Source organism: Fodinibius sediminis, from assembly GCF_900182555.1.
GTDB lineage: Bacteria > Bacteroidota > Rhodothermia > Balneolales > Balneolaceae > Fodinibius > Fodinibius sediminis.
This window is the reverse complement of the sequence record NZ_FXTH01000004.1, coordinates 230,685-316,571: the sequence shown is the minus strand read 5'-3', so window position 1 is coordinate 316,571 and position 85,887 is coordinate 230,685. Positions and strand designations below refer to the sequence as shown.

The window sequence follows — 85,887 nt, the reverse complement described above, 5'->3', positions numbered from 1 at the left end:
GCAGCTAGCCATTCGATTTGGAGATCGGCTGCCACTGGACTTAACCCGTAACCCTGAAAAATAAACAAACCGGACAGAGTTTAGTTTACACACCCGACTACTTCACTTCAATTTATTCCACACTCTCTTCCACAATCGCGATCTCTTCCACACTTAACTCATAGAGCTCATAAACAAGCTGATCTATCTCCTCCTCCAGTTTACTGGTATCAGCTTGGGGATCGTTTTCCTTAGCAGTGAGAATTTGATCGACGAGTGATTCGACTTTTTCTTTTGTTTCACTCTCTGGTTTTACAATCGGAATTTGCTCTAAATACTGATAAATGAATCTGAGATAATTCCCGCGATACTTTGAACAGATATTGCGATAAAAGAAGTCTATTAAATTAGATGCTAATACACCTAATAAATACTTTTCGCTGTTACATATCATATAGGCAGTGTTTACCATATAATATTCACCAGTATTATCAAGGGTAAAATTCCCGCGGTCTGCAATGTCAGGGAGTATTATTTTTGGTTGTTCAAATTCGTCATAATAAGAACAAGCCCGTAATTCCCACCAATATTCCCCTTGGTCATATCTCTTTTTAGCCTTCTCTTCGTATTGTGACAGATGTTTTGCTATGGCCGGATATTCAGACCTAAACCAATCCCATTTATTCTCATCATTTGTTTGGTCATTAGTCCACCCATTTGGTATAAGAATTAAATATTGTTTAGTCTTAGGGGTTTCATACCTATTGATATCCCTTCCCTTCAAAAAAGGTTTTATCAAATCATCACTCCGTTGGTCTTGGGAAATGAGGTTTTCCCTTTGCTCTTGATCAATAATAAAGGCCTTATTAAGACCTGTTAGAATTCCCCTATATATTTTGCCATTAACATATTTTTCTAACGAATTACCTTGCTTCCTTAATTTTTGAATTAGCTCTTGCCCATCTTGACTAATTAAGGTCCATCCTTCGTCCAATAGTTTAGTTTGATCAACCTTCATTTCTAAATGATCAACTCTCTTGTCTAAACTTTCAAAATTTAAATCTTCTATTGTTGCTGCTTGAAAAACATTGTTTACATCTGTGTTATGTAAACCTAGTAAACATGGATACGTTGTTGCTTCCTCAAAAACAGGAAGATCACCAAAATCTACTATTGACTTAATCTGATGGTTTCGCAACCATTTTCGAAGCGATTTCCCATAATTAGCCCTCATCCATTTATTTGAAACGATGTATTGAAAATGCCCTTTCTCTTTAAGTATTTGCATTCCTTTCTGAATAAAATACTGGTACAAATCAGCCGTACCATGGTATACCTCATAACTTTCTTTTAAATATGGTTTAATCTCTTTAAGTAATTCCTGCCTCACATACGGCGGATTCCCAATCACCACATCAAATCCGGTATAGTTTCCGTCCTCATCCAACACTTCAGGGAACTCAAACCGCCATTCAAAGGCCTGATCATAAAAGCTGGCGTTTTCGAGTTCAACCAGCTCCTCTTCCAGTTTTGCTATTTTCTTTTCAGCCCTTTTAATTTTTTTCTGCTCTTTCTTGCTTTTCTTCTCTCCCTCAAACAGATCCAGTTTGGTTTCTTCACGAATCAGGATCTCTTTCTGCTTTTTGAGGTCCTGCCGCACCGGGTGCAGCTCTTTAAGTCCCACTGAAAAGCTCTCTTTAATAGAGCTGATCTGCTCCTTTAGCGCCCGTTTATCCACTCGCTCACCAGTTTCCTTATAACTTCTGACAGCCCGTTTGTACTCTTCAATGATCAGGTCTTCGTTATTTGACAAAATGTGGGAAAGGTCAGCATTAAGATCGAATCGGCTGACCAGAGAGTTTCCCTGCTTGATGTTAATATCAATGTTGGGCAGTACCTCAAGCTGTTGGAAGCCCGTACTTTCCTTGTAATAGGCATGTTTGAGCAGCTCAATCCAGAGGCGCAGACGGCAAATATTCACCGAATTGGGATTGATATCCACTCCAAACATACAGTTTTCAATGAGGATATTCTTCTCCCTAAATATCGCTTTCTGCAGTCGCTGGGTATCAGGTCCAACTGTTCGTTCAATACTGTTATCGTCTTTCCAGCTGTGATGCACGCGGTACTCAAAGAAGGGATCTTGACCCACCGAAATGCTGAGCTCATCATTATCTACGCTTATCTCCACATCACGAATCCGCTGGTTATGATCATCCACAAAGATCCGGAGATCGCTTTTAATGGCTATCAGTTCGTTTAAGGCCGAAACCAGGAAGTGCCCGGACCCGACGGCCGGATCACAAATAGTAGTGCTGTTTACAATCTCATTGGCCTCCTTATAAGGCACTTCATGGCGTGAAATTTTACCGGCCACCCCTTCAATATCTTCACAATCCCAATCCTCGAACGTATCATTAAACTTTTGCACAACCGCCCGACGAATGGTTTCCCGACACATATATTCGGTGATGTAACCGGGGGTGAAGAACGAGCCGTCCTTATAGCCGTTGATCTTTTCAAAGATGCGTCCAAGTACGGAAGCATTAATCAAAGTTTTGGCTTCCTCTTGGACTTCGGCCGTGCCTTCCGTGTTAAAGTTATAGGCGTCCAAAAAGCGGAGCAGGTATTCCAGGGCCGATATCTTTTCTCCTTTCAGGCGCTCCCCGTCACGATTGCGTATTTTACTTCGGGGATGGACCGGCATCTGAAGCCCATCTTCCAACTCGGAAATGCGAATGGTTTGCCGTTCAATCTCGGCAACATCAAATAGTGAGCTATTTAAATAGGGGATATGCCCAAAGTGAGTGTTGATCCGGTCGGATCGCTCCTCCCCAGGGACCGCTAATACCTGGAAGAACAACTTATTAAGTCCATCGTACTCTTTAATATCCCGATGATTCAAAAACCGAAACCGCCCGTCTTCCTGGTGATATTTGTAGAGTTGAGCTTCCAGCAGTTTCAAAAACAGGATACGATTAATCCATGTGATCAGCAGCTGAATAGCTACATTGAAAAGCTGTTCGTCCTCATTCTGGCCATATTCTTTTCGGTTGGGAAGTTGGGACAGTACATTTAAGCTTTTGAGCTGAATAACCGTATTTTCAATCAGAGAAGCATGCTGCCGGTTCTCCTTATCGAGCCGGGTAATATAATGGGTGCCTTTCTCTTTATACTCTTTGAGCCCCATGATATACAGCAGCTCCCGGTAAAAGGCCTTATTGAGCTCATTACTATCGCTGGCAAAGGGGAGTTTAAGCAGATGCGTAGGGGTGAAGAACTTAAAGACCGGTACCAGCTTTTTCTGTTCGTCCCGGCTCAGGTCCTCCTTTTCAAGGAGCTTTCGATACTTCTTAACATTCAGTTTGGTCGCTTTAATTGTGATATCCAATTCATCTATAAATTCTGATAGATGATCGTAGACAAACTGGGTACTTGAACTTACTTTTTGTCCCTTTTTCCACTGCTGGTACCAACCCCTCAGCTTCTTGGATTCATAGAAATGCCGCTCAAAATCCTGCCCGTCAAAGATAAACCAGTTATAGATATCGGTAACAATGACATACTTAATATCTTCATTGCCGTTATCGATGCGTTCCCGCAGGTAATAAAAAATGGACTGCTGAAATCCTTTTTTATTAACGTCCTCTTTGGTGATCATTTGAGAACGATTAGAAGGCTTTTTCGCCTCAATAATAACACCGACATACGACTTCTTGGATTTTCCATTATAGATAGCCAGGTCCTGGTCCTTCTTGGTGTTGATATAATACTTTTCCTCAAAGTTCGTATAGTTAAGGAACGGCCGGATCAACCCCTTGAGATGTTCTTCGGATTCTCCATCCTGGACCGCCTCATCTGCCTGATGTAATAGTTTTAACAGGCGCTGCCGGAAAGTTTCAAACTCTGTTTTGGAAATGGACTCTTGAAGGAACGCATTATCAACCGCTCTTCGTGCAGATATTGTCTCTATGTGCATCAGTAAATAATTAAAAAACCAACAGTGTTATTTTGGCCTTATTCTAAGTACTGTAAAGGGAACAAGCAAAAAATGGCCAAGTTTAGCGAGAAGAAAAAATATGTCGTGCAAATTTGGCTTCTAAGCGGCGATCGCAGCTTGTTATACAGGATATCATGAGCTAAATAGGCAATAAAAACCAGTTACTGCAGATCAATAAATAAAGTGAGTAAAACAAAATCTGATAGAAAAGTGGATGGCCATAACCGTGGCCCATATAAAGAACATTGGTGAGACCGTCATCGCTTGGGCAGATCCGATAAGGATACCCGCTGGTACGCCCCGCTTTTACTGTCCTCCGGATGCGGCTCGAGTCCAATAATGGTGATCTGTTTCCGGCCCGGCCCGTACACCCAATACATCCGCCAGGCATGTTTGCCCTGGCCCACATACGACTGAAATACTTTCTGGCCGTATCGCCGGGTTAAATCATCAATTTCATGGGTTTGCAGTCCCCGGTGCCGGGGATCCGCTGACAGGAACCGGATAGATTTTCCCAATTTTTTAAATAATTCCTGCTCGTCCCCGCTTAATGATCCTTCCTTTTTGCGCCTGGTCAAATCATCCCATAGCGCTTTCATTTCCGGAATCCCCATGAGTATATCAAACATAGATAGGTCGTTACTCCTCGAGCAGTTCTTCCAGCTCTTCCATATCTACCGGCTTAGAAACCTGTCCCTTTTTCAGATTTTTCATTGCTTTATCCATCATTTTCAATGTCCGTCTGGAAATTTCATCGGGATGAATTAACTCCCGGGGACTCAGCTCGACGGTTCCATCTTCGTATTCGGTCACATGGTAGTGCCGGGTCCGGGCGCCCCGGATGGTTAGTCGCTTCTTGGAGTCGATTTTGGCGTCGTACTCCCTTTTTTTGGTTGCAGGTGTCATAATGGTCTGTGTTTGTCTTAGGGTACAAATCCTTGTGGGATTTCCCACAATATAGCTATTATAACGATCAGTACCCAAAAAATGTTCCCCTCTGGCTGTTGACGCTCTCTTCCTCTACAGCGTTGGCTTTGCGGGGTATAAATCAATGGGTTCCTATTTAAGTAACCAGAGATGATACTTCCGGGCTTGTTTGCTAATTCCTTACTTTTTTACGTTAGCCGGAGCTAAAAATTTTAAGCAGAAGCACCCAAAGGGGCATTTTTCAAAAGTTATCCACGCAGAAACGGTTGCAAACTCAACGAATATTAATGTCACCTTATACATTTTTTTTCATATAAACCACGCAGTAACGGTCAAATAGAACAATAGATTTTTCATATATTCTCATTATGAGAGGGTAGTCAGGAATCTATTTTAGTAACTCACGAGATATAATTATTGTACATTGTTTATGGCACTTTCAGATAAACATCAGGACCAGATAGGCTTATTTGTTAACCGAGGGTATGTAGCCGTAGTTTTGACCTTCTAGGGCAAGTTAATCGAGAGGGTAAATCTGATTTATATTCCTTGAAAATGGCAATAGAAGGGCGTGGATACTAAGTTTTTTAATTACTGCTTGTTTGCTTTCTGAATGGATGCTTCGAGGTCGTCCAGCTCTATAGGTTTTACCAGGAAATCGGTATAGCCCGTTTCCTGGGCTCTTTCTTTGTACGATGGGCAGGAGTTGCCCGTAATGTAGATCACCGGGACTTCTGATGACTTACGTATTTGCTGCATGGCGGCAATTCCGTCAATATTATCTTTGAGCTGGATGTCCATCAAAATGATATCCGGTTCATGTTTTTGCGCCAGGCTTATAGCCTTTTGGCCGGTGGTTGCTTTTTCAACAACTTCATAGCCCATTTTGCTAATCATACGTTCTAAAAGCATAGAGATGATCATATCATCTTCTACGATAAGTACTTTTAGGGATTCATCTGGTTGCATCGTTCTTTTGTACCCTTCAATGACCTTAATAGAAAATTTTAGATAGCTAATAAAAAGAATATTTCTGATTTAACCTAAAAGCATTTCCCATGCTGCACCAGAGTCACCTAGATTTACTGGTCAATAGACTGGCCATGGAAAAACGCCTATAGGTTGATGGTGAAACGCCCTGGCACAGCAATAATTCCCAACGGTTTCAAACACAGAATACTTATTTCGTAATAAAAATTAAGCTCTTAGAATCGAAGTTCGAGATTGGAGCACTTGAACCTATTTTGAGGCTGTTGTTTCTATGTAGGATATCGGTGGTTTGTACCTTTCTTGCGTGAAATAGTTAGCCTTGTGGGGTATGCAATGCCATTAGGTTGCGTAGTCTTTAATCAATCAATACCTTTTGTTGGGTACAAATCAATAATAAAAGGACACCATTCAGTCTTGAGAAAACTATTCTTACCAGTTGTAACTTTAGTAAGCCTATTAATTATATCATGCAGTGAAAGTGGTACTGGCCCCAATAATGAGGAACCTACTACTTATTTGGTAAATGTAGATGTAACTCCTTCTGAAGCTGGAACTACTTCCCATTCTTGGGGCACCTATGATGAAGGCGAAGAAATTGAGCTAAAAGCCAACCCTAACGATGGTTATATCTTTAAAGGATGGACTGGAGACATCGAAATTTCAGAGAATCCCTATTTATTAACTGTCGATCAAGATTATGAGATCACAGCAAAGTTTGCTATCAAATCATACGAGCTAACAATTAATGAAGAAGGGAAGGGTACAGTTTGGGAAGAAGTAATTGAGCAAAAATCTAAAAGATATGATCATGGAGCGGTTGTAGAGCTCACAGCTCAAGCCGGTGACGGGTATAGATTTGCAGAATGGCAGGGTGACATTACAAGTTCTGAGAATCCTGTTAAAATTACGATCGATACTCCCAAAGAGGTAACCGTTATTTTTGAAAAAATATTTTACCTTGCAGAGAATGGTGTAACTGTAAAATGTCCTGAAGCTGAAATGGGAGACACAGGGACTGTTAATGGGCTAACCTATACTAAGCGAAAAGCAGAACAGATCACTACCTCAAACGCCTCTTCTACGTGTACAAGCGGAATAACCTGGATGCCTCAATTGTTTAAGGGTGAAGAAAATTTCAATGGAGATATCAGTTCTTGGGATGTCAGTAACGTAATTGATATGGCTTATATGTTTTATGGTGCCTCTAACTTTAACCAAGACATTAGTCACTGGGATGTGAGTAGTGTAACTCGAATGAGTAACATGTTCTACAGTGCCTTTGACTTCAATCAAGATATCGGATCATGGGATGTTAGTAGTGTGACAAGTATGGCTTGGATGTTTGCTGGTGCAAATGTTTTCAATCAGGATATCAGTAGCTGGGATGTTAGCAGCGTAACAAATATGACCCATATGTTTTACAGTGCCTTAGAATTTAATCAAGATATTGGTAATTGGGACGTCAGCAGCGTAACGGATATGAGTAAAATGTTTCTATACGCCGAGAATTTTAATGGAGATATTAGCAACTGGGATGTTGGCAGTGTAACAGATATGAAGGAGATGTTTTATATTGCTTTTGCCTTTAACCAAGACATCGGTGACTGGGACGTTAGCAACGTTACAAATATGAAAGAAATGTTTTTTGCTGCTAAGGCTTTCAATCAGGACATTGGTAGCTGGAATGTTAGTAGTGTTACTACTATGGAAGGGTTGTTTAATGGCGCTGATTCTTTCAATCGAGACATCAGTAGCTGGGATGTTAGTAACGTAACAAACATGGAAGAAATGTTTAATGATGCTAACAGTTTTAATCAGAATCTTAATAAATGGGATGTCAGTAATGTAACAACGATGGAAAGCATGTTTTTTCACGCTCACTCCTTTAATGGAGATATTGGCAATTGGGACGTGAGTAATGTAAAGAATATGTCTTCGATGCTAAGAACAACTGATGCTTTTAATCAAGATATTAGCCACTGGGATGTTAGTAATGTAACTAATATGGATTACATGTTTAAAGAAGCAGCCTCCTTCAATCAAGATATTAGCGGCTGGTGTGTATCAAATATCACTTCGGAACCATTACGTTTTGCATTAAGTAGTCCATTGCAAGATAGCTATAAACCTGTTTGGGGGACTTGCCCTGAATAAATAAATCTGCAACCTGTTCCCTTTGAGTAGAAGGTCAGGGAGTGTAAACATAACCCCTTTGAAGTGATAAAAATTGATTTAATTACTTATTGAGTACTATCTAAGCCTTTTTGATAACCGATAATACTTCGAAAACCTACCGTTATAACTTAAAAAAGTAAGGAATTGGGACACCCCATTCTATGTGCTGTAATGGGATATTTTAAAAGTGAAGAAAATTAACTAGGAAAGCCTGTTATGATTTAAAATGGGAAAGATCCCTGTTAATTGGCCTTATAAAGGCTAAAATAAAGGTCCAAAAACGATGACTTTACATATTGGTCAATTATAGGACGAAGCTGAATAATAATACTATATTGGGGAGAATGAAGGGAGATTATGACAAACTGTTATAGGGATAAAAAGAATCTTCGTTGTTTTGGAAGAACCCCATACTGTTATACCAGAATGCTCCAATTTATAGGGAGGAAGCCAAGCCAGAAGGAGAAAAATAGGCACTTTGTTTAACCAATGTTAAACCAAAAAACCCTAAGTTATTTAAAAACAATAACTTAGGGTTTTAATAAGTACCCGAGGCCGGACTCGAACCGGCACTGGTATTTAGATACCAATCGGATTTTAAGTCCGACGCGTCTACCAATTCCGCCACTCGGGCAGTGGAATAATATAATGGAATCTCATGAGAAGGAGAACTGCTCGGTTCTGACCATCCCGAAATGAGACGCTCAATATAATAGTTTCCGGTCGACAACTACAACATTCTTTTGGTAAAAGCTGCCCCCGTTTGTGAGCATGATATCCGACCCGGCACAGCGAATTGTACTAAAATATTCTGCGAAACTTTCGTTATTTTGAAATCATCATCACGGCGGGCGCAACAGTCATCATTTCCGGTATCCTGGTGGTGTGATAAAGAAAACTGATGAACGTTAACAAGGAAAAAGGTAATGTACACAAACTTGAAGCAGCGGTTGCAGAACGAATTGGATGAACTCAAAGAAGAAGGACTCTACAAGGAGGAACGCATCATAACGACGCCGCAGGGAGCGGTCATTAACACGGAAGGTGGAGAGGAGGTGATCAACTTCTGCTCGAATAACTACCTGGGGCTTTCCTCGCATCCACGTGTGCTCAAAGCGGCCAAGAAAACGATCGATGAATATGGATACGGGATGTCTTCTGTTCGCTTTATCTGTGGTACACAGACCATTCACAAGAAACTGGAAACCAAACTGGCCGATTTCCTGGGTACGGATGATGCGATCCTCTATGCAGCTGCTTTCGATGCCAACGGCGGTATTTTCGAGCCCCTGCTGGGACCGGAGGATGCGATTATTTCTGACCGCCTCAACCATGCCTCCATCATTGACGGCGTCCGACTTTGCAAGGCACAGCGTTATGTTTACGCTCACAACGATATGGCAGCTCTCGAGGGGAAGCTTCAGGAGGCCTCGGACGCGGAAGTGAAAATTATTGCTACTGACGGCGTTTTTTCGATGGATGGCACTATTGCCCAGCTTGACAAAATTTGTGATTTGGCCGAGCAGTATGATGCCCTGGTCATGTCGGATGAGTGCCATGCTACCGGTTTTGTCGGGGAAACCGGGCGGGGCGTGCATGAGTTTCGCGATGTAATGGGACGAATAGATATCATCACAGGTACTCTGGGCAAGGCGCTGGGAGGCGCCTCCGGCGGCTTTACGGCTGCCCGGCAGGAAATTGTGGATATGCTGCGGCAGAAATCGCGGCCATACCTTTTTTCCAACACGCTGGCTCCGGCCATTACCGGCGCGTCCATCGAGGTACTGAACCTGCTGAGCGAAACAACCGAGCTGCGTGACAAGCTGGCGGAAAATACCGCCTATTTCAGGAAGGGGATGGCCGAGGCCGGATTTGATATTAAAGAGGGTACACATCCCATTGTCCCCATTATGCTTTATGATGCCCCAAAGGCCCAGCAGTTTGCCGAGCAGCTCCTTGACAAGGGCATTTACGTGATCGGCTTTTATTATCCGGTGGTCCCCAAAGGAGAGGCCCGCATCAGGGTACAGCTGTCGGCAGGTCATGAAAAAGAGCACCTTGACCAGGCCATAGCAGCATTTAAGGAAGTGAAAGAAGAACTTTCGTAACAGTATATTATGACCAAGATCTTATTAACCGGGGCATGTGGACAGTTAGGCAGTGAATTGACGCTCAGGCTGCGGTCATTACTGGATAATGAAAAAGTCATAGCCTCTGATATCCGCGAGCCGCAGGGGGCCCTGGCGGATGGTCCTTTTGAGTACTTGGATGTGCTCAATAAGAAGGATATTGCCGGCGTCATCAAAAAACACAATATCGAGCAGGTCTACCATCTTGCTGCAGTATTGTCTGCCAAAGCTGAGCAGAATATTGAGCTGGGATGGAAACTCAACATGGAGGGGCTGCTCAATGTGCTGGGCCTGGCAAAAGAAAACTCCCTTGATCGCCTCTTCTGGCCCAGTTCTATCGCTGTCTTCGGCCCTGATGCACCTAAACAGGAAACCCCTCAGAATACGGCCCTCAATCCGACTACAGTATATGGTATCAGCAAGGTGGCCGGTGAGCATTGGTGCTCCTATTATCATCGGCGCTTTGGTGTAGATGTCCGCAGCCTGCGTTACCCGGGATTGGTGGGATACCGGGCAATGCCTGGGGGAGGCACAACCGATTATGCCGTGGAAATCCATCACAAGGCGATCAGCGGCGAACCGTTTTACTGTTTCCTGGATGAGGACGCTATGCTGCCCATGATGTATATGGATGATGCGGTGGAGGCCACCATCCGCCTCATGCAGGCTCCTGAAGAAGAGGTTGCCGTCCGGACCAGCTATAATGTAGCGGCGATGAGTTTCTCTCCATCCGAGATTGCAGCGGTAGTCAAAAAGCGGGTACCCGCTTTTGAGATCATATACAGGCCGGATTATCGACAGGCTATTGCCGATTCCTGGCCCGATTCTATTGACGATAGCCCGGCGCGTGAGCAGTGGGGCTGGAAGCACGCTTACACGCTCGAAAAAATGGTCGACGACATGCTACAGCACCTGCCGGAAAAGGCGGGCATGGATACCTTGGAGCGCCAATAGGGAGCGCCATTTTTGGTTTTAACCTGTTTTTAGTATGATAGAGCTTGCAAACGGGATCACGATAAGGGATTGGATTATGTCCGTGGGTGTTTTTTAATGGCCAAAACATATGACCCGCCTGAATGCTTTTAGGTCTGCTCATCAGAGTACCCTCATTAGTACGTTATTTTTAATTTAAACTACGCTTATGGATCGCAAAGAAAGTATTAAGACACTGCTGCTGGGATCAGCATCCCTTCCTTTTATAAGCCGGTTTTCCCCGGGAAACGAGTCTGCTGCTCGCAAGGGGTCGGCTGTTTCAGTGAAAAGCCAGTGGAGCCGTATGCCGGAGATGAACTGGGCGGGACCTTCTTTTTGGGGTAACCGATTGCAAGACTGGGAAGTTACCGGAGGACGGCTTATGTGCAATGTCAGCGGACCCAACCGGACGCTCCATTTCTTGACGCACCAGCTGGGAGAAAATGGATTTTTCAGTACACAGGTGGAGGCGGATCTGCAGCGTCAGACGGGGGAAGACCGTGATTATATAGGCTTTCGCCTGGGCGCCCGTGGCCGATTTGAGGACTATCGGTCAGCCGCGGTGTTTGGGGAAGGGTTGGATGCCGGTGTGACAGCCACCGGAGCACTTTTTATCGGGAAGGATGACTTGTCGGATGAAACTGTTGAAGTGGACCAGCCGTTACGCCTGCTGGTGAATTACCAGGAGGGGACCCTTACGTTAACTGTTTTTAACCGGGAGTCGGATCAGCAGCTTTCTTCGGTGTCTTCATCGGTTGATGCTTCCGACCTGTCTGGAAATATTGCTTTGGTTTCACACTTCCCGTCGGTCAAGGAAGGGAAGCAGCCATCGGTTCGCTTTTCTGACTGGCAGCTTGCCGGCGAAGGTGTTGACAGCCATCCCGACCAGGGGTATGGCCCGATCTGCTTTGCCCAGTATACCCTGCACGACCATTGTGTTAAACTTACGGCCCAGCTGGCCCCTGTAGAGAGAGTAGAGGGGCACCAGGTGGAATTGCAGGTTGACGAGGGACAAGGCTGGAAAACGAGGCAGACAGCAACGGTTGATCCTCTTTCCCGGACGGTACATTTCCGACTGGAAGATTGGACGTCTGAGGAATCAGTTCCCTACCGGATTCTGCTGCGTTTGCCACTGAAGGACGGGGAGGAGACCTTCCACTACGAGGGGACCATCGCCCGGAACCCTGTGGATGATCCGAAGGTCAAGACGGCCGTATTCAGCTGTAATGCAGATCATGGCTTTCCGAATAACGAAATTGTAGAGCATGTCCCTAAGCATGAACCGGACATGGCGGTGTTTCTGGGCGACCAATTTTACGAAAGCCACGGTGGATTTGGGATACAGACGGATCCGCTGGAGAAGTCTTCACTTGATTTCCTGCGCAAATGGTACATGTTCGGCTGGTCGTATCGAGATATTTTCAGGCATATTCCATGTGCCATCATCCCCGACGACCATGATGTTTATCACGGCAATGTCTGGGGGGCGGGAGGTAAGGATGCTCCCACAGATAAGGGCTGGGGCTATGTGGCCCAGGATCAGGGGGGGTATAAGATGCCACCCGAATGGGTAAACATGGTACAGCGGGCCCAGACCAGTCATCTCCCGGATGCCTATGATCCAACGCCTGTCAAGCAGGGCATCGGTGTCTATTATACGGACTGGAATTACGGGGGAATCAGTTTTGCCATTATTGAGGATCGCAAGTTTAAATCGGCTCCCCAGAATGTCTTGCCCCGCGAGGCCAAGGTCACAAATGGCTTTATCCAGAACCGGGATTTTAATATACGGGAGTATTATGATGTGGATGCGGAGCTGCTGGGAGAACGACAGCTCTCTTTTCTCGAGCACTGGTCGGCCGACTGGAGTAATGGTGTCAATATGAAAGCGGTTCTCTCACAAACGAATTTCTGTACGGTGGCCACGCTTCCGGAAGGCTCCATTATTGACCAGATTGTTCCCCGCCTGGAGATCCCTGAACGGGGTACCTATGTGGAGGGGGATGCTCCAACAACAGATATGGACTCCAATGGCTGGCCGCAGAAGGGAAGAGACAAAGCGCTTCAACTCATCAGGAAAAGTTTTGCCTTTCATATTGCCGGTGATCAGCACCTGGCGAGTGTGGTACAGTACGGGGTGGATGAGCACCGTGATGCCGGCTTTGCCTTTGCCGGTCCGGCTCTGAACAATGTCTGGCCGCGCCGCTGGTGGCCCCAGGTGGACAAGGATCACCGGTCATTACTGGGTCGTCCCAAAAATACCGGTGATTTTGAAGATGGTTTTGGAAATAAAATGACCGTACTGGCGGTGGCCAATCCCGTTCAGACCAACCGTGAACCGGAAATTATTTATGATCGCTCCACCGGCTACGGCATTGTGACCTTTGACAAAAAAGAACGGACCATCCAGATCGAATGCTGGCCGCGCTATGTAGATCCGGAATCCAATCCCGGCGGGCAGTATGACGGCTGGCCACTGGTGGTTCACCAGGAAGACAATTACGGCCGGCGGGCCGCTGCCTGGCTGCCGGAAGTTCGGGTGGAGGGTATGGAAAATCCGGTTGTTGAAGTTCACAATGAAGAGTCGGGGGAACTAGAATATGCACTTCGTATAGCCGGGAGCCTTTTCAAACCCAAAGTTTTTTCCGCTGATGGGCGGTATAGCCTACGCGTGGGAGATCCGGACCGGGATGAGTGGCAGACGGTTGAAAACATTCGTCCGGGTGAAAACCAGGACCAGATTGTGTGTGCCTTCACCGGTAGTGCCTAGGTTCTCCAGACCTCCTACTGGAGCAATTGATGAGCATTGGTTGCACACAGAAAGAGAATTTTATTGCGTTTTGTTATCTTTTCGCATATATAAGTTTTCCGTAGGAAAATCAGTACGAAAAATTTTCAATAGATACTTGTTATAGATGAAGTCAACAGTTGATAGAAGGGATAAAATTATCCACAAGATTCAGAGTGAAGGATCGGTCCGCGTAGATGAGCTGAGTGAAGAGTTTGATGTATCGACGGTAACGATCCGCAATGATCTGGATTTTTTTGAAGAAAAAGGCCTTATCCATCGAACCTATGGCGGGGCACTGCTTCGCAATAATGTGTATAACGATCCTTCGCTGGAGGAGAAGCAGAAGATCAATATGGAAGAGAAGGGGCGCATTGGGGAATATGCGGCCGGGCTGGTGCAGAACGGGGAATCGATCATCCTTGATTCCGGGACCACGACCCGGGAGATTGCCCTGCGGCTGAAGGAGAAGAAAAACCTCACCCTCATGACCAATGCGATCAATATCGCCGTGGAGCTGGCGGGGGTCTCGAACCTCAACCTGATGCTGACCGGCGGCGTACTGCGCGACAAGTCCTATTCGCTTGTTGGGCCTGAAGCCGAGCGTACCATGCAGAACTACTATTTTGACAAACTTTTCCTGGGGGTTGACGGGATGGATTTTGAGCATGGACTTACGACCTCAAACCCCCAGGAAGCCCAGCTGAACCGCCTGATGGTGCAGCGATCCAACAAGGTGATTGCGGTCACGGATTCGTCAAAATTCGGACGTCACAGCTTTTCATATATCTGCGATTTGAACCCTATTGGCATGGTTATCACGGACGACAGGATTTCGGATGAATACGAACAGGGCCTGAAAAAGCGGGATATTGCTGTTGTCAAGGTATAGGTTCGGCCAGCTGACCGACCAATGACCTGGCTGGAGTTTATTGCTGATTGTTAATCAAGGTGGTACCAGTCCTGGGCGTTGGTGCGGTAGATCTTCTCAAGAATGGTTCGCGGCAGATCCAGCCCGCGGAATGATGGTTCGACCTGAGGAGACTCCAGTTCCCGGTCGGATGCAAAGAAATCCCAGTGGGTAGTCCAGCGTTTTTCAAGATCCCTGTTGATAGCCTCGGGAGAAGCAGAGGGATCGTTAATGATATCCGTTCCATAGATAATGCGGTCCTGAAAGGTGTCGAAGAAGTCGATAACCTTTTGTCGGTTTTCTGCGGTATGATAATAGAGGTGTGAAATTCGCTCAGCCAGGTCTACCGGCAGGTTGGGATAGGTTTCGAGCCGCTCGGTCACTTCATCGAGGTTCCATTCCAGGCTTGCAAGATGCAAGCCGATGAATCGAAGGCCCGGGTGACGGGATAAAACCTTGTCACGCGATTCAATATGGTCCCAGTAATCCGGATATTCATCATGTTTGTACATATGGTATTCCGGGTGGCCCGAGAAATAATCCCGGTCGCTTTTCACGGTCATCTCTTCAACCGGGAGCCAGCAGTTGCGGGGTTCCCCCTGATGTCCGAGCACCGGAATCTGCTGCTCTTCCAGATAGGCAAAAACGGGCTCCAGTTCCGGGTTGTCGAGCATCAGGAAAGAGCCGTCCGGGCGCTGAATGGACATCCCGATATTCTTCCAGAACTTGACGCCCCTGGCCCCCTCAGACAGCTTATGTTTAATCTTTTGGATGGCCCTTTCGGCCCATCCTTTTTCGAAGATGCCCTCGGTGGATACCGTGCAAACATAAAATAGATCGACGCCGGCATGTCCCTGGTGCTTTTGAGCAAGCTCCATTTGCTCGTCAACAGACGGAAACTCCGGGACCTCCGTATTGATTGTCAGCATAGAGAAGTTAAATTTCGAGGCCATCTCCAACAGGTTGGTGCGATCGGCGTTAAAGTGAACATGAGCATCTATTTTTGGAAAAGCGTCGATAGGCAGCATTTATTTTCAGGCTTGGTTTATCATTGCAATTTTTTCTTCGAGCAGCTGCTGTACATGGCTGATCGCTGTGGGAAAAACTTTTCTAAGATCAATTTCATCCGATTTGGGAAGTTCGTCACGAAGTGTATTCATAAAGCCATTTTTGACTTCTGTTGCCAGGTTTATCTTCCGTATGCCGTTATGAATGGCCGATTGTATCTGGGCATCCGGGATGCCTGACCCGCCGTGGAGCACCAGCGCTGCCGGGGTGGCCTTGTGGATATCGGCGAGCAGTTCAATATCGAGTTCCGGTTCACGGTCATAGAAGCCGTGGGCCGAGCCAATGGCGACGGCCAGGGCGTTGACGCCGGTATCTTTTACGAAAGTCCGTGCTTCATCCGGCTGGGTAAAAGCGACTTCTTCTTTTGACTGCCCCAGCTTGGCGATGTAGCCGAGTTCCGCTTCTACGTTGGCTCCGTAGGGCTCGGCCATCTCAACGACCTTCCGGCTCTTCTCTTTATTAATCTCCATGGGTTCTTCGCTGGCATCTATCATTACAGAGTCGTAACCGGCATCCAGTGCCCGCTGAATAAGGTCGATATCAGTGGCATGGTCCAGGTGCAGCCAGGCTTCCACGCCGTACTGGTGAATGGCGGCCCTGGCCAGCTTGGAGGTGACCTCCAGCCCCAGGTAGTCGATGGTACTTTTGGTTGATTGCAGAATAATAGCCGTATCTTGGGCAGCAGCTGCTTTCAGCACGGCCGAGAGGGTTTCAAAATTATAAAAATTGACGGCAAGCAGTGCCTTGTCGTCGTTATCCAGTTCAGCGAACTTAGCTTGTAAAGTCATCAGAATCGGTTATTGAAAGTTTATTTTTAGCGGTATGAAGTATATCGTTGAGGCTCGTAAGGGCCTGGGTGCCCCCCGGGGCTGTCGTTGAGACCGCACCGGTTATATTGCCAAATTTGATACAGCGTTCCAGGGGATCGCCCTGAAGGAATCGATAGATAACCCCGGCGTTGAAGCTGTCACCCGCCCCGACGGTATCAACGGGGTCCGGGTTGGTGTAGCCCGGGATGGATTTTATGGTATCTGAAGTAAAATAGGTGGCCCCCCGGGTCCCCTGCTTGATAATGACGGTTCCGTCGGTAAGATATGGCTGAAACCGGTCAATAGCCTCTTCCACCGATGAAGACCCGGTCATATTCAGGAATTCATCCTCGTTGGGAAGAAAGAAATCAATTCGGGAAAGCAGGTGCTCAAAATCTAGATCCCAGTGCTCTTCCGGGTCCCATTGAGTATCGATAGAGATTGTCATGCCGGCTGAACTGGCCCGGTCAATGATTGCCGGCAGATCCTCTTTTATGCCGGGTTGTAGAAAGATAGAGGAAATATGCATGTGGCGGGCCTGCCCGAAGGCCTCCTCCGGAATGTCAGCAAGGGCAAAATGTTCCATCGCCCCCGGATAGGTGACCATGGCCCGGTCATCAGCATACCGGATGATGGCTGTCAGGCCGGTTTTGTATTTATTGGTCACCGTGATCAGCGAGGTATCAACGCCATATTCCTGCAGCTGGGGGATGATGGTTTTACCAAAATCGTCATCACCAATCATGCCGCAGAATGCAACGGCAAGGCCCAGCCGAGAGCTGTTGCCGGCAAAAATGGCTGATGAACTGCCAAGGGTTAGGTTGAGATCGCCCGCTATCTTTTCTTTCCCCAGTTCGGGAAATGATTGTACATCATCGAGGATGAGATCCATATTCAACTCGCCAATAACTAAAAGATCTTTTTGGGGAGGGGTACTGGTAGACATCGATTTTGAAATTTGTGGTTAAAAATACGTTTGCTGAAGGCCTTAAACCCGGAAGAATTGCAGGGAATGTCGTTTCTGCAATGTCAGGATTCGGGCGGGGATACGGAGGTAACAGTTACATGTTCAAAGATTTTATGTACATCTGCTGCGGCCAGCATCCCCAGCTGGGGGGAGATACAGTTTGCACTCCCACAGGCTGTTGCAAATTTAGCCCATTGTTCTGGGAAATCGTAATTGAAAGTAGCCAGGCAGAGACCTGCAAGCAGACAATCGCCTGAACCGATCGTACTGTGAATTTCAGAAGGGGCAAGGTAATGAGAGGAGTGCCAAAGCTGTCCGTCGTGTAGCAGGTACAGTCCGTCGGCCCCATTCGTAACGGCTGCGAGCGTACAGTGTGCACTGAGCCACCGGGCGATGGCTGCTGGATCCTCTTTGCCACACAGCTGCTTGCCCTCATCACGGTTGATATGAATTGCGTAGGGCTGGGCTGCGAGTGCATTCTTCAGGAGGAGGCCGGAGGCATCCAAAAAAACAGGTCGGCCTGCTTCTTGTGCGAGTTCTATCATCTCAGCGTACAGCTTATCCCCAAATCCGCGGGCGGCGGATCCTCCGATGGTAACCGCTTTGATATTTTCATCAGCGAGGCACTGTTGGTAAGTGGTCTTGAACTTGCGCACCTGGTGTGCTGCTATTGAAGGTCCGCCGCCCAGTATCTCTGTTTCATTCCATTCCGTCGCACTTTGATTGGTGATGCAGATACGGGTCCATGCTTCTACATGCGGCCCAACCGGCTCAATATCCCGTTCAAGGCACTGCTCCTTGAGCCATTGCCCCGTTTGTCCGCCCCAGACACCCAGAACCATGACTTGCTGACCTAGTTCCCGGAGGGCAAAGGCGGTATGTATTCCCTTGCCGCCGGGATAAAACGATTCGGCCGCCGATCGATTGGTTGTTCCCCGCTGTATCTGGTCAATAGCCCAGAAAGAGTCGACCGATGGATTCGCACAAACCGTTAGAATCATAGCTGCTGTTGTCTATTGACAGACTTGGGAGTGTCGTTATAAATAGTAACGCCTTCCACAACCCGGGAAATCGTACCATCAGGAGAGGGATTGTCGGGATTGTAGCCCAGCATGAGGGACTTGAAGAAACCGATAATCTGTGCCGGCAGGGTGCAGAGGATGGCCCAGAACTCTTCCCGCAGTTTATGATTCTCACCCATCTGTATGGAAAAATCAACATTCGATGTAATATCACTGGTTTCGGCAACGGCGACGGTGGTCAGATCGATGTCATGCCGGGCAACCTGATCAATCAGATCTCGCTCATAGCGATTCGTTCGCTTATCATTGGATAATAGATAGACGATAAGCGTTTCATCATTGATAATAGCTTTGGGGCCATGGCGGAAGCCCAGAAAGGAATCGAATTTGCCGACGACCTGTCCATTGGTGAGTTCCTGTACCTTCAGATGCGATTCCTTGGCCACCCCCCAGTTACTCCCGCTGCCGAGGAAGACAATACGGCTGAATGCTTTCTGAGCAATGGTATGCAACATCGGGACATACTGCCCGAGCAGGTGTTCTGCGTAGGAGGAAAGCGTTTCTACCTGGCCCTGGAGCTTATCGGTTGGCACTGCTGAAAGAGCCGGAATCAGTGTGGCTGCCAAAGCCATGCTGGTGAAGCTGTTGGTCATGGCCAGGCTCTGATCCTCGGCTTCCGGGGGCAGTAGAAAAACACAGGTGTTGGGCTGCCCTTTCATCTGGGCCAGTTTGCCTTCCGCATTGCAGGTGATAATGAGATGATGCACCTCTTCACAGAGCTCATTGGCACGCTGAATGGCCGCTGTGCTTTCCGGGCTGTTGCCTGAACGGGCAAATGAAATCAAAAGCAGGGGCTTGGTCGTGGCAACGCGTTCCCTGAAATGAGTCACCAGGTCGGTGGTGGGAATGACTTGGGTGGGGCAGGATGTATGCGTAAGCCATGAAGAGGCAACCGTATCACCTACAAAGGCCGAGGAGCCGGCTCCTGTGAGTACGATATTTAATCCGCGTTTGGTTTGAAGATTATTGACAAAGGAAGTGAGCCGTTCTGACTCTTGCATTATTTTTTTCCAAAGCTTTTTCCATGTGAGGGGCTGCCGCTCTATCTCTTCGGCGGTAAAGGTGCCTCGATCACTTGGGGTTTCATTTGCAAGATAGTCAGGATGTAATAGTAAGCTCATGAAAAATACGGTTTAATAATTCTAATCGGTCTTTTCGGCACAACTTTTTTAAAGCCCAAAGCTAAAAAAAGATAGTATAACTTCTATAAAATAATAAAACGAAAGATTAAATGTATATAAGAAAGAGAAAGAAAAAATAAAACTTGCATTTAATTTATCTTTTGTTAAGTTGAAAATAAGGGAAAATAAAATTGACTTTATCCATTCTGTATAGGGTGGATAAGTCGTGGTGAATGAAATAAAGATAAGGGTGAAAATATGAAAGGTATCAGGATACTAACGTTCATTTCGTTGATGTTTTTTCTTGCCACCGCAGTCGTACAGGCTCAGGACATTACAGTTACCGGTCAGGTGACGGATGCTACCAGCGGCCAGTCGCTTCCGGGGGTGAATATTACGGTTCAGGGCACTACCCAGGGAACCTCTACCAACGCCGACGGACGGTATGAGATAACGGTCGCCTCGGATGCAACGCTGGTTTTCTCATTTGTAGGATTTCAGAGGGTGGAAGTTCCTGTAGAAGGACAAACTTCTATTGATGTTGTGCTCCAGGAATCGACGGCCGCGCTGGATGAGGTGGTGGTTGTCGGATTCGGAACCCAGCGCAGAGCTGATGTAACGGGCGCTGTCAGTTCGGTATCGGCCGATGAGCTGGAAGAGCAGCCCCTGACCAACACCGAGCTTGGTCTGCAGGGGGTCTCACCGGGATTGACTGTTCAGTACCAGGGGGGACAGCCGGGCGAGGAGAATACGGTAACCCGTATTCGGGGCACCGGTACATTAAACAATGCCAACCCGCTGATTCTCGTGGATGGGGTCGAGCAGTCGCTCAGCACGCTTGAGCCCTCGGCCATCGAGTCGATCACCGTATTGAAAGATGCGGCTTCGGCGGCGATCTACGGGTCGCGGGCTGCCAACGGGGTTATCCTTGTAACCACGAAGCGGGGATCCCGTACAGGCATGACCATTAAGTACAATTCCCATGTGGGCTGGCAGAACATGCTTGGCTTTCCGGAGCCTGCCGGCAAAGAAGAATGGATGAGACTTGAAAATGAAGCACAAGTCAATGCCGGGGGGTCGCCGACCTATTCCGAGGAATATATTCAGAATGTTGTGGCCGGGACCAACCCCCTGCAGTATCCATTTGCTGAATGGGAGGAGGGATCTTTTAAGGATAATGCCCTCGAGCAGAATCATTCGTTATCCGTTTCAACCGGAAGTGATGTGGGGCGTATCTATGCAAATGTCAACTACACCAACGCGGACGGCGTCGTACAGAATTTTAATAACCAGCGGGCCAGCATCCGTATCAACAGTGATTTGTTTATTACGGATGAGCTGACTGCGAAGGCCAACCTGCTGTACAGGAACCGGGATGTAACGGGGCCGGGCTTCACGCCTGCACGAATTGTCCAGGGCATCCTGCATATGAACAGGAATGCCGTGATGAGCTATCCCGACGGACAGGAAGCAACCGGTGATCTCCTGTTTGGGCAGTGGAATCCCTTTATTATGGCCAATTCGGGAGAAACCACCCGGCTCAGCAATGATATCGTAGGTACGGTGGGACTGGATTACCAGATTACGGAATCTATTTCCATCGAGGGTGATTTTACCGCCAACATCACCGGCACCAATGAGACCATTTTCCGGGAGTCCCGAAATGGCATGATCAATTATGTGACGGGAGAACCTGTTGCAGCGAGCGGTTGGTTTGGCACCAATACCCTGCAGGAGGGACGCTATTCGGAGCGTGAGCTCAGCCAGCGGCTCTTTTTGAACTATGATGAGGATCTTGGATCGCATTCCATTAGCGGGGTTGTCGGTTATGAAGAGATTTTTAACAGCACCGAACAGGTTTCAGCGGCCCGGGCCAACTTTTTCAACAACAAGCTGCGCTCCCTGAGTGCCGGGGATGCAGGGAACCAGCGTACGTGTCAATCCTATAACGATGCGGGCAGTTACACGGGCAGTTGTTATAATTTTGAATGGCGGCTTCGGTCGTTTTTTGGAAGAGCGAACTACTCCTACGACGACCGCTATTCGCTGCAGGCTAACCTGCGGTACGACGGCTCGTCGCGCTTTGGCGACGGCAACCGGTGGGGTCTGTATCCTTCGTTCTCGGCCGGCTGGAGAATATCCAGCGAGAGTTTCATGGAAGACGTTGATGCCATCAGCAACCTCCGGTTGAGAGGCTCCTGGGGGCAGCTTGGAAATGAACGCATCGGACTGTTCCAGTTTATGAATACCTATAATCTGAACCAGCCTTACCAGTTCAATGATAATGTGGTGCCAGGCGCTGCCGTTACTGACGCAGGGAACCCAAGCATCACCTGGGAAACAACCACAATGACAAATGTTGGGCTGGATCTTGGATTCATGGATGACCGGATTGAGGTCATCGCCGAGTATTTCTGGAATTACACCGATGATATCCTGCTGGATTTGCCTATTCCGGCTACCATCGGTGTTAACCCACCGACCCAGAACGCGGCGGAAGTATCCAATATCGGCTGGGAGTTCCAGGTGAACTATCACAGTGTGTCCAGGGATGATGACAGCTTCCAGTACACGGTGGGGGTTAATATGTCGGATGTTGTCAATAAGATTGAAAGCCTGAGCGGCGAAGGTCCCTTCTACCCTGATAAATTTACGGTCTGGGCCGAAGGCCATTCCATCAACTCGCTGCGGGGCTTTACTTCTCCGGGATTGTATAGAACACAAGAAGACCTTGAGCAGTACCCGGCAAGGATCAATCCCAATGCCGGCATCGGGGATATTATCTACAAAGATCTGAACGGCGATGGCAACCTTTCGCAATCACTGGCCAGCGATGGAGGCGACCAGATTATTATGGGCAATGAAGATCCGCGTTATGAATTCGGGATTAACTTCAATGCCACCTACAAGGGGTTCGATTTCGGGATGTTCTGGCAGGGCGTGCTTGAGCAGTACCACACCCTTGACGGTGCCCTGATGGAGGGGCCGAACTGGCAGAACTTTATCCCCAATGTCATGGCAGAAGAAACCTTCCATCCCGAACGAAATCCAGATGGAACATGGCCCAAGGTTACGGCCGGAAACACCTGGAACCTGCAGGAGTCGGATTTCTGGATCCAGGATACCAAGTATATCAGGCTGAAAAATATTCAGCTTGGGTATAAAATTCCTCAACCGGTGGTTAACAGCCTTCGAGTCTATGTTTCAGGTACGAACATGCTGACGTTTACACCTACCGAACTGTTCGATCCTGAAATACCGAGAGGAAGGAGTCAATTCTTTCCACATACCAAACAACTCACCGTAGGCCTGAATGTTACGTTTTAAACACTTATTAAATGAGGATTTTGTTATGAAGAAGAGTAAAATTATAAGTCTGTTTTTAGGAGTCGTCTTTATTCTCGGATGCGACAGTGGATTGGATATTCTGCCCACGGGTACGGTCGCAGAAGAAGTTTACTGGGAACGGGAAAAAGATGCGGTTACCGCTGTCAATGCCGTGTATCGCGAACTTGATGACGGAACCATGATCAAGCAGCTCGATGGAGTGACGGATATCGGCTACCGGGCGCCTTCAGGACCGGGAACCCTGCATGATGTGGGGGCCGGAAATATCGTGCCTTCCAATGATGCCATTACAGCCATCTGGAACCGCTATTACCAGGGCGTCCGTAAAGCCAATGATGTGATTGCCAATGTCGGGAAGGTGGAAACGGGCGATCCCGAAGTGCTCTCGCGGGTGGAAGCGGAGGCACGGTTCCTCCGGGCGTACTTTTACACGCAGCTGAGCAGTCTCTGGGGGGCAGTACCGCTTATCGAAGAACCCATTGATATCAATGAGCATGTGGGACGTACGCCCAAAGACCAGGTTGTGGAGTTCGTTATCTCAGAACTGGATAATATCATCAACAACAACCTGTTGCCCCTCAGCTACGAGGGAGAAAATATCGGCCGTGCCACCCATGGTGCCGCACTTGCCCTGAAGGCACGGATTGCATTGCGCAACAGCCGGTGGGCAATGGCCCGTGATGCGTCCAAAGCCGTGATGGACCTGGGTATTTATGAGCTCTATCCTGATTACCAGGGACTTTTCCAGTACGAAGGACAGAATTCAGCGGAGATTATTTTTGACCGCCAGTACGCTCCCGACGGACAAACCTATGGAGCTTTCAGCTATTCGGCTTCTTCTATCGGGGGTAACTCAGTAGTGGAACCGCTGCACGGACTGTATGAGCTGATGGAGTTCAAGGGGCCCAGGAACCCGGATGATCCCTATGAGAATATTGATCCCCGCTGGAATTACACGGTCTATTATACGGGACAGCCTATTGGCAATTCGACCTATAATTCCCGACCAGACAGCCCGACGCCCGACCGGGTTCAGGTTAGTGAGGCGGCCACCCAGCATGGTTATAATCTGAAAAAATGGGTAGACTGGGAAAATGACCGGGATAACCCATCCAACGGATCAATTAATCTGATTCATATCCGCTATGCCGATGTCTTGCTGATGTATGCCGAGGCAAAAATCGAACTGAATGAAATTGATCAGTCGGTCTACGATGCCATTAATGAGGTACGCCAGCGGCCATCGGTTGAGATGCCTCCCATTACCGGGGGCAAAAGCCAGGATGAACTGAGACAGATCCTGCGAAGAGAACGGGGTGTTGAATTAGCCTTCGAGGGGCTTCGACTGTTCGACATGAACCGCTGGGGCATTGGCGAGCGTAAAGAAGGCGTGGCTCAGGGAACGTATTTCTTTGATGAACAGGCCGGAGAGTGGTATCTCTATGATATCGGCTTTGATCGGTCCTTTAACCCGGAAAGAGATGTGCTCTGGCCTATACCTCAAAGTGAGATGAATAGTAACTCGGCCATAACAGAAAACAACCCGGGATACTAGGAAAGAAGAAACGAATTTAGTTTTGGATTTATCTCCCCGCAGACCGTCTTTTTACGGTTGTTCGCGGGGAGACAATATTACATAATAAAATCAAATAGGGTATTATGAGTAAAGGAGAACAAAGTCGCAGGGATTTTTTATCTACGGTTGCACTGGGCACGATAGGGGCTGTGGGAAGTGCCGGGGTGCTGGCAAGCTGCTCGAGTGCTGATACGGTTAGAATTCAGAATGAGCCGATGACATCGTTGCGGGAGCAGGCCCCCGACGGTGAGGTATTGAAAGCGGGTCTGGTGGGGTGTGGTGGCCGGGGAACCGGTGCTGCAGCAAATTTTTTAGACGCCGGTCCCAACCTGGAGATTGTTGCCCTGGGAGATACTTTCCAGGATCAGCTGGACAAATGCCGGTCGAGCCTGCAGGCGGCAAAGGGGATTGAGATTGCAGATGAGAACTGTTTTGTAGGGTTTGACAGCTATGAAAAAGTGATCAACTCGGATGTGGATGTTGTTCTTTTTGCCACTCCTCCTCATTTCCGGCCGATGCATGTCAAGGCCGCTATTGAGGCTGGAAAGCATGTTTTCCAGGAAAAGCCCGTGGCGGTAGATCCAGTCGGTGCGCGCATGATGATGGAAACAACCGAGAAGGCCAAGGAAAAGAACCTGTGCATGGTCAGCGGCACGGTTCGCCGGTATCAGAAGGATTATATGGAAACCCAGCGTCGCGTTAAGAACGGGGCCATTGGCGAAGTCGTGGGCGCCAACATCATCCGCAACGGCGGGGCCCTTTGGTGGGTAGAGCGCAAGCCGGAATGGTCGGATATGGAATACATGCTGCGCAACTGGGGAAATTTCAGCTGGCTGTCGGGCGATCACATTGTGGAAATGTTTATTCACGAACTTGATGTAATGAGCTGGTACGTGGGCGATCATCCCGATAAGGCGATTGGCTATGGTGGGCGTCAGCAAAGAATATCAGGCGACCAGTTCGACCAGTTCAGTATTGTCTATGAATATCCGAACGGGAAAAAAGTGCACTGCGCTACCCGTCAGATCAATGGCTGTGATAACGGGCGCAAACAGATCATCACCGGCACCAAGGGATATGCGGATGCGAGCGGATCACTGTATAACCATGACGGGGAGCTCATATGGGAATATCCTCATCCGGATGACAACGATCCTGATCCTACTTGGAAAGTACATCCACCCTACGTACAGGAGCATGTGGAGCTGGTTACAGCCATACGCTCTGGAAACTATATCAACGATTCGGAAGAGCAGATAAAGTCAACACGAATTGCGATGATGGGACGTATGGCAGCGTATACCGGGCAGGAGATCAGCTGGGAGGAGGTGCTGAATTCGGACGTGCGGCTGGGCCCTGAAACCTATGAATTCGGTCCGGTTGACGGCATTGCCGAGAAACCGCCGGTGGTTGGAACGGCCCCGGCTCCGACGGAAAGGTACGCTTAGTAGCAGAGTTGTAGAACCATGGGGATGCTACAGCTGAGAACGGCTGAGTATAGATAAAAGAAAAAGGGATGACAGCAGCGTCTGCCGGCCGGGTGCAGTTCCCGGGGTAACCCCGGGGAGCAGGATTGGTTTTGAGCTGCGAAGTGATACACATAGATAAGAAGGAGCAATATGGACAGGAGAACATTTGCCAGGCAAATGATGATGGGAACGGCCATGGTTGCGGCTCCCTCCGGGATGAAGCGGCTGGATTCCGCTTCCCCGGAGAGTGTGCCCCCCTCATTTACGCCACTGTTTAACGGTCGAAACCTGGATGGGTTTGTGGATATGAATACCTCGGAAGATACCTGGTGGGTAGAAAACGGGATCCTCAAATGTACGGGTCAGCCCATCGGCGTGATGCGCACGGAAAAACAATACGAAAATTTTATTCTGGATATCGAGTGGCGGCATATGGAGCCCGGAGGAAATTCGGGGGTTTTTGTCTGGGCCAACGGGACGCCCTATGAGGATGAACCGTTTCCCACGGGCATCGAAGTACAGATGCTGGATCCCCGCTGGGCAGACATTAATGACGGAGCTGAGGAGTATGCGCATGGACACCTGTTTCCGGTCATGGGGCTGGAGGGGACGACTCCCGACAATCCCTCAAAGATAGCCAGAGGCAGGAGCTATGCCCTGGAGAACCGGGTAAAGGATACGGAAAAATGGAACAGGTACCTGATCGTTTGCATCGATGGCACGCTGAAGCTGGCGGTGAATGGAAAGTTCGTGAATGGAATCCGTTCCGAAAGGCGCAAGCGGGGATATATATGTCCAGAGTCCGAGGGAACGGAAATTCATTTCCGCAGGATGGATATCATGGAACTGCCCGGCGGCATCCTCGACCCGGCTGAGAGTGCCCCACCGGTTGACTGATTGATGTATGCAGAAGAGCCCGGGGCTGGATATGCACCTGGAAACCGCTGGGGCAGCTTCAGGACATGAAATAATCTTAACTACATATAGTGATGGAACCTATGAGATACCCGTACTTGATTTTACTTCTGGTCCTTATTGCAAGCTGTGGTCAAACCGAAGTTCCCGGTGATGAAGAAACCGAGACCGATTACCAGGAGGAAGGCTATACAGCTCTCTATAGCGGAAACCTCTCACAGTGGAAGGGACAGATTTCCGAGGATCCGCGAAAGATCCAGGAACAGATTGACGGGCTTTCGGAAGAAGAGCAGCAGCAGCTTCAGGCCAAAGTTGACAGTACTACTTTTGAACACTGGTACATCCAGGATGGGATGATTCTCTATGACGGTACAGAAGGGGTAGGGAATATTGAAACTCGCAGGGAATACGGTGACTTTGCATTGGCCCTGGAATGGAAAATTGGTCCCAAGGGGGACAGCGGAATCTATTTGAGAAATATGCCGCAGGTGCAGATTTGGGACCCCCACCATCAGGGAGTGGGCTCCGGCGGCCTGTATAACAACGATCCGCGCCTTGCCCCTTTGACTACAGCCGACAAGCCGGTCGGGGAATGGAACGCCATGCACATGCGGATGATAGGGGATTCGGTGTGGGTGACGCTCAATGACCAGGTCGTGGTTGACGGTGAGATTATGGATAATTTATGGGCGGATTACAAGCAGCCCGCTCCCGGCAGGGGACCCATCGTATTGCAAAGTCATGGCACGCCACTCTGGTTTCGAAATGTGTATATAAAAGAACTGGATGAATCCCGGTAGTGGAGGATATAAAAGAAACGCTGTTAATCTTAATGCTAACCTTGGTACAATGAAAAAAATTAATTCACTGTTGCTATTTGTATTCGGTATCCTTTGTGGTTTGACGGTGCAGCCAGCACTGGGACAAGTTGCGGAAGATGACAACCAGAAATTACGGATTATTGCCTTTGGCGCGCATCCCGATGATTGTGAACTGAGTGCCGGAGGGGTCGGCGCTTTATGGGCGGAAGGAGGACACGCCTTTAAATGCGTGTCCATGACCAATGGTGATATTGGGCATTTCGGAATGTCGGGCGGGGAATTGGCCCACAGGCGAATGGAGGAGGTACAGAATGCCGCCGATGTGCTGGGAATAACCACGGAAGTGATGGATATTCATGACGGGGAACTGATGCCTTCCCTGGAGAACAGGAAAAAAGTGGCCCGCCTCATACGCGAATGGCAGGCCGACGTGGTGATGGTCCACCGCCGGTATGATTATCACCCGGATCATCGCTACAGCGGTGAACTCGTTGATGATGCTACGATCCTGGTACAGGCCAAATACTTTACGCCTGATACCGAACCTCTTCCGCGCAATCCCGTCATCCTTTATTATCATGACCGGTTCAAAAAACCATATCCTTTCCAACCCGATTTAGTGGTGGGCATTGATCAGGCGGCAGAAAAAAAATGGCAGGCGGTTGAACAGATGCCCTCCCAGTTTTCTGACAAACAATCCTGGACATGGGGTACGCGGGATGAAGTACCCGAGGATGAGGAAAAACGCATGAGAATGCGCATTGACGAGTTCAAGGGGCAGGTTGAAAACCAGGCAGATATGTACCGTGAGCGGCTCATTGAATTATATGGCGAAGAGCAGGGAAAGGATATTCAGTATGCTGAATCCTTTGAACTCTCACAATACGGGCGACAGGTATCAACCGAGGAGCTTAAAGAAATATTTCCGACCTTCAACTGATTAGTATTGGCTGATTCCATCCTTGGTAAGAGGACGAAGTAGTCTATGGAGCATGAAAATATACCAGGCAAAGTCTGATTGTTAACCCGGAAGCTCAACGATGAATAGATCAAGGTTATGAAAACGAACAGGCGAGATTTTTTGAAAAAAGCGGGGCTGGCAGGCATCACCCTGACCGGAAGCGGCATCCTGGGGTGTAAACCGCAGACGGGAGACAGCAACGGCAGTGCGGCCGCGCAAGCCAATGGAAAGGACTGGCGGAAGGATCCCCGGTGGCGTCAAGTTAAATACGGCGACTGGAGCGGGCCGGGCGTTCCTTCCGGCCCGGGCCCCATGGATCACGTCCTCCTGAAGGACTATGCCCCCCGCTCATCCGTTGTAGCGGAAAAGACTACGATTTCGAAGGCCCGTTATCCGGTTATTGATGCCCATATCCATCACTATCCGGGGCAGGGCGGGCATGACGATCCGGAACAGGCGCTGGCGGACTGGGTAACGACAATGGATGAGGTAGGCATAGAGCAGTCGGTTGTGCTAACGGGGGCTACCGGAGATGAATTTGACGATCTGGTGCAGATGTACCTGGAACTATACCCGGACCGTTTTCAGCTGTACTGCGGGGTGGAGAGCAGCGGCATCGAGCAGTCGGACTACCCCGACCGGGCGGTTGTAGAGCTGGAACGGTGTTACAAGCAGGGAGCCCGCGGAATTGGAGAGGTTACCGACAAGGGATTTGGCATCACGAGGGATCGGAACCTGTCCCCCGAAAATCGGCTTCATCCCGATGATGACCGGTTGGACGCATTCTGGAAACGGGCCGGTGAGCTGAACTTGCCGGTTAATATCCATATCGCCGATCATCCTTCGGCATGGGAGGCCCCGGATGTGTTCCAGGAGCGGACTCCTATTTTTCAGCAGTTCAACCAGCACGGGGGAGAGGGGTTGTCGTACGAGGAGCTGCTGCCCCTGCTGCCCAGTACCCTCAGGAAACACCCCAATACCACCTTCATTGCCTGCCACCTGGCCAATCTGGGCAATGACCTGGGCCGCCTGGCCGGGATGCTGGATGAGCATGACAACCTTTATGTGGACATCTCGGCGCGCGACTACGAGGTGGGTCGGCAGCCGCGGGGCGCGGCGAAATTTATGAGCGACTACCAGGACCGGGTACTATTTGGCACTGATATGGGAATGGACCAGGGGATGTATCAGGCGTGGTGGCGCCTGCTGGAAAGTGACGATGAGCATATGACGGGCCGGGTCTGGTGGCGTTATTACGGGCTTGACTTGCCTGATTCCGTCCTGGAGGCGCTGTACCGCGGAAACGCGCAGCGCATTATGAACTGGGAAACCATATAGGGCACTGCAAATCGTGACAGCTGGGTATTTCAGAATATCGGACAGAAAAAAACAACAAGACCATGGGATCAAATCGCAGGGATTTTCTTAAAAAAGCGGGATTGGCTGGGGCTGGAATCATGGCAGGGGCTCCAGGAAAGTCCGGGGGCGCTCCTTTTCAGCAGGCGCATACGCAAGAGTTTAATATGCATGGCTATGCGGCCCCAAGATTGGAGACGGTCCGCGTCGGGTTTATCGGTATCGGAAGCCGGGGATCGGGGACGGTGGAGCGGTTTGCCCGCATTGAAGGTGTGTCGGTCATTGCGTTGTGTGACCTCTACGAGGATCGGGCACGGGCGGCCAGGAAGGCTATCCGGGAATTTTCCGATCATGACCCGGAGCTGTACCACGGCAGCGAGGACGCCTGGAAGAAGCTCTGCGATCGTGATGATATCGACCTGGTGATTATTTCCACGCCCTGGAAATGGCATGCTCCCCAGGCCATCTATGCCATGGAGCAGGGCAAACATGCCGGGGTGGAGGTACCGGCCGCCAAGACCATCGAGGAATGCTGGGAGCTGGTAAAAACATCCGAGCAGACCCGGAAGCACTGCATGATGCTGGCCAACTCAGCGTACGGGGATTTTAATATTCTTACCATAAACATGGCCCGCCGTGGTTTCTTCGGTGAGCTCGTTCACGGGGAAGGCGCATATATCCACGACCGGGTATCGAATACCGAATCCCGGTGGGTCAGGAATCCGGACAATCACAACTGGTTTGGCTATCGCCCGTGGCGGCTGAAAGAAAATATCAATCGCAACGGCAACCTCTATCCTACACACGGGCTGGGCACCATCTGCCAGGTAATGGACCTGAACTATGGTGACCAGATGGACTACATGGTTTCGGTATCCAGCAATGATTTTACCATGGCCGACAAGATGGAGGAGCTGGCAGCCCGCGACGACTATTACCAGTCTTTTGTTGGCCTGCAGTTCCGCGGCAATATGAATACCAGCATCATCCGTACCCACAAGGGGCGTACCATTATGCTTCAACACGATATAAGCTCACCGCGGCCAAACGTACGTTACAACCTGATTAGCGGTACAAGAGCCATCGCCCGCCACTATCCGCTGCCGGCGCGCATTGCCACGGGGCATGAGGGTTGGCTGCCACAGGAGGAATACGACGCGCTTGAAGAGCAATACAGACCTGAAATCAGTAGGAAGATGGGAGCCATAACAAAAGAAATCGGGGGACACGGCGGGGTGGATATGATGATGTCCTGGCGATTGATCGACTGCCTGCGCAGTGGCATCCCTCTGGATATGGACGTCTACGATGCGGCACTATGGAGCTGTATTGCCCCCCTGAGTGAGTGGTCGGTTGCCCATGAAGGCAACTCAGTGAAGGTCCCGGATTTCACCTCGGGGGCCTGGAAGAACAATGAAAAGGGCATGGATATCGAACTCAAGCGCGGGGGAACAACTCGTTTGGCAGAAGCCTAGGCCGTTCAGTGGATCAGATCTTTTGGTAATACAGGTACCAGCATTGTAAAAAAGTCATTCAGGCAATATGCTTCGTTCTTCAGCAGTAAGAGCAATAATTTGTCATGCAAACCAGCAATAGTGGAAAAAATATCGAATAGTGGACTGTTCAGGAAAATAATCATCGGGCTCAGTGCGGTGGGACCTGGCCTCTTCCTGATTGGATACAACATTGGCACGGGCAGTATTACCACCATGGGGATGACCGGAGCCCAGCATGGCATGACGCTTCTGTGGGCGCTGCTTCTGTCAGGAGTTTTTACCTATATCCTGATGGTGGCCTTCGGACATTTGACCCTGGTGACCGGCAAAACGGCGCTGCTGAATTTCAAAACGGAGATTCCCGGTATTGGCAGGGTGCTGGCCCTGTATATTATCGGAGCATTGATCCTGGGAGAGCTGCTGGCCCTGATCGGAATTATGGGTATTGTAGCAGAATTGATACAGGAAGGGATTCGGTTGAGCTCTTCCGACCAGGGGCTCGTCGTTCAAACGGGATGGATCATCCTGGTGATCAGCCTGCTGATATTCCTGGTGCTGTGGTTCGGCCGGTACAAGATCTTTGAAAAGATCCTCACTACCTTTGTCATCCTGATGGTCGGCTGTTTCGTCGCGGTATTTTTCATGGTCACACCCTCGTATTCGGCAATTTTAGAGGGTATGGTTCCCGGCATCCCGGATACCCCCGGCGCCTATCGACTTGTTGCGGCTATTGCGGGCACTACCTGTTCCGCCGCGGTCTTCATCATACGAAGTACGGTCGTAGCCGAAAAGGGGTGGACCATCAAAGATCTCAAACAGGAAAAAAGGGATGCTTTTGTCTCCGTTTTTACAATGATTTTCTTGAGTGCCATTGTGATGGCCGTCGGGGCCGGCACGCTGCATGTGATGGGACTGCGCATGGAAACAACTCTTGAGATGATTCAGCTTCTGGAACCCATAGGGGGCAACCTGGCTGCATTTCTGATGATTGTAGGGATTGCGGGAGCAGGCCTGTCGACCATATTTCCGATCGTACTGATTGCTCCCTGGCTGATCGCGGACTACATGGGGTGGCAGCGAGACATCCAGTCCCCGATGTTCAGGGTGCTTATTGTAGGCGGGCTTCTCTTTGCTTTTGGCTCAGTCTTTCTGGAGCAGACCCCGCCCGTGTTAATGGTATTGTCGCAGGCATTCCAGGCGGGAATTCTTCCGGCGGTGGCTATTCCGATATTCTACCTGCTGAACAAGGAGGAGCTGATGGGGAGCGAATATTTGCCCTCTCGGAAATGGAATCTCGGACTCATTGCCGTTATCGGATTTTCGCTGGTAACAACCTATTTTGCTATCAGAGGATTTTTATGAGATTATTATCTGTTAGGGTGCAGATATCAGGGAAGCAGGACGTTTTATGTGAGCAATATGTTTAAAGATAACAACCAATCACGATGAAGAATAATCGCAGAGATTTTTTGAAAAAAACAGGATTGGCCGGCCTGGGTATTGCCGGCAGTGGACTCTTGAACGGGCTGGGATCGGCACCGTCAAGCAGCAGTACGTCTGCAGCAGACGGTGCAACGACCGAGACAGAGGGGATAAGCATCATTGGGGCGTATGGCCCGTGGGCGGCCTCGCTTATCGAAGGTGATTTGCCTGAATATTCGTTCCGGCGCGATCAATGGAATGACCTTGCAGGCTGGCGGAAAGAAGCCAGGGAACGCTATATCGAACGATTGGGTATGCCAGATCTTGGGAATGTTCCCGAAGTGACGGTTGAAAAACAGTATAGCTATGATGGTTTGATGATCGAGGAGCTGAGCTGGCAGCTTCCCTATGGACCTCCCACCGGGGCGATCGTCCTCAAACCCCGGGGAGCTGATGGCCCCCTGCCGGGCATCCTCGGATTTCACGATCACGGGGGGAATAAATATTTCGGCAAGCGAAAAATAACCCGCACCGCTGATAACCGTCATCCATTGATTGAGAATCACCATCAGGAATATTATGAGGGCATGGCCTGGGCCAACGAGATTGCCAAAAGAGGCTACGTAGTACTGGTATCGGATGCTTTTCCGTTTGCCAGTCGAAGGGTTCTGCTGTCGGATGTTCCAGAACACCTGCGCGGCGGACTGGATGACCAGAATCCGGAAAATCCGGAGAACATCAGGGACTATAACGATTGGGCGGGGCGCCATGAACATATTATGGCCAAGTCCCTGTTCAGTGCAGGCACTACCTGGCCGGCCCTCTTTCTGGCAGAAGATCATATGGCGCTGGATATCCTGTGCGGCCGTGATGACGTTGACGAATCCCGGGTGGGCTGCGGCGGCTTATCCGGCGGAGGCATGCGAACGGTTTTTATGGGCGGGATGGACCCGCGTATTCAATGTGCGGTCTGTGTCGGATTCATGACAACCTGGAAAGATCTTGTCGTCGCTAAATCATACACCCATACCTGGATGACTTATGTTCCCCTGCTTCCCAATGAATTGGCTTTCCCGGAGATTCTGGGATTGCGGGTGCCTTCTGCGACGATGGTTTTGAATAACGAAGAGGATGCTTTGTTTACCCTTTCTGAGATGGAGAGAGCCGATGACATTATGGGGGAGGTCTACCAAAAAGCTGGTGCTGCAGATCACTATCAGTGTTCCTTTCATCCGGGCCCGCATAAATTTGACAGGGCCATGCAGGCCGAGGCTTTTGACTGGTTTGACCGGTGGCTGAAGCCGTGAAGCTCGTGCTGTCCCGGATTACTGCGGCCAAAGATGTTGCAGGCCAACCGGAAGCAGCAGGATAATTGGGGCCTACACCGGCAATAGAAGAGGCTAACTTTCTTCGGCGATATTCTCTGTTTCTTCTTCGATGCCCAGCAGGAAGGCGGCGACAACGGCCAGTAACATCCCGAGTATAATAATGAAGTGGGGAATCACGGCGTAGAGCAGCAGGGAAAGGACAATCGTTATGACCGGGGCCACTGCATTGGTCATAGGCGATACGATAATAGCTTTGCCGTACCTGAAGGCGTATACCAGAGACAGAGCCCCGATTGCGTTCAAAATCTGAATGAATGCCGCCGAGTACATTCCGGAAAAGCCCCAGTTGATCTGCTGGTTAAAATCAGTCATTCCAATGGCAATGGGAGCCAGCGCCAGTCCGGTGACCGTCATATAAAAGAAGATGCTTTCCGCCTGCATGGTTTCATTAGCAAACCGCAGAATGTAGGCCTGGATGCCCCACGCCAGGAATACGAGCAGGGATAACAGAATCCATAAATAGCCGCCTGTAGCCCCATTTCCCGGCTCCTGGTAAGACAGAAGAGGGATGGCAAGCAGTGCCAGCCCGATACCGACCCAGCCTTTGGAGGTTGTTTTCTCATTGAGCAAAAATGTTGCCAGTATGATGGTAACTACAGGGGAGAGAGAGATGAAGGGGAAGACCAGGTACGCCGGTCCTATTTTTAATGTTTCAAAAAGAATAAGTTGTCCACCTGCCCCGAGAAGCCCGGCCAGGCTGCCATAGAGCACTGATTTAAAATTATATTCCACCTTCCAGTTGATTTGGTACAGCGCAAAGATGCAAGGAGGAATCATGGTAAAAGCCCATACCGTGTATCCCAGCGTAGCGGGAAATCCATTCTTCTCCGGTATTTCAATCATCGCTCCCCAAATACCCCAGAATATTGTTGTTAACAGAGCGTATCCTAACCATCGATTGGATTTACTAAAGCTGAAAGCCATAAACTATTGATTTGTATTCATAATATGGTTGCATGATAAATGAAAGAAAATGAAATCCCAATGATTATCTTTCTTTTCATTCAGGCTTTTTATTGGCTATCGTTGAGGATGAGCCTGTCAAAAGTGGTCTTACTCGAAACGGAGGGTTCCAAATTTTTGGAACTGGTGAAAGGTTTTTTCGACAGCTTGCCATGCATAGGTAGTAGTTTCCTTATCATAATCGACACGGTAGAAGTTGGCTCGCCACTCGGTCCCGGATTTTGGAGATATATTATTGAGCGGTCTCAGAAGTTTAAAGGGGATGAAAAATTCAGCGGTCCACTGCGTGATGGATGCACCGCTCGTTTTCGGACCTCCCTCGACTGAAGTTTGGTGACGGGTCTGTCTGTCGCTCTCATACATATATGGTCGCCAGCGGGAAAGGTCCCTGCTGCCTTCGGTTGAATGATTCGAAATCAGAAGAGGCAGCTCATAATTCAGCGGTGAAAGCTCATACTCAAAATAGGTGGGTTCCTGGGTATCCGGCCACAAAAAAACTTCAACCACATCTTCTTTCCACAGATTCATGAAATCGGCATCCATAGTGGCGCTCAATGTCTGATCCTCACATTCAAAAAGAAAATATAGTCCCGTATCGGAATAGAGTATCTTCATCCTGGTTGCCATTGATGATTCCCCGGTCGCCTGGTTCCGTTGCGGGATGGTCACCCATTCAGTCTCAGACCAGGCTGCTGCCGATCCCTTCCCGTCAACAGTAAAGTTATCAGCTTTTTTTACGGTAAGCGGGTCGTCCGGCTGCCCAGAATGGGATGGAATACTTATTATGGTGGAAAATGCAAGCAGGAGAATAATGACGTTGCTGATCATAGCGGGTATATAAGTCAGGTTAGTAGCAATATCTTTACTTCGTCTGATCTGTACAAGTTGCTGCGAAACGCTGAATGCAGGGATCCGACAATTTTTGAAGGAAAAATAATTGCTTCAGTCGTTTATACAAAACAAAACGAAACTTTAATTAAAAAAGAAAAAAGAAAAAAGAATAATATTACTTGATAGTTTCGTATTTAATTTGAATAATTGAAAAAAGAAAGGGGTATCCAGCTAAGTAAATGACTGAAAACAGGCGGGTTGTTAAAGCAGCTCTAGGTTTGGGAATGAAGGGCCGAGGTCTGAATGCCTGGCTGAGGGAATCCTTTTCGACAGCATATAAAATATAGCTCAATATCCTGGAAAACAGGCAACTGATGCTTATGAACCATATGAAAATTATTTTTCCGTTGATTGCTGTATTTTTGATCAGCCCCCAACCGTCTGTTGCCCAGCCGGATACCGATCGGCCTAATATCATTTACATTTTAGCTGATGACCTGGGATATGGTGATTTGGGAGCCTATGGACAGGATAAGATTGAGACTCCCAATATCGATGCTCTTGCCGAAAATGGCATGAAGTTTACTCAGCATTACTCCGGCGCTCCGGTCTGTGCCCCGGCGCGCTACATGCTGATGACTGGCACACATCCGGGACATGCCTATATCCGATCCAACGAGGAGTGGGGAGAGCGGGGAGATATTTGGAATTATGAAAAAATGGCTGCCAACCCTGCATTGGAGGGGCAGCGCCCCATACCCGACTCAACGGTGACGATAGCAGAAGTGCTGCAGGAGGAAGGATATAGGACGGGGGCCATCGGGAAATGGGGCCTGGGAGCGCCTTTTACGGTCGGCGTGCCCAACAATCAGGGTTTTGATTTTTTCTTTGGCTATAACGGCCAGCGTCAGGCTCACACTTATTACCCGGTCTACCTGTGGAGAAATGAAAGGCGCATTGCTTTGAATAATGAATTGGTTGCTCCCCACCAGCCGCTGCCGGCTGGAGCAGACCCCTATGATCCGGAAAGCTATGCCAAGTTTCATGATCAGCCCGACTACTCGGCTGAGCTGATGGGAGAGGAAGCACTTCGTTTTATCGAATCCAACAGTAGTAATCCGTTTTTCCTCTACTATGCTACCACCATTCCCCATGTTTCGCTGCAGGCTCCGCAGCGTTGGATCGATTATTACCATGAAAAGTTTGGGGAGGAAGAACCGTATGTATCGGATGGTGACGGCGGTGGGGTGCGGTATGTGCCCACGCGATACCCAAAAGCAACTTATGCTGCGATGATTTCGTACCTGGATGAACAGGTGGGGATGATCGTAGACAAGCTCAAAAAGCTGAACTTATACCGAAACACACTGATTATTTTTACCAGTGATAATGGCCCGGTGCACGGTCTCGGGGTTGATCCGGAATATTTTGGAAGTGCCTCTCCTTTGAATAACGCTTCTGGACGGCTAAAGGGACATGTGTACGAGGGCGGAATCCGTGTGCCCATGATTGCTACCTGGGAAGACCGTATCGAAGCGGGCAGCCAGACTGATCATATCTCTGCTTTCTGGGATGTGATGCCCACACTGAGCGAAGTGGCTGGAGCTGAGCATCCGGACAACATTGATGGCATCAGTTTTCTGCCAACGCTGGAAGGCAACGAGGAGAATCAGGAGAAACACGAGTTTCTCTACTGGGAGTTTCCTTCGTACGGAGGACAGCAGGCGGTTCGCATGGGCAAATGGAAGGGCATCAGAAATAACATTAAATCAGAACAGAACCTGGAGATAGAACTTTACAACCTGGAAGAAGACATCCGGGAAGAAAATGACGTTGCCAGTGAGCACCCGGAAGTGGTGAATCGCATACGGACGATAATGGAAAATGAGCATACGATACCCCGGCTTCGGTCATTCAGGATGGAAGCACTGGGCGATAAGTGATGTTGCGCTGAAAAATAGAATTCATAAGTGGGTTCCCCGGCGGCAGAAGTGAAGACGAAGAGGAGCCCATCAAATACTCGCATCTGATGCGGCTTTGCTGTATTGCTGTTGATTCTGATCAACGGGAAAAAATGTATAATTAAAATATGCCTTGGAATATAAAAGAAAGGGCAGAAAACTGAGACGAAACGAACAAAATAAGCTAGGTGAATAATTATGAGTAATAGCTTCGGACGTAAAGAATTTTTAAAATTTCTTGGGCTGGCCGGTTTTACGGGCACGGGAATTTTTTCAAACATCGCCAATGGCCTGCAGGGCCACCCTCCCTACAAAAAAACACATTCCCAGCGATTCAATATGCACGGTTATGCCGCCCCGAAGCTGGAAACCGTACGGATTGGGATTATCGGTGTTGGTAACAGGGGGTCGGGAGCTGTCAGAAGACTTTCCCGCATTGAAGGGGTCGATATCAAGGCTATCTGTGATTTGGAGGAGGAGCGGGTGAATGCCGCCATTCAATCGATTGAAGAAACATCGCACAACCCGGAAGCATACTTCGGTGGTGAGGAAGAGTGGAAAAAAGTATGTAACCGTGAGGATATAGACCTGATCTATATCTGCACTCCCTGGGACTGGCACACGCCCATGGCGGTCTATGCAATGAAGCACGAAAAGCATGCGGCGACCGAGATTCCGGCGGCCCAGACGCTGGATCAGTGCTGGGAGCTGGTTGAGACGTCAGAGAATACCCGTCAACACTGTATGATGCTCGAAAATGCCTGTTACGATTTTTTTGAGATGATGACCCTGAACATGGTACGGGATGGTTTTTTTGGAGAAATTATACACGGCGAGGGAGCCTATATTCATCAGCTGATTAACCACAACTTCTCCAAAGATAATTATAGCAACATGTGGCGGCTGAAGGAGAATTTGAACAGGGATGGAAATCTCTATCCCATGCATGGCCTGGGACCTATTGCACAGGCGATGAACATCAATTGCGGTGACCAGATGGAGTACATGGTCTCCATGTCAAGTGATGATTTTATGATGCGCAAAAAAGCCAATGAGCTGGCTGAAGAGGATGAATTCTGGGAACAGTACGCCGACTGGGACTACCGCGGCAATATCAATACCAGTACCATCCGCACCCGTAAGGGACGGACGATTATGCTGCAGCATGATGTGACTTCGCCCCGTCCCTATTCACGAATTCATGTGCTGAGCGGTACCGAAGGAATTGCCCGCAAATGGCCGCTGCCCGCCCGGATAGCAAAAGGTCACGAGGGCTGGATATCTGATGAAGAGTTCGCGGAGCTGGAAGAAGAATATACGCCGGAAATCACCAAAAGGGTCGGTAGGATGGCCCAGCAGGTAGGCGGCCACGGGGGCATGGATACTCTGATGGACTGGCGGCTCATTGATTGTCTCCGTAACGGCTATCCGTTGGATATGACAGTCTATGACGCTGCCCTGTGGAGTTCCATCATCCCGTTGAGTGAACGGTCGGTTGCCAATAAATCAGAGACGCTTGATGTACCTGATTTTACCGGTGGGGCCTGGAAGACCAATGAGCCCAGAATGGATATCGAACTTGAACAGAGTGGCTCGACACAGATATTGTAGGATAATGGAACAGCCGTGACAGGTAAGGGATGCGGTGACGGCGGGTTCACTAACTTAAAAAAAGAAAAATGAATAACAGCAGGAGATCTTTTTTAAAGAAGATAGGCCTTGCCGGGCTGAGCATTCCCGGCCTGGGTTTCTTTGGAGGAGGCGATGCAGCCCAAGACGAAGAACCCTATCAGCTCACCCGGCCGCAGCGCTTTAATATGCACGGTTATGCCGCCCCGAAGCTGGATACGGTGAAGGTTGGAATTATCGGTCTCGGGAACCGGGGTTCAGGTACGGTATTGCGGCTGGCAAGCATTGAGGGCGTGGAGATCCGGGCGCTCTGCGACCTGATTCCCGAACGCGTGGAGTCGGCCAGGAAATCACTGGAGGGGACCTCACACGACCCGGATGGCTATTCGGGAAGTGAAACGGAATGGGAGAAGGTATGCCGGCGTGATGACCTGGACTTGATTTCGGTGGTTACTCCCTGGAAATGGCATACGCCTATGGCAGTGTGCGCCATGGAAAATGGAAAACACGTCTATACTGAACTTCCTGCTGCCCAGACAATAGAGGACGCATGGAAACTGGTTGATACGTCTGAACGCACGCGCAGGCACTGCTTCCAGATTTCAGGCTCTTGTCACCGGTCGATGCAGGCCGTTATGCTGAATATGGCCCGAAAGGGCTTCTTTGGCGACCTCGTTCACGGTGAGGGGGCCTACATCCACCACCTGCTCGAAAACTACATGTTCAACAAAGGTAAGTACCAGGGCGACTGGCGTCTCAAAGAAAACCTGAACCGGAGCGGAAACCTGTATCCCCAGCATGGGCTGGGACCCATTGCACAGATGATGGATCTCAATTACGGCGACCAGATGGACTACCTTGTTTCGATGTCCAGCAACGATTTTATGATGCAGGACTGGGCCAGGGAAGCGGCCCAGACCGATGACTATTATGAGCAGTTTACCGACTGGAACTATCGGGGAAATATGAATACCACCATCATAAAGACGAAAAAGGGACGTACGATCATGCTTCAGCACGATGTTTCTTCGATGCGGCCCTATTCGAATATACATTTGATCAGCGGGACCAAAGGGGCGATGCGGAGACATCCGAGCCCGGTGCGTATTGCCACAGGTCACGATGACTGGCTTTCCCGGGAAGAAACAGAAGCACTTGTGGAGGAATACACCCCGGAGATGATAAAAAGATTCAACCGTATGCTAAGTCAATCTGAGGCGGGTAACTATGATCATTCTTATTACAATGTGGATGTGCGCGACTGGCGCTACATTGACTGTCTGCGGAACGGGCTGCCGATAGAGATGGACGTATACGATGCCGCTTTATGGACGTCCATTATCCCGCTGAGCGAATGGTCGGTGGCCAACGGCTCCAAACCTGTGAAGGTGCCTGATTTTACCGGCGGAGCTTGGAAATCCAACAAACGGGGAATGGATATAGAACTTGAAAACGGTGGGGGGAATACCCGTCTGATATGACATCTAATTAATGAACCGATCCGTGGCGGGCACTGAAATTTCCGGAAATGAGCGGCCAGGCCATCAGGCTGTACCGGTGCCTGCGAACGTAGTGAACCGAATCACTACAGCGGGATATACAGTGGCAGCCGTCACTATGGATGATAATTTCTAATTTTATGAAGGAATACATTACTTCTTATGAATATAGACAACAAGATAAGTCGAAAGGATTTCGTAAAAAAAGCCTCCGTTACGGGGATCGGTCTCTCTGTAGCCCCCTTTTCCATTCTAAAGGCAAAAGATGAGCACAAGGTGCGTATCGGATTTATAGGAGTTGGACTTCGGGGGACAAGCCATGTAAGGGGACTGGCAGAACATCCTGATGTCGAGATACCGGCTATTTGTGATAAACAGGAAATTAATGCCGAAACCGCCCGGAAAGTAGTCACCGATGCCGGCTTGGAAGCTCCCGAACTCTATACCCGCGGGGAAACGGACTATCTCAGAATGCTGGAGCGGGATGATCTGGATGGAGTTATTATCGCCACCCCGTGGCTCTGGCATGTTCCCATGGCCGTAGCAGCAATGGAGGCCGGCAAGTATGTAGGGCTGGAAGTGCCTGCAGCTACAACTATAGACGGATGCTGGGATTTGGTCAAGACATCGGAGAGGACTGGAATGCCATGTATGATGCTGGAAAATGCCTGTTACTCACGGGATGTACTGGCCATACTAAACATGGTTAGACAGGGGGTCTTCGGGGAAATGGTGCATGCCCGATGTGCTTATAACCACAATCTGCTTGCAGAAACCGTGTTGCTGAACGAGCAGGGCAACTTTGGCCCGGGCACGGGAAATTATAATGATGGAAAAGGAGGCGAATCCAACTGGCGAACCCAGCATCATGTCAGCCGGAATGGAGATATCTATCCCACCCATGGTATTGGACCCGTAGCCCACTGGATGGACATTAACAGGGGCAATCGTTTCCATACCATTACCTCAACGGCAACAAAATCCCGACGGCTTCATGATGAAATCATCGAGCGGGGAGGGCATGATGCTCCCAAAGCGGGGGTGGAATTTAAGCAGGGAGATATGGTGACATCAACCATTACCACGGCCAATGGGGAATCCATTATTGTCACCTTCAGTACCACGCTGCCTCAGGTACATGACGGGGACTACCGGTGTCAGGGTACGAAGGGAGTCTGGCAGGTCGGCAATAATTCCATATATATTGACGGGGTCAGTCCCGGACAGGACCAGTGGGAGTCGTTTGACAAGTATCAAAAAGAGTATGACTCTGCTCTCTGGCAAAAAGAAGCTGCCAATGCGGAAGGAGCCTCTCACGGGGGCATAGATTATTTTGTGCGGAAGGCTTTTGTCGAGACTGTTAAACAGCAGACGGCTCCCCCTATTGATGTGTATGATGCCGCCGCATGGAGTGCCATCAGTCCCTTGTCTGAAGAGTCGGTGGCTATGGGAGGCCATCCGGTTGAATTTCCTGATTTTACAGATGGCAAATGGATGACCAATGAACGAATTTTCAATCCGGAATCTGCTTAGGGGAATCCGGATGCTGTGATGACATATAAACCTACAACGCTAACCACCTAATAAATTGATGAAATGAATTTAGATATCAGGAAGAGCCTTTACGGGGTATCGCTGGCTGGGATTATATTCGCACTGGCTTTGGCCGGCTGCAGCAAAGTGGCTCCTGGCTCAGGTACATCCGAAGGTAGCGAGGCGTTGAGCGAGCGGCTGCTTCTCAAGGACTGGATGCCGGAGCCTGTACATAAGGCCGGCAATTCACAAATACCAAAAGCGAAGTATCCGGTTATTGATCTGCATGCCCATGCCTATGCCAAGACGGAGGAGGAGGTCGACCGGCGTGTTGAGATCATGGATGAGGCCGGTATCGAAAAATCACTGATCCTTACGAAAGCAACAGGTGAGGAGTTTGTGGAAATCCGGGATCTGTACGGTAAATACCCCGACCGTTTTGAGGTATATTGCGGCATTGACTATGCGGGCTATGATCAGGAAGGGTGGAGCCAGAAAGCCGTTGAACAGTTGCGAATGGATGTGGAAGCCGGTTGTAAGGGCTTGGGCGAATTACACGACAAAGGTGCGGGTATGGGAGGGGCCCCGGGGCCGGGCATGCATCCCAACGACCCGCGGATGGATCCGATTTTCGAGGAAGCAGCTAAATTGAATCTGCCCGTAAACCTGCATGTGGCGGAACCGATCTGGATGTATGAACCGATGGATTCTACCAATGACGGGCTGATGCGAGCCTATACATGGCAGGTCAAAAACCAGGATGAGATTGTTGGCCATGACGGGATGATTGACCTTCTGGATAAGACCCTGGAACGACATCCGAATACCACCTTTGTGGCTGCCCACCTGGCGAACACCAGCAATGATTTTTCGCTGCTGGCGGATTTGCTGGATAAGCACCCCAATCTGTATGCAGATATCGCTGCTCGGTTTGCTGAATTTTCGACCATCCCGCGTACCACGGCCGATTTCTTTGAAGAATACCAGGATCGCATTGTATATGGTACTGATTATGGATTTGAAACATTCCCCGATGATCCCGACAAGCCCTACGGTAACAACACCACGACCCTCGAAATGTTCAGAATGACATTCCGGGTGCTGGAAAGCCGGGATGAGCATTTCTATATGACCGATCTTGTTGGTTACCGGTGGCCAATGTATGGGCTGGACCTGAGTGATGAAGTTCTGAAAAAGATATATCGGGAGAATGCATTGAAAATAATAGAATGAGCAGGGCCGGCGGGAGACAATGGAGACAAGGGCCCGTGATAAAAATGACTGGGCTTCCTGTTGTAAAAAGTTTCGAAATATGAACCGTATTGAAATGACGTCATCTTTCTGGAGAAACCAGGTTTTCACCGGTTTCTTAATGCTGGGGGTTTTGCTGTTGTCGCACCAACTGTTGTCAGCCCAAAAACCGCCGTCACAGCCGAATATTCTGTTTGCTATTGCCGATGATGCCTCCTACCCCCACATGGGAGCCTATGGCTCGGACTGGATTCAAACCCCTGCTTTTGACCGGGTGGCAGAACAGGGACTGCTGTTTACGAGGGCCTATGTTCCCAATCCAAAGTGTGCGCCCTCCCGGTCCATCATCCTTACCGGGCGAAATTCTTGGCAGCTGGAAGAGGCGGCCAATCACTGGCCTTCCTTTCCCCAAAAGTTTAAGGTCTATACTGAAGCGCTGGCCGAAGCGGGCTATTTTGTGGGAAGTACCGGCAAGGGCTGGGCCCCCGGTATTGCAGTAAATAAAGATGGGGCCCCCCGCCACTTGGCCGGAACCCCTTTTAACAGGCACCAGATGGAGCCCGCCACCAGCGGAATGTCGAGTACTGACTATGCTGAAAATTTCCGGACGTTTCTGAAAGAACGGCCGGATGATGCCCCCTTTTCTTTCTGGTACGGCGGGTTTGAGCCGCACCGGGGCTATGAGTGGAAGTCGGGTCTTGAGAAAGGGGGAAAGGCATTGGAGGAGATCGGGGAAGTGCCGGCTTTTTTCCAGGATAATGATACCATTCGAACGGATTTGCTCGACTATGCTTTTGAGATCGAGCATTTTGACCGTCAGCTGGGACTGATGCTATCGATGCTGGAAGAGCAGGGCGAGCTGCGAAATACGCTGGTCGTCGTCACGGCAGATAATGGGATGCCCTTTCCCCGCATCAAGGGTCAGACCTATGAATATTCCGCACACATGCCGCTGGCAATCATGTGGCCCGCGGGCATTGTACGGCCCGGACGGGTAATTGACGATGTTGTCAGTTTTGCTGATTTTGCTCCTACCTTTATCGAGTTGGCCGGTAGAAGCTGGAAGGAGACGGGCATGTCGCCTGCTGTGGGACAAAGCTTGACTGATATCTTCTATTCGGAACGGGGGGGGCAAGTTACGGCCGAACGGGATTATGTTCTGCTTGGCAAGGAGCGGCACGATGTAGGCCGACCCTATGACTGGGGCTATCCCGTACGCGGCATCATCCGGGGAGACTTTCTGTACCTGCGTAATTTTAAACCGGAACGCTGGCCCGCGGGGAACCCTGAAACCGGCTACCTGAATACAGACGGGAGTCCAACCAAAACATATATTCTGGATCACCGGACCCGTCGGGGGGAGTATCATTACTGGTCATGGAATTTCGGCAAACGGCCCGGTGAAGAACTCTATAACATTACGGATGATCCCTACTGCCTGAACAACCTTGCTGGCGACCCCGGATATCGACAGAAGAAAAGAGAACTGAAAGAGGATCTGTACACAAAACTAAAGCAGCAAAACGACCCGAGAATGATTGGACGGGGGTATGTCTTTGACAGTTATCCCTATATGAATGATGCCAATTCCAACTTTTATCACCGGTATAGGAACGGTGAGCTAACCAAAAGCGATGCGGGCTGGGTCAATGCCAGTGATTTTGAAGAAACCCCGCTGCCCGTACAGCGGCAGTAGCAAATGGCGGTATAAACACCAATTGATTCACAAAAAATAATAGAAAGGATAATGTGCATGAATAAAAAAATGAAGAATCGCAATTTCACGGCCGGCCTGTGTTTCCTGTTATTTGTGTTATTTGCACTCCCGGCCCGGGGACAGCAAGCGGCGACGATTAAGGAATTTAAAAAGGAGATGACGACCTATCCCTTTTCAGATCCCAATCCCATACCCGTTTTTGGAAAAATATATCCCTATTTCCGGTACGACGGCTTTACGGACCAGGCACAGAAGAAAGAATGGACGATTGTAGAACTGGAGAACCCCTATATCAGGGTTCAGCTAACCCCGGAGATTGGCGGAAAAGTCTGGTCGGCCTACGACAAGGTCAATCAGAAGCCTTTTTTCTATGAAAATGATGTGGTCAAGTTCCGGGACATTGCGATGCGGGGACCGTGGACGAGCGGGGGACTGGAAGCAAATTTTGGTATTATCGGTCATACACCGACGGTGGCTACGCCGGTTAACTATTATACTGCGGAAAACAAGGATGGCAGCGTAAGCTGCTACATCAGTAGCCTGGACCTTCTGACTCGAACAAAATGGGTGGTCGAAGTACGTCTACCCAAGGACCGGGCTTATTTTGAGACGCGGGTCTTTTGGTATAATCCGAGCTCGGTGGAAAAACCCTATTACAGCTGGATGAATTTGGCGGTCAAGGCCCGGGAGGATCTGCACTTCATCGATCCAGGGACCCATTACATCGGACACAACGGGGAGGCTCATCCCTGGCCGGAACATCCCGAGCGCCAGCGGGATCTCTCGCTCTACCGAAACAATAATTTTGGTGGATCCAAATCATATCATATCCTGGGGAAATATGCGCGCTATTTTGGGGCTTTTTATGAGGATGACAACTACGGGATGATTCATACAGCCGACCGGGACGACAAGCTCGGAAAAAAGGTATTCCTTTGGGCCTTGTCGGACGCGGGTAAGATATGGGAGTCTCTGCTGACCGACAATGCCGGTCAGTATACCGAAATCCAAAGTGGCCGACTGTTTAACCAGAATGTTTTCAGCAGCAGTTCAACGCCTTTTAAACAGCTTGGGTTTGCCCCGGGCCAGACCGATTACTGGCAGGAGTACTGGTTTCCTTTCCAGAATACCGGGGGCGTAAGTCATGCCGACCGATACAGCGTGCTTTCGGCAACCATGAAGGGCAGGCAGCTATCCATGGAGCTGATGGCGGTCTCTCCCCTGAAAGATTCACTCTACCTGTATGATACGAAGGGCTCGGTTCTTCACAAGCAGGCGATCGACCTAAAACCGATGGAGAACATGAGTTACCAGCTGGATCTGGAGGCGGGAGATAGCCTTGGTAAAATTGTGGTCGGAAAAACACATTTTATTCCTGACTGGGAAGCAGATAAATCGCTCGAGCGGCCGGTGGAATCTCCGCAAGAATATAACGCCGGTAACGCCTACGGCCAGTATCTGCTGGGAAGGGACGCTTATCGTTTCAGACAGTACGACCGTGCCGAAAAGCACATAACACGTGCGCTTGACTCCGATCCTTTTCTGGTACCGGCGAGGGTTGAACTGGCAAAGTTATATTACCGCAAAATGGAGTATGATAAGGCTTTTGAAGAAGCCAGGTCCGCACTGCGCATTGATACCTACAACCCGGCCGCAAATTATTATTATGGATTGGCGGCCGATAAGCTGGGCCGTCCCTTTGATGCTGCAGACGGGTGGGAAGTTGCTGCACAGACGCCCTCGTACCGCGCGGCTGCCTGGCAGGCCCTGGCGATCAGATATGTCAAGCAGGGGCAGTGGACAGAAGCCCAGGATTATATTTCTAAAAGTCTTTCAGCCAATCCCAAGAACATAGAGACCCTGCAGATTCAGTATCTGCTGAACAGGATAGGCAATGCAGAGACAGATAATGAATCGATAGCACAGAGAATTACCGCGCTGGACCCGCTGAACCATTTCATCCGTTTCGAGAAATATTTCCAAACCAAACAGCAGGAGGATCTACAGGCATTTAAAAAATATATTCGCAATGAGCTGCCCGCGCAAACCTACTTGGAGCTGGCACTCTGGTATCACCGGCTCGGGCGAACAGCTGAAAGCAGGGAAGTGCTGGAGGCCGCTCCGGTGGATAATTTAATTCATTACTGGATGGCCTACCTGCACCGCGGGACGGAAGACTTTGATCAGTTGCTGGCAGAGGCCGAGCAGGGATCAGCCGAGATGGTTTTCCCTTTTCGCAGTGAATCCGCGACTATGCTGCAGTGGATGATGGATCATACTGATGACTGGAAACCGAGGTACTATATGGCGCTCCTGCAGGCTTCCAGGGGAAATGATCAAAAGTCGGAAACCCTGTTATCTTCTTTGAGCAATGATATTTCTTTTGCTCCCCTATATGCCGTCCGGTCGAGGTATCAGGCGTCGCCGGATGAAAGGATCGCTGATTTGAAAAGAGCGATCAAGGAGGATGAAGCCTCCTGGCGTTACAAGCAGCAGCTGGCTGCAGTACTGAAGAATGAGGGGGCGTTCGATGAAGCCCTGAATGTTCTCGAACCCTACTACTCCGAGCATCCCGAAAATTATATGGTGGGAATGGACTATGTGCAACTGCTGCTGGTAACCGGGCAGATTAAAAAGTCGGAGAAGGTCATGGCATCTATTCATATCCTCCCTTATGAGGGGGCTTCAGAAGGACGCAGACTGTACCGTGCGACCAAGCTGCTGCTTGCTATCGAACTACTTGAGGCCGGAGATGAACAAGAGGCTCTGCAGAAGCTTGCAGATGCCCGGAAATGGCCCTACAACCTGGGGGTGGGCAAACCCTTTCCGGATATGATTGACGAGGAGTGGGAAAACCAGCTGGAGAAATACGCACGACAGCAGAGTGGGGGGCAAAACGTTTCGCAGTCGCAACTGGAAGAAATACGCCAGGCGATAATGGCCCGGTATTTGACGATCAATGGAGGGGGGACGCCTTTTTCAGAGTAGATTTTCACCCAGCATGATTGTCATGGGTTGTAGCATTGTGGTATTACCGGGACTGTTACCCCGCCCTATGCCTTTCCCCTTGGTCATACGGGGGCTGGTTGCAGTTTCCGGTGCGAGCCCCCGTGTGAATGGGGGCTTTTTTTCTATTTGCCAATCAAAGGGCAATGACTGCCGGCCGCAAATGGTCCCCCTTTTGGAAGCTGAATTTGTAACTTCTTGGAAGTTTCCAAATATGTACATTACATTATCGCTAATATATTAAATATAATTCATTTAGTGATTGGGCGTACTGAAGTCGAGCACGCTAATTTGAACGGTTGGCAGCCCGGGTATGCCTGTGATCATGTAGCTCATGGTGTTAACTCACAAACCGATTTAATGAAAGAGCCCATACCGAAGTACTACCAGATCTATAAGAAACTGTTGAAACAGATAAGAAGCGGAAAGTTTAATGAATTTGACCGATTCTACAGTGATACAGAGCTTGTAGAAAAATATGAGGTCAGCCGCGGTACCATCCGGGAGGCCGTCAAGTTGTTGATACAGCAGGGGTATATTGTACGGGAGCAGGGAAAGGGGACATTTGTGACAAGTCCGACTATTGAACAGGCTTCGGACAAGCTGATGGGTTTTACCGAACTGATGCTGGAGCATGATATTGAACCTTCGGCCAAGGTGATCGAAAAAGAGATTATTGAGCCCTCCCTTGAACTCAAAAGACTGATGAAGCTTGAGGACGATACCAGGCTGGTGCGAATCGTTCGGATTCGGTATGGCAACGAGCAGCCTCTTATCATAGAGCAGTCTTATTTTGTACTGGCGCTTTTTGAACCCATTTATGATATGGATCTGGAATCGAATTCCATTTATGAATTGCTCTATAAACACACGGATACGCGCCTCGGCGAGGCCAGGCAGCGGATTACAGCCATTAATGCCGGGGAGAAAGAGACAAATCTACTGGGAGGGGAACTCAATGACGCGCTTTTGCTTATGAAAAGATTGATCAAGACGAGGACGGGCGTATATTTCCAGTATTCAGAGGATGTATATCGAAGTGATAGGATCCATTTTGCAACCACGACGAAACCCTATGATAATGATCACGGCAATCATGGGTTGCCGTTGGAACTTGAAGCCCAGGATTGGTAGGAACAATAAATTATTTGCTTAATAAGCAGAGTTTCTCTAAGCTCGTATAGACAACTATACAAAAATAAGATAAGGGATATTATGGCAGAAAAATATATTTTGGCGGTGGATCAGGGCACCACGAGCTCACGTGCAATCATTTTTGATAAGCGGGGAAGCGTACAGTCAATAGCTCAAAAAGAATTTAAACAGATCTATCCGAAAGCCGGCTGGGTGGAACATGATGGGTCAAAGATTTGGTCAACGCAGTCATCGGTTGTCGCCGAAGCCATTTCTGAAGCAGGGCTGCACGCTGAAGATATTGCCGCCATCGGGATCACCAATCAGCGCGAAACGACGGTGATATGGGATCGGAAAACGGGAAAGCCTGTCTATAATGCCATTGTCTGGCAGGATCGACGTACTTCCGAATTTTGTGATCAGCTGAAAGAGAAAGAAGGACTGGTTGAGAAAATTCGGGAAAAGACAGGGTTGATTATCGATGCCTATTTTTCTGCCACCAAGATCAAATGGATTCTGGACAACGTAGAGGGCGTGCGACAGCGGGCCCGGGCCGGGGAGCTTGCTTTCGGTACCATCGATTCCTGGTTGATTTGGAATTTTACGCGGGGAGAAACACACGTCACCGATGCCACCAATGCCTCCCGAACCATGCTCTATAATATCCATGAGGGGAAGTGGGATCGGGAGATCCTGGATCTGCTGGACATCCCGGAAAGTCTGCTTCCCAAAGTTAAATCATCGAGCGAGGTTTATGGCAAGACAAGGAATTTAGCCGTGGATATACCCATAGCGGGTATAGCGGGTGATCAGCAGGCCGCCCTCTTTGGCCAGCGATGTATTGATCCGGGGATGGTCAAAAATACCTACGGTACGGGTTGTTTCATGGTGATGAACACCGGTGAGAAGCCGATAACCTCCAAGAACAACCTGCTTACGACCATAGCATGGGAGATTGACGGCAAGGTTGAGTATGCACTGGAAGGAAGTATTTTCATAGCAGGAGCGGTGGTACAGTGGTTGCGTGATGAACTCGGCATCATCCGCCATGCGTCTGAAGTGGAAAAGCTGGCTGGTTCTGTCAAGGATAACAACGGGGTTTATCTTGTGCCCGCTTTTTCCGGCCTCGGAGCTCCGCACTGGAACCAGCATGCCCGCGGTACCATGGTAGGGCTGACGAGGGGAGCCAATGCCGGTCATATTGCCCGGGCCGCCCTCGAGAGTATTGCCTACCAGACCACGGATGTGATAGCCTCGATGGAAGCCGATTCGGGCATAGAAATCAAGGAGCTGCGGGTAGATGGAGGGGCAACAGCCAATGATCTGCTTATGCAATTTCAATCGGATTTACTTCGGGTTCCCGTCATACGTCCCAAAATCCTGGAAACGACCGCTCTGGGGGCTGCCTACCTGGCGGGACTGGCTGTCGGTTACTGGAAGGACCACGAAGAGATTAACAGTCAGTGGCAGGAAGATAAAACCTTTACTCCTCAGAAATCTGAAGCGGAAGTCGATGAGCTGCGCAACGGATGGAACCGGGCCCTGGAAACAGCCATCTACTGGTCGGAGAAGTAGATCCAAAAATCTAGGGAGCAGATCATGAAACGTGTACAAATGGTCCAGCGGGTCAGGGAAGAGGCCGGATTATGGGATATCATCATTGTTGGAGGAGGCGCCACCGGGCTGGGAACGGCTGTCGATGCGGCCTCCCGGGGTTATAAAACTCTTCTACTGGAGATGGACGATTTTGCCAAAGGTACGTCCAGCCGATCCACCAAGCTGGTACACGGTGGGGTGCGTTATCTGGAGCAGGGTGACGTACCACTGGTGTTGGAGGCACTTAAAGAACGGGGACGGCTGATACAAAACGCCCCTCACCTGGTGCACAATCAATCCTTTATAGTACCCTATTACAACTGGTGGCGGGGAGCCTATTACTGGCTTGGCTTGAGAATATATGATATCCTCTCTGGTAAACTTGGCTTTGGTCCCTCGAACCGCTTGTCTGCCCGAACCACGTTGGAAAAAGCAGCGACGCTCCGGACCGAGGGACTACGGGGTAGCATCAGGTATCATGATGGGCAGTTTGATGATTCAAGGCTTGCCGTAAATCTTGCCAGAACAAGTGCAGAACATGGCGGCGTACCTATTAATTATATGAAAGTTACTGGATTATTGAGTACCTCTCGAAAAGTCAGCGGAGTGACCGCCCGGGATATGCTCAGTGGAGAGGAATTTGAGATCGAAGGGCGAACCGTTATCAATGCAACAGGGGTATTTACCGACACTATTCTACAGATGGATCGGTCGGATTCAAGGCCTGTTATCAAAGCCAGCCAGGGAGTGCATATTGTGCTTGACAAGCATTTTCTACCGGGAGAAACGGCTGTTATGATCCCCAAAACAACAGATGATCGCATTTTATTTGCCCTGCCATGGTATGGCAGGGTGATGGTTGGTACGACCGACACCCCGGTGAATGATATTACGGATGAACCTGAAGCTATGGAGGAGGAGATTGATTTTATCCTCAGGCATGCCTCCGAATACTTGTCGAAGAAGGTTTCGCGGTCAGATATAAGGAGTGTCTTTGCTGGACTGCGTCCCCTTGTTAAAACCGGGGGCAAAGAAAATACCTCGGAAATTTCGCGTGACCACTGTCTTATGGTATCATCCTCGGGGTTGGTTACCATTGCCGGGGGCAAATGGACAACCTATCGCAAGATGGCAGAGGATGTAGTGGACCGGGCCGCTGTCGTGGGGGGGCTGGATGACAAGGTATGCGTGACGAAAACACTTAGGATTCATGGATGGGATAAGGATATCGCCAAGGAAGATCCCCTGTCTCATTACGGCAGTGACAGGTCAAAAATAAAAGAGTTAGTCAGAAAGAATCCGAAATTGGGCGAACCGCTTCACGACCGGTTTCCTTATATCAAAGCTGAAGTGGTATGGGCTACCCGGAATGAGATGGCCATGACGGTGGAGGATTTTAGTGCACGACGCATCCGGGCGCTGTTTCTGGATGCAAAAGCGAGTGTTGAGATGGCCCCGGAGGTGGCCCGGCTGATGGCTGAAGAGGCAGGCCATGATGAACGCTGGATTGCAAATCAGATTGATGACTACAAAAAACTTGCGAAATCGTATCAGATATCATAAATAAGGCGGGAGCAACGGGATTATGTGAAGGCTTTGCCTTACTTTTTTACTTATTGTTTTTAAAACGGTCTTTACAAGCCGCCGGGCAACGGTTTTTACGATCCTATGAAACATTCTCTGGTTGCCTGGCTCATATCCTCTCCGTCAGACTGCAGAATCAGCGGTCGCAGGGAGAGGTCGGGTAAAGGCCTGTTCTTTCGTAAAAGTAACCATTAATAAATTTTGTGGGGAAAATTGATGTCACCTTTTATTGCAGAAATTATTGGTACCGCAATACTTATTCTACTTGGCAATGGGGTCGTTGCCAATGTATTGTTAAATAAAACGAATGGTAAGGACGGCGGATGGATCGTGATAACGTGGGGGTGGGGCATTGCCGTTTTCGTAGCCGTTTTTACCATGGGACAATTTAGTGGAGCCCATATTAATCCAGCCGTAACAGTGGGTCTGGCCATGGCTGGATTGTTTGAATGGTCTCTTGTGCCCGCTTATATTGTGGCCCAGATTATTGGAGGAGTCCTGGGAGCCTTCCTGGTCTGGCTGTCCTACAAAGACCACTTCCATGAAACCAGGGATGAGAGCCTTATCCTGGCGTGCCATAGTACGATTCCCAATATTAGAAATTATCCTGCAAATTTTATGACAGAAACCATAGGCACCTTGCTGTTGGTGTTCGGGGTTTTATACTTGGCCTCGCCGGGTTTTATAGGCGCCAATGGAGAGCTGCTGGAAACAATAGTGATCGACGGAAATGAAGTGGGTTTTGGTCTGGGAGCACTTTCCGCCCTTCCCGTAGGCCTGCTGGTGCTGGGGATCGGTTTATCCCTGGGAGGTCCTACGGGCTATGCCATCAATCCGGCCCGTGACCTTGGGCCGCGCATTGCCCATGCTCTTTTACCTATCTCCAACAAGGGGAGCAGCGACTGGGCGTATTCCTGGGTTCCCGTGGCAGCACCAATAGCAGGCGGGTTTTTGGCCGCGGGTTTGTATCTCCTTCTGTCTTCATGATTCGCAATCTGAAATGAACATGACTAATTGTACAATCGATATGCTGACTACAAACGCAAATGATTTTTTTTTAACGGCCGTTATTCTGTTTCTGATTTCCAGTCTTTTTGTTTTCCATGGCTGTGGCATGGAAAAGCCCGATCCACCGAATGCTGCAGATGCGCAAATCGAGATTGTTGCCCATCGGGGCGACTCGTATGCAAAGCCTGAAAATACCATGGCTTCGGTACAGTCGGCCTGGGAAAAGGATGCCGATGCGGTGGAGGTTGATGTTTATTTGTCTGCTGATAACCGGGTTGTGGCCATTCACGACAAGACAACAAAACGTACAGGCGACAAGGATCTGCCGGTAAAGAAAACGGACTCTGAGAAACTGCGAACCGTGGATGTGGGAAGTTTCAAAGGGGAGAAATTTGCAGGAGAACAAATTCCATTTCTGGAGGAAGTTGTAGCCTCGGTGCCGCCGAAGAAACGGTTGTTTATTGAGGTAAAGGATTCAGCCCGCGCTATTTCCCATATCAAAGAAGTAATAGAGCAGAGTGGCAAGAAAGATCAAATGGTTGTCATAAGTTTTGGTCTGGAGGTTGTAAAAGCCAGTAAAGAGCAGATGCCCGATGTGCCCGCTTACTGGTTGCGTTCTGCACCCCGCGATGCCGATACAGGCGAGTACCAGGCGATCAGCACGAATCTCCTGGATCAGGTGCGCAAGCATAACCTGGATGGTCTTGATGTTCACTACCAGGGGGTGACTCCGGAACTTGTTGAAGCCAGCCACCAGGCAGGATTTAAAATTTTTGTTTGGACGGTCAATGATTCGGCCGATATAACCGCAATGGCTGAACAGGGCGTAGATGGCATTACGACCGATCGAGTTATCCGCGCCCGTCAGGCCCTGGGAAAAACCGCTCGATAGATTTTACCTGAGCTGATAAATCGATCCATTTACAGGAGGTTGCAAGGAAGAACAGTATGGGTTGTGCTCACAAAAAGACGTTTGATCATAATTAGCAATCGACTCTTCATTATGATTTTGATATGTTTCGACACTTTCTTGTCCAGGTACAAGAAATGGCAAGTTAAGGTAAAACAATAGGTTAGCGGGTGTGGGTGTCGTGGCGGAAAATCCGTTCTGCGGCTATTTTGAACGGATGTTGTGTTTTTTAAAAAATGATGGTACCATTTGAACTGAAATTTTTAACGGCTTAATTCTTTTGAGCAAGCAGTGAAAAATTATAACTCCAACATCTGTATGTGCGATTGTTGCTGCATGGATATGCAAATGCATGTCATGTGTATGTGCCATACCCGTTGGATGAGTAACTGCTTGAAAGAGTTCGCAAAAACATAGCGATTTAGCCTCACAAATTTTAAGCCCACTCATCGACCAGGTGAGTGGGCTTTTTTATTTCCCGCCTGCTCTCCTGGATTCAACCAAACCCAACTTTCTAACCAAACCAGGAGTCATCAAAATAATGAAGCAAGCGGTATTAATATTCTTAGGTATTATTGCAAGTATTCCCACAGCGGGCCATGCACAAAGTACAATCACGGGTACTGTGACCGACAGCAAAACGAAAGAGACGCTGCCTGCTGTCAACGTTATGATCCGGGGTACCAATATGGGAAGTGCCACTGATACAGACGGGAAATACAGCATTCGTAACGTCGAAGCCGGTTCCTATACCGTGGTGGCCCAGTTTGTGGGTTACCGTACGAGCGAGAAGGAGGTTACCGTTGAGCAAAAAGAAACACTGACGCTCAACTTTGCCCTCACATCTGGTTCTGTTAACCTGGAGGAAATTGTGGTCACTGGTGCCGGCGGACCGGTAGAACGCAAAAAGGTTGGCAACTCGATCAGCTCGGTAGGAACGGAAGACCTTGAGGATGTCCCCCTTCAGAATTTCTCGGAGGTGGTGCAGGGACGTATTCCCGGTCTCGTGGGTATGCCCTCGAGCGGCGTAACGGGCGAAGGGTCCCGCATCCGCATCCGGGGATCAGCCAGCCTTTCGCAGAGCAATGAACCCATTATCCTGATCGACGGGGTGCGGGTGGATCGAGGGGGCGGCTTCGGAGGCTCCGTGAGTGCCGGCGGCGGTGCGTCACCTTCGCGGCTGGATGATATCAATCCGGCGTCAATTGATCGGGTGGAAATTCTCAAGGGGGCTGCTGCAGCCACGCTTTATGGTACAGAAGCCTCAAATGGCGTAATCCAGATTTTCACTAAGAACGGGCAGATTAGCGAGCCCCGCATCAATTTCGAGGTGACTCAGGGCACGGTCAGTTATCCCAAAACATTTCCGGACAACACGGGTTTTGCACGTACACAGGCCCAGGCCGATACCATGGAGAATTACCTGGGGGGAAGTATTCAGCCCTACGAGCTGGTCCGGAAAAATTATGTCCACCAACTGTTTGAGACGGGGTACACGCAGGAATACTCCGGATCTGTAAGCGGAGGATCTGAAGGAATAACTTATTTTGTCAACGGCCGATGGTCAGGTGAGAACGGACCGCTGAGCGGCGATGGCTATCCTTTTTCCGCGGCGACGGGTCCCCTGGCCAATGATGCTCTGAGCAAATCACAGGCCACGGCCAATGTCAACATCTTCCCGGCTGATAAATTGCAATTGCGGGTCACGTCCGGTTTTTCAAGCACGAGCCTTGAAACATTTCAGACCGGGAATAATAATTTCGGGGTCACCTCTGGAGCCATCCACAGCAAGCCCGAACTGGTGAGTTATGGGAATCCGTCGGGGGCTTCCTATACGGCCACGGTCGAGGAGCGACTTCAGCAGACCGTCAGCCAGGATGTACGCCATTTTAACGGCAGTACGGGCATTAACTATCGGCCGCTGCAGAATCTAACGCTTGATGGAACCTTCGGTGTTGACTATACCAGCCAGTTCAGCGAATCCCGGCGCCCTTTCGGATGGAACATCAACAATTATGCAAATACGGAAGTGGAGGGAGCCCGGCGGACATCTGATCGGTCGAACCTGAACCTGACAGTGGACGTGAAGGGAACACTGAGCAACCGCCTGAGTGAGCGTTTTGAATCAACCCTGATTTTGGGATCTCAGCTGTTTTCCGAGCGCACGCTGGTACGAAGCGGTGAAGCAGTGGATTTTCCAGGACCCGGTCTGAACGTCTCCGGGGCGGCTGCTATTCAGTCCCTCGGCGAATCATATATCGAACAAACCGAAGTTGGATTCTTCGGACAAGAGCAGATCGGATTTGATGATTACCTCTTTGTCACCTTTGGCGGTCGCTATGACCTTCATAGTGCCTTTGGCGCAGAATTTAATGGCGTATTTTATCCCAAGGCCTCGGCATCGCTGGTGGTGTCCGATGCGCCTTTCTGGAATGGCCTGCCTTTCGTTTCTTCCCTTAGATTGCGCGCTGCCGTTGGCCAGTCCGGACTGCAGCCGGGTGCTTTTGACGCCTTGACTACCTACGGTTCGCAGACCTCGGCAACGGGCCCCGGTATTGTTCCCGATAACCTGGGAAATCCTGAACTGAAACCTGAAATATCAACGGAGTATGAGCTGGGGCTGGATGCCGGATTTTTTGATGAACGTTTCGTTTTTGAAGGCACTTACTGGGATCGTACAGTTACGGACGCACTGGTTCAGCGGCAGTTTGCGCCAACCGGCGGATTTATCCGAACGCAGCTGGATAACATCGGCCGGCTTGAGGGCAAAGGGGTTGAATTGAGCCTGGATGCCAACCTCTTCGACGGAGAAGATTTTTCGGCGGATCTTTTTGTAAGCGGATCATATCTGTGGGAACAGGTCGCATCCCTGGGAGGAGCTCCACCTATCAAAGTGGGTGGAACCTATCCGCGGTATCGCCAATTTCTGAAGGAGGGATACGCTCCGGCCACGAACTTCGGGGCTCAGCTCCGGGAAGTAGAAAAAGGCTTTTTACCCCTGGATCGAAAGGGGCTGCTCCAGGAGCTGGGAAGGGAAGTGGACGGTATAGAAGCCGGACAGCCCGCTTCGCGCCAGCTGGTACTCGACTATCTGGCCTCGCTCACCCCCGGGACGGCCAGTCTCAATGCTCTCAATAATTTTGTGCTGCTCGCCGATGCCGACGGTGACGGCGATCCCCTAGATCATTACCTGGGCAAGCCAACGCCCGACTGGCAGGGGGCTTTCGGGGGGACACTGACGTTCCATGATTTTCGACTGTATACCCTCTTCGAATACCGTACCGGCAATTTTTATGTCAATAATCTGACCGATGCTTTCCGGCAGCGCAGTGCCGGTATCGGCCGCAATACCCCGGCTACGGCAGCGGTGGAGCGGGATTATATAACCGGCGGTGTCAACGGTGAGTATGTTCCGCAGAACAGCGCGGAGGTACGGCTGGCCGCAGCTGACAAATGGATCAATGAACAACTGGCCCTTGCTCCCTTTTCCGGCCTCAATACCATACAGCAGGCTGATTTCCTGCGCCTGCGGGAGGTGAGCCTGACCTATAATATTTCCGATGAATGGGCCGAAAAGCTGAAGGTACGCAACCTCTCGGTAACGGCTTCCGGTCGAAATCTGTGGCTGTGGTCTAAATATCCCGGCGTAGATCCGGAAGTAAATGCCATTGGAAGGGATGGAGGGTCGGCTCTCGAGAATAATTTCCTGCTCGGAACGGATGCCTGGAACATGCCGCTGCCCCGCAGAATAACGCTTACTCTCAGTATTGGAATCTAGCGTACGTTTTTGGACAATTTTTCTATCAAACTATAAACGACTGAACTTATGAGTTTTAGCAAGAAAACAATATCAAAAATTTTAATCCTGCTGTTGGTTGTTACCGGCTACGGTATTACAGGGTGTGATGTGCTGGACGTTAATAATCCAAACAACCTGGTGGAGGATGATCTGGATAATCCGGTGGCCGCACCGGCCATTGCCAATGGGGCGGAGGCAACCCTGACGAATGCGCTGGGTGAGATCCTCGGTCCTTACTCCACGGCTACTGACGAACTTACCTGGATAGGAACGCGTGATGCCTGGCAACAGCTTGACCAGGGGGAGGTGGACGATCCGCTGAATGAATTTGTGGATGTGGGCTTCCAGTACGTCGGTGAAGCGCGATGGACGGCTGATGAAGCCATCCGGCGCCTGGAGGGATTCCGGTCGGAAGGGACCCTTGAAGATGAACGACCGCTTGTCCGCAGTTACTTTTACGGGGCGGTCATCTATACCACCATCGCAGATCTCTTCGATAATTTTGCACTCTCGGATCGCGAGGCGGCGTCTCCGGCCATAGGGGAAGCGAATATGGATGAACTCTATGATGTCGCTATAGACTATCTCAGCAAGGGACTGGAGCTCAGCCCCGACGGTTCGGAAGAATGGCAGGCCCGGCTGCTGGCCCTGCGTGCCCGTGTGCATTATTCAAAGGCACTCTGGAGTAAATTGAACCCTGCGGTTGAGGATAACGACATCCTGGTTCAAAGCAGTGCTGCCGCAGAGGATGCCAAAGCGGCACTGGATATGGTGGGCAGTGGCAGCGACTGGCGCTATCAGCTACAGACCACGCCTGAGACAGAGTCCAACGCGATGGCCTATCAGGTGAATGAGCGCCTGGAGCTCCGGGTGGGGGATGCTTACATTCAGCCAACGGCCGATAATGCGAAAGTGGACAAGGTAACACTCCTGGATCCTGTGGACGAGATTCCGGCCCCGGCCCTGGCATCGGCTATCGATGAGTTCGTGACTGCCAATGAATACGCTGATTTTGTGGTTGTTTCGGCGCGCGAGCTGCATCTCATTATAGCCGAGGATGCACTTGCCGGGAAGGACAGGCCGGCTTTCAGGAATGCGATCAACGCTATTCGTCACCTGGACGGTCTCTCGGATTATACGGGACAGGTGCCGGCAGAGGAGATGCTTGAACACAGCCGCCGAACAAACTTGTTTTTACAGGGGCGTCGGCTGGCGGATCTCTACCGGTTCGGGCAGGCTTCTCCCGAGTGGCTGGAAAGTCGCGTAAGCACCGGAACCTTTTTCCCGATAACGATCACTGAAATTCGTTCCAATCCAAATATAAATCTTTAATGACATACTATTTTGAATGATAAAAGATATTCTATTATGAATTTAGTCAAACAAATAAGTCAGACGATAGTGCTGACTGCCATCCTGTTTACAACTCTGTTGGGGAGGGCATCAGCCCAGCAGGACTATTATTTTTCCGATGCTGACCGGTTTGATCAGCAGATTCCAACCCCGGAGGAGTTCCTGGGCTATTCGATCGGTTCTCATTTTACCCGTCATGATCGCATCGTCTCCTATTTCAAGGAGTTGGCACGTCTCTCCAATAAGGTTTCATTCCAGGTCATCGGTCAGACCTATGAGTTGCGTCCCCAGGTTGTGCTAACCATCACATCCCCGGCTAACCAGGAGAACCTCGATGAAATACGGCAGTCGCATCTGTCGGTCCTTGATCCTTCGGCGCCGGCCCTGGATCCGGAAACCGACAAGGCAGTGGTGGCCCTTAACTACAGTGTCCACGGGGATGAAACCTCCAGTGGAGAGGCAGCATTGCTTACGGCCTATTACCTCACAGCCAACCAGGATGCCGAGACGCAGAAGTTCCTGGAGGAGGCTGTCATCCATATCGACCCGGCCCAGAACCCTGACGGAAGAGACCGGGCGGCAAACTGGCATAACAGCTATAAATCCTTTCCCCCCGTTGCTGATCCGGCCGACCGTGAGCATGTGCAGGGCTGGCCGAGAGGAAGGACCAACCACTTTCTGCATGACCTGAATCGAGATTGGTTTGCCGTTACCCAACAGGAGAGCGCCAATCGTCTTGATTTTTACCATCGCTGGTATCCCAACGTGCAGATCGATTTTCATGAGATGGGTACCAACAGCACCTACTACCTGGAACCGACCAAGCCGGTGCGAACATGGAACCCCATTATCCCGGAGTACCATTATGAGGTTCTGAATCCATTATTGGCGGAGTACCAGGTGGAAGCGCTCAATGGAGTGGGATCATTATACTGGACAAAAGAGATCTTCGACAACATTTCTCCTATCTACGGTTCCACCTATCCCGATATACAGGGCGGAGTGGGCATCACCTTTGAGGTGGGCAGCTCCCGGGGAATCGTGCAGGAGAGTACATCCGGCCCGGTTACCTTTAAATCAACCATTCGGAAGCACCTGGTTACTGGTATTGCCACCGTCCGGGCAGCCGTGGCCGAAAAAAAGACCCTTTTTGAATACCAACGGGATTTTTATGAATCGGCTCTGGATGAAGCCGCTGAACAGCCGGTGGATGCCTATGTCTTTGGCAATGAGCGCGATGAAACATTAACCAATAAGTTTCTGGATCTTCTGCTTACACACCGGATCGATGTGTATGAACTGCAGCAAGATATGGAACGGGACGACAGGCAGTTCAAGCAGGGGAGCAGTTATGTGGTTCCCACCGGCCAGGTGGGGTATCGGGTTGTCCATGATGTTTTTGAGCCCAACACATCCTTCCCGGACAGTGTATTCTATGATATTACCGGGTGGTCGCTGATTCAGGGCTATGGCATCAACTATGCGGAGATAGAATCCGGTGCTTCTGATATACAGGGACCCAGGGTTACGGAACGTCCGAAGCAGGAAGGCCGGGTGAACGGTGGGGTTTCAGATTATGCCTACCTGCTATCCTGGTCCGACTACAGTGCGCCGGCCGCCCTCAATGCACTGCTGCAGAAAGAGGTTCTCTCGAAAGTAGCCTACAGGCCGTTCAGCATTCAGACGGCTTCCGGAGTCAAAAGGTTCGGCTATGGTTCCATTGTTATCCCGGTTGCCCGCCAGCCTGTCACTCCCGACAGTTTGTATGCTGTGGTTCAGAAGGTAGCAGAACAGCACAAGGTGGATTTTCACAGCGTGCAAACAGGATTCACTGAAGCAGGCATCGATCTGGGAAGCACCAATATTCAGCCGGTGGAGAAACCGGAGGTTGCCCTGGTCATGGGAAAGGGTGTGCGAGCCTATGAAGCGGGGGAGGCCTGGTTTCTGTTGAACAAGCGGCTGGAACTTGATGTCACAAAACTTGATAAACAGGTGTTTGAGGAGGTGTCGCTGGACCGTTACAATACGTTGGCTCTGGTCGACGGTCGATATGATGACTGGGACAGCCGGACCGTCGATAAAATCAGGGATTGGGTTCACAGCGGGGGGGTCTTGATTACAGACGAGGGAGCCTCTGAGTGGGCCATCAGACAGGAGATCGTGAGCGAAGACCTGCTGAAGAGTTCCAGTGATTCAACATCTGAAACACCCCGATACAATTATGAGGAGCAAAGCGATCGAAGGCTCGCCAATACGATTCCCGGGGTCATCTTGGAAGCCGACATCGATCCCACCAATCCCATTGCATTTGGGGTTGTCGGGCGCGAACAGCTCTTTATCAAAGATACGGATACGTTTCTAAAGCCGAGCAGCAACCCGTATGCCACAGTAGCCAAGTATACGGAAGCTCCGCTGCGGGGTGGGTTCGTCAACAATGAGAACCTTCAGAAGATAAGCGGCACTGCGGCTGTCGTTGTTAAGGAGGAGGGGCGGGGAAAGGTTATTTTGTTTGCCGACAACCCCAACTTTCGAAGCTATTGGCACACCACAAGCCGGCTGTTCCTGAATGCGGTATTATTCGGCCAGAATATTAATTTATAGGAGCTTTTGAGTTCATTTTGAGCGGATATCTTCAAAGCCGTCTGCCGGTAAACGGGAGGCGGCTTTGTTATTGGGATCCAAGAAAGGCCCATTCCCGGCTCCGGAGGAAATTAATTATTTGTGATTCTGGTTGTAAATCCATAGTTATTCTGGAAAATGAAGAACAGCTTTTGCCCTTGATATCCGAATGATGGGGCTGTGGAGGGCGATATGGCTGAAGCGGATTGGCTCAGAAATTGAGAAAGCCGGAACGGACAAGCAGAAAGCAGTTGCAAAAGGGTCGCTCAATAATAGCATAGTCGATTTTCTTCATTTATATTCCGGGCAGTGAACATCATTATGCTGGTTGCTCCAGAGTTGGCTTTTAGATTTAACTTTAATTCGATTATCACATACACTCATGTCTGATACTGCACAGGAACTTGCTCATCGCTATCATGTGGATCTGTACGGCCGCTATCCCATCACCCTTGTTGAAGGGAAGGGCGTGAAGGTCAAGGATACCGACGGCAACGAATATATCGATGCCCTGGCGGGTATAGCGGTTAACAGCCTGGGGCACTCGCATCCCCGGGTAGTCGAAGCCATTCAGGACCAAGCCGCCAGGCTGATGCATATCTCTAATTTTTATTACAGTGAACCCCAGAGCAAGCTGGTGCAGAAACTGGCCGAAGTTTCTGGGCTGGATCAGTCTTTTCTTTGCAACAGCGGGGCGGAAGCCATGGAAGGGTCCATCAAGCTTGCCCGGAAGTACGGATCAATCCGCGAGAAGAAAGGGAAGATTCTTTCCATGAAGAACTGTTTTCACGGGCGCACGCTCGGGACCATAGCCATGGGGAAGAAAAAATATCAGAAAGGATTTCATCCCCTGCCGGGCGGATTTGACCAGGTGCCGGTCAATGATGTAGAGGCCCTGAGATCCAAAGCCGATGAAGAAACTATTGCTATTGTCATGGAGCCGGTGCAGGGAGAGGGGGGAATCCACCCCGTTCAGGAAGAATATATGCAGGAGGTTCGGGCCCTCTGCGATCAGTATGATATTTTAATGATCCTGGATGAAATCCAGTGCGGTATTGCACGAACAGGCAAGATGTTTGCCTATCAGCATTATGGTATTCTGCCCGACATCGTGGCTTCAGCCAAAGCCCTCGGCAATGGTTTTCCCATAGGGGCTGTCATCACAAAAAAGGAGGTAGCCGAGGCATTGGAACATGGAGAGCACGGCACTACTTACGGCGGGAATCCGCTGGCATCTGCGGCTTCTTATGCTACCCTTTCCGTAATGCAGGAAGAGAACATGGCGGAGCAGGCTGCCGAAAAGGGAGCCTATTTTATGGATCGACTGCGAGAGGCGGCTGAGAACGAAAATGCCATCACGCAGGTCCGGGGCAAGGGACTGATGATTGGGGCAGAGCTGAATTTCAAAGGTGGCAAAGTGGTTAAAGAGATGATGAAGCGCGGCGTTCTTTCAAACTGTGCCTCTGGAAATGTCATGCGATTTGTACCTCCGCTCATTATTACCGAAGAGGAAATTGATACCGTCGTTAACGTATTTCTTGAATCTTTAAAAGCAGTAAAAAATTATGCCAAAGCATAAAATAGGAATCGTCGGGGCTACCGGTTATACCGGTTCTGAGCTGGTGCGCCTGTTGATTGATCATCCCGATGTAAGCATTGAAATTATTACATCCGAAAGCAAGGCCGGGACATCCTTTTCCAAGATCAATCCCCATTTTAAGGGGCGGATTGATATGAAGCTTGAACCATTGAAAAACCTGGCGGATCATGAGCTGGATCTTGTTTTCCTGGCGCTGCCGCATGGGGTATCGATGGATTTTATCCGGGATTGGAACCCGGATGATTTCCGTGTAATCGATCTCTCCGGTGATTTCAGGCTTGGTTCAGCTGAAGAGTATAGACAATGGTATCACAAGAAACACAAGGCCCCCGACCTTATTGAAAAGGCGGTATTTGGCTTACCGGAATTATTTCGGGATCAAATCCGCAATGCCCGCCTGGTTGCCAACCCGGGTTGCTATCCCACATCAGCCATCCTGGCCCTGGCTCCGCTGATAAAGAACGAGATCATCGAGCCGGAACAGATTATGATCGATTCCAAGTCAGGCGTAAGCGGGGCGGGTGCCAAAGCCAAGCAGCAGACTCATTTTCCAGAGGTGTTTGGCAATTTTTCTGCTTACGGGCTGCTGAAGCATCGCCATACGCCGGAAATTCAGCATAATCTGGCCCGTTACGCTCAGAAATCGACGGAAGTGCTGTTTACGCCGCACCTTATTCCCATCGACCGGGGAATCCTGACCACAACCTATTCGACTCCAACAAAGGATATTGACAAAGAATATCTCGGGGAATGGTACTACAGTTTTTACGAAAAGGAATACTTTATCCGCGTGGTTGATGATCCCCCGAATGTAAAGCATGTGCGGGGCTCCAACTATTGCGACATTCATGTAACATATGACGAACGGACCAACAAGGTTGTGACGGTTTCCACCATCGACAATCTTGTCAAGGGGGCTGCGGGACAAGCCGTGCAGAATATGAACTTGATGTTTGGCTTCATTGAGCGATCGGGATTGGAGATCTCGCCGCTGAGTCCCTGACCATTGCTATTCATAATTTTATACTACTGACTACAATCGATTAAATTTTTTGATTTATCATGCTTAACAACATTACACACGTTCGAGGTTACAAGTGCTGGGGCAGCCATATGGGGATCAAATCGAAACGAAGGGATCTGGCTCTCATTTATTCTGAAAAGCCGGCCGCGGCAGCAGCCGTTTTCACCCGGAATGTGGTCTGTGCTGAACCGGTTAAACTGAGCCGAAAGCATATTAAAAATGGAAAGGCCCAGGCGATTGTGGTTAATTCGGGTAATGCCAACGCCTGTACCGGCGATGAGGGCTGGCGGGGAGCCGTGGCTATGGCTGAAAAGACCGCAGAACTCCTGGATATTCCGGTGGAAGAGGTCCTGGTGGCGTCCACCGGGCTGATTGGAGAACCGTTTCCCACCGAGAAAGTTCTCAAGGGTATAGAAGAGAGTGCAAAAAAACTATCTGATCGCGAGATGGCAGGTTCATTGACAGCCAATGCCATACTGACAACCGACACTTTTGCCAAGGAGGGGTTCACTGATTTTAAGGTGAACGATGTGACCATCAATATGGCCGGCATTGCCAAGGGATCAGGAATGATCCATCCGAATATGGGCACTATGCTGGCGTTCATAACCTGTGATCTGGCCATAGATTCCAGGTTGCTGGATGAGGCACTGCGGGAAGCGGTGGACAAAACGTTTAATATGATCACGGTGGACGGCGATACCTCCACTAACGACATGGTAGCCATCATGTGCAACGGGATGGCCGGCAACGAAAAAATTACCACCAAAGACGAGAATTACGAACGGTTTTATGCTAACCTGGAAAAGCTGTGCAAACACCTGGCAAAACTAATCGTCTCCGACGGAGAAGGGGCTACCAAGCTGGTGGAGTACCAAGTTAAGAAGGCTAAAACGGAAGAGGATGCCCGCAAGATCATCCGTACCGTTTCTGACTCCAGTCTGGTAAAAACGGCGATCTTTGGTACCGATCCCAACTGGGGACGCATTATGGGGGCGGCCGGAAGGGCAGGAGTCACCTTCGATCCGGAAAAGGTGGATCTTTACATCGGCTCCGATGCCGAGCGCAGCGTACAGATTCTGAAGGAGGGGCAGCCTGTCAAGGAAAGTCGCTCGGATGTTAAGCAGGAAATGCAGGCCTCCAATATTACCATTATTCTTGATTTGAACCAGGGGACCGCCGAAGCAGTGGGCTGGGGACCGGATTTGTCGTACGAGTATATTCGCATCAATGCGGAATATACGACCTGAAAGAACCCCCTTTCGCCGGTTTTACAAGCCAAACAAGGAGAAAACAAAAAAGCCCGCCGGAAAAAGCGGGCTTTTCAATGTTGTACTTAAATAGTCAAACACTATTTGTAGTCAAGGCTGCGGACTTCAACTGCACTCAACCCTTTAGGGGTTTCTTCTACGTCGAATTCTACATTCTCTCCGTCTTCGAGACCTTGATTGTAGTCTAAATTTTCTACGTTGTTGCGGTGGACGAATACATCTTTGCCTCCGTCCTCTGGTTTGATGAATCCGTATCCTTTTTCTATGTCAAACCATTTTACTGTTCCTTGTTGTGTCATGTGTAGTATAAATGTTGTTTTGTCACCTTAGGCTACATCCATCGAGAAGAGTTGAGTTAACGCGTCGTTCCTGAAAGGATTTCACATCAAAGGTGGGAATTAAATATAACAGAAATAAAATAAGACACTACAATCATAAAGTCCATTTTTATCTATGTTTCTGCCCAAAGAGAACAGAGAAGCCACTTTTTTGTGTTGAAAGGGAATAAAATTGACGGGAATACTGTTGTATGCCTGTAGCAATATATATTTGTTTTTGCTTTGGCATAATGTCTATCTTTCCATCATAAAAAGTTAATCGTAATAAAATATCATTAAATAAAAGAGGTAAAGATACTATGAAGGTCAAAAAAATATTATTCGGCTTTGCTGCCATAGCGCTAATGATTAGTGCTGTTCCCCAAACAGGGGCTGCTCAGTGGAGCCTCGGAGCGTCGTATGAGATTCGAAATGAAGAGCCTAAAAATGGGTTTGGTGTCCGCCTGGAGCGCGATATTCTGCAAAAGCTACCTTTGGTAGATCTTGGCCTGCGGGCGCACTTTAGCTATTTCAATGATGATAATGAGATTTCATCTGAGGGCGTGAGTTATTCCTCGGAGATAACGAATTATGATTTTGGGCTGGCAGCCGTCGGCGGCGTATCGGCAGGACTTGTTGCCCCTTATGTAGGACTGGGACTGGGATCTGAAACGGCAGACCTGAATATCAAAAATGAAGATCTGCCCGGCGAGGGATCCGACAGTAACCTGTACTGGAATGGTTTTGTGGGTGCAGAGCTGAGCCCTTTCCCCGCAATCAAGCCGTTTGTAGAATATCGGGTAAAATCAGGCAAGGAGTTCAGCGAGCTTAATCGCGACGCAATTGATAACAGTACGGGCCGTTTTATTATCGGTCTGTCACTTTCGTTCTAAATTCGGCTTAACCTTATTTAAGGCGGACACTTACCGTGTCCGTCTTTTTTTATTTTAATTGGTATCTTCTTTACACTTACACATATTTGAATGTAGTTGGCAAAGATAATGTTTTATTGACTGCTGTTGCCCAATACGGGCTTTTTTTATTAATTGATTATTTATGGCAGAAACCAAAACCACATATTACAACATCGATCTGGATTCCTATACTCTGGATCCGGTCCAGCAGGAGGATTTAAATCAGCTGCTGGAAGTCTGCCGCGAGCATCTTGAGGATCCTGATGAGCAGCTGGTGGCCCGGGCTTTCAAGCTGTGCTATCTTTCGCATGAGGGTATTGAGAGGGCATCCGGGGAGCCTTACTATTATCATCCGGTGGCCGTCGCTAAGATTGTAGCCTCGGAAATTAATATCGACGATGTTTCGGTAGTAGCGGCCCTCCTGCATGATACGGTGGAAGACACTGAGGTTACCCTTGACAACATCAGGGAGAAGTTCGGTGAAACGGTTGCACACCTGATCGATGGGGTGACGAAGATTTCCGGGGTATTCAAGAGTCGTGATACCAAACAGGCTGAGACCTTCATGAAGCTTCTGCTTTCCATGGCCGAAGATATCCGGGTTGTATTGATCAAGTTCGCCGACCGGCTCCACAATATGCGCACTATTCAGCATTTGCCTCGTGAGAAACAGCTCCAGAAGGCGACCGAAACGATGGAACTCTATGCTCCGCTGGCTCACCGGTTTGGACTCTTTACGATGAAGAGCGAACTTGAGGACCTCTGTTTTAAGGTTATTGATCCCAATTCCTTTAAATTTATTTCGCGTAAACTACGTGAGAAAAGAGAGTCGCGGGAGCAGTTTATTGAGGAATTTATGCAGCCGATCCGCGAGGAACTCCAGAACCAGGGGTTTACCTTCGAGATCAAGGGCCGCCCGAAGCATATCTATTCCATTTTCCGGAAAATGCAGCGCCAGCAGAAACCTTTTGAGGAAATTTATGACCTGTTTGCTATCCGTATTATCCTGGAAGATCCCCATATGAAGGAAGACTGCTGGCGGGTTTATTCCATCATAACCGACTGGTATACGCCCATCCCCAAACGGTTTCGTGATTTTATTTCAGTACCCAAGGCCAATGGATACCAGTCGCTGCATACGACGGTGATTACCAAGCAGGGGCGCAAGGTGGAAGTGCAGATTCGGACTCGCCAGATGGACGATATCGCTGAAAAAGGACTGGCTGCCCACTGGAAATACAAAGAAGGGAAAAAGGGATCTGAAACACTGGATAAATTTGTGCACTGGGTGCGGGATATTCTCGATAATCCCCGGCCGGATGCGGCTACGGAATTTGTCAAGGATTTTCAGCTGAATTTATACCAGGATGAGATTTATGTCTTTACCCCCCAGGGCGAACTGCGAACCCTTCCGCAGGGAGCCACTCCCATTGATTTTGCCTTTGATATCCACAGTGAGGTCGGCGAACGGGCCATGGCCGCAAAAGTGAACGGTAAAATGGCTCCGCTTCGTCAAAAACTGGAAATTGGGGACCAGGTCGAGATTATCACGGGTAACAAGATCAATCTGAATCCCGACTGGATCAACGATGTTGTCACCCACAAGGCAAAGTCACGCATCCGGCAGTTTATCAAACAGAAAGAGCGACAGGTCGCTGAAGAGGGACGTGAAATCTGGGAAAAGCGGGCACGGCGCGGGAATATAGAAATTTCGGAGCAGGATCTGATGCAGGTTGCCCACAAGCTGAAGTTTGATTCAACCCAGGAGCTTTTTTACGAAATTGGCAAGGGTAATTTTGATGCTAACAAGCTGTATTCGGCTGTTAAACAGTTTACGGGTACGGGGCGTATTGAAGAAGAGGAGAGCGAAGTTGATAAGAGGGTAGTTCCCTCCGAGGAGGAAATACAACAGAGCTACATCGACACGGCCCGTTCATTGGGTGATGAGAAGGCGCTGGTCATTGATGATGATATTTCCAACATTAAATATAGCTATGCGAACTGCTGCAACCCTATTCCCGGCGATGATGTTATTGGGTTTATAAGCCGTACCGGGGATGTGAAAATTCACCGGTCGAACTGTAAGAATATCCGCCATCTCATTCAGACGGATGGTGAACGCATCATTGATGTTTCGTGGGCCAAGCACATCGATTCAAAATTCCTGGGGGCTGTCAAAGTAATTGGTGAAGATCGTGTGGGTATGATCAACGACATCACCGATATCCTGTCCAAGTCAATGGAGACCAATATGAAGAGCATCAATGTTAACAGTGAAAGCGGAATGTTTGAAGGCATGCTCACTGTTTATGTGGATGATATCAATCATTTGGATCGCGTTATCTCCAAGTTACATAAGGTGGAAGGGGTTAAAAGTGTGTTCCGGTACGAATAATCCCATCTTGAAGACGGTTAAAGTCAGTATTTTTATATCTGTAATAAAAATAATATCATCTATTATAGAGTTATTATTACTAAGTATTTCATTCATATTATTGTATTATTCACATTATTATTGCAATAAAGTATTAATCTAATTTACAGTAACGCTATGATTACCTATACCAAACGAGATATCGTCCGCCGGGTGGCTGATCAACTTGATGAACCTATGGTACAAACCGAACCCTGGGTCGATGCGGTACTGGTGGCCTTGCGCGAAACGATGATGGATGCGGATCCAACTTGTCGGATCGAATTGCGTGATTTTGGTGTTTTTGAAGTGAAAAAGACAAAAGCGAAGCCACGGGCACGTAATCCGAGAACCAATGAAGAGATTTATGTGCCGGCGCATCGCAAAACGCATTTTAAACCAAGTAAACTTTTAAAGGAATTTCTAAAGCAGCCTCTTGAAGAAGAGGATTTAGAGGAAATGGAAGGTTGACAGTGACACAGTATGGCAGACTTATAGGAATTGACGTTGGAACCAAGTGGTTTGGTATAGCCCGCTCTGATCTGCTTCGGACGGTAGCGAACCCGGTGGGGACCTACGGCTCGGATGAAGTTTTTGAGAAGCTCGAAGAGCTTGTTGAAAATGAACAGGTCCAGAAAATGGTGGTTGGTTGGCCGCTCACTCCCGCCGGAGAGGAGGGGAGGGCCATCAAGATGGTCCGTCGGTTCCTTGTTGAATTTCGAGAATACTTTCCGGACATGGAAGTCGTTAAAGTGGATGAACGGTATACTTCCAAGGAGGCTGTGCGAGCCATGGTGGAGGCGGGCGTTCCTAAAATGAAACGCCGTCAATCCGATCGTATCAACCAGGCTGCTGCCGCTATCATTCTTCAGAAATACATAGAACTGGAAAAATCAGAAAATGTCCGTATTACCGATCGTTACGTATGATGATGAGATCCTTCGTCAAGAAGCGGAGCCTGTCAAAGAGAATTCCGATGCCCTTCAGCGCTTGATCGACGACATGTTCGAGAGCATGTACAATTCCGATGGTGTTGGCCTGGCAGGGCCCCAGGTGGGAGAGCTGAAACGTCTTTTTGTGGTGGATGCCGATCCCATGGCCGAGGAAACAGATGAGCCCAAGCATGGTCCCCTGGCCATGATCAACCCCCGGATCGTGTCAAAAGGGGGAGAAGAGGTGGAGATGGACGAGGGCTGTCTGAGCATCCCCGGTGTGAACGCTCCCGTCAGCCGGCCGGAGACAATCGTGGTTGAATACCTGGACCGAAATTTCGACACCCGGCGGCTCGAAGCCGGGGGCTGGCTGTCCCGGGTCATCCAGCATGAAAACGATCACTTGGACGGGGTGCTTTTTGTTGATCATATCTCTTTTTTTAAACGCAAGTTGCTCAGTTCAAAATTGAAAGGTATCGCATCGGGCGAAACCGATATCGATTACCCCACCATTCCCAAGAAGGCCAAAACCCGGTAGTGAGCATCATGCGTATTGTTTTTATGGGCTCTCCCGACTTTGCCATTCCAAGCCTTGAGAAATTACATCAGTCTGATCATGAAATTGTCGCGGTTGTCAGCAATGTGGATAAACGACGGGGGCGTCGGGCCAAACCGTCGCCGACTCCCGTAAAAGCCCGGGCTCTGGAGCTTGGACTTCCGGTCATTGGAGTTGAAGATCTAAATGACCCGGATTTTTATGAACAGCTACAGGAACTTGACGCCGACCTGTTTGTGGTTGTTGCCTTCCGGATTTTACCTCCCCGGCTCTTGAACCTTCCCTCCCGGGGATCGGTCAACCTTCATGCTTCCCTGCTGCCCAAATACCGGGGAGCGGCTCCGATCCACTGGGCCGTCATGAATGGGGAGGAGCGGACCGGCTGTACGGTGTTTTTCCTGGATGAGGAGGTGGATACCGGGGCCATTATCGTTCAGGAATCAACCCCGATTGGGATTAATGAGACCACCGGCGATGTCTATAACCGACTGAAAAGGATGGGCAGCCAGCTGCTTTTGGAAGCGGTAGAAAAAATAAGCAGCGGGGATTACGAGCTGACCGCGCAGAATCATGAGGAGGCTACGCCTGCTCCCAAGCTCTTTACCGAAGATTGCAAAATTAATTTTAACCGGCCTGCCAAACAGGTGCACAATGCCATACGGGGACTGAGCCCCTTTCCCACCGCCTGGGCAAGGCTGGATGAACTTAAATTCAATATGTATCGTTCTGCGATGGGGCCGGATATCGATTTGGCAGCCGGTGAACTGGCAATGAAAGAGGAGCAGCTGCTGGTCGGCTGTCGGTCGGGCACCGTTGTTCTGAAAGAAGTACAGCTGGAAGGAAAGCGGCGCATGAGCGGGAAAGATTTTATGAATGGCTACAACGGTTCCGGCAGGTTGAAGTAGGTTAAATTGTCTGTTGATAATTTATCAGATAATGATGATATACTTTTAACATATTTGTAACCTTCAAAACACAAGTACTATGGAGATGTCGCCGTTGCTGCAAGCTGCCAAAGAAGGCCAGCTTGATAATGTAAAAAATCTGTTGAAAGAGGGGGCTGATATTGATGAAACGGCCAAAAATGGTTCTTCTGCACTTATTATAGCAACGCAGTACGATCATCCTGAACTTGTAGGTTATCTGCTGGAAAAAGGAGCCGATCCCAATAAAGCAACAACAATGGGGGCTACTGCACTGAACAGGGCCGCTGAAAACGGAAACATAGCAGTGATGAAGCTGCTGTTCGATCATGGGGCCAAAGTGGGAGACCTGGCGCTGATTACCGCCGCACGTGAAGGGAATGTGGAGGCGGTACAGCTGCTCTGTGAACAAGGAGCCAATGTGAATGCCGCACAGCGGTGGGGACAAACGGCCTTGATGCTGGCGGCCCGCGATGGCCATTCAGATATTGTTACTTTTCTGCTCTCCAGGGGGGCAAAAGTCAAAAAAGAGGATAAAAACGGCGATACAGCTCTGACTATGGCCCTCGACAATGATCATATAGAAGTGGCAAGTCAGCTACGGCGTGCCGGTGCCACGGAAAATAAGCAAAAGACCATGGATGAGAACGGGGATGAGGAGGAAGATGAGTATATTGATGAGTTGCCGCTGGATGAGGAAATTCCCGAAGAGATTGACCTGGATGACGATGATTAAAATCTCATTCAATCATTTACAATAAAGGGATTTACTGTTATTTTTAGGCGCTTGATTATCGCCTGAGATGTTTTGCGACGCTTCATGCTTTAACAAGCTACAACACTCAAAATGAGTTAACACAAAGAAAAAACTTTTATGGCTAAAATTAATATAGGAATTAACGGATTTGGACGAATCGGTCGATTGGTAACGCGATCCATCATGGCATACCACAAAGACGAGATCAATATTGTAGGTATCAATGATCTGATGGATGCTGAAACCCTGGCCTATCTCTTCAAGCGTGATTCAGTTCACGGGACTTATGAAGGAGAAGTTAGTGCAACAGAAAACGGCATTAAGATTGATGGTATGGAAATTGGCGTGAGTTCTGAACGCGACCCGGCCAATCTCGGATGGGATGAGCGCGGTGCCGATATTGTAGTGGAATCAACAGGCCTTTTCCGTACACGTGAAGATGCAGCCAAACACCTGGAGGCCGGTGCAGAAAAAGTGATTATCTCTGCTCCAGCCCGCGGGGGAGATGTTAAAACCATCGTTTTAGGAGTCAATGATGATGAGATTGATGAGGACACACAGATCTATTCCAACGCCAGTTGTACTACCAATTGCCTGGCTCCAATGGTCAAAGTGCTTGATGATACCTTCGGACTTGAAAAGGCATTTATGACTACCATCCATGCCTATACCAGCAGCCAGCAAATTCTGGATGGTCCTCACAAGGATCCCCGTCGAGGCCGTACGGCTGCTCACAATATCGTGCCGACCACAACGGGAGCGGCCAAAGCCGTGGGACTCGTACTGCCGCATCTCGATGGGAAATTGGACGGAAGTGCCGTTCGTGTGCCGGTACCCGACGGTTCCCTGACCGATCTCACTGCCGTACTGGACAAGGAAGTTTCTGTTGAGGAGATTCACAAGGCATTTGAAGAGGCCGCCAATGGTCCGCTGAACGGTATTCTCCAGTATACGGAGGAAGAGATTGTCTCAACCGACATTCTCAGTAACCCGCACTCCTGTATTTATGACCACGGGTTTACAAAAACCGACGGAAAGCTGGTGAAACTCCTGGGCTGGTATGACAATGAAGCGGGTTATTCTGCGCGTACCGCTGATTTAGTTACAAAGATTGCATAGTTAATATTAGCCTTCTTTAATCTATATGCTGGGATAGATCATACGTTTGGTATGATCTATCCCTTTTTTTTGATAACTATTTGCAGTCGGCCATTTATATGCTCCCGGGTAATTTGAGCATAATGCATTACTGTCCCTCAGGCCGCACCACCGGGGATATAGCCGGTAAGGGGTTGAATCTAATGTGAGGATGAAATTAGAAAAGGCAGTTTGCCAGTATACTATACGTTAGAAGCCATTCACTAATTCGGTGTTCATGGGCAATTCCTTAGACTAAAGTCGGTCTGCCCGACCAGCCTATTGGAGGAAGGGGAAGGCACGGGGCCATGGATGATCTGTTGGCGATGAGTTCAAAAACAGCCCAGACAATACGTTCCATCTCCATAAAACCGGATGTATTATTGGGTAATACTCAGTATGTAGGGGATACCGGTGGCATTATCATCCAAGGTATACAGTACTTTATATTTAGAGAAAAAAAACCGATTTTCCTGTAGTTAAATATCGGGGCGTAGCGCAGCCCGGTTAGCGCGCGTCGTTCGGGACGACGAGGTCGCCGGTTCAAATCCGGCCGCCCCGACTATAAGCCAGAATCTTTTTCAACATCTTCATAATGTCTACCCATGACAGACTGGAAAGAGATCCATAAAAAAACCGTCCATGGCAACCCTGAACCACCAGGGAGAATAGAAAAGAGCGAGGCTGAGTGGAAGGCAGAGCTGACGGATGAACAGTTCCGCGTAACCCGGAGGAAGGGAACCGAGCAGCCCTATTCCGGGGAATACTGCGAATCGCACAAACCGGGCCTGTATGCGTGCGTCTGTTGTGGAACAGAACTTTTTGATTCCACAGAGAAGTTTGAATCCGGATCGGGATGGCCCAGCTTCACAGAGCCGGTAGCGGAGAATGTGGTCCGCTACGAGATAGATAAAAGTATGGGCATGAACCGGGTTGAAGTACTGTGCAACGTCTGCGATGCTCACCTTGGGCACGTTTTCCCGGATGGACCGAAGCCCACAGGACTACGGTACTGCATCAATTCAGCTTCCCTGCGGCTGGTAAGCGAGCAATAACAAGTGTTGCTGGCAGGACGATAGCCATTTTTGCAGGACCATCAGCGGTAAAACCCGTAGGGAGCCGTGCTTTCAAGTGCTAATATTGCGGTATACTATCATCGATTTCCTGTGACCAGGCAAGGATGCCTCCCTTCAGATTATAGAGGTTGTCAAAGTCGTATTTTTGCTGGAGTTGCCTGATGGCGTCGGCACTGCGCTGTCCACTTCGGCAGTGAACCACAACCTTTTTGTCCCGGCTTATTTCGCCAGCGTGGTCGACTATGGCATCAAGCGGAATCAGCTCACCGCCAATTTCAGCGATTTCAACCTCGTGGGGTTCGCGGACATCAATAAGCTGGACATCCTCATCGGCGTCCAGCCACGCCTTATACTCCTGGACGGTTACTTCCGGGACTGCGGATTCATTATTTTCCTCCTCTGGGGACGAGAGTCCGCAGAAGGCCTCGTAATCAATCAATTCTGTGAGTTCCGGGTTTTCACCGGTCAGGGGATTATCTTTGTTTTTTGTTACCTTGACTTTTCGAGTGCTGAATTCCTGTGCATCAAACAGAAAAAGCTCGCCGGTCAGGGGCCGGCCAATGCCCGTGATCACCTTGATGACTTCACTGGCCTGCAGGCAGCCGATGATTCCGGGCAGCACTCCCAGCACTCCCGCTTCTGCACAGCTTGGCACCAGTCCGGGGGGCGGGGGTTCGGGGAACAGGTCACGGTAGTTGGGGCCGCGCTCTCCCTTATCATTTACATAATTAAAGACTGAAATCTGGCCTTCAAACTGGAAAATAGAACCATGAACATTGGGTTTGTCCAGCATTACACAGGCGTCGTTGATCAGATAGCGGGTTGGAAAGTTGTCTGTTCCATCAGCAACCACGTCATAGTCCTTGATAACTTCCAGTGCATTCTCACTGCTCAGGCGCAGCTCATGCACATGGATGTCAATATGGGGGTTGATCTCCCTGAGCCTCTCTTTGGCAACGGCCACTTTTGAACGGCCCACATCGGAAGCTCCGAAGAGGACCTGCCGGTGCAGGTTGCTGGCTTCAACCTTATCAAAATCCACAAGGCCTATGGTGCCGACTCCGGCTGCTGCAAGATACTGCAGCATGGGGGCCCCCAGCCCGCCTGTACCAACAGCCAGGACGCGGGCGGCCTTCAGTTTTTTCTGGCCCTCCAGGCCGAATTCCGGGATGGACAGGTGGCGACTGTAATGACCGAGCTCCTCGCTCGAAAATTCTATGTTTTTCCAGTTCCTCATAACGATCTGTAATTCTTAAGTTCTCCGTTAGCCTGTGGAATATTCTGCGGGTTGCTCCGCACTTTGGTAACCACCGGCAATAGCGGGGACGATACTGATTTCCGTATTCTCATCAAGCTGAAAAGTTCTGCTCTCGTCGGGATTTACCTCCTCATCACCAATATAGAGCTTGATGTAAGAGCGAACCTTGCCCTCATCGTCCAGCAGGTTTTGTCTTACTTGAGGGTGTTCCTCCATCAATTGCTCCAAGGCGCCAGAGAGGGTATTTTCCCGGGTCTCGAAACGTCGCTTCTGGGCGGTATATTTTCGCAAGGGGGTTGGAATGATGATCGTTGCCATAAATCTCGCTATGTTATGTTTTGGGTTTATCTGTCAACAATTCCGTGATCTCTATTGGTTCTTCACCAAATTCATGCCTTTCATTCAGGCGCCAGGAACGAGTGGCTGTCACATTTCCATCCTGGACAGAAATAATAAGGTATGAAAACCAGGGCATGGCTATTTCGCGATCGTGCTCCGAGGGTACGGCCGGATGATCAGGGTGCGAGTGGTATACGCCAAGCAAGTCCAGGTCATGGATCAAGGCGTATTCTTCAGCTTCCTGGTAATCTTTGGGATCAATTTGAAACCGCCGACGCTGGTCACCTTCCCGGGCATTAACAACCCGTCGACTTATTTGAAGCTGGCGTATTTCCTCCTCTTGTCCATAAAGGAAACCACAGCATTCCTTCGGATAGTCTGATTCAGCGTGATCCTGCATGTTTTGGTATGCCTGGGGGGCTATGTTCAGTTTCATAGCAGTGCTAAAATAGTTGGGTTAAGATTTCTCCGTATTTGCTGAGGTCATCCGGAAAAACAGTCACGATGACTCCTTCCTCGAGCTCCCCGGCCAGCTCCAGGGCACCTGCTAAATTAGCAGCTGAAGAGGGACTGATAAGCACCCCCTCTTTTCGGGCGGTTAGCGTAATAAGCTGATGTGCCCGTTCAGTGCTTACGGCTCGTATGTCATCAGCCAGGGATGCATCGTAAATGGACGGGCTGTGGGCCGTTTCCAGGTGTTTCCATCCCTCGAGCCCGTGCATGGCCAGGTCGGGTTGCAGGCCGATGAGCCGGATATCACTTTTGTACTCTTTCAACAGTCGGCCGGTCCCTGTGAAGGTGCCCGTTGTGCCCAGTCCACAAATAAAGTGGGTGACCTTACCATTGGTCTGTTTTAGAATTTCAGGTCCGGTTGTATTATAATGGGCCTGCCAGTTGCCGGGATTGCTGTACTGGTCGGCATAATAATAGCGATCGGGTGCTCTCTCGTACATTTCACGAGCTACATGCTGAGCTACATCCGTGCCTCCGCCTCGATCGGTAAACTCAATATTTACATTCAAAGCTTTCAAAATACGTTTGCGTTCATCCGATGCATTTTCAGGCAGACACAGTGTTACGGGTATTCCAAGGGCGGCCCCGATGTGAGCATAGGCTATGCCCGTGTTACCGCTGCTGGCATCGAGCAGCTGAACCTCTTCATGAAGCGTCCCCTGTTTGATTGCTTTCCGCATGATCCGGTATGCCGGGCGCGCTTTTACACTATCACCAAATTGCTGCCACTCCAGTTTGGCAAATATTTTGACTTGCCTGCTGGTATAAAGATGCTGAATAGGGAATAGGGGGGTCTGACCGATGTAGCTCCCCAGCTCTTCGCTTTTCTGCGTTAATGTTAACTTCTGGTTCTCAATGTTGCTGAGCGTTTCCATAATGAAGGTTGCAATAAAATTCTAATGGAAAAGGTTCTGGACAGATGACGTGAGCATTAAACTCAGGGTTGGCCTGTATTACCGGAAGAGAAAAGAAGGTTTACAGCCGGTAATACCTAGCTACAGCAACAGCAACAACACGCACAGCAAAAGTGCTTGAGGCAGGAATGGAATGATATGTGAGGTGTTGTTGCCAACCTTTTGATTCTTTTATTGATGTGCTTTTTTCGAACACCGATAAAATATAATTAAGATAAGGATTTTTTTTCTAAATCCAATTTCTATTGGATTTAGATCGCCGGCAGACAGGTAATAAAGACCTGAAAAAACATGCTGCTAGCTTCTGTAAAAGCTTTTTTTGGTAGATGAAAATTTTTTAAAAAAAGAGTTGACTTCAATAATATTACTTTCTATCCTGAAAATGCGTTGACGATATAGCGCGAATATTAATCACTTTGAACGTTATTTTGATGAATTTACTCAATCAAATCCACACCGTTTTTGCGATGGCTTCAGTCATGTGTATGTGTTGCTGTACGGATGCCTTGCAGGGTAGTGGAGCTGATATATCAAAATGATTCTATAGAAATTGATCAGAAAAGCCCACTACCTGTCGCAGGTGGTGGGCTTTTCTGATTGTATGAAACAGACCTACCTATCTGCGTCAGCTGGGCTTTGTGAGATTCTACAGCATTTTAACCCTAAAACACAAAGCAAAATCAACCATTATGTCTGACGTATTAACAAACAAAAAAGTACTTGCTACCACCGACTGGGCAGTGAATCATCTACAGGATGAACAGGTCCGCTTTGTCGAAGTTGATGTAGACACCGAATCCTATGACTCCGGACATCTTCCGGGTGCTGTGGGCTGGAACTGGAAGACGCAGCTCCAGGATCAGCTACGCAGAACCATTGTTACAAAGGATGATTTCGAAACCCTTCTGCAGGAATCCGGCATTAGCGAAGATACCACTGTTGTGCTGTACGGCGATAACAACAATTGGTTTGCAGCCTGGGCCTATTGGCTGTTGAAATACTACGGCCATGAGAAAGTCAAAATACTGGATGGAGGTCGCAGGAAGTGGGAAGCGGAAGGGCGTGCGCTAACAACCGAGACCCCGGATTATGAAAAAACGGATTATACCATATCCGAGGTGAAACAGCAATACCGTGCGTTCCGCGATGATATTCAAGAGCGTTTGAATGATGCAGACTTCGGTCTCGTAGATGTTCGGTCACCGGATGAGTTCACCGGAAAAATTTTGGCTCCTCCCGGTCTCAACGAACTGTCGCAGCGTCCAGGCCACATCCCAGGGGCTTCCAATATTCCGTGGTCCAGAGCCGTAAATGAGGACGGAACCTTTAAAAGCAAGGAAGAACTGAAAGCAATATACGAGAACGAAGGGATTACGCCCGACAAGGATGTCATCTCCTACTGCCGCATCGGCGAACGGTCAGCTCATTCCTGGTTTGTGCTCAATGAACTGCTCGAATATCCGAGTGTGCGTAATTATGACGGATCGTGGACGGAATGGGGTAATTTGATCGATGCTCCCATCGAACGATAATCTCGAACTTAACACAAGGACATGCACCTCATGGGTTCTCAACGGAAGCGAACAAAAAGTAAAATAGAGGTTATCAAGGAGAATAGTGAGTACTTGCGTGGTCCCCTTGCGCATGAAGTGGGAAATGATGCTTCCCACTTCAGCAAGGATGCCATCCAGGTGCTGAAATTTCACGGTACCTATCAGCAGGATGACCGAGATCTTCGGGAAGGGCGTGACCGCCACTATATTTTTATGATCCGCGGCCGGTTGCCCGGTGGTAAGATGACGCCGCATCAATACCTGGCTATTGATGAAATAGCGGATGAATATGCTGATCAGACGCTGCGGGTAACGACACGGCAGGCTTTTCAGCTGCATGGTGTTATTAAAGAAAAGCTCAAAACGACACTGCAGGAAATCAACCGGTCGCTGATTACCACACTCGGGGCCTGCGGTGATATTGTACGCAACGTCATGGCCACTCCGGCACCTGATATTGACGGCCGTCAGGCAAAGGTGCAGGATTTTGCAGACAGGCTTTCTGATATCCTGCTGCCGGCCACGAAAGCCTACCACGAGGTGTGGCTCAACGGTGACAAGGTCTTCTCAGGTAAAGAGCAGGTTACCAATCGTGAACCGCTGTACGGACCCAGTTATCTGCCCCGCAAGTTCAAGGTGGGCATAGCCCTGCCCAAAGACAACAGTATTGATGTATATACCCAGGATATCGGGCTGGTGGCCCTCTTTGATGATGACAATGAAATCGAAGGATTCAACGTCATTGTTGGGGGAGGCATGGGCATGCACCATCGCAAGGAGCATACGTTCCCGCGGCTGGGCGACGATCTCGGGTATATATCCAGGGAGAAAGTGGTTGAGGTGGTGAAGGCGATCATCGAGATACAGCGTGACTATGGGAACAGGAAGAACCGTAAACAGGCCCGGATGAAATACCTGATTCACGAGTGGGGACTGGATAAGTTCCGGAAGGAGCTCGTGGCACGTCTTGGATATGAATTGGAGGCTTTCCGGGCCTTGCCCGATTTTGAGCTGGATCTCTATCTCGGCTGGCACAGGCAGTCCAACGGGAAGTGGTTCCTGGGGCTTTCGGTTGAAAATGGCCGTATCAAGGATGAGGGGGAACTCCAGCTCAAGACGGCGCTGCGGACGGTTGTCGAACGCTATGAAACCGGAGTCCGGCTCACACCCAATCACAATGTGATCCTCACAGATATTGCAGCAAATGACAAAGCCGGCATAGAAAAAGCATTTAATCGGCACGGTGTGCTGCTGGATGATGAGCTTTCCAATGCGATAAAATACTCGATGGCCTGCCCTGCGCTGCCGACCTGCGGGCTGGCAATCACGGAATCCGAACGGGTGTTTCCGGATATCATCCGGGATCTCGATGAGGTACTCCATGAGTTTGGACTTGAAGACGAGAAGTTATCCGTGCGGATGACGGGCTGTCCCAATGGTTGTTCGCGACCCTATGTCGCTGACCTTGGCTTTGTAGGCCGATCCCTTGACAAATACACCATTTTCATTGGGGGAGACCCGTCGGGTACACGGCTCAACCGAAAGTACAAGGATTTGGTTGCGCGTGAAAACCTGGTTGATGAAGTGACTCCCCTGCTGTCATATTTCAGTAAGAACAGGGAGGAGGGGGAATCCTTCGGTGACTTCTGGAACCGGGTTGATGTCGAAGATACAGAACTAATATCCGCATAAATTACGATGACCTTATTATGAAAACCCAATCCTACCCTCGCTATGGCAAAGTATATCTTGTTGGTGCCGGTCCGGGCGATCCGGAATTGATAACCGTGAAGGGAGCGAAGATGTTAAAAGAAGCCGATGTCATCGTCTATGACCGTCTGGCAAATCCTGCGCTGCTGTCGATGAGCTCAGAGCAGTCGGAGCACCTGTATGTCGGCAAACGACCCGATAAACCCTCGGTGTCTCAGCAACAGATTAATCATATTCTTGTTACCAAGGCCCGGTCAGGCAAGGTCGTCGTACGGCTCAAGGGAGGTGATCCCTTCGTGTTTGGCCGTGGGGGGGAAGAATGTGAGGCCCTGCGCACAGCGCATGTCCCCTTCGAAGTGGTTCCGGGTATCAGCAGTGCGCTGGCGGCCCCGGCTTTTGCCGGCATCCCGGTAACGTATCGCAGAGAGGCTCGATCGTTCACCGTTGTTACGGGACATACGATTAGAAATACGGATGCCTTTGCCAACTGGGAACACCTGGTGCATACCGACACCCTGGTAGTGCTTATGGGCATGAGCCGCCTTGCACAGATAGCGGCCATGCTGATAGAGCATGGCAGAGATGCCAATACGCCGGTCGGGGTCATAGAAAAGGCGACCTACGCTTCGCAGCGGGTGGTTGTGGGCACCCTTGAAACAATAGCAGAGCAGACGGAACTGCTGGCTCCGCCGGGTACCATCGTGATTGGAACATTAGCTTCAAAAAGCAAACAGTTGGCCTGGTTCCATGCGGAGAACAGCATTATTAATAACGGCATTTCCAACGACAGGTTACACAAGCAATTTGCCGGCTAAACCCTTGTTATGATGCAGTATGAAGATCAGAACATTTTCAACCAGAAGCTAACCGACGATTTTTTGGATCGTTTGAACAGCGAGCTTGAAGCGGCGGGCCCAAGCCAGGTTCTTTTTTGGGGGTATCACACCTTCGGTACAGATATGGTGCTGGGCACCGGTTTTGGTCCCTCGGGCATGTTCCTGATTTACCGGCTTTGGGAGATGGGCATCAAGATCCCCATCTTTTACCTGGATACCCACCTGCTGTTTGATGAAACCTATGCCCTGAAAGAACGGATTGAAAAGCGGTTCAACCTGACCATAACCAGGGTTTCTACAGACCTTTCCCTCGGCCAGCAGGCTGAAAGATTTGGACAGGAGCTCTGGAAAACAGATCCCAACCGCTGCTGCCATTTGCGAAAGGTGCTTCCGCTGCGCAACTACCTTTCCGAAAAGAAGGCCTGGATCACCGGGCTTCGGAGGGCGCAGTCCAAAGACCGCCGAAATACCCAGTTTGTAGAATGGGATCCTGAGAATGAAGTGGTAAAGATTAATCCCCTGGCGAACTGGACCGGGCGGGAGGTTTGGAATTATATTGAAAGTAAGGAGCTTCCCTATAATCCACTTCATGACGAGGGATACCCGAGTATCGGCTGTATCCCCTGTACTTCTGTCGTTGATGCTGAAAGCAAAGATGAACGCAGGGGCCGGTGGAAAGGACTGGACAAGACCGAGTGCGGTATCCACCACCCCACCCAGAAGAACAATATCGAATAATTCCATACCCTGATAATAATTCAATGGAAACATTTCCTATTTATTTGCGGCGTCTGCATGAGCGCAGAACAGTCCTGATCGGCGGAAACCATGAAGCAGAAGGCAAGGCTGAACAGCTTCTGGAGCGGAATGCAAAACTTACGGTAATTAGTCCCCGTCTGACGGATAAAATGAAGCACTGGGTCAGTGAAAATCGTTTCAATTGGATTCCGCGTCAGTATGAGCAGGGCGATCTGGAAGGTGCATTTATGACGATTGTAGCCGACTTTACGGGCAATATCAATAAAAAGGTGTACCAGGAAGCCCGGGAACGGGATATACTCGTAAATGTGATGGATGATATTCCACATGCCAATTTCGCCTTTGGATCCATTGTTAAGCGAGGTCCGCTTACAATCTCCATATCAACCAGCGGTGCGGCTCCAGCCCTGTCAGTACGTCTGAGGCAGCGGTTTGAAAAGGAGTTTGGGCCCGAGTACGGCGAGTTCCTGTCTTTTATGCAGAAGCTGAGAGCACCGATGATGTGTCATCATACAGAGTTTCAGGTCCGCAAAAAGCTGTGGTACGAAGTTATCGATTCGGATGTTTTGCACTTGTTTCGCAGGGGCAGGACAGCAGAAGCATACCACAAGACGGCTTCTATTGTAGGGGAGGAAGTAGTGGCTGATGCCCTAAAAGAAGAGAGTAACGCGGAGAGCTAATTGCGCTGACCAGCGAATATCATTTCCAACTTTATTCAACATAATTAAAAAGGTATCCAATGGCATACGTTATTACCGAACCATGCATAAACTGTAAATATACACACTGTGTCTCCGTCTGCCCGGTTGACGCTTTTCGGGAAGGTCCCAACTTTTTGGCCATCGATCCATATGAGTGTATAGACTGTGATGCCTGCGTACCTGAATGCCCGGTTGAGGCCATCTATCCCGATGATGAAATTCCCCTTGAGTGGGAGCATTATATTGAGCTAAATGACCGTCTTTCAGAACAGTGGGCTGACCGTCATATCAATATTACTGCTGATGAGATGCCCGAAGCAGAGGCCTGGGCGGAAAAAGAGGACAAGACGTCGCTTTTACAGGAAGAGTGGTCGGCGTAGAGAATAGCCCTCTTAACATACAAACGTAGCTCAGCTGCACGGTAAAAAAATGCCGAAGTGTGAACCCTTGATGGCCGTGAATCTGTCTACTTGAGCTGACCGGTTGCTTCATGGTCCTGAAGGGGCAGCAAATTGGCACTCTTCCTATCCAAAACGAGGATCCAGTCATTCCCTCTCCGGGGATCGGCCGGGGGATCAAAGGAGTGAGTTGCTCCAGCCTCAAGGGCTTTCAGATGTATGCTCTCCCCCATACGGGGATTATACCACCAGGCGTCGACGGTCACGTCATCAAAAATCGATAGCTGTACCGTGATGGACTGGCCATGGGGGATATAGATGAGTGCAAAACTGTTGTCCCGTGCCTTCGCTGCGCGAGCCGGAGCATTAGAGTCCAGTGGGTCACTGGCTACAAGTTCCTGGTAGGGTTCCAGCTTTGTATAGGGGCGGGAGGTGAACAGCGAGCGCATGTATCCCATCTGGAAAGCCCCGGGATAATCCATAGCCTGCTGCCACGGGGTGCGGGCTGAGGAGATGGGCTTTCGGCCGGCTTCCCACATTTGCCAGATATTGTGATTTCCATAGGTATGCCCCATTGCTCCGGCAAGCATGGACCAGTAGGCGGCCTGCCGTGCATCAAAGGCATGGAACCATCCGTTTTTGGGGTCCCAGGAGATGGGGTGATCCTCGTAACAGGGCTCACCATCAAGCGTAGGCTTTTGCGGAACTTTATGATAGTTGGACAGCGTCATTTGATAATTTTTATTGTCGGCCCGGGCATGTCCCGACTGAAACATATTGAAATCCAGCCACGGAGTTTTATGGAACCATTCGGCTGAATTGCTATCCCCCTGCGGGTGATAGGTGATGAGATGATTGCCCTGGTCACCCTCTTGCAGGCCTTCTGCCATAGCGGTAATAATCTCTTGATGACGGGAAGACTCC

Annotated in this window: 65 protein-coding genes and 2 tRNA genes (1 of these 67 cut by a window edge); 49 read left to right on the top strand and 18 right to left on the bottom strand. The window is 49.5% G+C overall.

What is annotated here, in order from left to right; genetic code table 11:
- Positions 1-112: 112 nt before the first annotated feature.
- The 4 genes from FN808_RS06565 to FN808_RS06550 form a co-directional block, all read right to left on the bottom strand.
- Entirely contained in the window at positions 113-3,958 is a 3,846-nt protein-coding gene (locus tag FN808_RS06565) for a type IIG restriction enzyme/methyltransferase (RefSeq protein WP_142713751.1), read from the bottom strand.
- 278 nt (positions 3,959-4,236) lie between these two features.
- Complete coding sequence (locus tag FN808_RS06560; RefSeq protein ID WP_142713750.1) at positions 4,237-4,608, bottom strand: hypothetical protein; 372 nt, start codon at positions 4,606-4,608, stop codon at positions 4,237-4,239.
- 10 nt (positions 4,609-4,618) lie between these two features.
- A complete protein-coding gene (locus FN808_RS06555) occupies positions 4,619-4,885 on the bottom strand; it encodes a hypothetical protein (protein ID WP_142713749.1) in 267 nt (88 codons plus the stop codon).
- 612 nt (positions 4,886-5,497) lie between these two features.
- Positions 5,498-5,875 (bottom strand): response regulator, encoded by a 378-nt coding sequence (locus tag FN808_RS06550; protein WP_142713748.1) that lies wholly within the window; start codon positions 5,873-5,875, stop codon positions 5,498-5,500.
- A 435-nt stretch (positions 5,876-6,310) separates the two neighbouring features.
- Here FN808_RS06550 and FN808_RS06545 point away from each other — a divergent pair, with 435 nt between their 5' ends.
- Positions 6,311-8,050 carry a BspA family leucine-rich repeat surface protein gene (locus FN808_RS06545; RefSeq protein WP_221929946.1) on the top strand — a complete coding sequence of 580 codons (1,740 nt, stop codon included), beginning with the start codon at positions 6,311-6,313 and terminating at the stop codon, positions 8,048-8,050.
- A 567-nt stretch (positions 8,051-8,617) separates the two neighbouring features.
- On the opposite strand, the gene FN808_RS06540 is transcribed toward FN808_RS06545, so the two are convergent.
- Positions 8,618-8,705, bottom strand: a tRNA-Leu gene (locus FN808_RS06540).
- Between the two features lie 292 nt (positions 8,706-8,997).
- On the opposite strand from FN808_RS06540, the gene kbl reads away from it, so the two are divergent.
- The 4 genes from kbl (at position 8,998) to agaR (ending at position 14,852) form a co-directional block, all read left to right on the top strand.
- The gene (kbl, locus tag FN808_RS06535) at positions 8,998-10,179 is read left to right on the top strand and encodes a glycine C-acetyltransferase (RefSeq protein WP_142713747.1); all 1,182 of its coding nucleotides are present in this window, start codon (positions 8,998-9,000) and stop codon (positions 10,177-10,179) included.
- 9 nt (positions 10,180-10,188) lie between these two features.
- Entirely contained in the window at positions 10,189-11,154 is a 966-nt protein-coding gene (locus FN808_RS06530; RefSeq protein ID WP_142713746.1) for an NAD-dependent epimerase/dehydratase family protein, read from the top strand.
- A gap of 187 nt (positions 11,155-11,341) precedes the next feature.
- A complete protein-coding gene (locus FN808_RS06525; protein ID WP_142713745.1) occupies positions 11,342-13,942 on the top strand; it encodes an alkaline phosphatase D family protein in 2,601 nt (866 codons plus the stop codon).
- Positions 13,943-14,087: 145 nt separating this feature from the next.
- Entirely contained in the window at positions 14,088-14,852 is a 765-nt protein-coding gene (gene agaR / locus FN808_RS06520) for a transcriptional repressor AgaR (protein ID WP_142713744.1), read from the top strand.
- A 50-nt stretch (positions 14,853-14,902) separates the two neighbouring features.
- Here the strand turns inward: agaR and FN808_RS06515 are convergent, their stop codons facing one another.
- From FN808_RS06515 to FN808_RS06495, 5 genes are all read right to left on the bottom strand, one after another.
- The gene (locus FN808_RS06515) at positions 14,903-15,898 is read right to left on the bottom strand and encodes an amidohydrolase family protein (RefSeq protein ID WP_142713743.1); all 996 of its coding nucleotides are present in this window, start codon (positions 15,896-15,898) and stop codon (positions 14,903-14,905) included.
- A 6-nt stretch (positions 15,899-15,904) separates the two neighbouring features.
- Positions 15,905-16,726 (bottom strand): class II fructose-bisphosphate aldolase, encoded by an 822-nt coding sequence (locus FN808_RS06510; RefSeq protein WP_142713742.1) that lies wholly within the window; start codon positions 16,724-16,726, stop codon positions 15,905-15,907.
- The gene (locus FN808_RS06505; protein WP_142713741.1) at positions 16,710-17,693 is read right to left on the bottom strand and encodes a carbohydrate kinase family protein; all 984 of its coding nucleotides are present in this window, start codon (positions 17,691-17,693) and stop codon (positions 16,710-16,712) included. The genes FN808_RS06510 and FN808_RS06505 overlap by 17 nt, the downstream gene beginning before the upstream one ends.
- An 83-nt stretch (positions 17,694-17,776) precedes the next feature.
- Complete coding sequence (locus FN808_RS06500) at positions 17,777-18,715, bottom strand: 1-phosphofructokinase family hexose kinase (RefSeq protein ID WP_142713740.1); 939 nt, start codon at positions 18,713-18,715, stop codon at positions 17,777-17,779.
- A complete protein-coding gene (locus FN808_RS06495; RefSeq protein ID WP_142713739.1) occupies positions 18,712-19,917 on the bottom strand; it encodes an SIS domain-containing protein in 1,206 nt (401 codons plus the stop codon). Before FN808_RS06495 ends, FN808_RS06500 begins: the two co-directional genes overlap by 4 nt.
- A gap of 258 nt (positions 19,918-20,175) precedes the next feature.
- Between FN808_RS06495 and FN808_RS06490 the strand changes: the two genes are divergently transcribed.
- From FN808_RS06490 to FN808_RS06445, 10 genes are all read left to right on the top strand, one after another.
- Positions 20,176-23,244 carry a SusC/RagA family TonB-linked outer membrane protein gene (locus FN808_RS06490; protein WP_142713738.1) on the top strand — a complete coding sequence of 1,023 codons (3,069 nt, stop codon included), beginning with the start codon at positions 20,176-20,178 and terminating at the stop codon, positions 23,242-23,244.
- 25 nt (positions 23,245-23,269) lie between these two features.
- The gene (locus FN808_RS06485; protein WP_142713737.1) at positions 23,270-24,820 is read left to right on the top strand and encodes a RagB/SusD family nutrient uptake outer membrane protein; all 1,551 of its coding nucleotides are present in this window, start codon (positions 23,270-23,272) and stop codon (positions 24,818-24,820) included.
- Between the two features lie 104 nt (positions 24,821-24,924).
- On the top strand, positions 24,925-26,289 hold the full coding sequence (locus FN808_RS06480) for a Gfo/Idh/MocA family protein (protein WP_221929945.1): 1,365 nt from the start codon (positions 24,925-24,927) through the stop codon (positions 26,287-26,289).
- 171 nt (positions 26,290-26,460) lie between these two features.
- Positions 26,461-27,207, top strand: a complete 747-nt coding sequence (locus FN808_RS06475) for a 3-keto-disaccharide hydrolase (protein ID WP_221929944.1) — start codon at positions 26,461-26,463, stop codon at positions 27,205-27,207.
- A gap of 92 nt (positions 27,208-27,299) precedes the next feature.
- Entirely contained in the window at positions 27,300-28,025 is a 726-nt protein-coding gene (locus FN808_RS06470; protein ID WP_142713736.1) for a 3-keto-disaccharide hydrolase, read from the top strand.
- 49 nt (positions 28,026-28,074) lie between these two features.
- A complete protein-coding gene (locus tag FN808_RS06465; RefSeq protein WP_185958280.1) occupies positions 28,075-28,986 on the top strand; it encodes a PIG-L deacetylase family protein in 912 nt (303 codons plus the stop codon).
- A 117-nt stretch (positions 28,987-29,103) separates the two neighbouring features.
- Entirely contained in the window at positions 29,104-30,345 is a 1,242-nt protein-coding gene (locus tag FN808_RS06460; RefSeq protein ID WP_142713734.1) for an amidohydrolase family protein, read from the top strand.
- 62 nt (positions 30,346-30,407) lie between these two features.
- Positions 30,408-31,838 (top strand): Gfo/Idh/MocA family oxidoreductase, encoded by a 1,431-nt coding sequence (locus tag FN808_RS06455; protein ID WP_142713733.1) that lies wholly within the window; start codon positions 30,408-30,410, stop codon positions 31,836-31,838.
- 120 nt (positions 31,839-31,958) lie between these two features.
- Entirely contained in the window at positions 31,959-33,221 is a 1,263-nt protein-coding gene (locus FN808_RS06450; RefSeq protein WP_221929943.1) for an NRAMP family divalent metal transporter, read from the top strand.
- Between the two features lie 83 nt (positions 33,222-33,304).
- On the top strand, positions 33,305-34,588 hold the full coding sequence (locus FN808_RS06445) for a twin-arginine translocation signal domain-containing protein (RefSeq protein WP_142713732.1): 1,284 nt from the start codon (positions 33,305-33,307) through the stop codon (positions 34,586-34,588).
- 93 nt (positions 34,589-34,681) lie between these two features.
- On the opposite strand, the gene FN808_RS06440 is transcribed toward FN808_RS06445, so the two are convergent.
- Both FN808_RS06440 and FN808_RS06435 read right to left on the bottom strand, forming a co-directional pair.
- Positions 34,682-35,593 carry a DMT family transporter gene (locus tag FN808_RS06440; protein ID WP_185958279.1) on the bottom strand — a complete coding sequence of 304 codons (912 nt, stop codon included), beginning with the start codon at positions 35,591-35,593 and terminating at the stop codon, positions 34,682-34,684.
- Positions 35,594-35,722: 129 nt separating this feature from the next.
- Entirely contained in the window at positions 35,723-36,460 is a 738-nt protein-coding gene (locus tag FN808_RS06435) for a carbohydrate-binding family 9-like protein (RefSeq protein WP_142713731.1), read from the bottom strand.
- A 392-nt stretch (positions 36,461-36,852) separates the two neighbouring features.
- Between FN808_RS06435 and FN808_RS06430 the strand changes: the two genes are divergently transcribed.
- From FN808_RS06430 to argJ, 18 genes are all read left to right on the top strand, one after another.
- Positions 36,853-38,406 carry an arylsulfatase gene (locus FN808_RS06430; RefSeq protein ID WP_142713730.1) on the top strand — a complete coding sequence of 518 codons (1,554 nt, stop codon included), beginning with the start codon at positions 36,853-36,855 and terminating at the stop codon, positions 38,404-38,406.
- Between the two features lie 216 nt (positions 38,407-38,622).
- The gene (locus tag FN808_RS06425) at positions 38,623-40,035 is read left to right on the top strand and encodes a Gfo/Idh/MocA family protein (RefSeq protein ID WP_142713729.1); all 1,413 of its coding nucleotides are present in this window, start codon (positions 38,623-38,625) and stop codon (positions 40,033-40,035) included.
- 68 nt (positions 40,036-40,103) lie between these two features.
- The gene (locus tag FN808_RS06420) at positions 40,104-41,534 is read left to right on the top strand and encodes a Gfo/Idh/MocA family protein (protein WP_142713728.1); all 1,431 of its coding nucleotides are present in this window, start codon (positions 40,104-40,106) and stop codon (positions 41,532-41,534) included.
- Between the two features lie 180 nt (positions 41,535-41,714).
- Positions 41,715-43,085: a Gfo/Idh/MocA family protein gene (locus FN808_RS06415; protein WP_142713727.1), complete on the top strand. Its 1,371-nt coding sequence runs from the start codon at positions 41,715-41,717 to the stop codon at positions 43,083-43,085.
- 63 nt (positions 43,086-43,148) lie between these two features.
- Positions 43,149-44,318, top strand: coding sequence for an amidohydrolase family protein (locus FN808_RS06410; protein ID WP_142713726.1), 1,170 nt, complete (start codon positions 43,149-43,151; stop codon positions 44,316-44,318).
- A 79-nt stretch (positions 44,319-44,397) separates the two neighbouring features.
- Positions 44,398-46,032, top strand: a complete 1,635-nt coding sequence (locus tag FN808_RS06405; RefSeq protein WP_221929942.1) for a sulfatase family protein — start codon at positions 44,398-44,400, stop codon at positions 46,030-46,032.
- A 57-nt stretch (positions 46,033-46,089) separates the two neighbouring features.
- Positions 46,090-49,041 carry a DUF5107 domain-containing protein gene (locus tag FN808_RS06400; protein ID WP_185958278.1) on the top strand — a complete coding sequence of 984 codons (2,952 nt, stop codon included), beginning with the start codon at positions 46,090-46,092 and terminating at the stop codon, positions 49,039-49,041.
- 378 nt (positions 49,042-49,419) lie between these two features.
- Positions 49,420-50,193 (top strand): GntR family transcriptional regulator, encoded by a 774-nt coding sequence (locus tag FN808_RS06395; protein WP_142713724.1) that lies wholly within the window; start codon positions 49,420-49,422, stop codon positions 50,191-50,193.
- Between the two features lie 81 nt (positions 50,194-50,274).
- Entirely contained in the window at positions 50,275-51,768 is a 1,494-nt protein-coding gene (gene glpK, locus FN808_RS06390; RefSeq protein ID WP_142713723.1) for a glycerol kinase GlpK, read from the top strand.
- A 24-nt stretch (positions 51,769-51,792) separates the two neighbouring features.
- Positions 51,793-53,352 carry a glycerol-3-phosphate dehydrogenase/oxidase gene (locus FN808_RS06385; RefSeq protein ID WP_142713722.1) on the top strand — a complete coding sequence of 520 codons (1,560 nt, stop codon included), beginning with the start codon at positions 51,793-51,795 and terminating at the stop codon, positions 53,350-53,352.
- 237 nt (positions 53,353-53,589) lie between these two features.
- Positions 53,590-54,360 carry an MIP/aquaporin family protein gene (locus tag FN808_RS06380; RefSeq protein WP_142713721.1) on the top strand — a complete coding sequence of 257 codons (771 nt, stop codon included), beginning with the start codon at positions 53,590-53,592 and terminating at the stop codon, positions 54,358-54,360.
- A gap of 40 nt (positions 54,361-54,400) precedes the next feature.
- The gene (locus FN808_RS06375; protein ID WP_185958277.1) at positions 54,401-55,273 is read left to right on the top strand and encodes a glycerophosphodiester phosphodiesterase family protein; all 873 of its coding nucleotides are present in this window, start codon (positions 54,401-54,403) and stop codon (positions 55,271-55,273) included.
- A gap of 559 nt (positions 55,274-55,832) precedes the next feature.
- On the top strand, positions 55,833-59,069 hold the full coding sequence (locus FN808_RS06370) for a SusC/RagA family TonB-linked outer membrane protein (RefSeq protein ID WP_142713719.1): 3,237 nt from the start codon (positions 55,833-55,835) through the stop codon (positions 59,067-59,069).
- 48 nt (positions 59,070-59,117) lie between these two features.
- Entirely contained in the window at positions 59,118-60,422 is a 1,305-nt protein-coding gene (locus FN808_RS06365) for a RagB/SusD family nutrient uptake outer membrane protein (protein ID WP_221929941.1), read from the top strand.
- A 36-nt stretch (positions 60,423-60,458) separates the two neighbouring features.
- A complete protein-coding gene (locus tag FN808_RS06360) occupies positions 60,459-63,044 on the top strand; it encodes a M14 family zinc carboxypeptidase (protein WP_142713718.1) in 2,586 nt (861 codons plus the stop codon).
- A 400-nt stretch (positions 63,045-63,444) separates the two neighbouring features.
- A complete protein-coding gene (locus FN808_RS06355; protein ID WP_142713717.1) occupies positions 63,445-64,641 on the top strand; it encodes an aspartate aminotransferase family protein in 1,197 nt (398 codons plus the stop codon).
- The gene (argC, locus tag FN808_RS06350) at positions 64,628-65,665 is read left to right on the top strand and encodes an N-acetyl-gamma-glutamyl-phosphate reductase (RefSeq protein ID WP_142713716.1); all 1,038 of its coding nucleotides are present in this window, start codon (positions 64,628-64,630) and stop codon (positions 65,663-65,665) included. Before FN808_RS06355 ends, argC begins: the two co-directional genes overlap by 14 nt.
- A gap of 59 nt (positions 65,666-65,724) precedes the next feature.
- Positions 65,725-66,936 carry a bifunctional glutamate N-acetyltransferase/amino-acid acetyltransferase ArgJ gene (gene argJ, locus FN808_RS06345; RefSeq protein WP_142713715.1) on the top strand — a complete coding sequence of 404 codons (1,212 nt, stop codon included), beginning with the start codon at positions 65,725-65,727 and terminating at the stop codon, positions 66,934-66,936.
- Positions 66,937-67,037: 101 nt separating this feature from the next.
- On the opposite strand, the gene FN808_RS06340 is transcribed toward argJ, so the two are convergent.
- Positions 67,038-67,256, bottom strand: a complete 219-nt coding sequence (locus tag FN808_RS06340; protein WP_142713714.1) for a cold-shock protein — start codon at positions 67,254-67,256, stop codon at positions 67,038-67,040.
- 338 nt (positions 67,257-67,594) lie between these two features.
- Here FN808_RS06340 and FN808_RS06335 point away from each other — a divergent pair, with 338 nt between their 5' ends.
- The 10 genes from FN808_RS06335 to msrB all read left to right on the top strand — a co-directional run bounded on the left by FN808_RS06335 (position 67,595) and on the right by msrB (position 75,961).
- Positions 67,595-68,167, top strand: coding sequence for an outer membrane beta-barrel protein (locus tag FN808_RS06335; RefSeq protein WP_246068289.1), 573 nt, complete (start codon positions 67,595-67,597; stop codon positions 68,165-68,167).
- Positions 68,168-68,330: 163 nt separating this feature from the next.
- Complete coding sequence (locus tag FN808_RS06330; RefSeq protein WP_142713713.1) at positions 68,331-70,583, top strand: RelA/SpoT family protein; 2,253 nt, start codon at positions 68,331-68,333, stop codon at positions 70,581-70,583.
- Between the two features lie 156 nt (positions 70,584-70,739).
- On the top strand, positions 70,740-71,072 hold the full coding sequence (locus tag FN808_RS06325; RefSeq protein WP_142713712.1) for an HU family DNA-binding protein: 333 nt from the start codon (positions 70,740-70,742) through the stop codon (positions 71,070-71,072).
- Positions 71,073-71,074: 2 nt separating this feature from the next.
- Entirely contained in the window at positions 71,075-71,530 is a 456-nt protein-coding gene (ruvX, locus tag FN808_RS06320) for a Holliday junction resolvase RuvX (RefSeq protein ID WP_142713711.1), read from the top strand.
- Positions 71,502-72,071 carry a peptide deformylase gene (gene def, locus FN808_RS06315; protein WP_142713710.1) on the top strand — a complete coding sequence of 190 codons (570 nt, stop codon included), beginning with the start codon at positions 71,502-71,504 and terminating at the stop codon, positions 72,069-72,071. The genes ruvX and def overlap by 29 nt, the downstream gene beginning before the upstream one ends.
- Positions 72,072-72,079: 8 nt before the next feature.
- Positions 72,080-72,994, top strand: a complete 915-nt coding sequence (gene fmt / locus FN808_RS06310; RefSeq protein ID WP_142713709.1) for a methionyl-tRNA formyltransferase — start codon at positions 72,080-72,082, stop codon at positions 72,992-72,994.
- Positions 72,995-73,073: 79 nt separating this feature from the next.
- Complete coding sequence (locus FN808_RS06305) at positions 73,074-73,748, top strand: ankyrin repeat domain-containing protein (protein ID WP_142713708.1); 675 nt, start codon at positions 73,074-73,076, stop codon at positions 73,746-73,748.
- Between the two features lie 138 nt (positions 73,749-73,886).
- Positions 73,887-74,888 carry a type I glyceraldehyde-3-phosphate dehydrogenase gene (gene gap / locus FN808_RS06300; protein WP_142713707.1) on the top strand — a complete coding sequence of 334 codons (1,002 nt, stop codon included), beginning with the start codon at positions 73,887-73,889 and terminating at the stop codon, positions 74,886-74,888.
- 505 nt (positions 74,889-75,393) lie between these two features.
- A tRNA-Pro gene (locus FN808_RS06295) sits at positions 75,394-75,468 on the top strand.
- A gap of 43 nt (positions 75,469-75,511) precedes the next feature.
- Positions 75,512-75,961 (top strand): peptide-methionine (R)-S-oxide reductase MsrB, encoded by a 450-nt coding sequence (gene msrB, locus FN808_RS06290; protein ID WP_142713706.1) that lies wholly within the window; start codon positions 75,512-75,514, stop codon positions 75,959-75,961.
- 79 nt (positions 75,962-76,040) lie between these two features.
- Here msrB and moeB read toward each other — a convergent pair whose 3' ends face one another.
- Genes moeB through FN808_RS06270 form a run of 4 tightly spaced genes read right to left on the bottom strand, consistent with a single transcriptional unit; the run spans position 76,041 to position 78,967 of the window.
- Positions 76,041-77,219 carry a molybdopterin-synthase adenylyltransferase MoeB gene (gene moeB / locus FN808_RS06285; protein WP_142713705.1) on the bottom strand — a complete coding sequence of 393 codons (1,179 nt, stop codon included), beginning with the start codon at positions 77,217-77,219 and terminating at the stop codon, positions 76,041-76,043.
- 27 nt (positions 77,220-77,246) lie between these two features.
- Positions 77,247-77,558: a MoaD/ThiS family protein gene (locus tag FN808_RS06280; RefSeq protein WP_142713704.1), complete on the bottom strand. Its 312-nt coding sequence runs from the start codon at positions 77,556-77,558 to the stop codon at positions 77,247-77,249.
- 13 nt (positions 77,559-77,571) lie between these two features.
- A complete protein-coding gene (locus FN808_RS06275) occupies positions 77,572-78,015 on the bottom strand; it encodes a M67 family metallopeptidase (protein ID WP_142713703.1) in 444 nt (147 codons plus the stop codon).
- A 7-nt stretch (positions 78,016-78,022) separates the two neighbouring features.
- Positions 78,023-78,967, bottom strand: a complete 945-nt coding sequence (locus FN808_RS06270; RefSeq protein WP_142713702.1) for a PLP-dependent cysteine synthase family protein — start codon at positions 78,965-78,967, stop codon at positions 78,023-78,025.
- 728 nt (positions 78,968-79,695) lie between these two features.
- Here FN808_RS06270 and FN808_RS06265 point away from each other — a divergent pair.
- From FN808_RS06265 to FN808_RS06240, 6 genes are read left to right on the top strand one after another with little or no spacing between them, the layout of a single operon-like run.
- On the top strand, positions 79,696-80,538 hold the full coding sequence (locus FN808_RS06265; RefSeq protein WP_142713701.1) for a sulfurtransferase: 843 nt from the start codon (positions 79,696-79,698) through the stop codon (positions 80,536-80,538).
- A gap of 30 nt (positions 80,539-80,568) precedes the next feature.
- Positions 80,569-82,251, top strand: a complete 1,683-nt coding sequence (locus FN808_RS06260) for an NADPH-dependent assimilatory sulfite reductase hemoprotein subunit (RefSeq protein WP_185958276.1) — start codon at positions 80,569-80,571, stop codon at positions 82,249-82,251.
- 17 nt (positions 82,252-82,268) lie between these two features.
- A complete protein-coding gene (gene cobA, locus FN808_RS06255; RefSeq protein WP_142713699.1) occupies positions 82,269-83,084 on the top strand; it encodes a uroporphyrinogen-III C-methyltransferase in 816 nt (271 codons plus the stop codon).
- A gap of 9 nt (positions 83,085-83,093) precedes the next feature.
- Complete coding sequence (locus tag FN808_RS06250; protein ID WP_221929940.1) at positions 83,094-83,843, top strand: phosphoadenylyl-sulfate reductase; 750 nt, start codon at positions 83,094-83,096, stop codon at positions 83,841-83,843.
- Positions 83,844-83,866: 23 nt separating this feature from the next.
- Complete coding sequence (locus FN808_RS06245) at positions 83,867-84,544, top strand: precorrin-2 dehydrogenase/sirohydrochlorin ferrochelatase family protein (protein WP_142713698.1); 678 nt, start codon at positions 83,867-83,869, stop codon at positions 84,542-84,544.
- A 59-nt stretch (positions 84,545-84,603) separates the two neighbouring features.
- On the top strand, positions 84,604-84,945 hold the full coding sequence (locus FN808_RS06240) for a ferredoxin family protein (RefSeq protein WP_142713697.1): 342 nt from the start codon (positions 84,604-84,606) through the stop codon (positions 84,943-84,945).
- An 86-nt stretch (positions 84,946-85,031) separates the two neighbouring features.
- Here FN808_RS06240 and FN808_RS06235 read toward each other — a convergent pair whose 3' ends face one another.
- On the bottom strand, positions 85,032-85,887 hold the 3' portion of the coding sequence (locus FN808_RS06235) for a glycoside hydrolase family 140 protein (protein ID WP_142713696.1). 566 nt of this gene lie beyond the right edge of the window; 856 of the gene's 1,422 nt are visible here — the last part of the coding sequence; its start codon lies off the right edge, out of view; its stop codon occupies positions 85,032-85,034.

Bases quoted from the DNA above. Each gene is read 5' to 3' on its own strand.
- FN808_RS06565 (WP_142713751.1), bottom strand. From the start codon at position 3,958: ATGCACATAGAGACAATATCTGCACGAAGAGCGGTTGATAATGCGTTC.
- FN808_RS06560 (WP_142713750.1), bottom strand. From the start codon at position 4,608: ATGTTTGATATACTCATGGGGATTCCGGAAATGAAAGCGCTATGGGAT.
- FN808_RS06555 (WP_142713749.1), bottom strand. From the start codon at position 4,885: ATGACACCTGCAACCAAAAAAAGGGAGTACGACGCCAAAATCGACTCC.
- FN808_RS06550 (WP_142713748.1), bottom strand. From the start codon at position 5,875: ATGCAACCAGATGAATCCCTAAAAGTACTTATCGTAGAAGATGATATG.
- kbl (WP_142713747.1), top strand. From the start codon at position 8,998: ATGTACACAAACTTGAAGCAGCGGTTGCAGAACGAATTGGATGAACTC.
- FN808_RS06530 (WP_142713746.1), top strand. From the start codon at position 10,189: ATGACCAAGATCTTATTAACCGGGGCATGTGGACAGTTAGGCAGTGAA.
- FN808_RS06525 (WP_142713745.1), top strand. From the start codon at position 11,342: ATGGATCGCAAAGAAAGTATTAAGACACTGCTGCTGGGATCAGCATCC.
- agaR (WP_142713744.1), top strand. From the start codon at position 14,088: ATGAAGTCAACAGTTGATAGAAGGGATAAAATTATCCACAAGATTCAG.
- FN808_RS06515 (WP_142713743.1), bottom strand. From the start codon at position 15,898: ATGCTGCCTATCGACGCTTTTCCAAAAATAGATGCTCATGTTCACTTT.
- FN808_RS06510 (WP_142713742.1), bottom strand. From the start codon at position 16,726: ATGACTTTACAAGCTAAGTTCGCTGAACTGGATAACGACGACAAGGCA.
- FN808_RS06505 (WP_142713741.1), bottom strand. From the start codon at position 17,693: ATGTCTACCAGTACCCCTCCCCAAAAAGATCTTTTAGTTATTGGCGAG.
- FN808_RS06500 (WP_142713740.1), bottom strand. From the start codon at position 18,715: ATGATTCTAACGGTTTGTGCGAATCCATCGGTCGACTCTTTCTGGGCT.
- FN808_RS06495 (WP_142713739.1), bottom strand. From the start codon at position 19,917: ATGAGCTTACTATTACATCCTGACTATCTTGCAAATGAAACCCCAAGT.
- FN808_RS06490 (WP_142713738.1), top strand. From the start codon at position 20,176: ATGAAAGGTATCAGGATACTAACGTTCATTTCGTTGATGTTTTTTCTT.
- FN808_RS06485 (WP_142713737.1), top strand. From the start codon at position 23,270: ATGAAGAAGAGTAAAATTATAAGTCTGTTTTTAGGAGTCGTCTTTATT.
- FN808_RS06480 (WP_221929945.1), top strand. From the start codon at position 24,925: ATGAGTAAAGGAGAACAAAGTCGCAGGGATTTTTTATCTACGGTTGCA.
- FN808_RS06475 (WP_221929944.1), top strand. From the start codon at position 26,461: ATGGACAGGAGAACATTTGCCAGGCAAATGATGATGGGAACGGCCATG.
- FN808_RS06470 (WP_142713736.1), top strand. From the start codon at position 27,300: ATGGAACCTATGAGATACCCGTACTTGATTTTACTTCTGGTCCTTATT.
- FN808_RS06465 (WP_185958280.1), top strand. From the start codon at position 28,075: ATGAAAAAAATTAATTCACTGTTGCTATTTGTATTCGGTATCCTTTGT.
- FN808_RS06460 (WP_142713734.1), top strand. From the start codon at position 29,104: ATGAAAACGAACAGGCGAGATTTTTTGAAAAAAGCGGGGCTGGCAGGC.
- FN808_RS06455 (WP_142713733.1), top strand. From the start codon at position 30,408: ATGGGATCAAATCGCAGGGATTTTCTTAAAAAAGCGGGATTGGCTGGG.
- FN808_RS06445 (WP_142713732.1), top strand. From the start codon at position 33,305: ATGAAGAATAATCGCAGAGATTTTTTGAAAAAAACAGGATTGGCCGGC.
- FN808_RS06440 (WP_185958279.1), bottom strand. From the start codon at position 35,593: ATGGCTTTCAGCTTTAGTAAATCCAATCGATGGTTAGGATACGCTCTG.
- FN808_RS06435 (WP_142713731.1), bottom strand. From the start codon at position 36,460: ATGATCAGCAACGTCATTATTCTCCTGCTTGCATTTTCCACCATAATA.
- FN808_RS06430 (WP_142713730.1), top strand. From the start codon at position 36,853: ATGAAAATTATTTTTCCGTTGATTGCTGTATTTTTGATCAGCCCCCAA.
- FN808_RS06425 (WP_142713729.1), top strand. From the start codon at position 38,623: ATGAGTAATAGCTTCGGACGTAAAGAATTTTTAAAATTTCTTGGGCTG.
- FN808_RS06420 (WP_142713728.1), top strand. From the start codon at position 40,104: ATGAATAACAGCAGGAGATCTTTTTTAAAGAAGATAGGCCTTGCCGGG.
- FN808_RS06415 (WP_142713727.1), top strand. From the start codon at position 41,715: ATGAATATAGACAACAAGATAAGTCGAAAGGATTTCGTAAAAAAAGCC.
- FN808_RS06410 (WP_142713726.1), top strand. From the start codon at position 43,149: ATGAATTTAGATATCAGGAAGAGCCTTTACGGGGTATCGCTGGCTGGG.
- FN808_RS06405 (WP_221929942.1), top strand. From the start codon at position 44,398: ATGAACCGTATTGAAATGACGTCATCTTTCTGGAGAAACCAGGTTTTC.
- FN808_RS06400 (WP_185958278.1), top strand. From the start codon at position 46,090: ATGAATAAAAAAATGAAGAATCGCAATTTCACGGCCGGCCTGTGTTTC.
- FN808_RS06395 (WP_142713724.1), top strand. From the start codon at position 49,420: ATGAAAGAGCCCATACCGAAGTACTACCAGATCTATAAGAAACTGTTG.
- glpK (WP_142713723.1), top strand. From the start codon at position 50,275: ATGGCAGAAAAATATATTTTGGCGGTGGATCAGGGCACCACGAGCTCA.
- FN808_RS06385 (WP_142713722.1), top strand. From the start codon at position 51,793: ATGAAACGTGTACAAATGGTCCAGCGGGTCAGGGAAGAGGCCGGATTA.
- FN808_RS06380 (WP_142713721.1), top strand. From the start codon at position 53,590: ATGTCACCTTTTATTGCAGAAATTATTGGTACCGCAATACTTATTCTA.
- FN808_RS06375 (WP_185958277.1), top strand. From the start codon at position 54,401: ATGCTGACTACAAACGCAAATGATTTTTTTTTAACGGCCGTTATTCTG.
- FN808_RS06370 (WP_142713719.1), top strand. From the start codon at position 55,833: ATGAAGCAAGCGGTATTAATATTCTTAGGTATTATTGCAAGTATTCCC.
- FN808_RS06365 (WP_221929941.1), top strand. From the start codon at position 59,118: ATGAGTTTTAGCAAGAAAACAATATCAAAAATTTTAATCCTGCTGTTG.
- FN808_RS06360 (WP_142713718.1), top strand. From the start codon at position 60,459: ATGAATTTAGTCAAACAAATAAGTCAGACGATAGTGCTGACTGCCATC.
- FN808_RS06355 (WP_142713717.1), top strand. From the start codon at position 63,445: ATGTCTGATACTGCACAGGAACTTGCTCATCGCTATCATGTGGATCTG.
- argC (WP_142713716.1), top strand. From the start codon at position 64,628: ATGCCAAAGCATAAAATAGGAATCGTCGGGGCTACCGGTTATACCGGT.
- argJ (WP_142713715.1), top strand. From the start codon at position 65,725: ATGCTTAACAACATTACACACGTTCGAGGTTACAAGTGCTGGGGCAGC.
- FN808_RS06340 (WP_142713714.1), bottom strand. From the start codon at position 67,256: ATGACACAACAAGGAACAGTAAAATGGTTTGACATAGAAAAAGGATAC.
- FN808_RS06335 (WP_246068289.1), top strand. From the start codon at position 67,595: ATGAAGGTCAAAAAAATATTATTCGGCTTTGCTGCCATAGCGCTAATG.
- FN808_RS06330 (WP_142713713.1), top strand. From the start codon at position 68,331: ATGGCAGAAACCAAAACCACATATTACAACATCGATCTGGATTCCTAT.
- FN808_RS06325 (WP_142713712.1), top strand. From the start codon at position 70,740: ATGATTACCTATACCAAACGAGATATCGTCCGCCGGGTGGCTGATCAA.
- def (WP_142713710.1), top strand. From the start codon at position 71,502: ATGTCCGTATTACCGATCGTTACGTATGATGATGAGATCCTTCGTCAA.
- fmt (WP_142713709.1), top strand. From the start codon at position 72,080: ATGCGTATTGTTTTTATGGGCTCTCCCGACTTTGCCATTCCAAGCCTT.
- FN808_RS06305 (WP_142713708.1), top strand. From the start codon at position 73,074: ATGGAGATGTCGCCGTTGCTGCAAGCTGCCAAAGAAGGCCAGCTTGAT.
- gap (WP_142713707.1), top strand. From the start codon at position 73,887: ATGGCTAAAATTAATATAGGAATTAACGGATTTGGACGAATCGGTCGA.
- msrB (WP_142713706.1), top strand. From the start codon at position 75,512: ATGACAGACTGGAAAGAGATCCATAAAAAAACCGTCCATGGCAACCCT.
- moeB (WP_142713705.1), bottom strand. From the start codon at position 77,219: ATGAGGAACTGGAAAAACATAGAATTTTCGAGCGAGGAGCTCGGTCAT.
- FN808_RS06280 (WP_142713704.1), bottom strand. From the start codon at position 77,558: ATGGCAACGATCATCATTCCAACCCCCTTGCGAAAATATACCGCCCAG.
- FN808_RS06275 (WP_142713703.1), bottom strand. From the start codon at position 78,015: ATGAAACTGAACATAGCCCCCCAGGCATACCAAAACATGCAGGATCAC.
- FN808_RS06270 (WP_142713702.1), bottom strand. From the start codon at position 78,967: ATGGAAACGCTCAGCAACATTGAGAACCAGAAGTTAACATTAACGCAG.
- FN808_RS06265 (WP_142713701.1), top strand. From the start codon at position 79,696: ATGTCTGACGTATTAACAAACAAAAAAGTACTTGCTACCACCGACTGG.
- FN808_RS06260 (WP_185958276.1), top strand. From the start codon at position 80,569: ATGGGTTCTCAACGGAAGCGAACAAAAAGTAAAATAGAGGTTATCAAG.
- cobA (WP_142713699.1), top strand. From the start codon at position 82,269: ATGAAAACCCAATCCTACCCTCGCTATGGCAAAGTATATCTTGTTGGT.
- FN808_RS06250 (WP_221929940.1), top strand. From the start codon at position 83,094: ATGATGCAGTATGAAGATCAGAACATTTTCAACCAGAAGCTAACCGAC.
- FN808_RS06245 (WP_142713698.1), top strand. From the start codon at position 83,867: ATGGAAACATTTCCTATTTATTTGCGGCGTCTGCATGAGCGCAGAACA.
- FN808_RS06240 (WP_142713697.1), top strand. From the start codon at position 84,604: ATGGCATACGTTATTACCGAACCATGCATAAACTGTAAATATACACAC.